Consider the following 113,335-nt stretch of genomic DNA (forward strand, 5'->3'; position numbering starts at 1 on the left):
TGTTCGGTCTGCGCATCCGCAGCTATGCACACCTGCAACGGCTGGGCCTCGACTACTACGAGCGCGAATTGTCCGGACGCATCATGACGCGCATGACCACGGACGTGGACGCGCTGTCGACGTTCCTGCAGACCGGACTGACCACCGCGGTCGTCGCGGCGCTCACCCTCGTCGGCGTCAGCATCGCGCTGATCGTCACCGCCCCGCTCCTCGGTGCCCTGATGCTCCCGGTGTTCCCGATCCTGATCGTCGCGACCGTCGTGTTCCGGCGGATCTCCTCGCGCGCATACACCCGCTCACGCGAGTTGGTGAGCATCGTCAACGCCGACTTCCAGGAGAACATCGCCGGCATCAAGACGACGCAGACCTACCGGCACGTCACCCCGGCCACGCGACGTTTCACCCGACGCACGCACGACTGGGTTCGCGCCCGGATGGTCTCGCAGCGCGCCATCTCCGTGTATTTCCCGTTCATCACCTTCATGTCCGACGTCGCGACCGCGATGGCCATCGGGGTCGGCGCACATCAGATCCGCGAGGGCACCCTGTCGGCGGGCACGCTCGTCGCGTTCGTCCTCTACCTGTCGATGCTCTTCGGCCCGGTGCAGCAGCTGTCGCAAGTCTTCGACGGTTACCAGCAGGCCGCGGTGGGACTGCGCCGCATCGCCGATCTGCTCCGCACTCCGAGCTCACTGACCCGGAGCACATCGCCGGCACCGATCGGTCCGGACGGATTCGACGGCGACGTCCGATTCGACGACGTCGGATTCCGGTACTGGGGCTCGGACCGGGACGCACTCACCGACGTCGACCTCCACATCCCGGCGGGCACCTCGCTCGCACTCGTGGGTGCGACGGGTGCGGGCAAGTCGACCATCGTGAAATTGCTGGCGCGGTTCTACGACTCCACCACCGGATCGGTCCGCATGGACGGCACCGACATCCGCGATTTCGACCTCCTCGACTACCGGCATCATCTCGGTGTCGTACCGCAGGAGGCCCACCTGTTCACCGGCACGGTCGCCGACAACATCGCGTACGGCAGGCCCGACGCGGACCGCACCGAGATCGCCGCAGCCGCCCATGCGGTGGGCGCCGCCCGGATGATCGCGGACCTGCCGGGCGGGATGAATCATCCGATCGGCGAACGCGGTCAGGGACTGTCGTCCGGGCAACGGCAACTCGTCGCGCTGGCCCGGGCCGAACTCGTCGATCCCGATCTGCTGCTTCTCGACGAGGCCACCGCGACCCTCGATCAGGCGACCGAGGCACAGGTGCTCGCCGCCGGGGAAGCCGTCACCCGGCGGCGCACCGCGGTGATCGTCGCGCACCGGCTGGCTACCGCGGCACGCGCCGACCGGATCGCCGTCGTCGACCACGGCCGCGTCGTCGAGTCGGGAACACACGCCGAATTGCTGTCGTTGCCAGGAAGGTACCGCGCGTTCTGGGAGGCCGGTGTCGACCCGGACGCCGACGGTACCGCCGCCGCCGGTGAGACGCGGCCGAGGTGACCCGACCCGGTGAGGTCCGGCGCACATTGCGCGCCGCGCCCGCGTAGCATCAGCAGGTGGTTCACCGTGTGCGCTCCACAAGAGTCACCCGCACGGTGACAAGGGACCCGACACCTTCAGGGAATTGAGGCGAGAAAGCGCTGTGAGCAGCTCGACGACGGACTTCGGACAGAATGCTTGGCTGGTCGACGAGATGTACCAGCAGTACAAGAAGGACCCCAGTTCGGTCGACCCGAGCTGGCACGAACTGCTGTCCAACTACGACCCCACCTCCAACGGCAGCGATGCGAAGGGCACCGACGGGAACGGCGCCGCGCCGAAGAAGGCCGCCGCGACATCCACGTCGACCGCGTCGGCTCCGGCGACGAAGGCCGTGACCCTCGATCAGCAGCCGACCGCGGCACCGGCACGGAAGCCGGGCCCCACACCGGAGGCGCCCGCCACCAAGGCGGCATCGGGTCAGAGCAACACCAGCCGCGACGGCTCGGCACGGTCGCAGAATCGTGTCGCGGAGAAGACGCCCACCAAGGTCGCCGAGAAGGCTCCCGCCCCGAGCACCCCGAGCGACGACCAGTCGAAGGTGCTGCGCGGCGCGTCCGCGGCGGTCGTCAAGAACATGAACACCTCGCTCGAGGTGCCGACCGCCACCAGCGTGCGCGCCATCCCGGCGAAGCTGATGATCGACAACCGCATCGTCATCAACAACCATCTGGCCCGCACCCGCGGCGGGAAGATCAGCTTCACCCACATTCTCGGTTACGCGATGGTCCAGGCCATCAAGTCGTTCCCGAACATGAACAATCACTTCGCCGAGATCGACGGCAAGCCGAATGTGGTGACGCCGGCCCACACCAATCTCGGGCTCGCCATCGACCTCGTCGGCAAGAACGGCCGGTCACTGGTCGTCGCGGGCATCAAGAACACCGAGACCATGAATTTCGCGGAGTTCTACACCGCGTATCAGGAGATCATCCGCCGCGCCCGGGACGGCAAGCTCGGCGCGGAAGACTTTGCCGGCGTGACGATCTCGCTCACCAACCCGGGCACCATCGGTACCGTGCACTCGGTGCCGCGGCTGATGAAGGGCCAGGGCGCGATCATCGGCGCCGGCGCCATGGAGTACCCGGCCGAGTTCCAGGGCGCCAGCGACGAGCAGATCGCCGAACTCGGTGTCGGCAAGCTCATCACCCTCACCTCGACCTACGATCACCGGATCATCCAGGGCGCCGAGTCCGGCGACTTCCTGCGCACCATCCACGAACTGCTGCTGTCGGATGCGTTCTGGGACGAGATCTTCACCGCGTTCCACATCCCGTACGAGCCGGTCCGCTGGCGCCGCGACATCCCCGCGGGTTCGGTCGACAAGAGCACCCGCGTCCTCGAACTCATTGCCGCATACCGCAGTCGCGGGCACCTGATGGCCGACATCGATCCCCTGATGATGGACAGCGATGCCCGAATCAGCCATCCGGATCTCGATGTCCTCACCTACGGGCTGACCCTGTGGGATCTGGATCGCACCTTCAACGTCGGCGGCTTCCACGGCCAGGAGAAGATGAAGCTCCGCGACGTCCTGTCGATCCTGCGGGACGCCTACTGCCGGCACGTCGGCATCGAGTACGCGCACATCCTCGAACCCGAGCAGCAGAAGTGGCTGCAGGAGCGGGTGGAGATCAAGCACGTCAAGCCACCGGTGGCCGAGCAGAAGTACATCCTCTCGAAGCTGAATGCCGCCGAGGCCTTCGAGACCTTCCTGCAGACGAAATACGTTGGGCAGAAGCGCTTCTCACTCGAGGGCGCGGAAGCCGTCATCCCGATGATGGACGCGGTGATCGATCAGGGCGCCGAATACGACCTGCGCGAGGTCGTCATCGGCATGCCGCACCGCGGACGTCTTAACGTTCTCGCGAACATCGTCGGCAAGCCCTACTCGAAGATCTTCACCGAGTTCGAGGGCAACCTGAATCCGTCGCAGGCCCACGGCTCGGGTGACGTGAAGTATCACCTCGGAGCCGAGGGCAAGTACTACCAGATGTTCGGCGAGAACGAGATCAACGTCTCGCTGACGGCCAATCCGAGCCACCTCGAGGCCGTCGACCCCGTGCTCGAGGGTCTGGTGCGCGCCAAGCAGGATCAGCTCGACGACTCCGAGCAGTTCGGCATCCTGCCGCTGATGCTGCACGGCGACGCCGCGTTCGCGGGTCAGGGCGTGGTGCCGGAAACGCTGAACCTGGCACAACTGCCCGGTTACCGCACCGGCGGCACCGTGCACATCGTGGTCAACAACCAGGTCGGTTTCACCACCGCGCCGGAGCATTCGCGGTCCAGTGAGTACTGCACCGACGTGGCGAAGATGATCGGTGCACCGATCTTCCACGTCAACGGTGACGACCCGGAGGCCTGCGTGTGGGTCGCCAAGCTGGCCGTCGATTACCGCGAGGCCTTCCACAAGGACGTCGTGATCGACCTCGTCTGCTTCCGCCGCCGCGGTCACAACGAGGGCGACGACCCGTCGATGACCCAGCCGGCCATGTACGACGTGATCGACACCAAGCGCGGTGTCCGCAAGAGCTACACCGAAGCCCTGATCGGTCGCGGCGACATCTCGACCAAGGAGGCCGAGGACGCACTCCGCGATTACCAGGGTCAGTTGGAACGGGTCTTCAACGAGGTCAAGGAACTCGAGAAGTACACCCCCGAGCCGAGCCCGTCCGTGGAGTCCGACCAGACGCTGCCGACCAAGCTGGTCACCGCGGTGGACCAGGCGACGCTGGAGACCATCGGCAACGCGTTCGTCGACGTCCCCGAGGGATTCAGCCCGCATCAGCGGGTGAAGCCGGTTCTGCAGCGCCGTCAGGAAATGGCCAAGCAGGGCAATGTCGACTGGGCCTTCGCCGAGTTGCTGGCCTTCGGTTCGCTGGTCATGGAGGGCCGGGACGTCCGTCTGTCCGGCCAGGACTCCCGCCGCGGCACCTTCACCCAGCGCCACTCGGTCCTCATCGACCGGGAGAACGGTTCCGAGTACACGCCGCTCAATCACCTGAAGACGGCCGACGGCTCGGAGAGCACCGGACGCTTCATGGCCTACGACTCCCCGCTCAGCGAGTTCGCGGTCGTCGGCTTCGAGTACGGCTACTCGGTGGGCAACCCCGACGCGCTCGTGCTGTGGGAGGCCCAGTTCGGTGACTTCGTCAACGGCGCGCAGTCGATCATCGACGAGTTCATCAGCTCGGGCGAGGCCAAGTGGGGCCAGCTGTCCGACGTGGTGCTGCTGCTGCCGCACGGCCACGAGGGCCAGGGACCGGACCACACCTCCGGCCGCATCGAGCGCTTCCTGCAGTTGTGCGCTGAGGGTTCGATGACCGTGGCACTGCCGTCGACCCCGGCCAGCTACTTCCATCTGCTGCGCCGCCACGTGCTCGACGGCATCAGCCGTCCGCTGATCGTCTTCACGCCGAAGTCCATGCTGCGCAACAAGCACGCGGTCTCCCCGATCGAGGACTTCACCGACGACAAGTTCCGTTCGGTCATCGACGATCCGAAGTTCACCAAGGAGGACGGCGACCGCAGCAAGGTCAAGCGGGTGCTGCTGGTGAGCGGCAAGCTCTACTACGAGTTGGCCGCCCGCCGCGACAAGGAGAACCGCGACGACGTCGCGGTGGTCCGCATCGAGCAGCTGTACCCGGTGCCGCATCGCCGGCTGCGCAACACCCTCGAGCAGTATCCGAACGCCACGGACTTCCGCTGGGTGCAGGAGGAGCCGGCCAACCAGGGACCGTGGCCGTTCCTCGGCCTGTGGCTGCCCGAGGTGCTGCCGGATCTGCTGAGCGGACTCCGCCGGATCTCGCGGCGCGCGATGTCGGCGCCGTCGTCGGGGTCGAGCAAGGTCCATGCCGTCGAGCAGCAGGAGATCCTCGACGAGGCCTTCAGCTGACCGACGCCGTAGGCACACTCGGGCGGGACCTCCGGGTCCCGCCCGAGTTGTCTCGTCAGTTGTTGGCGGGCAGCGCCGCGGCGATCGCGGGCAGCGAGTTGGTGATCAGCAGCAGGACTTCGTCGCGGTCGATGACGGGATCGACGAGCCAGCGGATCGCCGTCTCCTCCACGAAGGACATCCAGCCGTGCACGGCCATCTCGACGGCGGGCGTCACCTCGACGCCCAGGGCGGGCGCGTGGTCGAGGACACGGCCGGCCATCACGCCGCGCGTGTGGTCGAAGACCTCCCGCATCGCCGGATCGGCACTGGCCGATCCGCGCATGAACGCGGTGTAGGCCTCCCGGTTGTCGCTGACGTAATCGATGAACGCCGACATCGAGGCGGCGAGCATGGCGAAGGGGTCGTCGAGGGCGGGATCCGGCGCGGTGCGCTCCAGCATCTCCTCGGCCTGGGCCCGCGCGATCGCGACGTGGAAGTCCTGCCGGGATTCGAAGTAGTGGAACAGCAGTGCCCGCGACACCCCGGCCGCATCGGCGATGGCGTCGATGGACACCTGCTCGAGCGGCCGGTCGCGCAGCATCGCCAGGCCGAGTTCGATCAGCTGGTCGCGGCGGGCCTCCGGACTCATCCGTGTCCGTTTGGTGGGCGATGCACCATCCCGCGTCGTCGTCACCACATCACCGTAAAGCCTTATTGACGAGAATTCAATAAGCTATTGACCGGGGTTCAGTAGACCTCTATGGTGTTGACCATGACAACGAACGATGTCCAAATCGCGATCGTCGGTGCCGGCTTCTCCGGTCTCGGCGCTGCCATCAAACTGCAGCAGGCCGGCTTCGACGACTTCGTGATCCTGGATCGCGGCAACGACTTCGGCGGCACGTGGCGTGACAACACCTATCCCGGTGCCGCATGCGACGTACCGTCGCGCCTGTACTCCTACTCTTTCGCCCAGAATCCCGAGTGGTCGCGGTCCTACTCCCACCAGCCCGAGATCCACCGCTACATCAACTCGGTCGCCGATCGGCACGATATCCGCTCCCGGACGCGCTTCGGCACCGAGGTCGTCCGTGCCGAGTGGAACGAGGACCAGTCCCGCTGGCTCATCGACATCGAGCACGACGGCACCACCGAGCAGATCCGCGCCGAGATCATGGTCGGCGCGGTCGGACCGCTCTGTGAGCCGAATCTGCCCGACATCGCGGGTTTCGACGACTTCCGCGGCGAGATCGTGCACTCGGCCCGCTGGGATCATTCGATCGACTACGCGGGCAAGAAGGTCGCCGTCATCGGCACCGGTGCATCCGCCATCCAGCTCGTCCCCGAGCTCGCGAAGACCGCGGGCCGCGTCGACGTCTATCAGCGCACCGCGCCGTGGATCGTGCCGCGCACCGAACGTTCCTACGCCGGCATCGAGAAGTGGGCCTTCGCGAATGTGCCCGGCTACCAGTCGGCCGTGCGTGGGCTCACCTACACACTCAATGAGGCGACCGCGTTCGGTCTCACCTACTCGCCGAAGGCCCTGAAGCCGGTCGAGCTGGTGTGCCGGGGCAACATCGCCCGCGCCATCCGCGATCCGGAACTGCGCCGCAAGGCCACCCCCACCTTCCAGGTCGGCTGCAAGCGCATCCTGCGGTCCAACGACTGGTACCCGGCCATCGCCCGGGACAACGTCGACCTGGTCACCGACGGCATCGCGAGCATCACCGAGAACGGTGTGCGCACGGTCGACGGCACCGAGCGCGACGTCGACGTCATCGTGGTGGCGACCGGTTTCCACGTCACCGACTCCCCTGTCTTCGGCAAGATCCACGGCGAGGACGGCCGCAGTCTGGCCCAGGTGTGGGACGAGATCGGCATGCAGGGCTACAAGGGCTCGTTCGTCAACGGCTTCCCGAACATGATGCTGATGATCGGACCGTCGACGGGGCTCGGCCACACCTCGATGGTGTACATGATCGAATCGCAGCTCAACTACCTGGTCGACTATCTGAAAACCGTTCGCGCCCAGGGCATCACCCGCACCGAGGTGAAGAGCGACGCGCAGCGCGCCTTCAATTCGAAGGTCCAGCACGACCTGCGCAACAGCGTCTGGGTCAACGGTGGATGTGCCTCCTGGTACAAGGATGCCAACGGCAACATCACCACTCTGTGGCCGGGCTTCACCTTCAACTTCCGGCGCGCCACCCGCGCGTTCGACGTGGCGGCCTACGACGTCGTTCGGGGCCGGAAACCTGCGGCGCAGTCCGCTCCCGCCGCGCCCACCCCCGACACCGTGACCGCCTGAACCAACGCATCCGAGGAGATCAGCAGTGAAAGACTTTCGTGACAAGGTCGTCGTCATCACCGGCGCGGGTTCCGGCATGGGCCGCGACCTCGCCGTCAAACTCGGTCAGATGGGCGCGAAGATCGCCATCTCCGACATGAACCCGACCGGTCTGGCCGAGACCGAGAAGCTCGTCGCCGCCACCGGCGCCGAGGTTCACGCACAGCTCCTGAACGTCGCCGAGCGCGAGGCCGTCCTCGAATACGCCGAGACCGTCAAGAATCACTTCGGCAAGGTCAACGTCATCTTCAACAATGCCGGTATCGCCCATCACGGCGAGGTCGAGCACACGGAATTCAAGGACATCGAGCGCGTGATGGATGTCGACTACTGGGGCGTGGTGAACGGCACCAAGGCCTTCCTGCCGCACATCATCGCGTCGGGCGACGGACACATCGTGAACACGTCGTCGCTGTTCGGTCTGCTCTCGCAGCCCGGCCAGGCCGCCTACAACTCGGCGAAGTTCGCGGTCCGCGGCTTCACCGAGGCGCTCTACCAGGAGATGGCCATCGCCAAGCATCCGGTGAAGGTCACCTGCGTGCACCCCGGCGGCATCAAGACCGCCATCGCCCGCAATGCCACCACCTCCGGCGAGCACGATCAGAAGAAGACGGCCGAACTCTTCGACAAGAAGCTCGCCCGGATGACCTCCGACAAGGCCGCCGACGTCATCATCGACGGTGTGCGCAAGAACAAGGCGCGCGTCCTGGTCGGCGCCGACGCGAAGATCCTCGATGTCCTGGTCCGCCTGGCCGGCTCGAAGTACGAGGCAGTCAGCGCGAAGATCAGCGGGAAGGTTCTCGGCGGAACCCAGTAACCCGCTTCTAGAGTCCATGTTCGGCGAGCCAGCCGGAGGCCAATGCCTCCGGCTTCTCGCCGTTCTCGGCCCTGTGCGTGAGGGTCGCGAGGTCCGCGGTGGTCAGTTCGCCCGCCACCTTGTTGATGGTTTTCACCCGATCCCGGCCGAACACCGCGGTGCGGTACACCGGCACCAGTTCTTCGGCGCGCGGCAGTGCGCCGGTCGCCTCGGCTGGCTTGTCCTTGTCCGGGGCACCCGTGACCGCTTTCCCCTCCTCGGGCTGCTTGGGCAGGCGAAGCGCACGGATCTCACCGGAGTCCGTGTTCCCGCCCTCCTGCCGGGCTTCTTCGACGGCGACGTCGAAGGGCGTCAGTAAGCCGAGTGCGTTTCCGGAGGTGATCCGGTCGACGGCGGCACGCACCGTCGGCACCTGCTCCACGGCGCCGGTGCGGCATCCGGCGGTGGCGATCGCGTCGATCGTGCGCTTCTCGGGTGCTCCGACCACCACGAGCGGCAGCCCCGCGGGCAGACGGCCGCAGTCCGTCAGTTCCACCGCACCGGACCTCTCGGCGAGCGAGGTCGCCACGAAGACCTCGGGGACGGCCGACACCATCGTCGCGTCACCGACCGACACCCCTTGCGGCAGTGATCGATTGACGTCGCGGTAGACATCCTCGGAGGTGCGCGCGTCGAGTTGCGGCGCGAGGTCGCCGAGGAGTTGTCCGGTGAACGCCGGGAACAGGTCGATCGACGCGGTGTCCATCTGGTCGAGCAGTTCGCGGTAGCTGTCAGCGGTGCGCGTGTCCGGCGACACCGCGACTCCGGTGTGGCGGAGTGCCCCGGCGTAGATCTGCACCATCACCGACATCGCCGGGTCGTCGGTACCGCCCAGGATCAGTGCCCGGCTGCCCGGCGAATCGTCGTCGGAGCAGCCCACCAGTACGGCCGCGATGGATGCGGTCACGAGGAACGCGGTTACGAGGCGCTTGATCACGCGACCCACGTTAGCGGTCCGGGAATCGCCTGAGCAGACGAGTAGCATCCTTGCCGTGCCTTCGATACCCAACCTGCGACCCGGCGGGCTCGGACTCGGTGCGCGTAAGGATCGCCGACCGCTGCCGCGTGTCCCGGTGCCCGCCGCCCGAGCCGTGGTGGATTGTGCCGTCTACATCGACGGTGAGCGCCAGCCGGGCCGTGTGTCGTATTCGCAGGCACTGGAGAAGGTGCGGTCGACCGGCGAGGGATTCGTGTGGCTGGGCCTTCACTCTCCCGATGATGCGCAGATGCAGGGTGTGGCCGAGGTCTTCGGGCTCCACGAGTTGATGGTCGAGGACGCGGTGCACGCGCATCAGCGACCCAAGCTGGAGATCTACGACGACACCCAGTTCCTGGTGCTGCGCACCGTCAAATACGTGGAGCACGAGTCGATGGCGCACGCCAGCGAGGTCGTGGAGACCGGCGAGATCATGGTCTTCGTCGGGCCGGACTTCGTGATCACGGTGCGCCACGGCGATCACACTCATCTCTCGGGGGTGCGGCATCTGCTGGAGTCACGGCCGGAGCGCCTCTCGCTGGGGCCCACCGCCGTGCTGCACGCCATCGCCGACCGGGTCGTGGACAGCTATCTCGATGTGACCGAACGGATGGAATCGGACATCGTCGCCATCGAGGAGTCGGTGTTCGGCAAGGGCTGGCTGAACATCGACCCGGTGTATCTGCTGAAGCGGGAGGTGCTGGAACTGCGGCGCGCCGTCACCCCGCTGACGGGGCCGCTGGCGCGGTTGACGGCCGAGAACCCCATGGTGCCCAAGGAGATCCGGCGTCATTTCCGGGATGTCGCCGATCACCTGACCACGGTCATCGACCGGGTGGTGGAGTACGACGAGGTGCTGACCTCGATCCTGGGTGCCGCCGCCGCGAAGGTCGGCATCCAGCAGAACACCGACATGCGCAAGATCTCGGCGTGGGTCGCAATCGGCGCGGTGCCCACGATGGTCGCGGGCATCTACGGAATGAACTTCGATTACATGCCGGAACTTCACATGCACTGGGGGTATCCGGTGGTGATCGGCGCGTTGCTGGTGACGTGTGTGACGCTGTGGGCGGTGTTCCGCCGCAGCAATTGGCTCTGACGACTACAGGGACGCGCTCGCACGCTGGGGGTCACGCACGTCGATGCCGGCTTCCTGCCACGCATCGCGTAGTGCGGCAGCACCTTTCAGACGGACCCATGCCGCTTCGTTGGCGGTGATGGGTACTGCGCGCAGGAGGCGCACCGGGTCGGCGGGCTCGTCGAGCGGCACCTCGCCCAGGTCGTCGACGTCGAGAAGTACCGCGGTGCAGGCCGAACCGCCCCAGAGGGGTTCAGAGAGGTCGACGAGTGCGTCGGGGGCGAGAATCAGGCCTTCGACGCCGGGCGCGGCCGCGACGGTCGCCATCCGGCGGTGCAGACCGGGTAGCGCTTGTGTCGCATGCATTCGTACGACGATCTCGGCGCGAGGCCCCTTCACGGGGTCCGGGTGCAGATCGCTGGGATCGGTCATCGGGTGCCGCGAGCAGCCGACCGTCACGTAGACGAGTTCGGGAGTCGACGACTGTTCGTCGGCGAATCGCAGGACGTCGATCGGTTCCATGCCGAGGAAGGTCACCGACGCTCGCTGAGGTTCGCCGTCGAGTCGTTCCCGGACATGACTGGTCACTCGTTCGGCCACGCTGTCACTCACGTCTCCTACCGTAGTGCGGGCCGTTCAGGCCGCCACGATCGACGGTGGTGCGGTCGAGGTGTGCAGGGCACCGGTGGGTGTGGTGATCTCCATGCGGTGCCTGCCGTCGCCGTCGATCACCTCGTAGCGCCAGCCCTCGGCTTCTTTGGTGCGGTTGTGCGTGATGCAGGCACCGTCGGCGTTGTCGGCGGTCGTTGCTCCACCGGCGTGGTGCGGCGTCGCGTGGTCGATCTCGGCGATGGGCGCGTCGCAGTACGGTGTGCGGCATCGCCGATCGCGTTGTATGACGAAGTCCGCCAAAGCTTTCGGGAACGCACGGGATCGCGAATCCATGGATACGAGCGCACCGTCCGACGGTCGGGCGTAGAGCCTTCGGAGCGTCGACACCGTCGGATCGTCGGCGTCGAGACCAGTGCGGACGAGCGCCCTGGCGATCTCGGCGGGTATCGGACCGTATCCGGGCACCTGCGCGACATCGTCGGCGTCGCCGAGGAGCACGCGGTCCGACATCACGACCGTCACCGCCACCGGGACCGCGTTCGCGCGGGTTTGCCCGGTGACACGTTCGACGAGTGGTCAACCAGTCGAGCAGTCTCACGCACCTGCATCGCGGCGCACGCCGACTTCACCTCTTCGAGAACTGTCAACCGGTCGATCGCGTCCCCGTGCGACGCGGCCGCTGTCAGGTTGCCGAGTTCAGTAACCAACCGCCGTATATCCAAGGTCGAGTCACACATGCCCACCCCCGATGAACGTTTCGAATATATGTTCGACTCTAGCCGCCGCCTATCCGATTTGCAACGTCTGACGCATTCGATCGTCATTCATTGAACCGACGCCTGCGTCCTTTCGGGTAATTCCTACTTGACACCACCTGTGACAGAAACCATCGTTAGTGCACACCCACCATCGACCCGAGGTTTCAGTGGACTCCACTCACTCGAAAACGCTGTTCACGCGGATAGTTTCCATCTTTTTCGTACCGCTTCTCACACTATTTACCATTTCACTCGTCGCAACACCGGCGTCAGCATCACCAAATTGCGACACCCTGCCATCTCGGATACAAGCACACAACGCACAGGCAGCGCGTCACAACGCAAGCCCGCCGAACCCGAACAATGCTGCTGCCGTCGCCGCGTACAACGCGGAAGCCGATCAAGGTAACGCACGGGCCGTAGCGCTGAACTCGGAGGCGGATGGGTGCCGGAGTCAGGGGTACAAAGTCCCTGAGATCGTCGGCCCAAAATCACCCCGGACTCCAGAAGGCAAACGACCCGAGCACGTGCTTCCGAAAGGCGGAAGCGACACGAAGACAAAGATGCTGGAAGATCTCCGAAAGTCGAATTGGCAGCCGAACTGGTCTTCCAAGAAGGGCGCCGACTCTCAGAAGAACGCTTTCAGTCATTGGGATAAGCATGGCAGGGAGTTCACCCCACATGGGAGTCCGATAATTCCCCCGCAGCTATACGCTCAACTCGCCAACCGGTTTGTCAAGAATCCACCCCCCGGAACACTGTCCTGGACGCGGCCCGGAACGGGCGAAAAGGTCTTCTACAACCCGTCTTCGAATACTTTCGCTTCCACAACCAGTTCGGGCGCGATCAAGACATTCTTCAAACCCAGCGGAGACTCGTCCGGATACTGGCTGGAACAGTTACTCAATGATCCACTCAAAGCAATAACCCGAGGATTTCAATCAATAGTCGCTGGAATACCGGAGATGCTACCAATACCATAGCGCCATGACAGATCGCATGCGTCTCGACCTGACTCCCACCGAGCGCGAGGTCCTGTGGGTCGGCCTCTCACAGTGGGGTGGCCCCGTGGCACTTCGCGACGACGTAGCCCGGCTCGTCGGGTTCGCGGACGCCGCAGAATTTTACGCGCAGCGCAGCGGCCTGATCGACGGAGCGTTATCTCATGGTTTGACACCGACGGAATGGCGCCAGAGTGTAGCGCTCACGGAATTCGCCTTCATCAGTGACGATTTCGGGCTCGGATCGGAGTGGACGGACTTCACAGAGCTACCTGACGAGCAGACCGTCGAGGCGATTCGAGGACTGCAGGACCGATTGAGGTACGAAGTGCCTGGCTAGACGAACTCCCGGGTGCCATGTGCAAAGTCATCTGCTGCGCGACAGCCGTCCATCTACCCTGGACTTGTGGTACGTGTTCTTGCGGTGGCCGACGAGGTGATCGACTCCTTGACCTGTGGGGTCGGTGTCGAGCACAAGCCCGACCTGATCCTGGGGGCCGGCGACCTGCCGTTCGACTATCTCGAGTCGCTGTCCACGCAATTCGACGCACCGTGTGTGTTCGTGCCGGGCAATCACGACCCGGATCTGCGGGGGTTCCGGCGCGGGCGGGGAGGCTGGACGCGGGCCGGACTGCCGGCCGACGATCCCGGCCCGTGCGGAGCGGTCAACGCCGACGGTCGTATCGTCGGAGTCGCGGGTGTGCGCATCGCGGGGCTGGGCGGCTGCCGCCGATACCGCCCGGGGCCGAATCAGTACAGCGAGTTCCGGCAGCGCATGCGGTCGTGGCAGCTACGACGACCCGGCGCCCGCGTCGACATCGTCCTCACCCACAGCCCGGCCCGTGACGTCGGAGACGGCGACGACCTTCCGCACCGCGGGTTCGAGTGCTATCACGGAATGGTGCGCGCACTTCGTCCCGCTCTTCTGGTGCACGGCCACGTCCACCCCTACGGCTCGCGGCCGGCGGATCTGCCCATCGGCACCGGAACCACCTCGATGAACGTGGTGGGCTACTGCCAATTCGACATAACACCCGGCACCGGCGCCGTCGAGGTGATGAGGAGGCGTCATGGCGCGTGACACCGGATTTCCCGTCGCCGACGCGGAGAACGACTTCACCCGAATGCGCCGGCGCGCCGAAATGGCCCGTCTCGCAGCGTGGTTCACGCGGCAGCCGTCCGACGTCAACACGATTCTGCCGTTCGACGAGGTGGTCGCCGCACTCGGGCGCACCGGCGAGACGGCGCTCGGTCTGCAACAGGTCGAGGTGTCGTCGATCGTCGGGAGCGTCGACCGCACCAAGGATTTCGATCGGTACTTCCGCCCCACCGCGGCGCACGTGCGGGAACGGTGGCAGCGTCTCGCCGCGGCCCAGCGGCGGGGCGAGTCGGTGCCGCCGGTCATCCTGTACCGCATCGGTGACATGCATTTCGTCGTCGACGGTCATCACCGCGTGTCCATCGCCATCGCACGTCATCTCGACGTCATCGACGCCTACGTGACCGAAATCCACACGCGTATATCACCGGAGGGCATCAACGCACCGTCGGATCTGATTCTCAAGGATCACCGGCGCCTTTTCCTGTCCCGCGTGCCGCTGACCGGGAAATCCGCGGAGGCGATCCGCCTGTCCGATCCGTTCGACTACGCCGAACTCGCGGAAAGCGTGGAGGCCTGGGGTTTTCGGCTGTCGCAGGAACTCGGCGAGTTCCTCGACCGGACGGAGACCGCACGCCGATGGTTCGGCGAGGAATTCCTGCCGGTCGTGCGGATGGCGCGGCGGGCCGACATCCGCCCCGACCTCACCAGTGACGCGGAACTGTACATGTGGGTGGCCTGCGAGCGTTACCGCCTTGTGCGCAAACATGTTTGGGACGACGAGATCCTGCAGGAACTGCACGAGCAAGGACGGAGACGCCGATGACCGTCACCCCCGCCGACGCCGATCGGCTCCGTCGCTGCATCGACCTCGCCCGCGAGGCGCTCGACGACGGTGACGAACCCTTCGGCTCCACCCTGGTCTCCGCCGACGGCGCCGAACTCTTCGCCGACCGCAACCGTGTGTCGGGCGGTGACCACACCCGGCATCCCGAGTTCGCCATCGCGCGGTGGGCGGCCGAGAACCTCACACCCGACGAGCGGGCAAGCGCGACCGTGTACACCTCCGGCGAACACTGCCCCATGTGTTCGGCCGCCCATGCGTGGGTCGGCCTGGGGCGCATCGTGTTCGCCGGTTCCGCGGCGCAACTCGGCGAGTGGCGCGCGTCATGGGGAGCGCCAGCGTCACCGGTCGCGGCCCTGCCCATCCGGCAGGTCGCGCCCGGCATCCCGGTCGACGGTCCTGTCGACGAATTCGCCGACGAGCTCCGCGACCTGCATCACGCGTCGGTCAGCCGCGGAGATTGACCCCGGTCGCCTGATCGAAGACCGCGATCTTGCTTGCGTCATAGAACAATTCGGCGTCCTGTCCACGCTGGACACGGGACTCCGGCGACAGCCGGGCGATCATCTGTCCGCCACCGATCTCGGCTCCGGCGTCCGCGGACAGCTCGGCGAGTTCGGCACTCGCGGGCGTGGCCGCGTTCTCCACCGTGAAGTAGGCGTAGATGTCCGAACCCATCGACTCGAGGACGTCGACGCGGGCGGTGAAGCTCGCGCCCTTCGACCGGGCCAGCGGATCCACGAGCGCGGCATCCTCGAGGTGTTCGGGGCGGATACCGACGAGAACCTCACCGGAGCTCTGTGCCCGTTGGGCATTGGCCACGATCTGCTGATGGTCCGGCAGCGAGATGCGGCCGATCGGGGTCTCGATGCCGTCGCCGGCCAGACGTCCGGGCAGGAAGTTCATCGACGGCGAACCGATGAACCCGGCGACGAACAGGTTCGCCGGAGTGTTGTACAACTCCTGCGGGGTGCCGATCTGCTGCACATGGCCACTGCGCATGACGACCACGCGATCACCCAGGGTCATCGCCTCGGTCTGATCGTGGGTGACGTACACCGTGGTGGTATTCAGCCTGCTCTGCAGCCGGGCGATCTCGGCGCGCATCTGCACGCGGAGTTTGGCGTCCAGGTTCGACAGTGGCTCGTCCATCAGGAATGCCTTGGGCGAGCGCACGATCGCGCGGCCCATCGCCACGCGCTGACGCTGACCGCCGGACAGGTTGGCCGGCTTGCGATCCAGGTACTGGCCGAGGTCGAGGATGCGTGCGGCCTCGTCGACCTTCTCCGCCACCTGCGCCTTCGGCATCTTCGCCAGGGTGAGTGGGAACGCGATGTTCTCCCGCACCGACATGTGCGGGTACAGCGCGTAACTCTGGAACACCATGGCGATGTCCCGGTCCTTGGGTGCCCGTTCGTTGACACGTTCACCACCGATGCGGAGTTCACCGGAGGTGATGTCCTCCAGGCCCGCGATCATGTTGAGCGTGGTCGACTTACCGCAGCCGGAGGGGCCCACCAGGATGATGAACTCACCGTCGGCGATCACCACGTCGACACCGTGCACGGCGGTCGATCCGTCGGGGTACTGCTTGGTGACGTTGTCCAGAACGATCTCGGCCATGGGTTATCCCTTCACGGCGCCGGAGGTCAGACCGGCCACGATTCGACGTTGGAAGAAGAGCACGAAGATGATGATCGGAATGGTGATGACCACGGCGGCCGCGGCGATCGATCCGGTGGGCTCCTCGAACTGGCTGGCACCGGTGAAGTTGGAGATCGCGACCGGCGCGGTGATCGCCCGCTCGGTGGATGTCAGGGACAAGGCGAGCAGCAGGTCATTCCAGGCGAAGATGAACACCAGGATCGCGGCGGTCACCACGCCGGGCGCCGCGAGCGGTGCGATCACCTTGGTAAACGCCTGCCACGGGGTGGCCCCGTCCATCTTGGCCGCCTTCTCCAGTTCCCACGGGATCTCCCGGAAGAACGCCGACAGCGTATAGATCGCCAACGGCAGCGCGAACGTGATGTACGGGATGATCAGGCCCGGCCAGGTGTCGAACAGGCCGACGGCCCGCTCGATGTTGAACAGCGGTGTGACGAGCGAGATCTGCGGGAACATCGCGATCAGCAGAGCCGCACCGATGAGCAGCTTCTTACCCGGGAAGTCCAGGCGCGCAACGGCATAGGCGGCCATCGTGCCGAGGATCACCGCGATGAGCGTGGTGATGAGGCCGATGCCGATCGAGTTGCGCAGGGCACTGGTGAACGCGCCGGTCTCGAAGATCCCCTTGTAGTTGTCCCAGGTCCACTGACGCGGGATGAAGTTGCCGTCCTTGACGCTGCCGGGCGGCTTGAACGACAGGCTCACGATCCACAGCAACGGAATGACGGCGTAGAGCACCACCAGAACGTTGGCCACGGTCCACCAGACCTTGCTGCTGACACCTTGTTTCATGGTCGCGCCTACCTCCCCTCATTGTCGGAGCCGGGCGCGGAGGTACCGAAGCCCTTGATGAACACGAACGCGATGATCGCGACGCACACGAAGATCAGGATGCTGATGGCCGAACCGACACCGAGGTTGAATGCCTTGAACAGGTTGTCGTAGCCGAGCATCGACACCGAGTACGTGTTGTTCGAGCCCTTGGTGAGCACGTAGATGTTGTCGAACACGCGGAAGGCGTCGAGCGTACGGAACAGCAACGCCACCAGGATCGCAGGCTTCATCAGCGGAATGATGATGCGCCACAGTCTCGTCCACGCCCCTGCACCGTCCACCTGGGCGGCCTTCAGCAGGTCGTCGGGCACCAGGGCCAGACCAGCCAGCAACAGCAGCGCCATGAACGGCGTCGTCTTCCACACCTCGGCGAGGATGATGATGAACAGCGACGGCCACTGCTCGGTGAGCGGCGCGCTGCCGTCGGGCAGCAGATTCGCCAGATAGCCGGTCTCCGGTGTCCACGCGTAGTACCAGGAGAACGCCGCCGCCACCGTCACGATGCCGTACGGGATGAGGACGACGGTGCGGATCGTTCCGCGCCCGAAGATGGTGCGGTGCATGACAAGTGCGATCGCCATGCCCAGCACGAGTTCGATCAGCACCGAGATCACGGTGATGAACAGGGTCACGCCGAGCGCCGTCCACCAGTAGCTGTCCTGCAGGACGGTCACGTAGTTCGAGAACCAGACGAACTCGCGCTGCCCGGGTGCGGACAGGCTCTCCTTGTTCAGCGACAACCAGAACGCATAGATGATCGGATAGCCGGTCACCAGCAGCATGAGCAGCGCCGCGGGTGCCACGAGCCAGAACGCCAGGCGGCGCTCGGCGGATCGTCCCGCGCTGATCTTCCGCTTGCCCGCCGGTTCCTCGACCTCGTCCTCCTCGGTCACCGTCACCACCGAGGTCGTGGTGGCCGGAACCGGCGCCGCCGTCGACCCACCCATGTCCTCGGGCGGAACCCACGCCGCGGCACCCGATTCCGCCGCGTGCTCCGGCACCGGCGACGCCCCCTGGGGCGGTCGCAGCCACGGCTCCACCGGGGTGGGCGCATCGTCGGGCAGGGAATGGCGTCCCGCCCGGCCCGGCTGATCGTTCTCGTACGGATCGTTGCCGCCACCGGTCGTCATGGGATCAGACCCTCTCCGTTGATCGCGCGCTGCACCTGCTCGGCGAGCTCATCGACCAGGGTGTCCGGATCCCAGCCACCGACCGGGCTGAGCTTGGCCACCAGCAACGTCGAGATCGCCTGATACACCGGGGATGCCGGCCGCACCGCCGCGCTGCCCTCCTCGAGCTGGGCGCGGATGTCGTCGCCCATCGGATAGGCCGCCTTGAAGTCCGGATCATCGTAGATCGACGAGATCGTCGGTGGCGTACCGCCTTCCACCGAGTAGACCTTCTGGGCCGCCGCGTTGGTCATGCAGTCGGCGGCCCGGAACGCCAGATCCTTCTGCTGCGACGTGTTCGCGACGGCGATGTTGATGCCGCCGATGGTCGACTTGGCCGGATTGTCGCGGCTCACGCCCGGGTAGCGGGCGAAGTCGAACTTGGTGCGCACCAGTCGATTCACCGGCCCCAACTCGCTGTCCGGCGGAGGATTGTCGCTGTCGGCGAACATCTTCGCGAACTTCTTCATCTCCGGGAAGAACGCGACGTCGCCCGCCGCGGCGTTGGACCGCATCGACGAGAAGACGAACGGCCAGTTGATCTCGAAGGTCGCCTTGCCGGTCTCCATGCCCAGACGTGCCGACGACTCATCGGAATTCGAGATCGACGGGTCGTGGCCCGGCGCGGTGGCGACCGCCTTGAGGATCTGCAGCGCCTTCACGGTCGCCGCCCGGTGCTCCGGGGTGTCGGCGAGCGTCACCTTCGACGGATCGTTCGGATCGACGACCTGTCCCCCGGCACTGGCCAGTACCGAGTTGAACCACACCATCAGGCCCTCGTACTGCTTGCCCTGCACCATGATGTAGCTCGGGCCGCCCTTGGCGGTGATCTGCTTGTTGTCCGCGAGCAACTCGTCCCAGGTCGTCGGCGGACGATTCTTGTTCAGGTACTTGCGCAGCACGTCGGGGCGATACCAGAGCAGCTGCGTATTGGTCCACGTCGGAATGGCGTACAGCCGCTTGTCGGCGTCGTTCTTCGTCTTCCACGTAGCGGTGGCGAGCGGTCCGCCGAGGTTCTCGTCGTTGACCCGCTTGGCCAATTCGTCGGGCACCGGCACCAGCCAGCCCGCATCGGCGAACTCGGCCGTCCACACGACGTCCATGCCCATCAGATCCAGACCGTGGTCATTGCCCGCGAGCCTGCGTGCCAGCTGCAGTCGCTGGTCGTCGGCGGATTTCGGCAGCGGGGTCGTCACCACCTTGTAGGCGCCCCCGGATTCGGCCGAGCATTTGTCGCCGACCTTCTCGATGAACGATGCACCGTCGGCCGGGGGATAGATGTTGAGCACCTTGGGCGTGTAGCCCGAACCGCATGCGGTGACGATCGGCAGTGCCGTCGCCAGGGCCGCGGCCGCGATCGCGGCTCGCCGGGCGACACTCGCCCGGCCACCGCGGGTCTGGCCCGCCCGACCGAAAACTGTTGCCCGATCACGGTTTTGGTCGGGTTGGGAACTGCCGGACCGGAACCTCACGCAGCCTCCTCGAAGTCGTCGCGGCGCAGCCACTCCACAGGTGACTCCTGCGTCCGCTGCGTAAGGTTATATCTGCCCCCGATCGTGACACGCAACACATTCGGCATGGGCGTGCCAGTTCGTGCCCAATCGTGACCTACCCGTTGCGGCGTCAGACGACGAGCTTGGCCAGCAGGTCACGGGCCCGCTCTGCGCTGCGCGGATCACACAGCACGTCGTAGCGTCCCGCGACCAACTGCATCGTCGAGGCGAAATCGCGTTGTCCGCGTGTCGCCGCGTACGGCACGACCGCCGAGATGAGACCGAAGATGACGCCACCGACGATGCCGATGACCAGCGGTGCGATCCCCAGACCGGACACCACGAGCATCACGAGCAGGCCGATGAACACACCGAGCCAGGCACCGGAGACGATGCCGCCGCCGATCACCTTGCCCCAGGTGAGACGTCCGATGACGCGTTCGACCTGCATGAGGTCGACGCCGACGATCGTCACGTCCTGCACGGTGAAGTTCTCGTCGGAGAGATAGTCGACGGCTCGCTGGGCCTCGGCGTAGGTGCCGTAGGAACCGATCGGCCAGCCCTTCGGCGGCGTCGGCAGCCCCGGGGCCTGCCGTCCCTGATTCATCGGGTTGGTCATTGCTTCCTCCATCGTTGACAGCAGGCGGTCACCGCGGACGACGACGCCTGCGCACTCCCCGACAAGCTTGCCATTACCCTTACTCCCATGGCGTCGGTCAACAAGGTATTTGTGGCCAGATTGGCCGGATTGGCCGTACTGGGACCCGACGGCGAGTCCATCGGACGCGTCGGCGACGCGGTGATCGCCATCCGGACGAGCGGCCAGCAACCCCGGGTACTGGGGCTCGCGGTGGAACTCACCACGCGGCGGCGCATTTTCGTCCCGATGCTGCGGGTCACCGCCATCGAGCCCCAGGCGGTCACCCTCAACACCGGTTCGGTCAATCTGCGTCGACTACATCTGCGCCCGGGCGAGGCCCTGGCGATCGGTCAGGTCCTCGGTTCACGCGTGCGCGTCGACGATCCGGATCTGCCCCAGCTCGAGAACGTGGAGCTGACGGTCGCCGATCTCGGCATCGAACGCACTCGAACTCGCGACTGGGTCGTGTCGCGGGTCGCGGTTCGCCTCGGCCGCAAGGGTTTCCGACGGCGCAGCGAGACCTTCGTCGTCGAGTGGCACACCGTGCGCGGACTGACACCGACCTCGCTGGAGCTACCGGATCAGGGCGTTGCACAGGCATTGAGCGAGTTCGAGGGGATGCGCCCCGCCGACGTCGCGATCGCGCTGCGCGAGATGTCCGCCCGGCGCCGCGACCAGATCGCCGCGGCATTCGACGACGAACGTCTCGCCGACGTGCTGCAGGAGCTCCCGCCCGACGACCAGACCGATCTGCTCGCCCAGCTCGACGTCGGACGCGCGGTCGACGTACTCGAGGCCATGGACCCCGACGACGCCGCCGACCTGCTGGGCGAGCTACCCGACGCCGAAGCGGAATCCTTTCTGGCACGCATGGATCCGGAGGACTCCGAGCCCGTGCGCCGCCTGCTCACCCACCTCCCGGATACCGCGGGCGGCATGATGACACCGGAGCCGATCATCGTCACCGCATCCACCACCGTCGCCGAAACCCTTGCGCGCGTACGTGACCCGGAGGTCACCCCGGCGGCGGCCAGTCTGGTCTTCGTCGTGCGGCCGCCCACCTCCACCCCCACCGGCAAATACCTCGGCTGTGTTCACCTGCAGGCGCTGCTGCGCGAGCCCCCGGCAAACATCGTCGGCGGCATCCTCGACAGCGACCTGCCCGTACTGCGCCCGGAGGAATCCCTGGAAGCGGTCACGCGGTACTTCGCGACCTACAACCTGGTGTGCGGGCCGGTGGTCGACGACGAACAGCACCTGCTCGGCGCGGTCAGCGTGGACGACCTCCTCGACGAGATGCTGCCCCGCGACTGGCGCGAGACCGAACCCGACGACGACACCGCGGAGGCAGGCGCATGAGCGCGGAACCCGGTGGCCGCAAGCTGGACACACCGCAGGTCCGTCGGCGCATCTCGTTCAACATGGACTCCGACATCGTCGGCGTCTATGCCGAACGCGTCGCGCGTTTCCTCGGCACCGGCCGCTACCTCGCCTTCCAGACGGTCTTCGTCATCGTCTGGATCATTCTCAACCTGATCGTCTGGAACCTGCGCTGGGATCCGTACCCGTTCATTCTTCTGAATCTGGCGTTCTCCACACAGGCGGCATATGCGGCACCTCTGATCCTGCTGGCGCAGAACCGGCAGGAGAACCGGGACCGCATCTCGCTCGACGAGGACCGGAGCCGGGCCGCGCAGACCAAGGCCGACACCGAGTTCCTGGCCCGCGAACTGGCCGCGGTGCGGCTGGCGGTCGGCGACACCGTCAGCCGCGACTACCTGCGCAAAGAACTCGACGACCTGCTCGAGGAACTCACTGAACGCCTCACCGCACGGCCCGACCTGGACAAGCCCATCGGCGACGACGAACCGCAATCGGACGCGCGACCGAACGGCAACTGACCTGCATCGCTCATCCACTGTGGCGTAGAAAAGTCGGGTTCGTGTACTGGAGCGAACGTCCCATATGTATGGTGGGTCACATCGTCGGACTCGGATCATCACAGTGGCCGAGCAGCTCCGAAACAGGCGCCCGGGGGCAAGGTATGTACAGGTGTGACAACGTGATCGCGAACAGTGCGACAGGATCGGACCACGCACGGTGAGTCCCGCGATCCTCCGGCGCAGCCATGGCCCGCGCCGCTCCCGTCTGCCCCGCCGCGCACTGTCCGTCGGCGCCGGTGGCCTCCTCGTCGGAGCCTTGGTCTTCGGCGTCGCCACGTCGAGCGCGCACGACGCGACCGGCCTGCCCGCCCCCACCGCCACCGACAATCCGTCCGTCCGGATCGAGGCCGCGGGCATCGTGGATGCCGAGCAGACCCCGCTGCGCGGGTTCGCTCCCCCGCCCAAGCTCGCCGAGACCGAGGCGCTGCCCCAGTTCCGGGTCATGGGCGGTCTGCCGAGCGGGCCGCTCGGCATTCCCGGAGTCGTGCTGCAGGCGTACAAGCTGGCCGCCAACCGGGTCTCCGCGGAGTCGCCCTGCAAACTCCCGTGGTTCCTGCTCGCCGGCATCGGCCGCATCGAATCGGGTCATGCGAGCAACGGTTCGCTCGACCAGTACGGCAACACCATCAACCCGATCCTCGGACCGACCCTCGACGGGTCGCTGCCCGGCAACGAGGTGATCCGGCACGGCGCGGGCCACGCGCGTGCGATGGGTCCCATGCAGTTCATCCCGGGCACCTGGGCCGCCTGGGGGTCGGACGCCAACGGTGACGGAAAGGCCGATCCGCAGAACGTCTTCGACGCCACGTATTCGGCCGGCCGCTACCTCTGCTCGGGTGTCACCGACATCATGGCCGGCAACAACAAGGTGGCCGCGGTCTTCCGCTACAACCATTCGATGGAGTACGTGTCGAACGTACTCGGATGGGCGGCGGCCTACGCCACCGGCGTGATGCCGACGCAGGGCATCCCCGAGATGAAGCACAAGCCCGCGGAGTCGTCGAAGAAGCCGTCGCCGAAGCCGAAGAAGCCCGGCGAGAAGGATCCGTCCGAGTCGACCACACCGTCGGCCCCCTCGACGACCACGCCGCCCCCGCCACCGACCTGCCTGGGCAACCTGTGCCTGCCGCCGGATCTGCTGCCGCCCAACCTGCTGCCCGCGCCGGCACCGCCACCCGGCGCCGAGCCCCGCAAGCCGGACGCACCCGGGGCGAAGCGAACCGCACCCGCATCACCGAAGGCCCCCGGTGCCGCTGCACCCGGTGCCCGGCCGGGCGCCGTACTCCCGCCTCGATGATCGTCGCCGCATCCACCTAGAGTGGATATGTGACTACCGGAGTTGTGCCCACCGAATCCGCGATCCGCGCTGCCCTGAGCAAGGTCAACGACCCGGAGATCGGCAAACCCATCACCGAGCTCGGCATGGTGAAATCGATCGACATCCATGACGACTCGGCCGTCGACATCGTCGTGTACCTGACGACCTCCGGCTGCCCGCTGCGCACCGAGATCACCCAGCGGGTCGAGAAGGCCGCGGCCGACGTGCCCGGCGTCGGCGCCGTCGGCGTCACGCTCGATGTGATGGACGACGAGCAGCGCACCGAACTGCGCAAGAAGCTCCGCGGCGATGCCGCCGAACCGGTCATCCCCTTCGCACAGCCCGGGAACCTCACCCGCGTGTACGCGGTCGCGTCCGGCAAGGGCGGCGTCGGCAAGTCCAGCGTGACCGTGAACCTGGCGACCGCGCTCGCCGCACGCGGCATGTCGGTCGGTGTTCTCGACGCCGACATCTACGGCCACTCGGTGCCCCGCATGCTCGGCAGCGACGCCAAGCCGACTCAGGTCGACCGCATGATCATGCCGCCGGCCAACCATGGCGTGAAGTTCATCTCGATCGGCCAGTTCACCGACGGCAACACGCCGGTCACCTGGCGTGGACCGATGCTGCACCGCGCGCTGCAGCAGTTCCTCGCCGACGTCTACTGGGGTGACCTCGACGTGCTGCTCCTCGACCTGCCACCGGGCACCGGTGACGTCGCGATCTCCATCGCCCAGCTCATCCCGGGCGCCGAGATCCTCGTGGTCACCACGCCCCAGCAGGCGGCCGCCGAGGTGGCCGAACGCGCAGGCGCCATCGCGCTGCAGACACGGCAGAAGGTGCTCGGCGTCGTCGAGAACATGTCGTGGATGGAATTGCCGGACGGCTCGCGGATGGAACCGTTCGGTTCCGGTGGTGGCGAACAGGTCGCCGAACGACTCAGCCGCGCCGTCGGCGCCCCGGTCGAACTTCTCGGGCAGGTGCCCCTGGAGCAGGAACTCCGGGAGGGCGGCGACGCAGGCACCCCGGTGGTGCTGTCCGCACCGGATTCCGCATCGGGTGCGGCGTTGCGCGCCATCGCGGAGAAGCTCGCCGTGCGCAAACGCGGCCTCGCGGGCATGAGCCTCGGAATCGACACCTCGCGCCGCGACTGATCGCGGTTACCGCGTCAGGTGGCGTCCCAGTCGCCGACGCCGTGCCGTCGGGGTGCGCCCGGCTCCGGGGCGGGCGCGGTCTCGCGCGGCGGCTCGGGCACCGGATCCGACACCGGTTTCACGAACGGACCGGCCGAATCATCGATCGACAGTGCATCGCGGGCGGCCTGACCGGTCCGGAAGAGCGAGTCGTCGCCGTCGAGCAGATGCTTGGTGACGACCGCCCGCGGTGTCATCCCACGCAGTTCGTTCAGCTGTGACAGCGGTTTGCGGAGATCCTCGAAGTCCGAACCCAATTCGCCCTTGAGCTGATCGGTGGCCCCGGTGGCGTAATCGCGGACCTGCCGCACCGACTTCATGGTCCAGGCCATCGCGCCCGGCAGCCGCTCCGGCCCGAGGATGATCAGACCCGCGGCGAGCAGGACCAGGAGTTCACCCCAGCCGACGCTGCTGAACATCCATCCACTCCATCTGCCGCTCGGCCCGGCTAGTCACTCGCCGGGGTCATCGACCCGTCGAACGTGCGGCCGCCACGCCAGTAACTGAACTTCACCGGCTCGTTGATTTTCGCCGTCCGCACCGCGACCGTCAATTCGTCGGCGCTCTCGATCGTGCGGCCGTTGAACGAGGTGATGACGTCGTTCTCGCGCAACCCCGCGCGCGACGCGGGCGAGTTGGCCGCGACGTTGCGGACCGCGGCACCGAGCACACGATCGTTGCGTACCGATGCGGCGTTCACACCGATCTGCGGATGATTGACCTTGCCGTCCCGGATGAGCGCCTGCGCGATGGGGACCACCTGATTGATCGGAATGGCGAAGCCGAGACCGATCGAACCGCCCCCCGGCACGAGACCGGCCGTGTTGATTCCGACCACCTGCGCCTTGTCGTTGACGAGTGGTCCACCGGAGTTGCCCGGGTTGATCGCGGCGTCGGTCTGAATGGCGTCGATGACCGCGTCGGTGTCGGACTCCGCGTCCGGCCGCAGGGGCACCGGCCGGTTCAGCGCGCTCACGATGCCGCTGGTGACCGTGCGGTCGAGACCCAGCGGCGAACCGAAGGCGATGACCTCTTCACCGATCTGCAGATTGTCGGAGTTACCGATGTCCGACACGGTGAGGTTGTCGACGTTGTCGACCTTCAGCACCGCGAGATCGGTCTTCGGGTCGCGGCCGACGACCCGTGCGGGCACCCGCTTCCGGTCGAAGAAGACCACCTCGAGTTTCGCGCTGCGATCGTTCGCGGCCATCGAGATCACGTGGTTGTTGGTGGTGATGTAGCCGTTCTTGTCGATGATGAAGCCGGAGCCGGTGGCCACCGCGCTGGCGGTGCGGACGTCGATCGCCACGACCGACTTCTCCACCGCGCGGGCAACCTGCGCGACCGGCGACTTCGACGAGCCGTCGGAGTCCTTGTCGCCGGTGGCGAGCTGCACCGAATCCGAGTTCAGCGGGGACACGACCTCGGCGGTCCAACGTCCGAGGAGACCACCGACCAGACCGATGGCGAGGGCGACCATCGCCAGCGTGGCCAGGGCGTACCAGCGCACCCGGCGACCGAGCAGGACGTCGGTGATGCCGAGTTTCGGGCCCGCCTCGGTGGGCGTCGGCCGCGTCGGCTCGGCGAGCGCAGGCCCCTCCAGGCGCGCCATGCTCTCCGGATCACGCCACGGATCCTCGGGCCTGATCTCGTCGTCGGGCTGTCCGTAGGTGGCCAGCGGATCACGCTGCAACGTCTCCGAGCTGCCCACAGGACGTCCGAAGGCCTCCGCGAGCACCGGGTCGGGGGCCGCGATCTCCGGGGCGGGCGGCCGATCGGCGGAACCCGTCGAGCCCGCGAACGAGCCGGTCACCCCGTCGGGACGGCCGAATACCGCGGCGGTCTCCCGGGAGATCGGTGCGTGACGACGCGGGTTGTCGCCGGAATCGGCGGACGGCGGCGGCGCGGACGACCGAGAGTTCCAGGCGCTCGAGTCGGAGGGGTGTGAGTCGGGATATCCGTTGTTCACGAGTCAGCGGCCCCGGCGTCGCATCATCCGGTCGCGCGTGGTGCCCTGCGACAACGGCCAGGTCCGCAGACGGTCCGTCGCGGCGAGATCGATCTCCTGCGTGGGGATGTTGCTGAGCGCACCGAGCAGACCCGCGGGCAGACTGACCGACCCCGAGTCACGCAGTCGTGCGCGCGTGGCCATCTGGGCGTCGACGGCATTCATGCATTCGGGGCAGACGGCGAGGTGTTCGACGGCGCGGCCGTGCGCCGTCATCCGCAGCTCGCCGTCGACGAACGCGGCGATGGCCTCGGCGGCGAGGTGTTCGGTCGGTGCGAACCGGCGGCCACCGGGGGTGCCGGGCGCGCGGTAATTCCGATTCGGGGCGAACGACGTGGTGACCGGCGACCAGGTGGCCGGATTCCAGGCGGAGCGGCGCCGGCGGCGCAGACTCCCGGCCCCGGGGACAGCTGACGGTTCGGCGGCGCGGCCCCAACCGGGACGACCGTGATTCGGCTCCATGTCGAACACTCACCCCTTCCACAATTGCCGGATGATCGGCTTCCCAGACTACCCATCCGAATGCACAACGACGTCGTGGCGGTCCGGGTTCCCGTCCGGGTGTGGAGGATCAGGCGTCGGCGCCGACGGCCACCGAACGGCTGTCGGTGTGGCCCTTCGCCTGCAGGTGATCGCGGATGGCCTGACGGCCACGATGGATGCGGCTGCGGACGGTGCCCAGCTTGACGCCCAGGGTCGTCGCGATCTCCTCGTAGGACAGTCCCTCGATGTCACAGAGGACGACGGCGGCACGGAATTCCGGGTGCAGACCGTCGAGCGCTTCCTGCAGGGCCGGATCGAGATTGGCGTCGTGGAAGATCTGCTGCGGGTCGGGAGTGTCGCCGGGGACCCGGTCGTATTCCTCGGGCAGCGCTTCCATGCGGATCTTGTTGCGGCGACGCACCATGTCCAGGAAGAGGTTCGTGGTGATGCGGTGCAGCCATCCCTCGAAGGTGCCCGGCCGGTAGTTCGACAGCGAGCGGAACACCCGGATGAAGGTCTCCTGGGTCAGGTCCTCGGCGTCGTGCTGATTGCCCGACAGCCGGTAGGCCAGCCGATACACGCGGTCGGCATGCTCACGAACGAGCTCATCCCAGGACGGCATGAGGGTGTTGTCTCCGGTGGCATCGAATCCGGCGGTCCCGGTCAGCTGGTCGGCAGACCCCTGAGGATCGGTCATCGTGTGTGGCCAGTTCCCTTCTTGGTCGGATGAAGCCCTGCCGTGCGACTGGTCTTCGTACTCGTGAACCCCGGATTCATCCCGGCTATTCCGGCCCCCCGGCCCGCTGCTGCGCATGTATAGACCCTCTCGCATCGTGGTGTGGCCGCCGTATGAACGACCTGAGGTTTCACTGAGGAAGTCAACCGATTCCACGCACCACCGGCACCACGGCTCTGACCTGGGCCTTCGCGCAGGTCGTCGGACGGTCCGCGGACTCCGGGCACCGGATTGGGCGGGGCGGGCGCGCACGGGAGGCCGGGGGACATAACCTCAGGGGGTGACCGATTCAACCGGGGAGTCCCGCACGGCCGCGTCCGAGAAGACCGCGCTCATCGATTACGCCGAATCCGCGATCGTCGAGGACGACGCTCTGGCGTCGGCGCGGGCCCGCGCCGACGAACTGGGTGCGGCCGCCGTGTCGCCCGCGGTGGGCGCACTGCTCGCCCTGCTCGCCCGCGCCTGTCAGGCCAAGGCGGTGGTCGAGATCGGCACCGGTGCGGGTGTGAGCGCACTGTGGCTGCTCAACGGCATGGCCGAGGACGGCATCCTCACCACGATCGACCCGGAACCCGAACATCACCGTGCGGCTCGCCAGTCCTTCGCGGGTGCGGACATCGCACCGGGACGCACGCGACTCATCAACGGGCGGCCGCGCGAGGTCCTCCCCCGCCTCTCCGACGACTCCTACGATCTGGTCTTCGTCGACGGGCCGCTCATCGACCATCCGCAGCATGTGCGCGAGGGCATCCGGATGTTGCGTCCGGGCGGGGTCATCGTCGTCCACAACGCGACCGCCGACGGCGCGGTCGCCGATCCGGAGCGCACCGACCCGACGGCGGTCGCCGCCCGTGAGGCGGCGCTCCTGATCGCCGACGACGAGCAGTTGCTCCCGGTGATGATCCCGCTCGGCACGGGGGTGCTGGCCGCCGCGAAAGCGGTCTGACCCCGACGGTCAGACGTCGGTGGAGAATCGAATCCCGTTGTCGGGCAACTGAACCCCGGGCCACACGCGTGCACCCCGAAGCAGTTCGCACCGTGCGCCGATGTCCGCGCCGTCACCGACGACCGTGTCGCGGATCAGTGCCCGCGGACCGAGACGCGCACCGAAACCGACGATGCTGCGCTCCACCACCGCACCCGCCTCGATGACCGCGCCGTCGAAGATCACCGCGCCGTCGAGCCGCGCCCGCGGCCCCACCTCGGCACCACGGCCGACCACCGTGCCACCGATCAGCACCGCTCCGGGAGCGACCCCGGCACCCTCGTGGACGAGGAACTCGCCGTGGCGATCGCCGAGGGCCGGCGACGGCGCGATACCGCGGACGAGGTCGGCCGAACCGCGCACGAAGTCCTCGGGCGTACCCATGTCCCGCCAGTAGGCCGCGTCGATGTGCGCCTGGATGTGCCTGCCCTCGGCGAGCAGTCGCGGGAACACCTCCCGTTCCACCGAGACGGGGCGGCCCGCCGGGATCTCCTCGATGACCGACCGCCGGAAGACATAGGTGCCCGCATTGATCTGGTCGGTGGGCGGATCCTGGGTCTTCTCCAGGAAGGCGGTGACCCGGCCGTCGTCATCGGTCGGCACGCATCCGAAGGCCCGCGGATCCCCCACCCGCACCAGATGCATGGTGACGTCGGCGCCGCTGCGCTCATGGGTGTCGAGGACCTCGCGAACGTCGGTGCCGCCCAACACGTCTCCGTTGAACACCAAGATGGTGTCGGCTGTCAGTTCGTCGAGCACATTGCGGATGCCGCCGCCGGTACCGAGAGGTTCGGTCTCGGTCACGTAGGTCAGTTTCAGGTCGAGCTTGGACCCGTCGCCGTAATACTCCTCGAAGACATGCGCCTGGAAGGAGGTCCCGAGGATCACCTCGGTGATCCCGGCCGCGCGGATACGCGACAGCAGGTGCGTCAGGAACGGCACCCCGGCCGTCGGCAACATCGGTTTCGGGGCCGACAGCGTCAGCGGGCGCAACCGCGTGCCCTTGCCGCCGACCAGCACCACGGCTTGAACGTTCACGGGGTTCCTCTCTCATGGTCCGTCGCATCCTGGTGGTCCGACGCGCGCCGTGCGGCGAGCACGGCGAGCCGGGACCGTACCGCCAGTCCCGCGCGCAGTGCGAGTCGCAGCGGGGCGCGCAGCAGACCCGGATTGCGGTCCGCCTGGAATCGATAGGCACTGCGATGGTGGGCCGGCAGCATCTTCTCCGGATTGCGCCCGGCCGCATGGCCTTTGGTGTGCACGATCTCGGAGGTGGGCACGTAGACATTGAGCCAGCCCGCTCGTCCGAGTCGGTCGCCGAGGTCCACGTCCTCCATGTACATGAAATACCGGGAATCGAATCCGTCGATCGCGTCGAAGGCCGCCCGTCGCAGGAGCAGGCACGAACCCGACAACCAGCCGACCTGCCGTTCGCTGGGCTCGGCCTTGTCCGCGAGATAGTGGGCCGTCCACGGATTGTTCTTCCAGATCGTGCCGAACACGGCGTGTCCGGCGCCGGACACCAGATCCGGGACCTGCCGCGCCGAGGGATACACCGAGCCGTCGGGTTCCCGGATCAACGGCCCCAGCGAGCCGGCACGCGGCCAGCGCCGCGCAGCGGCGAGCAGTTCGTCGAGCGAACCCGGTCGCCATTCCACATCGGGATTGGCGACCACCACGAACTCGACGGCCGGATCGACCTCGGCGACCGCGCGGTTGATGCCACCGCCGTACCCGATGTTGCCGCCGGACCGGACGAGCGTCACGTTGTCGTGGTCACGGGCGGCGGCCTCGGGCGCCCCGTCGGTGGATCCGTTGTCGGCGATCACCACCTGCACGTCGGACAGGGTCGTCGCGGTCGCGAGGCTCTGCAGAAACGTCGTCAGATACTTCCCCGACGAATACGTCACCGTCACCACGGCAAGCTGAGCAGTCACCGGGTCAGGGTAACCAACGGCGGGTGGCCGACCGGTCACCGGCGAGTGTCTACGGTCGGTCGCCGCCCGCGACGGCCTCGTGCAGCGCCTCCCGCCAGGGCCGCAGCGGCGTGAGACCGGCGGCGGCCCACGACGCACCGGACAGCACCGAAAACGCAGGTCGCGGCGCAGGCCGGGGAAAATCCGCGGTCGTGCAGGGCCGTACCCGGTCGACGTCGGCACCCACCTCGCCGAAGACCGCCCGGGCGACCTCGAACCAGGTCGTCGCACCGGCGTTGGTGGCGTGCACCACGGCACCGGAGACCGCGTCGGGACGGCGGGCGAGTTCCCAGAGGCCGTCGGCCAGATCGGGCGCGTAGGTCGGCGACCCCGTCTGATCGTCGACGACGTCGACATGCGGGCGGTCGCGCTCCAGCCTGCGCATCGTGCCGACGAAGTCACGGTCGTCGGGTCCGCCCGTGTACACCCATGCCGTGCGGACGATCGCGGCCCGCGGATCGGCCGCCAGAACCGCTCGCTCCCCCGCGAGTTTGGTGGCGCCGTACACGGTCGCGGGCGTGCCGGTCACCTCGTCCGGTTCGTATCCCGTCCCGCGATCGCGACCGTCGGCGTCGTCACCGGCGGCGGCACCGGAGAAGACGTAGTCGGTGGACACGTGGATGAGTTGCGCGTGCGCGGAGGCGGTGGCGCGCGCCAGGTTCTCCGGGCCGTCCCGGTTGACCGCCATCGCACGGTCGGCATCGGACTCGGCCGCATCGACATTCGTGTAGGCCGCACAGTTGATGACGACATCGCCCGCCCGGAGTCCGGCGAGTGCGTGGCGCACCGAGTCGGGGTCGGTGATGTCGATGTCGGAGGACGTCAGGGCCCGCGTGCCGGCCATGGCCGCAGGACGGGACAGCAGGGCGCGGCCCACTTGGCCGGCGGCTCCGATGAGGTAAGCGGTCGCGTTCACGCCCCCATGGTGCCGCACGGTGATACGAGTCTCGGCAACCGACGGCGTTGCGCTCCCGAATTTTCGGTTCACTTCAGTAGCCTTGCGTCAGAACTGAACCACCAGACCCGTTTACAACTTGAACAACGGCAGCACCACACGTCACATCATGTGGAGGTCGCCCGCGTTCCGGCCCATGCTCGACGGCCCGATGCCCGACGGCCCGATGCTCGACTCAGAAAGGTGACGACTCGCCCGTGTCTCGACCCGATGGTGCCCGCGGACGTCCTGGTGGTCCCGCGCGCAAAGGCGAGGCCCGCGGAGGCCCCTCACGTCCCCGCAGACCGGCGCCGGGCGATCCGGCCGCACGTCCCCGCAGGCGCCCGCGTCCACCGGAATCACCGGACCGCGCGGAATCCACCTCGATTCCGCCCCGGGACGGTCGTCCGCGCCGCCGCAGCGGCCCGCCGCCGTCCGACGGCCCGGCCGCGACCCGCCGCTCCTCCGGCGAGATCCACACCCGCGGCCGCGGCGACGACGCACCGCCCCCACCACGCAGGCGCAGGCCGCCGCCCGCCGACGGCGAACGACCCCGCGGCGAGGGCGCACCCCGTCCCGCGCAGAACCGCCGCAGGCGCCCGCCGCCGGACGCCCGACGTCGGCCACGTCCCGACGAGACCGACGCCCGGCGTCCACGCGCCGGCGGTGACGGTCCGCGTCCTCGTCCCCGTCCCGCGCCCGACGGTGCACCACGTCCGGCACGCCCCGATACCCGCATGCCCGATGCCGCGGGCACCGACGGTCCGGCGGCCGGCGTCGCGGCGCCCTCAGGCGCGCGTTCCGGCATCGGCCGCCGCGTACTCACCTCGCGGTCCGGAATCGGCCGCGGACTCATCGCCTTCCTGTCCGTGGCCGTACTCGTGTGCACGGGCTACGCGTACAACAGCGTCGCCGACCTGAAGAGCACCATCACCCAGCTCGGCGGACTCGACCTGGGCGGAGCCGACGACGGCGCCGTCGACATCCTCCTCGTGGGCACCGACTCACGCACCGACGCCAAGGGAAACCCGTTGTCGGCCAAGGAGTTGCGTATGTTGCGGTCGGGTGAGGAGGTCGCTACCAACACCGACACGATCCTGCTGGTCCGCATCCCCAACGACGGGTCGTCGGCGACCGCGATCTCCATTCCGCGTGACTCCTACGTCGACGTCCCGGGCATCGGCAAGTCGAAGATCAACGCCGCGTACGGCACCACCAAGGAGGGGGTCCGCAAACGCGAGGTCGAGGCGGGCACCGACGCCGGGAAGGCGGAGAAGGACGGCGTGCAGGCGGGCCGGAAGGCGCTCGTCGACACCGTCGCGAGTCTGACCGGCGTGCAGGTCGATCACTACGCGGAGGTCGGACTCCTCGGCTTCGTCCTGCTCACCAACGCGGTCGGCGGCGTGGACGTCTGTCTGAAGGCGCCGGTGAACGAACCGTTCTCGGGTGCCCGATTCCGCGCCGGCCGGCAGACCCTGAACGGACCGAAGGCCCTGAGTTTCGTCCGCCAGCGGCACGGACTGCCCCGCGGCGATCTCGATCGCATCACCCGCCAGCAGGTGTTCATGGCGTCACTCGCCCAGAAGATGCTGTCGGCGAAGATGCTCACCGACCCGGGGAAGCTCTCCGACATCCAGGAGGCGGTCTCGCGGTCCATCGTCATCGACGACAACTGGGACATCGTGAACTTCGCCGAACAGCTCAAGGACCTGACCGGCGGCCGGGTGAAGTTCTCGACCATCCCGGTCGTCACCGAACAGGGCTGGAGCGACGACGGCCAGCAGAGCGTGGTGCAGGTCGACCCGAAGCAGGTGCACGCCTACACCGACGCGCTGCTGACCGACAAGAAGAACGCCGACGGCGCGGAGCGGGCCGATTACACGGTGGACGTCACGAACGCGGGCACCGTCGACGGATTGGCGAGCAACGTGTCGAACATCTTGACCAACAAGGGTTTCCAGGGCGGCAAGACGTCCAGCAATCCGACCGACGACCGTGATTCGGCGGTCTACGCGCACTCCGACGACGCGGGCGCCAAGCAGTTGGCCAAGGACCTCGGCGGCCTGCCGGTGAAGGTGGACAGCTCGCTACCCGAGAATCACCTCCGCGCCGTGCTGACCAACACCTACGAGGGGCCCGGCTCCATCGCCGACACCGGCACACAGGCCGACAGCACACCGCAGAGCGAGCGGACCGGCAGCAACCGCGCACCGGTGACCGCGGGCAGCTCCGGGCCCACCTGCGTCAACTGAGGGAGAACCGATGTCGCCTTCCGCACCGACGACGTCGGTCACCGATGCCGTCTTCGGCGCGGTGTCCGACTGGTCACTGCCGATGCTCACCTATTACGACCACGAATCAGGTGAGCGGACCGAACTGTCGGCGGCGACTCTCGGCAACTGGGCCGCGAAGACCGCGAATTTCGTGATCGACGAACTGGGCGCCGCACCCGGCGACGAGATCGTCGTCGATCTGCCCGAGCACTGGCAGACGGCGGCGATCCTGCTGGGCGTCTGGTGGTCGGGAGTGGGCGTCCGAACGGCCGGTTCCGCACCGGACGGGGACGACCCGATCGCGGTGATCACCGCCGCGGACCGCGTCGACGATCATCCCGACGCCGACGAACTGCTCGTCGCGTCCCTGGACCCGTTCGCACTCGGCGTGCGCGATCTCCCCGTCGGCGTCACCGATTTCGCATCCGCCGTCCGCGTGCACGGCGACCAGTTCCGTCCGCGGGGCGCCTACGACGGCCCTGCCCTCGACGGCGCGACCGCCGCCCAGGTCGTCGCCGACGCACGGCGGGCGGCGGAGGACGCGGGCATCACCGCTGGGCAGCGTGTCCTGTCCACCCGACCGTGGCACGACACGCCCGGCATCGTCGCGAATCTCCTCGCGCCCCTGGCCGTCGGTGCGTCGCTGGTCGCCGTGACGCACGCCGACGACCAGCGCATCGACGATCTCGTGTCGTCAGAACGGGTGACACTCCGGCTCCGATAGCGGTCGTCCGAAACGCCCGAACCCCGGATCCGACAAATCGGGAGCTTCTGGTCCCAGGAACGCTCCTGTGTAACGGTGGGCTGCATGCATAACAGAAATCGGGCCGGCCGACTGCTGTGTGCCGGCGCGCTGAGTCTTGCCGCCGCGGTCGCCCCTGCCGCCCTGCCGGGCACCGCACCCGCGCAGGCCTCGCCGACCACCGTGATCAACGGCGTGCTGTCCACGGTCGGCGGCTGCCAGACCCCGATTCCGCAGGCCATCAAATGGTGCACGGATCAGGAGCGGCTGACCCCCGAAGTCCCGCTCATGTTGCGGCTCAATCCGATCGGCACCCGGATCGTCGTGCTGGGTGCAGGGCTGAACCGGGACGGCACGATGAAACCTGTTCTGGTCGAACGTCTCCGGGCGGCACTGTCGCTCGGCCGGACCTTCCCGATCGCGGGCATCATCACCACCGGCGGATTGCCCCGCGGTGGCCACACCGAAGCCCAGGCCATGCGGAAATGGCTGATCGGACACGGGATCTCGCCGCGACGGATCGCCACCGAGAACCGGTCGCGCACCACGGTGGAGAACGCGCGCTACACCGCACAGATGCTGGCCGCGGGCCGGGCCAGCGGCGCGGTGGTGGTGAGCAGCCCGACCCACGTGAAGCGCGCGATGCTCAACTTCCGCACCTCGGTGCGCGGGTCGATACCGATCGCGGGCGTGATCTCCGGCTACACCGACGGTGCGGCGGCCCCCGGCGGGTCCAGTTCCGGTTCCGGCTCCTTCGGTTCGAGCGGATCATGAAGATCCCCGCGGCGGTGGCCCGCATCAACAAAGTGGTGACCAATCCGGTCCAGCGGCAGTGGGCCCCGCGTCTGGCCCCCTGGGCGATGATCGAACACCGCGGCCGAAAATCCGGGAAGCAGTACTCGATTCCGGTACTCGCGTGGGTGGACGGTGATCGGATATCCATCGTCCTGACGTACGGCCGCGACACCGACTGGGTGCGTAATGTGCTGGCGGCCGGTAACTTTGGCCTGATACGCAGGTCACGCCACTACCGGGTGGTCCGTCCGCGGGTGATCCCGGCCGACTCCCCCGACGTCGTACGCGGGGCACGCCTGTTCGCGCGGTTCTTCGACTGGGTTCTCGTCGGAACGATCGAGAAGGACTGATCGACCGATGGCCGACGACCCGCTCGACGATTTCGACGCCGTCGACGTGATGATCGGCGGTGTGCGCCGCCGCGTCTATCGTCAGGGCACCGGACCCGCGGTGGTGGTGCTGGCCGAGATGCCCGGTATCTCCCCCACGGTCGCCGGATTCGCGCGCACGGTGGCGCGGCGGGGTATGACCGCGGTGATGCCGTCACTGTTCGGAGTGGACGGCCGGGATCCGACCCCGGCGGCCCACGGGCTGCCGAGAGCCGCCGCCGGCATGATCGGCACGCTGGCACGCGCGTGCATCAGCCGTGAGTTCACCGCCCTCGCCACCGGACGCACCTCACCGGTCGCCGATTGGCTGCGCGGCCTGGCCGCACAGGAGCACGAGCGCTGCGGCGGACCCGGCGTCGGCGCCGTCGGCATGTGTTTCACCGGCGGCTTCGCGCTCGCCATGGCCACCGACGACCGGCTCCTCGCCCCCGTGATGTCCCAACCGTCGATGCCGATCCGGCCGCTCGGCATCGGCGCCCGGTCCATTGATCTCTCGCCCGCCGATCTCGCCCGGGTGCGGGCACGGTGCGCGGCCGGACTGCAGGTGATGGGGTTGCGTTTCGAGGGCGACCGGCTGGTGCCGGGCGCGCGGTTCGACTATCTGCGCGAGCAACTCGGCGACGCGTTCCTGGCCGTCGAACTCCCCGACTCGGCCGCCGACCCCGATTCCTGGATACCGCCGCATTCCGTGCTCACCGAACACCTCATCGACAGCCCCGGTGAACCCACCCACGATGCGCGGGAACAGGTACTCGACTTCCTGGCCGCCCGGTTGCTGACGTGAGCCGTCTCCGAGAGCGCTACTCGCCCAGCAATTTCTGACGGAGCGCGGCATCCTTCTCGAGGACCATCTCCTCCAGGCCGCGCTGGAAGTCCTCCATCCGCGCACGCAGGGCGGGGTCCGAGGTGGACAGGATGCGGACGGCGAGGAGTCCGGCGTTGCGGGCACCACCGATCGACACCGTGGCCACCGGAACACCCGCGGGCATCTGCACGATGGAGAGCAGCGAATCGAGACCGTCCAGGGTGCGGAGCTGTACCGGCACACCGATCACCGGCAGGGACGTCGCGGACGCGACCATGCCCGGAAGGTGCGCCGCACCGCCGGCACCCGCGATGATCACCGAGATCCCGCGACGCGCCGCGCCGGAGGCGTAGTCGAGCATCCGCTGCGGGGTGCGGTGGGCGGAGATCACGCCGACCTCGAACCCGACCCCGAACTCGGCGAGCGCCTCGGCGGCGGCCTCCATCGTGGGCCAGTCGGAATCGCTGCCCATGATCAGACCCACCCGGGGCCGCACCGGTTCGTTGTCCGACGCGGCAGGCGCGATGGGTGCGAACTCCTCGGTGATGCATTCCTCGACAACGGATTCCGGCGCATCCGCGGACGCCTGGCCGCTGTCGTCGGCCGTCGCGTTCGTCACGTCGGAGTCGGTCGGTGCCGGGTCCGGGGCGGAATCCTTTGTGGCGTCACCGGGTTCGCTCATGCGTGCACATCCCATCCATCGGTCCACTCGCCCGCCGACATCCAGTGGGCCGCGCGTTCGGCGCGCTCCCGGACGTCGGCGAACGAATCAGCATCCGTACCAACAATGTTCACGTGCCCGATCTTGCGATCGGGTCGTTCGCCCTTACCGTACAGATGCACCTTCGCCTCCGGCATGCGGGCCATCAGATGATGCAACCGCTCGTCCATTGACATCGCCGGCGCGGTCTCGGCCCCGAGGATGTTCGCCATCACGGTGACCGGTGCGCGGGGCGTCGTCTCACCGAGCGGATAATCCAGCACCGCGCGCAGGTGCTGCTCGAACTGCGAGGTCACCGCACCGTCCATGGTCCAGTGACCGCTGTTGTGCGGCCGCATCGCCAATTCGTTCACCAGCAACCCGCCGTCGGCGGTCTCGAACAGTTCCATCGCCATCACACCGACCACCCCGAGTTCCGCCGCCAACCGGAGCGCCATCTGCTGCGCCTGTTCGGCGATCTCGTCGTCGAGATCCGGCGCGGGAGCGATCACCACCGCACATTGGCCGTTGCGCTGCACGGTCTCGACCACCGGCCAGGCACCGCCCTGACCGAAGGGTGACCGCGCCACCATCGCCGATAGTTCGCGGCGCATGTCGACCTTCTGCTCGGCGATCAGATCGACACCGGCGTCGTGCTGCTCGTCGAAAACCTCCAGCGCCGTGTCCTGATCGTCCAGCAACCACACGCCACGGCCGTCGTAACCGCCGCGCACCGCCTTGAGGACGATCTCCCAGTCATGGGCCCCACCGAACTCGATCAGCCGTTCGCGGGCCTGTGCACGCTCGCCGGTGAGGTCGGCGAAGTCCGGGATGGGCAACCCCAACTCGGCCAGACGGATCCGCATCGCCAGCTTGTCCTGGGCGAAATGCAGGGCCGCCGACGGCGGGCGGACCGGCACGCCGTCGGCCTCGAGTGCGCGCAGATGCTCCAGCGGCACACCCTCGTGATCGAAGGTCAGGGCGCTCGCCCCGGCCGCCGCGCCGCGCAGTGCGTCGAAGTCCTCATGGGAGCCGAGCACCACGTCGGCACTGACCTGGGCCGCCGGATCCCCGGGATCGGCCGCGAGAACACGCAGGCACTGCCCCAATGCGATGGCGGCCTGATGGGTCATCCGGGCGAGTTGGCCACCACCGATCATGGTGACGGTGGGCATCGCGCGCAGCGACCGCGAAGGCTGGCTGGAAGTCACGCGACTCATGGTGGCACGCACCACCGTGAATCCGCATGACCGCCCGGGCAAGTTACCGCCGGGTTTTGTTTCGTACACTTGACCCTTGTGCCCTTTATCGACGAGCTCGTCGCTCGACTGCCCGAGCCGGTTCGTCGGCTCGCACTGCGGCACCACGAGCTGATCAAGTTCGCTCTCGTCGGTGGTACGACCTTCGTCTTCGACTCCGCGGTCTACTACCTCCTGACCCTCACGGTGCTGCCGGAGAAGCCCACGGTGGCCCGTGTCATCTCGGCGACACTCGCGACCATCCTGAGCTATGTCCTCAACCGCGAGTGGGCATTCAAGAATCGCGGCGGGCGCGAACGACACCACGAGGCCCTGCTGTTCTTCGCGATCAGCGGGGTGGGTGTGCTGCTCGCCGCCGCACCGCTCTTCGTCGGGAACAACATCTTCGACCTGCGGTCGAATCTGACCGGCCTGGAACTCGCGGTGGTCGACTTCATCCTCGGATTCATCATCGGCAACATCCTGCAGATGGCGTTCCGGTTCTGGGCGCTGCGGAAGTTCGCGTTCCCCGAGGATCAGAGCCGGGACAAGCAGGCCGACCCCGAGGAACTCAACGATGAGGAACTCGGTCACGCCTGACCGACGGCGCCGGATCGCGATCGGACTCCGCGGGCACCACGATGGTGAAGACCGGTGGGCGGCGCATCGTCAGCTCGAGCCGTCCCCCGTCGGCCTCGATGAGCGCGCGGGCCAGCGACAGTCCGACCCCGTTGCCGCGGCCGGCGGAGAATCCGCGCCGGAAGATCATGCCGACGAGGTCGTCGGCCACGCCCGCGCCCTCGTCGGCGACGCTGATCCGCAGCATGTCGCCCGACGGCAGATCGTCGACGTGGATGCGGGCGGTCCCCGCACCGTGCTGCAGCGCGTTGTCGATGAGGACGCTCAGCGCCTCACGCAGCCTCCCGGGGTGCGCGCTGATCGCGGTGGTCCGGCCCTCGAATCCGGCCTCGATGCCGCGGCCCGCGGCGGCGAAGGCCGCGCGGAAGTCGCCCATCAGCGTGGTGACGAGCGCGGTGACGTCGATGATGTCGGGGGCGGTGGCGTCGTCGCGGGCGGCGGCGACCATGTCGTCGAGTTCACGCGAGAGCCGTTCCACCTGGTCCAGGCCGGCCTCGGCCTCGGCCACCACCGCCGGATCGTGGTGCAGGGACAGTTCGTCGAGGCGTAGCTGGATCGCGGTGAGCCGACTGCGCAACTGATGGGAGACGTCGCCGACGATCTCGCCCTCCCGCTCGAGCCGCAACGCGATCTCGGCGTTCGCATCTCCCAGGGCGCGTGACATCCGGTCCAGCTCGCTGATGCCGTAGGACTTCCACTCGGAGCGGAAGTCGCCCCGGGCCATCGCCGCGGCGCGGCCGGCCAGATCGATGACCGGATCCGCGATACGTCCGGCGGTCACCGCCGCCGCGACGGTCCCGGTGGCGATCGATCCGGCGATCACCAGGATCACGATGCCGACCGCGATCAGCTGGTCGTTGCGGACCTGCGACATCGGGATCTCGATCACCAGCGACCCGGCGTTGCCCAGTCCGATCGCATCCGACATCCGCGCGCCCGGGATGTGGGCACCGATCACCGTTTCCCGCTCGGACCCGTCGGCGCCCGGATATCGCAGGGTGAGACGGCCGTCCTCGGGGATCAGCAGCCGGAAGGCCTCGACGTCGAGGGCACCGACCTCGATCCGCCCGGTGTCCCCCTCCTGCCGCAGCAGCTGGGCGGAGATCAGTTTGAGGCGCGCGTCGAGATTCTGATGCGCGTTGTCGGAGACCCACCACGAGGCGATGACGCTCAGCGGCACGCCCAGTAGGAGGCCGACCGCCACCAGCATGGCGATCATCGTGTTCAGGATTCTGCGACGCATGCGGAGTCGGCGGGGATCAGGGATCGAAGCGGAAGCCGACGCCACGCACGGTGACGATGTGACGTGGCCGCGCGTATTGATCGTCACCGATCTTCCGGCGCAACCATGAGATGTGCATGTCCAGGGTCTTCGACGAGCGGAGGTCGGCCGAGCCCCAGACCTCGGTCAGGATCTCGTCGCGGCTCGTCACCTGACCGGCACGCTCCATGAGGAATCGCAGCAGGTCGAACTCCCGGTTGGCCAGCACCAGATCGGCACCGTTGACCAGGACCCGGCGCCCGCGGGCGTCGAGCTGGATGTCACCGCCGTCGAGCACCGCGTCGTCGGTGACCTGACGCCGCCGCAGCAACGCCCGCACCCGCGCCAGCAGTTCGGCCAGGCGGAACGGTTTGCCGACGTAGTCGTCGGCTCCCGCGTCGAGGCCCACGACGAAGTCGACCTCGTCGGTGCGCGCCGTCAGCATCAGCACCGCGAGTTGCGGCCGCTCCGATCGCAGACGGCGGCACACCTCGAGTCCGTCGATCTTCGGCAGACCCAGGTCCAGGATCAGCAGTTCGAAGCGGCTGTCCTGTGCCGCGTCCAGAGCGGCGGAACCGTCGGTGACGACCTCACAGCCATAGCCCTCGCGAATCAGGGCGCGGGCCAGCGGCTCCGCGATCGCGGAGTCGTCCTCGGCCAGCAGGACCTCGGTCACCGTCCGGCCCCCTCGGCGTCGCGACGGTCGTCGGCCGTCCGGCCGTCCATCGTTCGATGGCCGGCCAGGCCGGCGTCCTCGTCGTCGACGGCCAGTACCTCGTGGTAGAGCATCGCGTGCACCCGCTCGACGCGCGGTATGTCGTCGAAGGACAGCGGTTCCTCGGCGGCCGACTCGATGATCAGGGTGCCGGTGCGCAACATCCGGTCGATCGGGCCGTGCCGGAACTCGACGGTGTTGATGCGGCGGATCGGGATGTCGATGCCGGAGCGGGTGATGATGCCGTTGCGGAAGATGACACGCCGGTCGGTGAGGACGAAGTGCGTGGTCTTCCACGACACGAGCGGCACGATGAAGTACCAGATGAATCCCAGGGCCCAGAACACGCCGATGACGATCAGCAGCACGGTCGTGGTGGTCGACGACACCGACGACGCGGTCGTCAGTCCGGCCAGGACCCCGGCGATCCCGGTCACCACGAGGAAGATCAGGAACGGCCGGAGCAACCGTTTCCAGTGCGGGTGCCGGTGGAGCATGACCACCTCACCCGGCGCGAGGTTCTCCCGTGGGTACGCCATGCGGGCAAGTCTATCCACGTGAACAGGTACCGACGCCGTCGGAGAGCACCGCGTCGGCACGGCCGATCGGTAGACTGCCCGGCATGAGCTACCGCGACCCACGCGACCCCTATGACCCGCGGACCGCTCGGCTCCCCGAGTCGGAGTCCTATGGCCCGCGGGGGTCGTACGGACAATCGGACGCCTACAGCCAGTCCCAACCGTACGCAGAGCACTCCTACGCCGACGAGCCGTACACGGCGTACTCGGAGCAGAAACCGGCACGGCCCAACCGCCCCAAGCTGGGTCCCAACGTCAATCCGACCCTGTTCGTCGGTGGCGTGGTGATGACCGGCGTGGTGACGGGTCTGGCGGCCTGGCTGATCGCGTGGATCATCCGGGCCATCGTGGAACGCGTCAACGAGGCCGGAAAGTTCGGGGTCTGGAATCCGGTGGCCCGCGACGAGATCTGGTTCGCGGTGGTCGGATTCCTGTGCGCGCTGGCCGCGGGCGCCCTCTGGTACGTGCTGCAGATGGTGACACCCTCGCCCAATCAGTTCTTCCGCTGGATCGTCGGCCTGCTCGTCGTGGCGGCCGCGGTGATCCCGCTGATCCTGTCCGCGGAGGTCTCGGTCGGCATCGCGACGGCGGTGCTGCATCTGGTGATCGGTGTACCGATCCTGATACTCATCCCGGCCATGGGGCAGAAGAGCATTCAGCGTTCCTGACCGCGGGGTTCCTGACCACGGGGTTCCAGACTGCGGGGTTTCTTACGCGGTCCGACGGTCAGTCGACGGGCCGCAGGTGGGTGACGTCGGCCGCGGCCGCGACGATCTCGGTCCCGTCGGCGTCGACCACGATGCGTCCGTGCGGGTCGACGTCCCTCGCGATCCCGGTCACCTCGTCGTCACCCGGGAGCACGAGACGTACTCGCCTGCCGATGGTGTCGCTCACGTCGCGGTACGCGTCCGACAGTGCGGCGACGTCGTGCGGCCAGCGCCGCAGCAGCCCGCCGAGTTCCGCGAGGTACGCGGCGGCGAGATCGGTCGTCGGTGCCGGACGGCCGGAGGCGATCGCGACCGAGGTGGCCGTGGGCACCGGCAACTGGTCGGCCGTCATGTCGGTGTTGAGGCCCGTCCCGATGATCACCACACCGCCGGACGTCCCCCGCGTGTACTCGGACAGGATGCCGGCGACCTTACGGCCGTCGATCAGCACGTCATTCGGCCACTTCAGTCCCGACGCCAGCCCCGTCACCTCGCGGATCGCGGTCACCGCGGCCATCCCGGCGATCAGCGACAGCCAGCCCAGGTATTCGGTGTCCTCGCCCACGTCGACGGCGGCAGAGATGGCCAGCTGACCGCCGGCCGGAGCGGTCCAGGCACGGGCATGTCTGCCGCGGCCCGCGGTCTGTTCGGTGGTGATCCGGACGGTGCCCCCGATGTTCTCGGAGCCGGCCCGGGCGACGAGATCCGCGTTCGTCGAGCCGGTGGCGGCCACCGTCTCGACGCTGGTCCACCCGGTTCCGGACAGGCGGCCGCGCAGTTGGTCGGCATCGATGGTCATGGCATCGACGCTACTGCGACCAGCACTTCCCGCCGGTGGTGGGCCCGATCACCGCACCTCCCGACCGATCGCTCGGAAACCTGAGGGATATCTCACGTTGATCCGGTTGACGTGGCTCACACCCGGGTCGTTAGCATCGTTGGTCATGACCACTGCTTCGCGCGACGACGACGCCCCCGACATCCACACCACGGCGGGCAAGCTCGCCGACCTGCGCAACCGGCTGGACGAGGCACGCCATCCGGTCGGGCAGGCGGCCGTCGACAAAACCCACGAGAAGGGCAAGCTGACCGCGCGCGAGCGGATCACCCACCTGCTCGACGAGGGTTCGTTCGTCGAACTGGACGCGCTCGCCAAGCACCGCAGCACCAACTTCGGCCTGGGCGACCGTCGTCCCACCGGCGACGGCGTGGTGACCGGCTACGGCACCATCGACGGTCGCGAGGTCTGCGTCTTCAGCCAGGACTCGACGGTCTTCGGCGGCAGCCTCGGCGAGGTCTACGGCGAGAAGATCGTCAAGGTCATGGATCTCGCGGTCAAGACCGGCCGTCCCCTCATCGGCATCAACGACGGTGCGGGCGCCCGCATCCAGGAGGGCGTGGTCTCCCTCGGTCTCTACGGCGAGATCTTCCACCGCAACGTCCGCGCCTCCGGCGTGATCCCGCAGATCTCGCTGATCCTCGGTGCCGCCGCGGGCGGACACGTCTACTCCCCGGCACTCACCGACTTCGTGGTGATGGTCGACCAGACCAGCCAGATGTTCATCACCGGCCCCGACGTCATCAAGACGGTCACCGGCGAAGAGGTGACCATGGAGGAACTGGGCGGCGCCCACACCCACATGGCGAAGTCCGGCACCGCGCATTACGTCGCCTCCGACGAGGAGGACGCGCTCGAGTACGTCAAGGAGCTGCTGAGCTACCTGCCCAGCAACAACCGCGCCGAGGCGCCGCGTCTCCCGGTCGCGCAGCCCGCCGCAGGCTCCATCGAGGACACCCTCACCGACGAGGATCTCGAACTGGACACCCTGATCCCGGATTCCCCGAATCAGCCGTACGACATGCACGAGGTCATCCGCCGCATCCTCGATGACGACGAGTTCCTCGAGGTGCAGTCGGACTACGCGACGAACGTGGTCATCGGCTTCGGCCGGGTCGACGGACGCAGCGTGGGCATCGTGGCCAACCAGCCCACCCAGTTCGCGGGCTGCCTCGACATCAAGGGCTCGGAGAAGGCCGCACGCTTCGTGCGCACCTGCGACGCTTTCAACGTGCCGATCGTGACGCTCGTCGACGTGCCGGGCTTCCTGCCGGGCACCGAGCAGGAGTACAACGGCATCATCCGCCGCGGCGCCAAGCTGCTGTACGCGTACGGCGAGGCGACCGTCGGCAAGATCACCGTCATCACCCGCAAGGCCTATGGCGGCGCCTACGACGTCATGGGTTCCAAGCACATGGGCGCCGACGTGAACCTGGCGTGGCCCACCGCCCAGATCGCCGTCATGGGCGCCTCCGGTGCCGTCGGCTTCGTCTATCGCGGCCGCCTCAAGGAGGCCGAGAAGAACGGCGAGGACGTCGACGCATTGCGCCTCGAGTTGCAGCAGGAGTACGAGGACACCCTCGTCAACCCGTACGTGGCCGCCGAACGCGGCTACGTGGACGCGGTGATCCCGCCGAGTCACACCCGCGGGCAGATCGCCACCGCACTGCGTCTCCTCGAGCGCAAGATGGTGAGCCTGCCGCCGAAGAAGCACGGAAACATCCCCCTGTGAGCGAGGCAGCCGTGAGTGACAACGACAACGATTCGGCCACAACGGATTCCGCTGCGGCCACGGGTTCCGCGCCGCTGCTGAGCGTGGTTCGGGGCAACCCGACCGACGACGAGGTCGCGGTGCTCGTGGCACTGGTCGCCGCGGCCGCGGGCTCGTCGGGCGGCGACGCCGACCCGGGTCCCCGCAACGACTGGGGACGGCCGCAGGACCGGCTGCGGCCGGCGTGGGGCGCACCGACCAGCTTCTTCCAGCCGTCGCGCTGGTGACCGGGCTCCGGTGACGGACTCCCCGTCGGCCGGTGTCGTGCTGGCGTCGGCATCACCCGCGCGACTGCGGGTACTCCGGGCCGCCGGGATCCGTCCGGACGTGTACGTCTCCGACGTCGACGAGGACGCCGTCGTCGCCGCACTGCCGCCGGACACCGGCCCGGCCGGGACCGTCCGTGCGCTCGCGGCCGCGAAGGCCCGCGCGGTCGCCGCCGCGCATGCGGACGACCTGCCCGACGACGCCATCATCATCGGCTGCGACTCGATGCTGCTCTTCGACGGTCGTTTGTCCGGCAAGCCGCACGAGCCCGCGGTGGCGGCGGCGCAGTGGCGTGAGATGCGTGGCCGCACCGCCGAACTGCTCACCGGGCATCACGTCATGCGGGTGAGCACCGGCGCCGAACCGATCGAGGTGGGCGGCACCTCCTCGACGACCATCACCTTCGCCGACGTCGACGACGCCACCATCGACGCCTACGTGGCCACGGGCGAACCCCTCGAGGTCGCCGGGGCCTTCACGCTCGACGGCTACGGGGGCTGGCTCATCGAACGGATCGACGGCGACCCGTCGTCGGTCATCGGCATCGGACTTCCCTTGGTACGCACACTGATCGAACGCACGGGCGTGGCACTCACCGACTTCTGGCGACCGGACGCGAACGGTTCCGTTGGTCCGTCGAACGATTGACGGCCCGCGGACAGACGCCTGTCGGACGTCACGATCCGGCAACGAGTCGGTAGGCTCATCTCCATAACCGCGGCCGAACGCGCGCCGCAGGCCGACCCAGACCGTTGGAGGTACCCCAGTGAGCGTCGAGACCGATCCGAATCCCGCGTTCGCGGCCTACGCGCACCCGGAACGTCTGGTGAGCACCCAGTGGCTGTCGGCTCATCTGGGAGCCAAGGGCCTCAAGATCATCGAGTCCGACGAGGATGTCCTGCTCTTCGACATCGGGCACATCCCGACCGCGCAGAAGGTCGACTGGCATCTGCACCTGAACGATCCCGTCACGCGCGACTACATCAACGGCGAGCAATTCGCGGAACTGATGCGCAGCAAGGGCATCGAGCGCGACGACACCATCGTCATCTACGGCGACAAGAGCAACTGGTGGGCCGCCTACGCACTGTGGGTCTTCACCCTGTTCGGTCACGAGGACGTGCGCCTGCTCGACGGCGGACGCGACGCCTGGATGGCCGAGGACCGTGACACGTCCTTCGACGTGCCCGAGTACCCGCGGTCGGATTACCCGGTCGTCGAACGTGACGACAGCCGGATCCGCGCGTTCGCCCCCGAGGTGCTCGAATCGCTCGGCACCCAGCCGCTCGTGGACGTCCGGTCGCCGCAGGAGTACACGGGTGAACGGACGCACATGCCCGACTATCCCGAAGAGGGCGCACTGCGGGGCGGCCACATCCCCACCGCCATCTCGATCCCGTGGGCCAAGGCCGCCGCACCCGACAGCCGGTTCCGGTCGCGGACCGAACTCGACGACGTCTACAGGGAGTTGGATCCGCAGACGCCGACGATCGCCTACTGCCGCATCGGGGAACGGTCGAGCCACACCTGGTTCGTCCTCACGCATCTGCTCGGGTTCGACAAGGTGCGCAACTACGACGGCTCGTGGACCGAGTGGGGCAACGCCGTGCGGGTGCCGATCGCGGTCGGCGACGAGCCGGGGCCGGCGCCGCAGTGACCGGACTGCCGGCACCGCTCGCCGAGATCGTCGACGATTTCGGCGCTCTCGGGGATTCGGACAAGGTCACGCTGCTCCTCGAATTCTCCCGGGAGCTACCGGAATTGCCGGAACGCCTGCGCGAGGACGCGATGGAGCCGGTGCCGGAATGCCAGTCCCCCGTGTTCCTGTCGGTGGATGCGGCCGACCCCGAGGCGGTACGCCTGTATTTCAGCGCGCCGCCGGAGGCTCCCACGACGCGCGGCTTCGCGTCCATCCTGAGCCAGGGACTCGACGGCATGCCCGCCGCCGACATCCTCGGTGTGCCCGCGGATTTCTATCACGACCTCGGCCTCGATTCCGCGGTGAGTCCGTTGCGGCTGCGTGGCATGGCGGGCATGTTGGCGCGCATCAAGAATCAGGTGCGCGCGCAGACCGATCCCCCGGCCTGAGACATGCGGTTCACCCAGATCCGCGACGAGGACCTGGCACCCGGAGGTCTCGTCGAGTGGACACCCTATGTCCCCGGCGGATTGGGCGCGTGGCATCACGATTCGCGGCTCACCTCGCACAATCATGAACAGCACCTCCGATCGGCCTTCGACTACCGGGTGCGCACCCAGCGCGAGGGCGGCCGCGAGTCGTGGCTGGGGTTGTCGATCGAATTCGATGAGCCACTGTCGATTCCGGCGATCCGGTCGACTCTGACGCAGTGGATCGACCGCCACGAGGTGTTGCGCAGCCACGTGGTCATCAAAGGTGATGGGCTGCAACGACTCAGCACTCCGCCGGGCACCGTGAAACTGAAGATGGGTCGCGTCGGCTGGTACAACGCCCCCGGCCCGTTGATCGAGCAGATCGCCGGCGCCTTCGATCGCGCCACCGCCCCCCTGCACTGGCCGGCCTACATGTTCGCGACCGTGGCCCGCGAGGACTCCTTCACGTTGTTGTTCGCCGCGGATCACTCACTGGTGGACGGGTATTCGCTCATCATGGCGCAGCACGAACTCACGCTCCTGTACCGGGCGGCGCGCGCGCGGACACCGGTTTCTCTGCCCCCGGTCGGCAGCTACGTGGACTTCAGCGCGGAGGAACGACGGGACGCCGACCAGAACGGTGCCGACCATCCGGCGGTCGCCTCCTGGGAGGGGTTTCTGCGTTCCGGGCGTGGCGGGATGCCGGGTTTCGAACTCGACATCGTGCCCGAGGACGCGATGTCGCGTTCCGAGAGCGCGGTCGCGCAGCAGTCCATCTACGGACTCCTGCTCGACGACGAGGAGACGAACCGGTTCACCGCGGTGTGCTCCCAGGCCGGGGGCACCCTCACCGCCGGCATCCTCGCCGCGTTCGCCATGGTCTATCACCGCCATACCGGGGATCCTCAGTTCCGCTGTGTGCTCCCACGCCATACCCGCGACGACCGGAAGTGGCTGACGGCCCTCGGCTGGTTCGTGGGCCTCGCCCCGTTCTGCATCGAGATGGGCGACGACCCGACCTTCGACCAGGCGATCGCCCGTGCGACAACCGAACTGAAGCGTTCCCGGATCGGCGCGACCCTGCCGTTCCTCCGTATCGCCGAACTGCTCGGTGTGCCGATGGAGCCACGGTTCGCGGTGTCCTTCATCGACACCCGGTACGCCAACGGCGCGGCGGAGGCCGATGCCGGACGGGCGACCGTGTTGCGCAGCCACAGTTACGCGCCGGTCGAGGTGTTCATCTGGGTGAACCGCACCCCCGGCGGACTCCGTGTGTCCGCACGCTTTCCGCCGGACGTATACCTCCCGCCCGCGCCGCCCGTCGCCGAGCCCGCCGGTTCCGCTCCCGGAGTGAACAATCCCACTCTGGTCCCCGACCAGCCCGAAAACGTCACCGACACACTCGGTCCCGTCCAGTCTTACCTGCAGGATTTCGCCGAACTGTTACGGGAAATCGGCGACACCAGCACTTTCTTTACTCGTGAGTAACCCACCGCACATCAACCGAACGAATGCTCGGTGGGCTAGGGTATTGCCCGGAACGCGCGACGCCTAGACTCCGAAGTGTTGCGCGTCACCCGCGCCGGCCGGCAACCCGGGCCCGGTGCAGGTGGACAGAAATCAGTGAAGCCCGACTTACCCAGGTGCCGCGCAACAGCGACACGACGCCCAGGAGAACAAGTGCCAAGTACCTCTGCGAACAGCATTTCCAAGGTCCTCATCGCCAATCGTGGCGAGATCGCCGTGCGGGTCATCCGCGCTGCCCGTGACGCAGGCCTTGCCAGCGTCGCGGTGTACGCCGAACCCGACGCCGATGCGCTGTTCGTGAAGCTCGCCGACGAAGCCTTCGCCCTCGGCGGTCAGACCTCCGCGGAGTCGTACCTCGTCTTCGACAAGATCCTGGATGCCGCCAAGAAGTCGGGCGCCGACGCCATTCACCCCGGCTACGGATTCCTCTCCGAGAACGCCGACTTCGCCCAGGCCGTCATCGACGCCGGGCTCACCTGGATCGGCCCGTCCCCGCAGTCCATCCGCGACCTCGGCGACAAGGTCACCGCGCGCCACATCGCACTCAAGGCCGACGCCCCGATGGCCCCCGGCACCAAGGACCCGGTGAAGGACGCCGACGAGGTCGTCGCCTTCGCCAAGGAGCACGGCGTGCCGGTCGCGATCAAGGCCGCCTTCGGTGGCGGCGGACGCGGCATGAAGGTCGCCTACACCATCGAGGAGATCCCCGAGCTGTTCGAGTCGGCCACCCGCGAGGCCGTCGCCGCCTTCGGTCGCGGCGAATGCTTCGTGGAGCGGTACCTGGACAAAGCGCGCCACGTCGAGGCGCAGGTGATCGCCGACCAGCACGGCAACGTGATCGTCGCCGGCACCCGCGACTGCTCGCTGCAGCGTCGTTTCCAGAAGCTCGTCGAGGAGGCCCCCGCGCCGTTCCTGACCGACGAGCAGCGCACCAAGATCCACGAGTCGGCGAAGGCCATCTGCCGTGAGGCCGGCTACTACGGTGCAGGCACCGTGGAATTCCTCGTCGGCAACGACGGTCTGGTGTCCTTCCTCGAGGTGAACACCCGCCTGCAGGTCGAGCATCCGGTGACCGAGGAAACCTCCGGCATCGACCTGGTGCGTCAGCAGTTCCGCATCGCCAACGGCGAGAAGCTCGAGATCTCCGAGGACCCCACACCTCGCGGACACTCCTTCGAGTTCCGCATCAACGGTGAGGACGCCGGTCGCGGCTTCCTGCCCGCCCCCGGCCCGATCTCGGTCTACAAGGAGCCGACGGGCCCCGGTGTCCGCGTCGACTCCGGTGTGGTCCAGGGCGACACCATCGGCGGCCAGTTCGACTCGATGCTCGCCAAGCTGATCGTCACCGGCGAGAACCGTGAACAGGCCCTGGAGCGGTCGCGCCGCGCGCTCGCCGAATTCGAGGTCGAAGGCCTGGCCACGGTCATCCCGTTCCACCGTCACATCGTCGAGAACCCGGCCTTCGTCGGCGACGGCGAGAAGTTCGACGTCTACACCAAGTGGATCGAAACCGATTGGGAGAACCCGATCGAGCCGTACACCGGCGGCGAGCCCATCGAGGAGGACGATTCGCTGCCGCGGCAGAACGTGGTCGTCGAGGTCGGTGGACGTCGCGTCGAGGTCTCGCTGCCCGGCGATCTGTCGCTCGGTGGCGGCAACGGGGGCGGCAACGGCGTCGTCCGCAAGAAGCCGAAGGCCCGCACCCGCGCCAAGGCCGGTGGTGCCGCGGCGTCCGGTGACGCCGTGCAGGCACCGATGCAGGGCACCGTCGTCAAGGTCGCCGTCGAGGAGGGCCAGGAGGTCTCCGCCGGAGATCTGGTCGTCGTGCTCGAGGCCATGAAGATGGAGAACCCGGTCACCGCCCACAAGGACGGCGTGGTCACCGGCCTGGCAGTGGAAGCGGGCGCCGCGGTCACCCAGGGCACCGTTCTCCTCGAGATCAAGTAGCACCACCACTCCCCGACCCGGGAGCCTCCATGGACGCGGTCGAGATCAACGCCGGTAGTTGGTACCTGCGCACACTTCGTGCCGACGACCGCATCTCCGACATACCGTCGCTCGACGACCTCGCCGTTCCCGATCCACTCGGGTACGTCGAGGTCGTCGCGCGTGGATGGCAGGACAAATCCCTCTTCGTGTGGGCGGTCTGTATCCCCACCACCGGCGAGTTGGTCGCCGTGGTGGGCGTGGCCCCCGACGGTCCGGACAGCGCGCGGCTCGTCGGTCGCGCACGCGACGGCCACACCGATGCCCTGGAGTCCGCGGTCGCTCCGGTCGGCCGTTTTGCCGACGGCGCACTCGGCTACCGCACCTCGGACCTCGTCGACGGTGTGCCGGGCCGCTGAGCCCTCACCCGGGCGGTTCCGACGCGCGCCGGGCGAATGCGGGAATGTGTTCCGGCCGAAGACCCACGAGCACCAGTCGTGCCGGGATGCGTGCCGGCCACGACCATCGCCGGAGCACCGGGGCGACGATTCCCGGGACCTCCATCCGGCGTATGCCCGCGACGACCGGTGTGATCCGCCGATGCACGAGACGCTGGACGCACTGGACGAGCAACGTCTGCGGCACGCGCCGACGTTGCACCCGTGCCAGCGCCCCTGTGTCCACGGTCCCGGTGCGCAGCGGTCCGGCGAGCAGTGCCGCTGCTGCGACTCCGTCCTGGACCGCGAGGTTCACTCCGACCCCGCCCACCGGTGACATCGCATGGGCAGCGTCGCCGATGCACAGGACGCCGTCGGCGTACCAGCGCTTCAGCCGATTGAGATGAATATCCAGCAGTTTCACGTCGTCCATCGACAGATGCATCGACGTGTCCCGCAGGCTCGGATGCGCCTCCCGGAGAGCCTGCAGAATCGGCTCGGTTCCCTTGGCGCGCAGCGCCTCGTCGGCCCCCTTCGGGATGAACATGCCGACCTGGAGGTATCCCTGCCGCGGGATCGTGACGAACAGTTTGCCGTTTCCCGAACGCGGCAGGATCGCGTCCTCCACCGGTGCGTCCACGTCGACGCGGAACCACCAGAGATCGACGTCCGGCGAATGGCGTCGCACCGGAATGTCGAGTGCGGCCCGCACCGTCGACCACCGGCCGTCGGCAGCGATCGTCAACGGCGCGTGTATCTCGTGGATCGCGTCCTCGGCATCGTCGCTCCGATCCCGATAGCGGACGCCGATCACCGAGTCACCGGATCTGATGACATCGACGACCTCGGCATCCATCAGCAGATGAAAATTCGGCTCCTCCCCTCCCGCGTCGGCGAGCAGGTTCAGGAAATCCCACTGCGGCGTCATCGCGATCCACGGATGGCGAAGTCGCAAGCCGCCGATGTCGGCGATGGTCACCATGTCGCCGGCGCTCGTGGGCAGCTCGACGTGGCGAATTCTGCTGTGCGGCATCGCTTCGAAGCGTTCGAACAGTCCCAGTTCGCCGAGTAGGTCCAGCGTTGCCGGGTGCACGGTGTCGCCACGGAAGTCCCGCAGGAAATCGCCGTGCTTTTCCAGCACGGTGACATCGACACCGGCCCGCGCGAGCACCAACCCGGCCATCATCCCGGCCGGTCCTCCACCGACGATCACACACGTCGTGTTCTTCACTGTCATGACACCCCCGTACTGTCGGTCAACTCTCTTCAGGACATTGCTCTTTAGTGTGTCCGTGCAATCGATCGCATCACCACCGCGCTATCCGGTCGTATGCCCCGAAGTGGACAACCCACAAGTTCCGTGTGACGGTGTTCACACGGGCCGGTCCCGGCCCGTGAATTCCGAAAGTCAGGAGATGCCATGTCCGAGGACGATCGCAAGACGGGTTCGATAGACGCTTCCGAGGCAGCCCGCATCATGGACGACCCGAACGCGACCGAGGAGCAGAAGTCCGTCGCGGCCAGCGTGCTGGCCCAGAGCGGCGGGACCAACGACGTGACCAGCGCGCGCGTCGCGAGCGAGGCCGGCCAGGTGCTCGACGATCCCAACGCCTCCGCCGAGGATCGTTCGGTCGCAGCCTCCGATCTCTCCCAGAGGTCGCACGGCGACAACTGACGCATCGCACGTTCTCCCCGACCGCGCCGCCGACCGGATTCCCGGTCGGCGGCGCCGTGCGTCAGGTGGCGCTGACCAGGTGCGGACGATCCTCGAGCCCGTGTGTGGACGACGACTCGTCGGCACCTTCTGCCGAATCGTCGGCCGGACCGTGAAAGTCCTTCTGCCGGATCAGAATCGCGGAGAGGACACCGCACACGAGCGCGACCACGGATGCCACCAGCAAGATCTCGTCGAGGGCATGCACGTAACCGGTCGCCGCCACACGGGCCACTTCGGCGCGCATCTCACCCGGCACACTCCGCAACACGCCGGCCATGTCCCCGTTCGACACCGAGCGCCCGATCTCCTGCGCGCGTGACGCCAGCGGCCCGCGCGACAATCCGGAACTGACCGCATCGGCGAAGGACGACGCCAGCAGCGTGCCGAGAACCGCTATGCCGGTGGCGATCCCGACCTGACGGAACGTGTTGTTCACGCCCGACGCCATCCCCGATCGTGCAGGCTCCACAACACCGACGGCCGTCGAGGCGAGCGGCGGGTTGATGAGTCCCGCACCGATTCCGGCGATGACGAAACCCGGGACCAGCTGCGTCCAACTACCGGTCGGGTCGGTCCCCCGCATCAACCACAGGCCGACGGCGACCAGCACGAAGCCCGGCCCGATCAGCCAGCGCACCGGCACCTTGTCCGACAACCTCCCCGCGACGGCCGAGGCCACGAAGATCACCCCGGAGAACGGAAGGAACCGCAGCCCGGCCTCCAGCGCCGAGTAGCCCATGATGTTCTGCAGGTAGATGACCAGATAGGTGAGCAGCGCGAAGATCGACGCCGAGATGGTCCATGCCGCGAGAAGTCCGCCCGTGAAGGTGGGCACGCGCAGCAATCGCGCATCGATCATCGGGTACGCCACCCGCGACTCGACGAGCGCGAAGACCATGAGCAGCACCGCCGAGGCGATCAGTGTGCCGGAGACGGTGGCCGATCCCCATCCGTCGGCGTGGCTGCGGATGAGGCCGTAGACACCGGTGCCGAGGGCGGCGGAGAAGGTCAGGCAGCCCAGCCAGTCGATACCGCCGGCGTCGGGGTTGCGGGATTCGTCCACGCCGAACCAGGTGATGGCGAGCGCGACAACGCCGACCGGGATGTTCACGAAGAAGATCCAATGCCACGACAGGCCACTCGTCAGCAGCCCGCCGACGACGGGCCCGACCGCCACGGACACGCCGGTCACCGCACCGAACACCCCGAATGCGATTCCGCGTTCCCTCGGCGCGAACGCGTGAGCGAGCAATGCGAGCGAGGTCGCGAACATGATCGCACCGCCGATGCCCTGGGCGGCGCGCGCGCCGATGAGGAATCCGATGCCGGGCGCCAGTCCGCACGCCAGGGAACCCGCGGTGAAGACCACGATTCCGATGGCGAACAACAGTTTTCGGCCCATGATGTCGGCGACCGAGCCCGCCGTCAGGAGCAACGCCGCCAGGGTGAGCGCATAGGCGTCGATCACCCACTGCAGACCACTCATCGATGACCCGAGGTCGGTCTGGATATCGGGTAGTGCCACGTTCACGATCGTCACGTCGAGCAGCAGCATGAACACACCGGTGCACACCGCCGCGAGGGTCAGCCATTTTCTGTTCATCGCACCATGCCTCCTTATTGAGTGATGACTCAGTAATTGTGACCATATTCTGAGCATGAACTCAAGAAGTTGTCCGATTCAGATACAGTTGACCCGTGACACGCCGAGGACGCCCCCCGAAGATCGGACGCGACGAGATCGCCGCAGCCACCCTGTCGCTGCTGCGTGAGCGTGGATTGACCCGACTGACGACACGCGCGATCGCCGACCATCTCGGAATCTCCGAAGGCAGCATCTTCTACCACTTCGGAGACCGGCAAGGTCTGATCAAGGCGACCTTCGAGCACACGCTCGGATCCCTGTGGGAGTTCCACGACCTCCCCGATCGCGCACCGGCAAGTCTCGACGACGTGCGCCATGACCTCCTCGCCGTCAGCAAGAACCTGAGCGTCTTCCTGCAGTCGGCGCTCGACGTGCTGCTGGTCAGCCAGGCCGACCTCGACATGCGGGCCGAGGTCTTCGCGATGATGGCCGAGAACGACTACGGCCCCAACCAGGGCATCGGCGCGCTCGCCGACTACCTCCGGTCGGCGCAGGGCACCGGGGCCGTGGACCCGAAGGCCGACGTACAGACCGTCGCCTACCTGTTGGTCAGTTCAATTTTGTTGCGCGCCATCCAACCTCGACTCGTCGGGCATGAGCGTGGGACCGTCGACGCCGAGCATGTCGTCGATACCGTCGTCGCCGCGCTCCGGCCGTAGTCCTCGCCGAGCGCGCCGGCGCCGTTACGTCAGAACGGCGGAGGGTCCGCCAGGCGGCGTCGACGGTTCCGCAGACGCTCGGCCGCACGTCGGGCGTACTTGTCCGCCAGGCGAGTACGACTCCGTCGGGGCGTCTCCTCCGATGGCTCGACCGTCGACCGAGTGGCGAACCGGATGCGGCGTAGGCCACCGAAGAGATCCTCGTTGGTCTCCGCCTCGCCGGGGATCGTCAACCCCTCGGGGGTCGTGTACTCGGTGCACAGGCGACCGTTCTCGTCCCGGAACTGATCGTCGACCCAGTCACCGAAGGTCTTCAGACGGTGACCGAAGCGGCACTTGGTGTTCAGTCCGTCCGCGGTGGTGCGACCACCGTGGACGGGAGATTCATGGTCGTATTCGGTGACGTGGTCGAGGTCCGCCCGCCAGGCCGAGCACTCGCAACCCGGGTCGACACAGTAGCCGTCGCGAACACGGACGAAGGTGCTGAGGCAGGTCGACGGACGATAGGGATCCGACGGTCGGTGGGCGGGCATGGTGAAGGTCCCATCCGATTGTTCCGCACCATCTTTCGGGACCACGGGACGAATGAGTGCGTCCGGACGACTCGCAAGATCGCGCACATGCTCGTCGCTGATCAATCCGTGTCCGTCGACGAATCCCGCGTTGGCCGCGGTGCCCGCCAGTGTCCCCTCGTCGCACACGACGTGCACGATGATTCTGGTCGACGGCGGTGGAACGGAACCAGGCGCCGGGATCTGCGCAGAGCACTCGCCCTTTCCGCAGTCGCAGGGGAACTCGGTTCCGGAGAGGAGTGCGAACATCGCATCCGAGCGTCGTTGCCGTATGGTGCGGGCATCGTCGTCGCAGACCGCGTTCGCGAGCGCCTCGACCGATGCAGCAGCTATCCGGACGTTCTCGGCCGACATGACGCCGGTGATCTCGGCTACGCCGTCGCCCCTGGCGTGCGTCCACACACCACGCGCGTCGAGGGCGTCCTTCCGGCGGTTCCGCACAGCATCCGGATCATGACGAAAGACGATGCGGTCAAACATATCTCGGAGTCGGGAGCGCGACCATGATCCCCGGATACGCCGCAGCGTCTCGGCGATCTCGTCATCGATGTCCGCCATCGCCGGCGAGGCCGGATCGACGAGATCGGTACGGGTGATGGCCAATTGGGCGTGCCACGGATGGATCGTGCCGTCCCGCAGACAATCCAGCACCCCCGGCAACCTGTCACGTAAGGCGACGGCCTCGTCGACGAGACGCTCGGCGGTGTGCTGGGGCATACCGCGGGCACGCGCGATACGCGCCGCGCAATCGGCAAAGGCGTCGACGATGCGATGGTCGGTGTTCGCGTTCGGGGCGACCAACCGGTCGAACATCGCTGCGGCCGACCGGTAGTCCGCATACGCGAGAAAGGAACGGCCCCGGTCGATCTCGGCCATGCCGAGCAGCAGATCGTTCACCTCGGAGCTATCAGCGTGCTCGGGATCGACGCCGCGAAGATGGTCGGGCGGCAACCCGGGCCACGGTGACGGATTGGTCAACAGTGATGACACGGACGAGGCCTTCCGACGAGACGAACACGGAGCAGGATCCCGTCGTCATCGTGGAAACTCGTCATCGTCGGGGCCGACGCGCCGTCAGTCGTAACACTGCGGCGACCGTTGTCGGTCCCTGGTCATCCTGTTGCGACCAACCTACGCGCAGCCACCGACAAACTCGCTCACCCGGTCCGCTCGGCCGTGGTGCGTTCGAGGTCGACGAATGCCTGCACGTGCAGGTCGGAGCCCGCGACCGCCTTCTCGATCTGGTGCATCGCGGGCTCGATCGCACCGACGACGTCGTCGTAGCTTCGGTCGGCCGGTGCGGACACGTGGATCCGGATCAGTTTGTGTCCGCGATCATCGGTGGCGGCGACATCGACGCGGTCGAAAATCGGATTCGCGCGCAACTCGTCCTCGACCGCGTTCGCGATCAACTTGGGTGCCACGGTGAAATCCCCGTCGCGTCCGCTGCCTGCCAATTCGATCACGCCGATCTTGCCGGGCCGGAACAGCGCCGCGATGAGCGACCAACCCCAGAGGAGGCCGACGAGCAGGACACCGACCAGCACGGCAGGCCACCATTCCTGTGCCGCCCATCGCGCCGGCGCCGACGCATCGAGGTCGTCGATCCATCCCTTGACCGGCGATACGTCGAGGTGCCAGAGAATCGGTGCCACCCCGACGACCAGGAACAGCAACCCCAGCAGGCCGACACTGATACGCAGAAGTGCAGCGGGTGCCCGGTTCATCGACGCGCCTCCTCGGTTCGGGATCGCAGCGGACTACGCAGCCGGAAGCGCACCGTGACCTTCCTCGACGGGTCGACACGCCCGACCACGTCCGAAACCCGTTCCCGGACTTCGGCTTCGTCGACGTCCCGATTCGCGATCACGGTCGTCTTCACCCGCCGGCGACCGACGACGGTCGTCGCACCCGCCACGCCGGGAACAGCTCGAACGGCGGCGCTGCAGCGGCGGGCCAGATCCACCGGCCGTGTCCAGACGCCGGGGTAGCCGGCCACGGGAATCCGGGACTTCCGGCGAGGACGGATCGACGATGCGATCAGCCAGAGACCGACGAGGATGAGCGCAACCGCGACCGCCCACATCCACGGCTCCCAGGTCGCGTCGGCGATCCAGTCGGCAGCCGATCGGAACCAGCGCGGGCCGGACACCCACCCGGCGCTGACGAGGAGGTCGTGGACAGCTATCGCGGCGAGGGCGAGCAGCAGGATGCCCAGGAGCGCGCCATAGATGCCTGCCGTGGGATTGCCCGCGGGCCGCGACGCCGCTCCGGTACCGGCGGCGGCTCGATCGTCGTCGTTGGTCACGAAGTCGTTGGTCACGAATGCACCTCCTCGCGTTCTGCGTCGATGTCCTCGGTGGACGCGGCCGAGCCGGACGGGAGCTGCCGCGGACCCAGCGTGACGTATCCGCTTGGCGCACGGCCGGTTTGCCGCTCGGCAACCTGCTGCGGGGTCAGCACCTGCTGCACCGATACGTCGACCCGGGTCGGTATCACACCCGCCAGACGTGTCAGTTCGCCGGTGACGTGTGCACGCACCTGCTGACATACCTCGGTGATCGGCGACGGCCAGCCCACCGCGATGTCCACCCCGACGGCGGCACCGGCGCCCGCGCGGTCGACCGTGGCGTTCGGATACGAACCACGGCCGGAGACCGGCCCGATGAGCGATCCGAGTGTCGTGGAGTACGACACGACACCGTCGACCTCGCGTGCCGCGTGCGTCGAGATCGTCACCAGCACACGGTCGTCGATGATCAGCTCGCCGGGGACATCGCGTACCGGTTCGTCCCCGGTCGGTTCGTTCGTTGCCGCCGGTTCACCCACGGTTGCGGCTCCGGAGCAGCCGGCCCAGGTCGATGACTCCGTCGCGTTGCAGGCCCAGTGCCAGGCCGACGGCGCCGAGAAGAACCGCGAGCAGGAACCCGCCGAATCCTCCCGTGGTCGCGGCGATCGCGAGCAACAGCCCGACGAACAGTCCGATGGTCGCATTGTCACGCATGATGGTCCGCCTCATCCGTTGTGGATTTCCCGGCGTCCGACGTGGATGTGCCGGATGTCTCCGGGCCGGAATCGAATTCGATGTCGTCGACGGTCACGTCGACCGGAAAGCCCGCCACCGACTCGGAGGTGTCACGGACTCGTTCGGCGACCCAACGCAGATCGGCCACGGGGCCGAGCACCACGTGGACCGCACCGCGGCCGCCGGACAGCGCCACCCCGGTGATCCGGTCACCCGGGAGCACCGTGGCGATCTCACCGAAAGCGCCGCCCGACAACCGATTCACCCCGGGTACCGCCAGCACCGCCGACGCGATCCGGGCTGCCGTCGAGCCTTCGTCGGCAGTCCCGGACTCGCCGGCGCCGGCCTCTCCGGCCGTCATCACTGCACCCGGGATGTCTTCGGTTCCTTGTCGGCGTCGTCATCGTCGTCGTCGAGGTGGACGTCGTGGACGGTGACGTTCACCTCGGTGACCTCGAGTCCGGTCAGCTTCTCGATGGCACTGACGATGTTGCGCCGAATCGCTGCCGCAAGTTGATGAATCGGCACCCCGTACTCGGCGACGATCTCGACGTCGACGGCGACCTGCCGCTCGCCGACCTCGACCGCGATGCCCTGGGAGACGTTGGTGGTCCCGGGAAGGATTTCCCGCACCCGGCCGACCGCACGCTCCGTCGTACCACCGAGGGCGTACACCCCGCCGATCTCCCGCGCCGCGATGCCCGCGATCTTCGCGACCACCGCGTCGGCGATGGTCGTCGAGCCACGCTCGGCGGCCGGCACCAGGTCGGTTCCGGGCTTGTGTGTCGATGCACCGGAACCTGCAGGGACCGTAGTGGATTTCTCCGCACCGGACTTCTCGGCACCGGACTTCTGATCGGACGTCGTGGCCATCGAATGAACCTCCTCCGGGCCGCATCGGCGACCCACTCGCGTGGATATCGTGGCCGGCCTGACGCGAACACAAGCGTCAGGTTCGGTCGTACGCCATGCTAATCATGTGATGCACAGGTGTGCACGCGCTGGCGCGTTCGGAGTTGCTCCCGCGAGGTCAGAGAGCCGCGATGGAGGTTCGCGAGTTCGGCTACGACACCGACGAATTCGCGAACGACTCCAGAGTGCCGGTGGCGTCGATGTATTCGGTCACCCACCGTTCGATCACCGCGGAGGTCTTCTCCACCTTGCGGAACTGGCCGACGACCTGTCCGACCGGGTTGAAGGCGACGTCGATGCTCTCGTCCGGGTATTTGTGGGTGGCCGCAACCGCCATGCCCGACACCATGTATTGCAGGGGCATGCCGAGTGGTTCGGGGTTCTCCGGGTTCTCCCACGCCTCGGTCCAGTCGTTGCGCAGCATGCGGCAGGGTTTGCCGGTGAACGACCGGCTGCGTACGGTGTCGCGACTGGAAGCGTCGATGTAGGTCTGCTGCTGGACCGGAGTGTTCTCGGCCTCCTCGACCATCAGCCACTGCGAACCGCTCCATGCCCCCTGCGCTCCGAGAGCCAGCGCGGCGGCGATCTGTTCACCGCTGCCGATACCGCCGGCGGCCAGAACCGGCACGGGCGCAACCTCTTTGACGACCTGCGGCCACAGGACGATCGAACCGACCTCGCCGCAGTGGCCGCCACCTTCGCCGCCCTGCGCGATGATGATGTCGACCCCGGCGTCGGCGTGCTTGCGCGCCTGCTTCGGCGAGCCGCACAACGCGGCCACCTTGCGACCGGCCGCCTGGATCCTCTCGATCATGTCCGAGGGCGGGGTGCCGAGCGCGTTGGCGATGAGCGTGACCTTCGGGTGCTGCAGCGCGATCTCCACCTGCGGGGTGGCCGTGGCCTCGGTCCAGCCGAGCAACTGCAGTGAATTGTCGCTGTCCTCGTTCAGGGGTACCCCGTGGTCACGCAGCAGTGTGCGGCCGAATTCCAGCGTCTCGGCCGGGACCATCGACTGGAGCATCTTCGTGAGATCCTCCGCGGACATGTCGGAATCCATGCCCTCATACTTGTTGGGGATCACGATGTCGACGCCGTAGGGATGATCGCCGATGTGCTCGTCGATCCAGTTCAGTTCGACCTCGAGTTGTTCGGGCGTGAAGCCGACCGCGCCGAGCACCCCGAACCCACCGGCCTTGCTGACCGCCACGACCACGTCACGGCAGTGGGTGAACGCGAAGATCGGGAACTCGATACCGAGATCGTCACAGATCGGGGTGTGCATTGCGGACTCCTCGCCAGATGAAAACTAGAACATGTTCTCATTTAAATACCACCTGCACGGACCGTGAACAAGCGATACCCGGGGACAGCCCTGCTCGCCGGGTACCTTCGCGTACCGATACGGTGAGGACGGAGGTGGAGAGTTCCCGATGAGTGCGCCGCAGGAGTGCCCCGAGACGTTTGCGACGCCGGAGCCGGACCACCCCAAACTTGCCGTCGCCATCCTGTGCGCGGCCGGAATCGTGGTCTCGTTGATGCAGACGATCATCGTTCCGCTCATCCCGGCCCTGCCGGAGATGCTGCACGCGCAGAGCCGCAGCGACACCAGTTGGGCGATGACGATCACCGTCCTCGTCGGCGCCGTCACGACCCCCATCGCGGGCAGGCTCGGCGACATGTACGGCAAACGCCGGATCCTGCTGGGCAACATGGCGGGCGTCGCGGTCGGATCGGCCGTCTGCGCACCGTCCGAATCGCTGCTGCCGTTCCTGATCGGACGTGGGCTGCAGGGCCTCGGATTCGGCACCATCGCCATCGGCATCAGCGTGATGCGCGACATCGTCCCGGCCTCCCGACTCGGTTCGTCGGTGGGCGCGATGAGCGCGTCACTCGGCGTCGGCAGCGCACTGGGACTTCCGTTCGCCGCACTGCTCGCCGAGTACGCGAATTGGCATGCACTGTTCTGGGTCTCGATGGTCACGGCCATCGCCGCCGGCGTCGGCATCCGGCTGGCGATCCCCGAGAGCGGCCATCGCAGCGGCGGACGGTTCGACATCCTCGGCTCGGTCGGCCTCGCCGTGACGCTGGTATGTCTCCTCCTCCCCCTCAGCAAGGCGTCCGACTGGGGATGGGCCGACCCCCGCACCATCGGTCTCCTGGTGGCCGCACTCGTCACCGGCACAGTGTGGAGCCTGTACGAACTCCGGCGGCGCAATCCGCTGGTCGACCTGCGGGTGACCGGCTCGCGGCCGGTGATGCTGACGAATATCGCCTCGGTGGCAACCGGATTCGCGTTCTTCTCGATGCAGCTGATCCCGATCCAGATCCTGATGGCCCCGACCGTCACCGAGAACGGCGCCGGACTCGGGATGTTCGTCGCCAGCCTGATCCTGGCGCCCAGCGGACTCGTGATGTTCGTGTGCTCGCACCTCAGCGCCCGCATCACCGCCGCCCGCGGGCCGCGGATCTCGCTGGCGATCGGCAGCATGGTGATCGCGTTCAGCTACATCGTGTTCATCGTCGCCATCGTCACCGGGTCGTCGATGCCCTGGTGGGTGGTCCTCGTGGTGTCGCTGCTGATCGGCGCGGGCATCGGGGTGTCCTACTCGGCGATGCCGGCGTTGATCATGCGCACCGTCCGCGTCGAGCAGACCGGCGAGGCCAACGGCGTCAATGCTCTTGCCCGGATCGTGGGTACCACGCTGTCGTCGGCGACCATCGGCATGATCCTGACCGGCATGGTGGTGACGACGGCCCTGCCCGGCGGTGGCAGTGTCACCGCCCCTTCGGATGCGGGCTACCTGGTCGCCTCGGCGATCTCGCTCGGCGCGGCGGTCCTTGCCGCAGTGATCGCGATGGCCATCCCGAGCCGCGCCTCGATCGTCGAGGAGCCCATCGAAGCATAAAGTTTGGCTACCCGAACTTTATCTTTCGATCGACTTGAACCTGCTCCGGGACTGTGCCAGATTGGGCAGATGACGACGGCCCAGGATCCCGCGCCCACCCGTCGGCGCACCCGGAGATCGCTGGGAGGCGCCGCCCTGCTCGGCCCCGCCTTCGTCGCCGCCATCGCCTACGTCGATCCCGGCAACGTCGCCGCGAACATCACCGCGGGGGCCCGCTACGGCTTCCTCCTCGTGTGGGTACTGGTGCTGGCGAACATCATGGCGATGCTCATCCAGTACCAGTCCGCGAAGCTCGGGATCGTGACCGGCCGCAGCCTGCCCGCGATTCTCGGCGACCGACTGGGCCGGCGGTCCCGCCTCGCGTTCTGGGTGCAGGCCGAGATCGTCGCGGTCGCCACCGATCTCGCCGAGGTCGTCGGCGGGGCGATCGCCCTGTACCTGCTCTTCGATCTACCACTGATCGTCGGCGGCGTCATCGTGGGCACGGTCTCGATGGTGTTGCTGCGCCTGCAGAATCCTCGGCAGCAGCGGCAGTTCGAACGCGTGATCCTCGCGTTGCTCGCGATCATCGTGATCGGCTTCCTCGCCGGTCTCGTGGTGAACCCGCCGTCGGCCGGTGATGTCGCCGGCGGGCTTCTGCCGCGGCTGCAGGGACCTGAGACCGTTCTGCTGGCGGCGAGCATGCTCGGCGCAACGGTCATGCCGCACGCCATCTACGTGCACTCCGCGCTCGTCATCGATCGGCACGGAGTCGCCGACACCGATGAACGCCGCCGCACCCTGGTGCGGGCCACCCGATGGGATGTGGTGGTCGCGCTGGCGGTGGCGGGTGCGGTCAACATCGCACTGCTGCTGCTCGCCGCCCAGAATCTGCAGGGTCAGGACGGCACGGACTCGATCGAAGGCGCCTACCACGCCGTCGACGGTGCGATGGGTCCGGCGATGGCGACCGCATTGGCGATCGGTCTCCTCGCGAGCGGACTCGCCTCGACCTCGGTCGGTTCGACGGCGGGCGCGGTCATCATGGGCGGGCTCCTCCGCGTGCGGATACCGCTGGTCGCCCGTCGGCTGTTCACCATGATCCCGGCGCTGGTGATCCTGGCTATCGGCGTGGACCCGACGATGGCACTGGTCATGAGCCAGGTGGTGCTGAGCTTCGGCATCCCCTTCGCGATCATCCCACTCGGCCGCCTCACCGGAAACCGTTCACTGATGGGCGATTTCACCGACGGCCGGGCCCTGCGGCTGTTCGCGACTCTCGGTGCCGTGGCCATCGTGGTCCTCAACGTCGCCCTGATCGTGCTGACCTTCACCGGTTCCTGAGTGACGGTGTCGCGCCGTCGCACGGCCCAGATATTTCGTTAGCGCGTGTAACGATTGTCGTCCGGACCGCGAACACCTCTACGTCGGCACGGTGTGCCGACCGGGCATTCTCGATCGGCCCACACCGAGAAAGGACAAATACCCGATGACACGCTCGACGAACCGATCCACCCGCATCGTCGCAAGCGGAGCCGCCCTGGCAGCCGTCGCAACCCTGGGACTCGGCGGCGCCGTGGCACACGCCGCACCCGCGAAACCTGCCGCGACGAGCTGCACGTTCCACTATCCGAACCCGAATCTCAATGCGGTACAAGGCAAGAGCACCGCGAAGATCATTCCGGCCGGAAACGGCAAGATCGGCGTTCGGCTGGAAACCGACTCGATGTCGTTCGTCGGCTACAAGCAGGAGCTCGGTATCACCTGGGCCAACCTTGACACCGGACGCAACGGCCAGGCCGGCACCACCGCTCGCGTCGCCGGTCCCAAGAACACCCTGACGGTCCCCGACATCGCCACCAAGCGCGGCCGGGTGGCCCTGGTCATCTCGGCCACGAATACCGGGGCGTTCAACCCCAACGCCAACAGCTACGGCGACTGCAGCATCGACGTTCGCGTGCGCTGATCCGCCACAGAAATTTCACGTCACAGGCCGGCCGACCGGATTATCCGGTCGGCCGGCCTGTCACGTGCAATCCGTGTGAGGATTCGGCAGTCAGCCGGCCGCGTCGTACCGTGCTCGCGCAGCGTCGATTTCGTCGATATGGGCCTCGGACCATCGCTTGAGCGCCGCGATCTCCTCGTACAGCGAGCAGCCCAGCGGAGTCATTTCGTAGTCGACCGTCACCGGCACCGTGGGAGTGACCTCACGGAGGACCAGTCCGTCGCGTTCGAGGTTTCGTAGCGTCTGGGTGAGCATCTTGGGACTGACCCCGGCGATCTGGCGCGCGATCTCCGAATACCGTTGCGGGCCTTGCGCGAGGGCGCATAACACCAGGGTCACCCATTTGTCACTGATCCGATCGAGCACCCGACGACTCGGGCACACCGCGAGAAACGCGTCGTACTCGATCTTCGCCTGCTGTCGCCGTTCTTCGGCGGTCATGGTCGGCATTTCCATCTCCTGCCCTGAATGGAGAGCTACGCACTTCAAGGTACCTACTTCCCGTCGGATAGTCGACAGCCGATAGTTGTCGACACGGGACCACCGTGCGGTATCAGCCGAAGACAAGGGAGGAAGATCGATCATGACCACGAACACGGAGACCACCCAGGCGATCGTCACCGCTCAGGCGGGTTCGCTGACCATTGCGGACCTCGCCCCGCAACACCTCGGCCCCGGAGACGTCCGCATCCGCGTGGCCGCCGCGAGCATCAATCCGGTCGACGACTTCCTGATCTCCGGGCTCGCGCAGGAAGCGGGCTGGACCGAACAGGGCACGATCGTCGGCCTGGGCTGGGATGCCGCCGGCGTCATCGTAGACACCGGCGCGGAGGTGCACGATCCCGAACTCACCGTCGGCGCCCGGGTCGTCGGCATCGCCCCCAACCCCGCGAAGGCGGTCGGCGGCCAGTCGACCGAGTTGGTCGTCGATGCCGGTCACGTGGCGGCGATCCCCGACGACTTGACCTTCGTGGGAGCGGCAACCGTCCCCCTCAACAGCCTCACCGCGGACCAGGCGCTCGACGCCCTGGGCCCCGCCAACGGCACGCTGCTGATCACCGGGGCGGCCGGTGGAGTCGGCGGTTACGCCGTCCCCCTCGCGCATGCGCGGGGCTGGAACGTCACTGGGCTCGCCCGATCCGGCGATCTCGACTACGTCGCTTCCGTGGGCGGGAAACCGATCGACCGGCTACCTCCTGGCACCCAGTATGACGCGGTACTCGATGCGGCAAACCTCGGCGCGGAGGCCACCGCCGTCATACGCCGCGGTGGCGCCATCGCCCGCCTGATCGCCGGAGACATACCGGCCGATGGTCTCGAGGTCCACTCGATCATGATGCAACCCAACATCATTCGGCTTCGCGCCCTGCTGGGGGAGGCAGCCGCCGTACGGTTGCCGATCCGCGTGCGGGCCACCTACCCGCTCGACGACGTCGAGGACGCCTACCGCGATTTCCGCGCGGGCGGACGCGGCCGCGTCGTGATCGTCACCGACCTCGCGGGTTGACCGACGAAGCCCCACAGAAATTTCACGTCACAGGCGGGCCGACCGGATTATCCGGTCGGCCGGCCTGTGACGTCGAATCCGTGTGGCGAACGGCGCTCAGGCGCGCAACAACCCCTTCGCCACATGGGTCACCTGGATCTCGTTGCTGCCCGCGTAGATCATCAGCGACTTCGCGTCCCGCGCAAGCTGTTCCACGCGATACTCGGCCATGTAGCCGTTGCCGCCGAACAACTGCACGGCCTCCATCGCCACATCGGTCGCGGCCTTCGAGGAGTACAGCTTCATCGCCGACGCCTCCGCCAGGCTCAGCGGCTTGCCCGCCTTGCTGCGCTCGATGGCGCTGAAGATCATGTTCTGCACGTTGATCCGCGCGATCTCCATCTCCGCGAGCTTGAGCTGGATGAGCTGGAAATTGCCGATCTCCTGACCCCACAGCTTGCGGTTCTTCGCGTAGTCGAGGGACAGGCGCAGCGCCTCGTTGATGATGCCGAGGGACAGTGCCGCGATGCCGACGCGCTCGGCGGTGAAGCCGGCCTTCGCGCCCTCGCCACCGCGCGAATCCGAACCGGTGTCCTCGGTCTCGCCGAGCAGGCGATCCTTGCTGACTCGCACGTCGTCGAAGAACAGTTCGCCGGTGGGCGAACTCATCATGCCCATCTTCTTGAACGGCTTGCCCTGCGTCAGACCCGGCATGCCCTTGTCGAGGACGAAGGTCAGCACCTTGCGGTCACGCATCGGGGTGTCGTCACCCTCGTCGAGCTTCGCGAAGACCACCATCGTGTCGGCGAACGGCCCGTTGGTGATGAACGTCTTGTTGCCCTTGAGGATGTAGTCGTCGCCGTCGCGCTTGACCGTGGTCTTCATGCCGCCCAACGCATCCGAGCCGGAATCGGGTTCGGTGATCGCCCAGGCGCCGACCTTCTCCATGGTGACGAGCTCGGGCAGCCAGCGCTTCTTCTGCGCGAGGGTGCCGCGGCTGCGGATGGTGGAGACGGTGAGCCCCATGCTGACGCCCATCGAGGCGACCACGCCGAGCGCGACCCCCGCCAGCTCCATGTTGAGAATCATGAACATCGAGTTGGTCATGCTGCTGCCGCCGCCGTTGCCCGACTTCTTCTCACCGGCGGCCTCGGCGGCGAGTTCCTTCTCCAGGCTCTCCTTGGCCATCGCGTCCACGCCGAAGGTCGCGAGCAGCTTCCGGGTGATGTCGTAGGGCGGCAGCTGACCGGTCTCGAGTTCGTCGACGTGCGGACGGATCTCCTTGTCGATGAACGACCGGATCGCGTCCCGCACCATCAGATCTTCTTCGGACCATTCGAACATCGGCTGACTCCCCTTCTGTGTGCCAGCGTCGGCACATCGAGAACATGTTCCACTTTGCCGACCACTCTGTCAGCACCGGCCCACCGATGTCTAGGCACAAACGGGGGCTTCTGTTCCTTTCAGGCGTCGTGCAGCCCCGACAACCCGTTGAGTGCCACCACACCGCCCAGGATCAGCAGGACGACGGCGATGAGCACGTCGGCATAGCGGACCATCCAGGCATTCGCGGCCGCGAGCATCCCGGCGGCACGAGAACCGAGTATCGCCGTGCACACGACCGGCGCGAGCACCCCGATGCTGCCCACCACGATGAACACCACCAGCGCGACGACCTGCTCGACGGCGACCGTGGACACCGCCGCGATCGACGACACACCCGCCACGACGACCGCGAGATTCTTCGGATTGACCGACGCGAGCAGGAACCCGATTGCCGCGGCCCGCAGGGCGCCGACGTTGTCCATGAGTCCGCGCGGCTTGGTCGATTCATCGTTGCGGCGCAACCACTTCCGCAATGCCAGTCCGATGAGGACCACACCCGCGATCACCTTCACGATGTCCAGCCACGGCCCGTTCCGGTCGCCGATCGACACGAGATCGGCGAGCGCCACGATCACCGCACTCGCGACCACCAGCCCCGCACACCATCCGGCCGCGAAAGCCACCGGCACCACGAGCGGACGTTTGATGACGAGCGCCATGGCTGCGAATGCCGCGGGGAGCGCCGCGAACAGCAGACCGATGGCCGCGGGCACACCGGCCAGCACCGCATCGGTCATCCGGTCACCACCCCGCTCCACGCAGGTACCGACATCGCCACACTCCTGCCCGACCGGCGGTCGCGTCACTCGCATCCGCGCCGACCACAACTCTAACGAGCGGACCGTTGCCGATCTGCGAAGATCGAGTCATGAACGCCGACGACCTCGCAGGCCTCGGCCCCTTCTTCGCGGTCGACACCCATGTACCGGATGACGCACCGACCGATCCGTGGTTGCCGCTCGGTGACCTGCTGACCTCCCCCGTCATGACCGAGCGTGTCGAGAGGGTCCGCGCCGCATTGGCCCCCGGCAGTCCGGACGGCCGGGTCGACATCCGGGTGGCGGCGTCGGTGGCGCATCTCGGCATCGTCGCGCGCATCACGGCGCCGATGATCGCGGCCGCCGCGATCTCCGGTGTGCCCCTGTCGGATTCACCTCTCTCGGCGAGCATCTCCGACCTGTGGTGGCAGAACCGGCTCGGCGGTCCGTTCCCGCTCGCGGTGACCTTCCGAGATGCCGCCGCGCCGCAGCCGTGGGCGCATACGGCCGTCCCCGAACTGACCGACGTGTTCGCGAACACCTTCTCGATGAGCCGGCAGGTGCTCGGCGGCAACATCGCGTCGGCGGCCAACAGCGCCGCCCGCCTCATCGGAGATGCCCGTCCGGATCTCGCGGACGCCGCTCGCGCCACGGCCGACGAGATCCTCGGCAGCCCCGACGTCGAGGAGGGATCTCTGCACGCGGGACCCGGGTTCCGGCGGCGCAGTTGCTGCCTGATCTACCGGGTCTCGGGCGACCGGACGGCGATCTGCGGCGACTGCGTACTCGGCTGACGCCGGGTCGGCCTGCACGACTGCCGGGCGGTCTGCTGCAGTGGGACCCGGTCTCGATACGCGGCGGGCTCGCTACGCTCACACGCCGCTACTCGACCAGCATCCGTGGGCAGGCCACGATGCTGATCGAGTAGGCGACGAGCGCAGCGAGGAGCCGTATCGAGATCACCGCAGACACTTCGAGTCCGCCCAACCGTTGTCGCTCAGCCCCCTTGTGCGGCCACCCGCTCCGAGGCCGGCAGCCGCGGCCGCGACAGATAGCCGAGGACGAGCGTGAACACCACGGTGAGCACGGTCCAGAGAATCACCTGGTTCGCGATCGCGTAGACCCGGAAGTCGGCGATGACGCCGCCCGGGAATCCCTCGTACACAATCGTTCCGGCATCGTCGGTGAGCGGTCCCGGTACCTCATGGAACTCCGGCAGCAGCGCGACCGTGATCGTCACCGCCACCAGGTAGCCGATCGTCGCGGCGACACCGGACACCAGGCCGCCGATACGCGGCCGCAACCACAGCGCGGCGACGACCGCGATGACCGCGAACACGATCGACAGCAGCGTGATCGTCAGATAGGCGCCGGACCGGGCGCCGATGGTGTCGTCGTCGCCGACGGCGGGCGGGTTGGCCGGATACGCGAAGAACGGCACCCCGACGACCGCGACGAAACCGATGGCCCCGAGCGCGGCCGCGACCATCCGCGGATCGGTGGCCGGGTGGCGTCGTCCGAGGTAGCTCCACAGCAGGGTGAAGGCCACCGCGAAGAACGCGCCCATGCAGACGGCGAAGACCACGCTGCCGACGCCCGTGCCGATGTTCTCCTGGACGCCCCGGGTGAACAGTTCCCCGTGCTCGTGTCCGCCGTGTTCGCCCGCGAGCATCTCCTCGGCGTGCGAACGTCCCTCTTCGTAGTCGATGGCCTTGGCGACCTGCGGCTCGACGAAGAGCCGCGCGAACACCCACGCCACGATGCCGGCGATCAGGCCCGAGAACAGGCCTGCGCCGATGAATTTCTTCTCCATGTGCTGTTGTCTCCTGCCGACGCGCGGATCAGTGGCAGGGGAAGCCCAGGAAATGCCGGGCGTCGTGGACGAACTCGTGCACATGGGTGTCGGAACCGAAGACCGAGACGGCCCCCTGGTCGTAGCCCAGGAAGTAGTAGGCCAGGCCGGCGAGCAACACGGTGGCGGTGAGCCAGAGGGCCGCGCTCGCGACCGAGAGATCGGGAACCGCCAGGGCGCGCGAACGGGTCGCGGTGGCGGTGGTGTCGGTGGAGACCGTCATGTCGGTTCCTTCCTGGGATTACGCGTCCCATGTCGGTGATGATCCGTCGGTTCGACGGTGACACCGGGCAGCATTCTGGCTCACCTGCGCCGCGGCGAAGACATGCCGTCGTATCCACGACGAACGTTGTCTCGCGACGATGCCGGTTACAGTGGCGCGACCGCTCCGGATTCTCACCGGATTCCCTGCCCACTGGTGTCAGGGGTGAACTCTATACCCGGACTTGTCGGAGGCGTAGGGGATGATGGCAGGATGCCGTCCGAGGCCCCCGTCCTGCAGCGTTTCACCGCCCCCACCCGGCGGTGGTTCGAGGGCGCCTTCCCCGAGCCGACCCCGGCCCAGACCGGTGCGTGGACATCCATCGCCGACGGCGACAACACCCTGGTCATCGCGCCGACGGGCTCCGGCAAGACGTTGTCGGCCTTCCTGTGGGCACTCGATCGCCTGGCCGCCGAACCGGAACGCGAACACGGCACGCGCGTCCTCTACGTGTCGCCACTCAAGGCACTCGCCGTGGACGTCGAGCGCAACCTGCGGGCGCCGCTCACCGGCATCACGCGGGCCGCACAGGAACTGGATCTGCCGGAGCCCGGTATCACCGTCGGGGTGCGATCCGGCGACACCTCCCCGGCCCAGCGCCGGTCACTCATCAAGACGCCGCCCGACATCCTGATCACCACGCCCGAGTCGCTGTTCCTGATGCTCACGTCGTCGGCGCGCGAGACGCTGACCGGAGTGGACACCGTCATCATCGACGAGGTCCACGCGGTGGCCGGGACGAAACGCGGCACCCACCTGGCGCTGACGCTCGAACGGCTCGACGAGCTGCTGGACCGGCCCGCGCAGCGGATCGGGCTGTCGGCGACCGTGCGGCCACCCGAGACCGTCGCCGAATTCCTCAGCGGCGCGGCGCCGTACACGATCGTGCGCCCCGAAGCAGCGAAGACCTTCGACCTGCGGGTCGACGTCCCCGTGGAGGACATGGCGAACATCCCGGCGCCCGAGGGCGCCGACGACCTCGACGACGCCTTCTCCCCCACCGCGGGATCGCTCTGGCCGTACGTCGAATCCTCGATCGTGGACCAGATCGAGAAGAACCGCGCGACCATCGTCTTCGCCAACTCGCGTCGTCTCGCCGAACGACTCACCGCGCGGCTCAACGAGATCCATGCGCAACGCATGGGAGTCACCGGAGAGCCGGAGTCCAACCCCAAGGTTCCCGGCGGCGCGCCCGCACACGTCATGGGCAGTGGTGCGTCGGCGGGAGCCCCACCCGTTCTGGCGCGTGCGCATCACGGTTCGGTCAGCAAGGAACAGCGCGCCGAGATCGAGGACGATCTGAAGTCCGGACGCCTTGCCTGCGTCGTGGCGACCAGCTCCCTGGAACTCGGGATCGACATGGGCGCGGTGGATCTGGTGATCCAGGTGGAGGCCCCACCGTCGGTCGCGAGCGGACTGCAGCGCATCGGACGCGCGGGCCATCAGGTCGGTGAGATCAGCCAGGGCGTGCTGTATCCGAAGCACCGGACCGATCTGATCCACTGCACGGTCACGGTGGAGCGGATGCTCGACGGCGCCATCGAAGAACTGCGCGTGCCCCAGAATCCCCTCGACATCCTGGCCCAGCAGACCATCGCGGCCGCCGCCGTCGACGATCTCGACGTGGACCACTGGTTCGACGTCGTGCGCCGGTCGGCGCCGTACCGCAAGCTGTCGCGCGGGGTCTTCGAGGCGACGCTCGACCTGATCTCCGGACGCTTTCCCTCCGACGAGTTCGCCGAGTTGCGGCCCCGTGTCACCTGGGATCGCGCGGAGGGCACGCTCGTCGGTCGCCGGGGCGCGCAACGGCTGGCGGTCACCTCCGGCGGTTCCATTCCGGATCGCGGACTGTTCGGGGTGTTCATGGTCGGCGAGAAGTCCACGCGCGTGGGCGAACTCGACGAGGAGATGGTGTACGAATCCCGCGTCGGCGATGTGTTCGCGCTCGGTGCCACCAGCTGGCGCATCGAGGACATCACCCATGACCGGGTGCTCGTCTCCCCGGCCTTCGGGCAGCCCGGGCGCCTGCCGTTCTGGATCGGCGACGCGGTGGGACGCCCCGCCGAGTTGGGCGCCGCGATCGGACGGTTCACCGGTGCCATCGCCGATCCGGAGGCCCTGGACAAACACGCCGAGCGGCTCGGCCTCACCGACTACGCGCGGACCAACCTGGCGGCGCTGATCGCCGAACAGCGGGAGGCCACCGGACACCTGCCCACCGATCGCACCCTGGTGGTCGAGCGCTTCCGCGACGAACTGGGCGACTGGCGGGTGATTCTCCACTCCCCCTATGGTTTACGTGTTCACGCCCCGTGGGCGAGTGCCATCTCGGCGCGACTGCTGGAAACATTGGGACTCGAGGGGGCGGTCACCGCTTCCGACGACGGCATCATCGTGCGACTGCCGGACACCGACGACGAACCGCCCGGCGCGTCGGTCTTCGTCATCGACCCCGACGACATCGAACGCCTGGTGACCGACGCGCTGGCCGATTCGTCGATGTTCGCCGCCCGGTTCCGCGAATCCGCGGCACGCGCCCTGCTCCTGCCCCGCCGCACACCGGGCCGACGCGCACCGCTCTGGCAGCAGCGCCAGCGAAGTGCCCAATTGCTTTCCGTGGCAAGCAAATTCCCGGATTTCCCGATCGTGCTGGAGACCGTGCGGGAATGTCTGCAGGACGTCTACGACCTGCCCGCCCTCACCGATCTGCTGAGCCGTATCGGCCGGCGCCGGGTACGGGTCGTCGAAGTGGAGACGCCCACCCCTTCGCCGTTCGCCGCCGCACTTCTCTTCGGCTATGTCGGCGCGTTCATGTACGCCGACGACGCGCCCCTGGCCGAACGTCGCGCCGCCGCACTGTCTCTCGACACCAGTCTGCTCGCGCAACTGCTCGGCCGGGTGGATCTGCGCGAACTCCTCGACCCGGCCGTCATCGCGGAGGTGACCGCGCGGCTCCAGCGACTGACCCCCGAACGGCAGGCACGCGACGCCGAGGACATCGTCGACCTGCTGCGCTGGCTCGGACCTCTCACGACGGAGGACGTCGCCGCCCGGTACCGCGAACCCGAGCAGACGGCCACCGTGCTGGCCGATCTGCACCGGGGCGGTCAGATCATCTCGGTGAATCACCGGGGACGTCCGCTCTGGGCCTCGGTGGACGACACCGCGCGGCTCCGCGACGGGCTCGGCGTCCCCGCGCCCCTGGGCATTCCGGCCGCCTACCTCGAACCGGTGCCCGATCCGGTGGGCGACCTCGTCGGACGCTACGCCCGCACACACGGCCCGTTCACCATCGCCGAGGCGGCCAAAGCACTGGGACTGGGCGCGGCCGTCGTCCGTGACACCCTCGCGCGGCTCGCCGCCGACCGGCGGGTCGTCGAGGGCGACTTCATTCCCGAGGACGACGCGGCCGACCTCGACAGCGAGTCCACGTCTCCGCGCGTCACCCAGTGGTGCCACACCGACGTCCTCGGACAGATCCGCCGCGGATCGCTCGCGGCGAGCCGGGCCGAGGTCGCGCCGGTCGACACCGACGTACTCACCCGCTTCCTGTCGTCGTGGCAGCACGTATCGGCCGACCAGCGACTGTCCGGCACCGACGGTCTGCTCACGGTCATCGATCAACTGGCAGGCTATCCGCTGCCTGCCTCCGCGTGGGAGTCGCTGGTCTTCCCGTCCCGTATCACCGATTACACCCCGGCCATGCTCGACGAACTTCTCAGTTCCGGGGAGATCGTCTGGTCCGGCCACGGCCGCATCGGCGGCTCCGACGGATGGATCGCCTTCCACCCCGCCGACGTCGCACCCCTCACCCTGGGCGAGGCCGACGACATCGATCGCACCCCGGTCCACGATCGCATCGAAGAACTCCTCGAATCGGGTGGCGCGCTGCGGTTCCCGCAAATCGTCGAGGCCGGCCCGTCCGGCGGCGACGATCAGCCCATCTCCTCCGCCCAGTGGGAATCGGCCCTCTGGGATCTCGTGTGGGCCGGACGGATCAGCAACGATTCGTTCACACCCGTGCGGGCGGTGATCCAGCCGAAGCGCTCACCGGCCGCTCCCCGGTCGACGCCGGCCCACCGCGGACGCGGCCGGGCGCCACGTATCCGGGCCCAGCGTCTCTCCACGCGCTACCTCGCCGAGCACGGATCCACCCGGTCGGTGGCGCCCACGGTGACCGGACGCTGGTTCCGCCCGGATCGTGCCGATATCGCGAACACCGTCCGCACCCAGGCACTCTGCGAACAGCTGCTCGCCCGGTACGGCGTGATCACCCGGGGCAGCGTGATGGCCGAGGACGTCGTCGGCGGGTTCGCGCGGGTCTACAAGGCGCTCACCGTTTTCGAGGACAGCGGCATCGTGCGGCGCGGCTACTACGTCGACGGGCTCGGCGGAGCGCAGTTCGCGGCACCCACCACCGTCGACGAACTCCGGCGGCACGTCGACATCGGGCATCGCACACAACCCGACGCCGTCGCCCTGGCGGCGACCGACCCGGCCAATCCCTACGGTGCCGCGCTGTCGTGGCCCGCCTCCCGCGACCCGGACTCCGGGCATCGTCCGGGCCGCAAACCCGGTGCACTCGTGATCCTGGTCGACGGCCGGCTCGTGGCGTTCATCGAACGCGGCGGGAAAACCGTGCTGACCTTCACCGACTCGGAGCGCGCACTCGGTGCGATGGCCGACGCCCTGGTCCGCACCGTCCGTTCCGGTGCGGTCTCGCGCATGACCATCGACCAGGTCGACGGCGAACCCGTGCTCTCCACCGATGCCGGGCGCGCGCTGGTGGACGCCGGGTTCGCCACCACGCCGCGCGGCATCCGGATGCGATACGGCACCCATGCCTGAGGGCGATACCGTCTTCGCCGCGGCCGCGAGGCTGCGTGCCGCGCTGGACGGAAAGCAACTGGTGGACACCGATTTCCGCACTCCGGGACTGGCGACGGTCGACCTGACCGGCCGTACCGTGAGCGCGGTGCGCTCGCGCGGCAAACACCTGCTCATCGACGTCGCCCCCCACGAGCCCGGCGACGTGGCGCTGAGCATCCATTCGCATCTGAAGATGGAGGGCGCGTGGCATGTGCACGCGCTCGGCACCCGATGGCGGCGACCGACCCACCATGCCCGCGTGGTGCTGCGGACCGACACCCATGAGGCAGTCGGTTTCGAACTCGGGGTACTGGAGATCCTCGCGGATCCCGATGCCGCACTGGACTATCTGGGGCCGGATCTGCTGGGCGACGACTGGGATGCCGAACGGGCCGTCGAACATCTTGCGGCCCAACCGGATCGGACCATCGGTGAGGCACTGCTCGATCAGCGCAACCTCGCGGGTATCGGCAATGTCTATCGCAGTGAGATCTGCTTCGTGCGGGGCGTGCTGCCGACCCGTCCGGTCGGCGACGTCGCCCTGTCCCCGATGGTCGATCTGAGCCGCCGGATGTTGTGGGCCAACCGGTTACGGACGGCCCGCGTCACCACCGGACGGACCGGCCCGAACGCACGTCTCTGGGTGTACGGACGTCAGGGCCGACCGTGCCGTCGCTGCGGCACGCTCGTCCAACGCACCACCATCGGAACCGGAACGACCGGGACCGACGCCGAACGCGTCGCCTACTTCTGCCCCACCTGCCAGACCTGACGACCGCGAGCAGGATCAGACCGGATAGCGCTCCGGTTCCGGCCCGAAGACGAAACTGCGGCCGCTGATGTCATCGACGGTGATTTCCACGTAGTTGTACTTCACCGTCGGAATCCACGGCTTCAGATCGAGTTCGTCGGCCTCCGCGATGTCTCGGGTGGACACCAGGATGTGCGCGTTGCCGTGGGCGATGACGCTCCACCCACCGGCGTCGGTGTGGTCGTCGGCCTCGAACGCCACACGATCGTTGACGGCCACCTCACTCAACTTGGTGCCCTCGCCGGTGCGGAACACGATGCGGCCGTCGCCCGCCCAGTAGTTCACCGGGTAGATGTCCGGGGTTCCGTTCACGCTCAACGCGATCCGTCCCAGTTGCGCCGAGCCGAGCGCCCGCCATGCTTCGTCGGTGGACAGCTCACGGACCGAACCGTCGACCGAGATCTCACCTTCTGCCATACCTCATGGTTCCGCGTTCGGGATCGGTCCGGCCAGAGGCGAAGGTCCCGGCCGGCGGCGCGGTCACTCCGGCACCGGAACCGGCTCCAGGATCTCCGACCGAGACTCCGGGGCCGCGACACGCAGTGCATCGGCGGATTCGTCGTCGGGTTGTCGCTGCGACGCGATCTCGGCCTCCACCCGCGCCACGTAGGTCGCCACCTCGAACGCCGTCTGCTCCTCGGTCCAACCGAGGATGGGCGCGAGGAGATCGGCCACCTCCCGGGCGCAGTCGACACCGCGGTGCGAATACTCGATGGCGATGCGGGTACGGCGCGCGAGGACGTCCTCGAGGTGCAGTGCGGCCTCTTCGGTCGCCGCGTACACCACCTCGACCCGCAGATACTGCGGCGCCGCCGCCAGTGGCTGCAGGAGCGACGGATCGTCGGCGGCGTGTTGCAGCACGTCGTCGATCAGCGAGCCATAACGGTTGAGCAGCCGCCGAATCCGGTACGGGTGCAGGCCGTACCGCTCACCCAGATGCTCGCACTGGTTGATGAGGGCGAAGTAGCCGTCCGCGCCGACCAGCGGCACACGTTCGGTGATCGACGGGGCGACCCGCGTCGGGATGAAGTCGTTGCAGGCGTCCACGGCGTCGGCGGCCATCACCCGGTAGGTGGTGTACTTTCCGCCCGCGATGGAGATCAGCCCCGGCGCGACCGTGGCCACCGCGTGTTCGCGCGACAACTTGGATGTCTCGTCGTCCTCGCCGGCCAGCAGCGGACGCAACCCCGCGTACACACCCTCGATGTCGTCGTGGGTGAGCGGGGTGACCAGCACCTCGTTCACGCGTTCCAGGATGTAATCGATATCCGCGCGGGTCGCTGCGGGGTGTGCGAGGTCCAGATTCCAGTCCGTGTCGGTGGTGCCGATGATCCAGTGCGTCTCCCACGGGATGACGAACAGCACCGAGTTGGCGGTCCGCAGGATGATCGCGGTCTCACTGACGATGCGGTCACGCGGCACCACGATGTGCACGCCCTTGGAGGCGCGGACCTTGAAGTGGCCGCGCTGCTTCGAGAGTGCCTGCACCTCGTCGGTCCAGACCCCGGCCGCGTTGATCACACAGTGGCCGCGCACCTCGGTGATCTCGCCGCTCTCCGAATCACGAACGCGCACACCGAGCACTCGATCGGATTCCCGCAGGAAGCCGACGACCTGGGTCGAGGTCCGGATCACCGCACCGTAATTGGCGGCGGTCCGCGCCACCGTCAGGCTGTGCCGGGCGTCGTCGACGACGGTGTCGTAGTACCGGATACCGCCGATCAGCGAACTGCGTTTGAGTGCCGGGGCCACCCGCAGCGCACCGGAACGTGTCACATGATGTTGTCCCGGAACCGATTTCGCGCCGCCCATCTGGTCGTAGAGCACCAGGCCCGCGGCCACGTACGGGCGTTCCCAGAATCGCTGGGTCAGCGGATAGAGGAACGGGAGTGGCTTGACCAGGTGCGGCGCAAGGAGACGTAGCGACAGTTCCCGTTCCCGCAAAGCCTCACGGACGAGCCCGAATTCGAGCTGCTCGAGGTAGCGGAGCCCACCGTGGAACATCTTCGACGACCGGCTCGACGTACCCGACGCGATGTCGCGCGCTTCCACCAGCGCGACCCGCAGACCACGGGTGGCCGCATCGAGTGCCGCGCCGACGCCCACCACGCCACCACCGATCACCACGACGTCGAATTGTTCGCTGCCCAGACGTCGCCAGGCCTCGTCGCGATAGCGCGGGCCCAGATCCGCCGGCCGATCCGCCGTGAACTCGGTAGTCATGTTGTCCCAGCCTAATTGATTCCACCTGAGCGCACCGCGTGCGACACTGTCCGAGGTGAGCACCGAGAAGAAGTATGTGGCGGCCATCGACCAGGGCACGACCTCCACGCGGGCCATGATCTTCGACCGCCGGGGGCGGGTCATCGGCTCCGAGCAGGTCGAACATCGGCAGGTGTTTCCGCAGGCCGGATGGGTTGAACACGATGCCGCCGAGATCTGGCGCAACACCCGGCGCGTCGTCGCCTCCGCACTGGCCTCCGCCGACCTCAAGGCGAGTCACATCGCGGCGTGCGGTGTGACCAATCAGCGCGAGACCACCCTGGTGTGGGACCGGGAAACCGGTGAACCGGCCCACAACGCGATCGTGTGGCAGGACACCAGAACCGCCGCGCTCTGCGAAGAACTCGCGGGCGACGAGGGCGTGGATCGCTACCGAGACCGGACCGGCCTGCCGCTGTCGACCTACTTCGCGGGGCCGAAGCTCCGCTGGCTCCTCGACAACGTCGACGGCCTGCGGCAGCGCGCCGAGGCCGGTGAACTGTGTTTCGGCACAATGGATTCCTGGGTGGCCTGGAACGCCACCGGCGGCCCCGACGGTGGCCTGCACATCACCGATGTCACCAACGCCTCACGCACCATGTTGATGGATCTTCGTACCCTGCAATGGGATTCGGAGATCTGCGCCGAGATGGGCATCCCGATGTCGCTGCTGCCGGAGATCCGCAGTTCGTCGGAGAACTACGGGCCCCTGCGGGAACAGGGGTCACTGCCCGGCGTGCCTCTCGCGGGCATCCTCGGCGATCAGCAGGCCGCCACCTTCGGACAGGCCTGCCTCGACGAGGGCGAGGCGAAGAACACCTACGGCACCGGCAATTTCCTGCTGCTGAACACCGGCACCGAACCGGTCTTCAGTGAGCACGGGCTCCTCACCACCGTGTGTTACCGGATCGGATCACAGGACGCGCGCTACGCGCTCGAGGGATCCATCGCCGTCACCGGCTCCCTCGTGCAGTGGCTGCGCGACAATCTCGGCCTCGTCGGTCATGCGTCGGAGATCGAGTCGATGGCGGCCGCGGTCGACGACAACGGCGGGGTCTACTTCGTGCCGGCGTTCTCCGGGCTGTTCGCACCCCGCTGGCGGCCCGACGCACGGGGCGTGATCGTCGGCCTGACGCGCTTCGCCGACAAGGGACACCTCGCGCGAGCCGCCTTGGAGGCCAGCGCCTTTCAGACCCGCGAGGTCATCGAGGCGATGGAGGCCGATTCCGGTGTCCGGCTCTGCACCCTGAAGGTGGACGGCGGCATGGTCGTCAACGAACTGCTGATGCAGTTCCAGGCCGACATCCTGAACGTCCCGGTGGTGCGACCGGTCGTCAACGAGACCACGGCGCTCGGCGCCGCCTACGCCGCCGGGCTGGCAGTCGGCTACTGGGAGTCCGAGGATGAGATCCGCGCCAACTGGGCCGAGGACAAGCGCTGGGAGCCGGCCATGCCCGACGACGACCGCACCCGCCTCTACACCGAATGGAACCGCGCCGTCGCCCACTCCCTCGATCTCGCCTGACCGGTGGCGTAGCGACTACGGGGTTCTAGTCGAGGTCGTCGTGGCGGACGAGCTGGCGGGCTGCCTCGGTGAGTGAACCCGACAACGACGGGTAGACCGAGAACGTCTGGGCCAGATCCGACACCATCAGCTTGTTCTGCACGGCGATCGCGATGGGCAGGATGAGCTCGGATGCGTTGGGCGCCACCACGACCCCACCGATCACCACACCGGTGGCGGGGCGGCAGAAGATCTTCACGAAGCCACGCCGGAGACCACTCATCTTCGCCCGCGGGTTGGTGGCGAGCGGCAGCATCACGGTGCGGGCCGGGTACTCACCCGAGTCGATCGCGGTCTGCGAGACGCCGACGGTGGCGATCTCCGGCCGCGTGAAGATCGCGGACGCAACGGTTTTCAGCTTGATCGGGCTCACACCCTCGCCGAGCGCGTGGTACATCGCGATACGACCCTGCATCGCGGCCACGGAGGCGAGCGGCAGCAGGCCCGTGCAGTCACCCGCGGCATAGATGCCGGGCACCGAGGTGCGCGACACGCGGTCGACGGTGATGTAGCCGCCCTTGTCGACCTCCACGCCCGCACGTTCCAGGCCGAGGTTCTTGGTGTTGGGTACCGAGCCGACCGTCATCAGCACATGCGATCCGGTCACCGTCCGGCCGTCCGCGAGATGCACGGTCACCGAATCCCCGTCACGCTCGACCTTGTCCGCGCGGGCGTGCTTGATGAGTTCCACGCCCCGTTCGGCCAGCGCGTCCTCCAGCACCAGGGCCGCGTCCTCGTCCTCGCCGGGCAGCACGCGGTCGCGGCTGGAGACCAGCGTGACCCGCACCCCCAATTCTGTATAGGCGTGGACGAATTCGGCACCCGTCACACCGGAGCCGACGACCACCAGATGCTCGGGCAGTTCGTCGAGATCGAACAGCTGACGCCAGGTGAGGATGCGTTCCCCGTCCGGTTGCGCATCGTCCAGAATGCGCGGTGAGGCGCCGGTCGCCACGAGTACCACGTCGCCCTCGTAGCGTTCGGTCGAACCGTCGGCCAGCGTCGCGGTGACACCGTGGGTGGCGACACCGAGCTGGCGTTCGTCGAGCTCACCGTGCCCGGACACGAGCGTGACGCCCTCACTGATGAGGCGGGAGCGGATGTCGGCGGACTGCGCGAAGGCCAGGTCGCGGACCCGCTGATGGATCTGCGGCAGCGTCACCAGCGCGTCGTCGGTGCGGATGTGGATACCCAGGTCCTCGGCACGCCGGACCTCGGTCCGGATGCCGGTCGAGGCGATGAAGGTCTTCGACGGCACGCAGTCCCACAGCACGCACGCGCCGCCGATGCCGTCGGAGTCGATCACGGTGATGTCGGCTCCGTACTGCGCCGCGGCCAGCGCCGCCTCGTAGCCCGCGGGTCCGCCTCCGACGATCACGATCTTGGTCACGACTGCACTCCTGCCGTTCACGAAGCTCCTTCGGGCGCAGCGCGACGCCGCGCCCGGCGTTCGACTACCAACCTATCCTCCCGCGGTGCGGACGGCGCGGCGGGCGGTGGCCGGGCACGCGCAGGCATGTGATCCCGCGCTCGGTTGCGGTCTCCTCCACCGCAACGGGTTGTCGTCCGGTTACGATCATGAATGGCCGCACGTACCCCGGGTGCGCCGGTCGCCCCCTACCCGTTCGAGAGAGTGCAGGTCAGACGGTCGATGCCGATATACGCGGCCTATGGCAGCAACATGCACCCGGAGCAGATGTCCGAGCGTGCACCCCATTCGCCGATGGCCGGTACCGGTTGGCTGAACGGATGGCGCCTGACGTTCGCCGGCGGTGACATCGGCTGGGAGGGCTCCCTCGCGACCGTCACCGAGGACCGCGACGATCCGGATGCGCGGGTCTTCGTGGTGCTGTACGACGTGACGCACGAGGACGAGGACAACCTCGATCGCTGGGAGGGTTCCGAACTCGGTATCCACGTGAAGCTGCGTGCGCGGGTGGACACCGCCGACGGTCCGGTGCTCGCCTGGCTGTACGTGCTCGACGCCTACGAGGGCGGACTCCCGTCGGCCCGCTACCTGGGCGTGATGGCCGAGGCCGCCGAGATCGCCGGCGCACCCGCCGACTATGTGCAGGATCTGCGGCTGCGCGAGTCGCGCAACGTGGGTCCCGGTCCCGGCCCGATCGAACCCTGACCGCGGCGCGGAACCGCAGGAACCGTCAGGATGCCTGCAGCACCACACCCGCGAGCGCACGCACACCGACCTCCAGCGCTCGTTCGTCGATATCGAAATTCGCGCGGTGCAGGTCGACCTGGGGGCCGATGCCGTCCCACACGCCGAGTCGGCCCATCGCCCCGGGCACCTGTTCGAGATACCAGGAGAAGTCCTCGCCGCCCGGTGACTGCGGGGTGTCGGCCACCGCGTTCGGGCCGATCGCCGCCACCGCCTCGGTGAGCATCTCGACCGACGCCTCGTCGTTCACCACCGGCGGGACACCCCGGAAGTACGAGAGGTCGTAGCGAACGGACAACGGGGACAACAGTTCTCCGATGACACTGCGCACGATCGGTTCGAGCTCGGACCACGTCCGGTGCTCACCCGTACGGACCGTGCCGAGCAGCCGCCCCTCCTGGGGAATGGCGTTCGGGGCGCTGCCGGCATGTGCGGATCCCCACACCATGACCGTGCCCGACCGCGGATCGATACGGCGGGACAGGATGCCGGGCAGCCCGGTGATCACCGCGCCCATCGCGTAGACGAGGTCTCCGGTCAGGTGCGGCCGGGACGTGTGGCCGCCCGCGGAATGCAGTTGCAGGTCGATGTGATCGGCCGCCGAGGTCAGCGCACCGACGCGCAGACCCACCGAACCGACGGGCAGCCTCGGGTCACAGTGCAGCGCGAAGATCCGGCTCACCCCGTTGGTGACGCCTGCGGCGACCGCGTCGAGCGCGCCACCGGGCATCACCTCCTCCGCGGGCTGGAAGATCAGGCGTACCCCCACGGGTAGCCGGCCGGTGGCGTGCACCGAGTTCAGCAGGTCCGCCACGCCCATGAGCATCGCCGTGTGCGCGTCGTGCCCACAGGAGTGGGAGACGCCCTCGATGGTGGAGCTGAACGGCAGCCCGGTGTGTTCGGTCACCGGCAGCGCGTCCATGTCGGCGCGCAGTGCGATCCGGGGACCGTCGGTGGGCCCGAGGTCGCACACCACGCCGGTGCCCAGCGGCAACCGTTGCGGCGCAAGGCCCATCGCGGTCAGCTCACGCACCACCAGATCGGTGGTCGCGGCCTCCTGCCGGGACAGTTCCGGATGCGCGTGGATGTGCCGGCGCCAGCCGATCACCCGATGCGCGTTCTCCGCCCACCAGGTGTCGATCACCGACGATCCGGCGGTCACAGCAGGCTCGGGGGTGTCGGGGTCTCCAGATCGGCGAGCAGCGGCTGCCTCAGTCCCCGCTTGATGGTCGCGAGATTCGGGCCCGACAGCGGTGCCCGCTCGGCGGCGACCGCCCGGGCCCGGTCGAGAAGATCGTCGGCGGCCACGGCCTCGTCGAGGATGCCGTCGGCGACGGCCTCGTCGGCGCCGTAGCGGCGGCTGGTCAGCATGGCCTCGGTGGCTGCCGCATCGGGCAGACGGGTGCGGACCAGTGCGGCCATGCCCCGCGTGAACGGCATGCCGAGTGCGGCCTCGGGCAGTGACCAGAAGCCCCGTTCGGTCCGCATGATCCGGTAGTCGGCGCATTCGGCGAGCATCGCGCCCGCCCCGAAGGCATGCCCGTTGATGGCGACGACCGTCGGCATCGGCAGGGTCAGCAGCTTCGCGTACAGCGCGTGCACCCGATCCAGGTACTCCGGCAGGCGGCTCCCGTTCGCCGCGATGTAGTCGACGTCGAGGCCGTTGGTGAAGTACTTGCCGGTGGCGGTGATCACCAGGGCCTTCGACGACGTCGACTCCCCGGCCGCCTGATCGAGCAGGCCGGAGACGGCGTCGATCCACTCGATGCGGAACCGGTTGTCGGGGTTGGCCTCGTCGAGTTCGGCACCTTCCGCGCCCAGGTAGAGCTCGAGGACGTCACCTGCGGAATTGAGATACGGCATGGATCAAACTGTATCCCGCGCGTCCTCGCGCGTGTTCCCAGACCGTTGCCCGGGCACAGGACACCGTGCGCACTAGGGTTGCGGTCATGGACCCCACTGCCGACCCCGACGCCGCGGCCGTCGCGGCCGCGGCCACCATCGCCACCGAGACCGATTGCGCCGCACATGACGTCGCCGTGATCCTCGGCTCCGGGTGGGCGCCGGCGGCGGCCGCACTGGGCACACCGATCGCCACGGTGCCCATGTCGATGCTGCCGGGCTTCACCCCGCCGAGTGCGACCGGACACGGCGGGACCGTCGTCTCCGTCCGGATCGGCGAACGCCGCGTGCTCATCCTCCTCGGCCGCATCCACGCCTACGAGGGGCATGATCTGGCACGGGTGGTGCATCCGGTGCGTACCGCCGCGGCCGCGGGCGCCCACACCATCGTGCTCACCAACGCGGCGGGCGGGCTGCGCGAGGACATGACCGTGGGGCAACCGGTTCTGATCAGCGATCACCTCAACCTCACAGCCCGGTCACCCCTGACGGGCGCACAGTTCGTCGATCTGGTCGACGCCTACTCCCCCCGGTTGCGTGCACTCGCCCGGCGCCTCGATCCGGCGCTCACCGAAGGGGTGTACGCGGGGCTGCCCGGACCGCACTACGAGACGCCCGCGGAGATCCGGATGCTGCGTACGCTCGGCGCCGACCTCGTGGGGATGTCCACGGTGCACGAGACGATCGCCGCGCGGGCCGCCGGTCTCGAGGTCCTCGGGGTCTCGCTGGTGACCAACCTCGCGGCAGGTATGACCGGCGAACCCCTCAGTCACGCAGAGGTTCTCGAGGCGGGCCGGTCGTCGGCGACGCGCCTGGGCGAACTGCTCTCGACGATCATCGAGGATCTGTGATCATCCTCGACGCCCGCGACATCGATGTGGTCCGCGGCGGACGCCCCCTCCTGCGCGGGGTGAACCTGGAGGTGCGGGCGGGCGAACACTGGGCATTGCTCGGTCCGAACGGCGCGGGCAAGTCCACGTTGATGACCATGCTCGGCGCTCGCGGGCATCCGACCACCGGGACCGTCGACGTCCTGGGCAAACGCCTCGGACGTGTCGACATGCGCGCCCTGCGGACGCATATCGGCCACGTGGATCCGCGCTGGCGCATCGATGTCCCGCTGACCGCCCACGAGGTCGTCCTGACCGGACTCACCAACACGCCGGAACTCGACCGGCGGCACGACTACACCGCCGCCGAACACCGGCACGCCGACGACCTCCTCGAACTCTTCGGGATGAGCGCTCGTCGCGAGTCGGTCTGGCCGGTGATGAGTCAGGGCGAACGCGGACGCACCCTGATCGCGCGGGCCCTCATGCCGCGGCCGGCACTCCTGCTGCTGGACGAACCCGCCACCGGCCTGGATCTCGCGGCACGCGAGAAACTGCTCGCCGGTATCGACCAATTGCGTTCGGAGGTCACCGATCTCGCGAGCGTGCTGGTCACCCATCACCTCGAGGACCTGCCCGCGAGCACCAGCCACGCGATGCTGTTGCGCGACGGTGAGGTGGTGGCGTCGGGACCTGTCGACGAGACACTCACGTCGGCGACGATCAGCACCTGCTTCGACCACGACGTCGAGGTCACCCGTAACGGGGGACGCTGGTCGGCGATCGCCGCCTGACGCTCGGGTCTGCTCAGCGAGGGCCGAACTGACGGTCCCCGGCATCACCGAGGCCGGGCACGATGTACGACGCGTCGTCGAGACCGTCGTCCACGGCACCGACGACCAGACGCACCGGGTGGCCCGAGTTCTCCAGTGCCGCCACACCTTCCGGGGCGGCGACGACACAGACGGCGGTGATGTCGTCGGCGTTGCGCGCGACGAGGAGTTCGATGGTGTGCAGCATCGACCCACCTGTCGCCAGCATCGGATCGAGGACGAAGACCGGGTGCCCGGCGAGATCATCGGGCAGGGATTCCAGATACGGCACGGGCTGGGCCGTCGCCTCGTCACGCGCGACGCCGACGAACCCGACGTGTGCCTCCGGCACCATCGCATGGGCCTGCTCAACCATGCCGAGACCCGCGCGCAGCACCGGGACCAGCAGTGGCGGATTCGCGAGGCGCACACCCTGGACCGGGGCGACCGGTGTCTCGATGTCCACCTGCTCCACCGGCGCACCCGCGAGGGCCTCGTAGATCAGCATCTGCGTCAGATCCGACAGTGCCGCACGGAACCGGGCGTTGTCGGTGTGCTTGTCGCGCATGGTGGTCAGACGGCTGGCCGCCAGAGGGTGATCGACGATGTCCATCTGCATGGGACCCACCCTATGCGGCACGTGCAGAAGAGTGGAACCGATCGGCCGACGACCGCGTCTGAGTTGTATGAACCGCTCCCCCGCCACCCCGGCGCCCGACGCCGGCAGCATCTCCGCAGATCCCGCCGCACTGACCCGATACGCATGTGCGCAACGCTCGTCGGGTGAGCAGGTCGCGGCGCATGCCACCGGTCAGCGTGGCGAAATCGGTGCGCTCACGATGACTTTCGGGATCATCGGCGCCGACTTCCTCGCGGCGACCGCCTATGTCCTCGACCGCCGGGCACACGCACTCGATGCCATCGCGAACCGCCACCGCACGCAGGGCGGCGCCACATCGGCCGCGCGTACGTCCTACACCGCCACCGACCGCACCGCGGGCAGCTCCATCTCCGCGATCGGATGCGACAGCCGAGAGCTGAGGCTCTAGAGATGTTCAGCGTCGACCTCCTCATCGGACCGCTCCACATCCTCGCCCGAGCGCTCGGTACCGGCGTCCTGCCACCGGACAATCCCGCGACCCGAATACGTTCTGCGACACCACAACTGGAATCTGCCCGGCAATCGTCGGCGGCAGCCACCCGGCAGGTCGCGCAGACGTGGGCTGGCACCGGGGCCGCCGCGGCGACACGCGCGGCCGAGCACACGGGGCGGTCCCTCGCCGACACCACGGACACCGGCACCGAGATCGCCGGTCTGGTGGAATCCGCCGCGGGCAAGGTGAAACACGCGGCCGATCAGATCAACGGCCTCATCGACGACTTCGGCCGCGCCGCCACCGCTCTGGGACCGAGCCTGTTCACGCCCGGCGGGTTGGCGATCATCTTCCCGGTCGCGCTGGGTCACGTGGCGCGGGGTGCCGCGATCGTCGCGCGGGCGCAATCGGACCTCGCCACGGACACCACACGCATGCGGAGTCTGGGCCGCCATCCCGCGCCCGCGGAGATCACCCGGGACGGGCACACGGGCGGGCTCTCGTCCACCCCGATCGCCGGCGGCGTGCCGGTCCGGCTACCCGACGGCTCCGTGGCCTACGCGCCGAGTCAACGGGCCGCGACGGCGGTACGCGCCGCGCTCAGCCAACGCGGTGTCCCCTACGTCTGGGGCGGGACCACGCCGCAGGGCTTCGACTGCAGCGGGTTCACCCAGTGGGCCTACAAGCAGGCCGGCGTCGACCTCCCGCGCCTCGCACAGGATCAGGACACCGCCGGTACCCCCGTGTCCCAGGCGCAGCTGCGGCCCGGTGACCTTGCCGTCTGGGACGGGCACGTCGCCATGTACATCGGCAACAATCAACTCGTCGAGGCGGGCGACCCGGTCCAGGTGTCGCCCCTGCGAACCTCGAATGCCGGCCAGGGATTCCAGGGATTCTTCCGGCCACGATGAGATCTTCAGAAGTGGGCGCGGTCAGCCGGTCACCTCGATGACGTACACCTTGATCTCAGGCGCAGTAGTTTCGCCACCCAACGTGGTCTCATATGTGTTGGCGCCGTCAACTCGTGCCCACACCGTCACCAAGTCATCTTCGACCACCTGCTTGAAAACGCCGTCGATCCCCTCGGTGGCGATCGTATTGATCGAGTAGTAGTCCGACGGTTCACCGCCGGTATTCAGCCGAATGGTCGAGGCCCCGGTGACCGAATCGGCCTGCGTTACCTTGCCGTACAGCACGACCAACTTCCCGATGTTCTCGGTCGGATTCTTTGCCATTAACGCCCACTCGCGTTCCGATAGAGCGGTATATCGCGACTTGTCCTTCTGCTCTGCTTCTAGCGCTGCAACAGCACTTTGCCGCGCGGCTTCGACTCGCGAACTCTCAGCAGCCTCTGCACGTTCGCGGGCCGCACGAGCTTCGGGCGCCTCAGTTGTTGTCGTGGCCACGGGTGCTGAACTGTCGTTATCAGAGTCCTTGTCCGGACTCGATACAGCCGACGCGACGATCGCGATCACAACCAGCACGCCGAGTGCGCCCAGGATGTACCAGAGAAGTCGCTTACCTCGTTTCTTCTCTGTCGCGACCGGGGCGGTCGCAGCCTCCCCAGGTCGAGTTTGCGGTGTCCACTGGCTGCCGTTCCACCATCGCTCCGTGTTCGGCATTTGTGGGTCGGCATACCAGCCGGGTTCGCTGTTCGGTGGGGTCGTCATCGAATACTCCTAGTTAGGGCCTGCGCATCCCGAAGGCGACGAAGGCAATTCACTGTGATTGGTGCACACTTGTGGTCGCGGCATCATCGAGGAGCGCGTCAGCATCGATGGCCGCGGCAGGATTTCCCGAATACCGCCAGAATGTGCCGGCGGCGTCAATACGCCGACGACGCCATCGGTCATGCAACTCGGCGCTTTCGCCGCTATTCCTCGACCGACGCCGGTTCCTAGGGTGTGGTCGATCGGACAGGCAACTACACGTCCACCCATAGCCCACGGCCCTTCTCTGTCAGTTACGTATCCCGCACAGGCGTTGTGGAGTTCGTCGGGGTGATTCAGCCGCCGAGTCGAGATAGGTTCAACGGCCGGTTGCTCGCTGGCTGCCTACACTCGGCCAAGGTGAATATGCGAGGGGCATCGCGCACCTGCATGCTGACCAGCACTGACCCCCGCTCTGACTGCAGGAGATCGTCTGCGACTGCAAGTGTCGATCCAGACGGGCAGCCCCGGTGATGATCGGCGGGCCGCTCGAAACGAATGACCAAGTACGACCAGATGCCGACGTCGCGCCACGGATGGTAGTTAGTCATGCACGCAAGCTAGACCGATTCCCGGACAAAAGTGCCGGATACGCCGGTATTACACCAGTGTCATTCGCCTTGATATATGACGAGCTCATCTTGATTCTGGCGAACTGCGCCTTCTGACTTTCTTCAGGCCGCGTCGGTTCGCCAGGTTGTATCAGGCCGCTCTCCCATTTGACTGGTCCCACACATAAGCCCGAGGCGTGATGCAGAGCCTTGCGCGATGTGCCCACGCCCCCGCCGACCACTACTTATGGTCCTCTCGGGCTTCGTCATTCCGGACTCTCGGGGGTCCCCCACTCTGGGGCGGCGCGAACCGAGCGTAGGTACAGAGGCTTGCCATCCTGCCGGAAACAGCGTGCATCCCTTGCAGCAGGGATCAAACATGGGCACTTGGCTTCGTTCGCGAGGTCCGGCGTCATCGCCAGACTGGAGGCACTCGATCAGGCCCGGTGGCGCCGCATCGTCCGCCTTCCGGCCTGGCGGTCCCGCAACCACTACGGCGGTCAACCTCGCGCCGCAGCCTGCAGCGTCCTGCGCACACGGCCAAGGCGCCTACACCCGGCACGCGCGATCTAGCGTTGGGCCGTAAGCCGGTGCTGACGTTGTCTGGAAGGGTTACACAAGACACACCGAAGTCGCTTTCCAAGCACACGATCTGACCGAGGTCCTTGCCCTCACCGCCAATCAGGTCCTGTGTCAAGACTCGTGGACGCTCATTCGCATCTGGCTGATCCCACGGATGCCAGGCCAAAATCCCGACGAGGAGTCCCGCAACCACGATCGCAAACGAGATCAGCAACGCGGCCCCCATCAACGACTTCGTATTGGCCGGCACCACCTGAACCGGACCTGGCTGACCGGTCGGTGGCTGACCAGGGAACTGTGGAGGTTGTACCGTCATGGCCAGCAGTAGACACACCCACCGCGTCGTCACTCGATCAAGCGACCAGGCCGGACCAGCCCACGATGAGGCTCACACACGCCCGGCGGACCACCGTTCACGTGCCGGTCGCGGGGTCGCCACCCGCAACCGCGCACATAATCGCTACGCTGTGACCTCATGGCCGGAGACATCGTCCCCATCGAGCTCGGAATCACCGACGGAAACGTCTTCACCCTCTGGGCGCCGCGCTGGCGCGAGGGTGACGACGAGTGGGAGGCATTCCTCGGACTCGACGAGGATCTGTACGCCTTCCCGGGCGTCGCCGAGCTCGCCGCATTCATCCGTACCGACGAGGACAACGACCTCGTCGAACATCCGGCGTGGTCCACCGTCGTGGGTGTGCAGGCCGAGGAACTGATCCCGGACGAGCGCCACACCTACGACCTGATCGGCGTACCCGAGCTGGCCGCCGAGGACCCGTCACCGGAGGTCATCGCCGAACTCGAGGACGCACTGGAGATCGTGCGCATCCTCGCCGAGGTCTGCGATCTGACGACGATCACCAAATTCTTCAACGGCAATCCGATCCTCGGCGCGGTCACCACCGGTACGCGGAACTTCCACGGCCGCGACGGCATCGATCTCTGGGTGCGCATCGGTCGTCTCATCGCCAAGCACTGGGATGACGTCATCGACGCCATCGACGATGTCATCAGCACCCCGGAGGTCCCGGCCGCCGCCGTGGCCACCGCGGCCGCCGAACTCGAGGCCGCGGCGTCCGCCGAGGACGAGGACGAGCCCGACGACGACATCGACCTCGTCAACGCCGACGACACCACGGTGGCCGCCGTGGATGACGACGACGAGGACGACGACATCGACGACGAGGACGATGTGGATGACGACGACTTCTGGGCGTCGGTCGGCATCGACCCGATCCGGATCGTCACCAGCGACGGCGAATACCTGTCGCTGCGCTGCTACCTGGGCGACGACCCGGTGTTCCTGGGCGCCGACGGCAAGATCTTCGTCTTCGGTTCCGCCCGGGCGCTGAGCCGCTTCCTGGCCGACGACAACGATCACGACCTCGTCGACGTCTCCACCTTCGACGAGGTGCGCACTGTCGCCACCGACGGATCGCTGGAGTTCGACGTCATCGACGACAACGTCTACGTTCTCCCCGGCCTCGCCGAGGACATCGCCGACGGACCGCGCCGCATGGACCGCAACCAGCTCGACCTCGCCGTCGAATTGCTGACCGACGCAGCCGATTACGCCGACGACGACGCCGTATCCGAAGCGCTCGGGTCAACGACCCCGCTGGGCTGGTTCGTCGACTACGCAGTCGACCCGAACCCGAAGCGGATGGCACCGAGCCCGCCCTTCGACAACGAGTCCGAGGCCTGGCGCGCCCTGGTGCACGACTTCGAGGACCGCCTCGTCAAAAAGGGCTGAGCCCACGCGGCACTCTCAGTCGGTGACCGTGCGGCCCGGCAGACCACGGGCGACGACCGTCGCGAGGACCATGGCCACCGCGATGGCGCCGTAGCCGATCGTCAGGGCGTGATCCGCGGAGTGCCGATACACGAGCTGCGCCGCGACGTTCGCACCGATGGCGGCACACAGTTGCACCGTGATGAACAACGACGGGGTCACATACGGCACCCGATCGGCGGGCACCGCACGGTAGACCCCCGCGAAGGCCGGGGCCGCGACCGCACCGAAGGCCAACCCCAGGATCGCCAGCAGCACAAGAGCTCCGGCCAACGGAATCCCGTTGTGCACCACCGCGAACAGGGCCGCGAGCACCGCCGTGCCGATCGTTGCCGCCGTCACGATGACGCGCGGTCCCACCACGTCCGACCATCGGCCGGACAGTGTCATCGACAGCAGCAGGCCGGCGCCGAGTACGGCAACCGGAATCCCTGACGCGACACCGTCCATGCCGTGACGATCGGGAGCCCACAGGGGCAGCGCGACGAGCTGGAAGTACATGGTGAAGCCGACGACGGCCATCACCCCGAGCCCGCCCCGCACGCCGGGCAACGCGAGCAGACGCAGATCCAGCACCGCGGGCCGATCTCCGCGCACCGTACGGATCGCGTAGCCGGCCAGCAGCGCGACGCCTGCCGCGATCGGAATCCATGCCCACGTGTGCGCCGCGACCTGCTCGATGCCCAGCATCACCGACACCACGCCCGCGGGCAGGAGGACGACACCAACCAGGTCCGGACGCTCCACCTCTGCGGGCGAATCGGCCGTGTCGCGCGGCATCAGACGAACGGCCCCGATCAGGACGAGAATCCCCAGCGGCACGTTGACCAGGAAGATCAGCTGCCAGTGACCGGTTCCGGCCAGCAGACCACCGGCCAGCGGACCGACCACGGGCGCGACGTTGATGACCGCACTCACCACACCCATCACCCGGCCCATCCGCGCGGGCCCCGCGGTGGAGGCCGCGATCGTCAGCGCGACCGGCTCGAGCAATCCCCCACCCAGCCCCTGTACGAGGCGGAAGATGATCAGCGACAACGGATTCCACGCCAGCGCACACAGCACCGAACCGACCACGAACAGCATCAGTGACACCAGCAGCGTCCGGCGCGACGTCCATCGCCCGATGATCCATCCCGACAGCGGCATCGTGATACCCGCGGCCAACAGATAGGCGGCCGTGAACCACGCACCGGTACTCAGCGAGGCGTGCAGATCCTCACCGATGACCCGGAGTGACGCGGTGACGATCGTCCCGTCGATCACCGCCATCAGTGCCGCAGCAGCACTCACGGCCACCAGCCGATTCGCCGCTCGGATCGCCGGTCCTGTACGGGTCTCCTCGTTCATCACTTTTTCCGCCACGGTCAACAAGACTAAACTACACGGTTTAGTAAAAGCAACGGTGCGATAAAATGGATTCATGACGTCCAGCTCCCCGCCCCGGACGAACCGGGGCATCGACAAACGGCGCGTCATTCTCGACGCCGCCGCCGAGGTCTTCGCGGAGTCGGGCTACGCACGCGCAAGCATCGACATGATCGCGACCCGTGCCGCCGTGTCGAAACCCACGGTGTACAGCCACTTCGGCGGCAAGGAAGCACTCTTCCGGGAGTCGATCGCGGCATCGGCGGAACAGATCAACGCGGTCAGCCTCGACGCCATACGGCAAATGGATCCCCAGTGCCAGGACTGGCGCACCGGTTTACTGACCCTCGCCGAGAAGCTGGTCGGCTGCATGCGCAGCCCCTGCGCGGTGTCCCTCAATTCGCAGATCCACGCGGAGATCGGACGGGACCCGGAGGTCTATCGCATGGTGCGCGAGCGGACCGAGCAGCCGATTCTCGACGGTCTGGCCGGGCGTCTGGCGATGCTGGGCAATGCCGGCGTTCTGACGATCCCGGACCCGGTGCTGGCGGCACGGCAGTTCCACGCACTGATCACCGCGGAGATACCCGGACTGACCGAACTGGGGACCGCGCCGATCAGCGACGCCACCGCCCGCGCCGCAGTCCGGCGCGGTCTGGACACCTTCCTGCGCGCCTACGCGCCGCCGGACGACTCCGCGATCAACTCCGCATAACCGGGCTTGATGACCTCGTCGATGATGGCCAGACGCTCGTCGAAGTGGATGAAGGCCGACTTCATCGCATTGATGGTGAACCGCTGGAAGTCCTCCCAGCCGTAGCCGAATTGGTCGGCGAGACGCTCGAATTCGCGGCTCATCGTGGTGTCGCTCATCAGCCGGTTGTCGGTGTTGACGGTCACCCGGAAGCGCAGGCGCGCGAGCACGTTGAAGGGATGTTCGGCGATCGAGTCGACCGCCCCGGTCTGGACATTCGAGCTCGGGCACAGTTCGAGCGGAATCCGCTTGTCACGCACGATGTTCGCGATGGGGCCGAGGACCGCATCGGGGAATGACGACGCCGCCGGATCGGTACCGGGCGGGAGTTCGATGTCGTCGATGACCCGCACGCCGTGGCCCAGCCGGTCGGTGCCGCAGTAGGCGATCGCCTCGTGGATGGACGGGAGCCCGAACGCCTCACCCGCGTGAATCGTGAAGCGCGCGTTGTTGGCCCGCATGTACTCGAACGCGTCGAGATGCCGGGTCGGCGGGTTGCCCGCCTCGGCGCCGGCGATGTCGAAGCCCACCACACCCCGATCGCGGTAGCGCACCGCGAGTTCGGCGATCTCCCGCGCGCGGGCGGCGTGCCGCATGGCCGTGACCAGACATCCGATCCGGATGGGGTGGCCCGCCGCGGCGGCATCGGCCTCGCCCTCGGCGAAGCCCTCCAGCACCGCCTCGACGACCTGGTCCAGAGTCAGGCCGCGCGTCAGATGTTGTTCGGGGGCATAACGGATCTCGGCGTACACGACGCCGTCGGCGGCCAGATCCTCGACGCATTCGCGGGCGACCCGCCGGAGTGCGTCCTCGGTCTGCATCACCGCGACGGTGTGCGCGAAGGTCTCCAGATACCGCTCGAGCGAACCGCTGTCGGCGGCATCCCGGAACCAGGCCGCCAACGCGTCCGCGTCGTCGGCGGGCAGATCCTCGTAACCGATGTCGCGTGCGAGGTCGAGCACGGTCGACGGACGCAGACCGCCGTCGAGATGATCGTGCAGCAGCACCTTGGGCGCACGGACGAGCGAGGCGTGATCGAGGGGACGTGCCTGGTCGGTGTCAACGGTCGTCATGACCCGACGGTAGCCCGCCATCCGCCGTCGGTGTGCGGTGCGAAGGAAACGTTCGGCAAACTCCCCCGACGTCGCCCACTCAGCGGTCCGCGACGATCCGATCGATGACCAGTGATCGGACATCGGGCGCCGTCTCGCCGATGGACACCGCCGACGCGAGCGCCTCGCGGGCCGCGGCGAATCGATCCGGAGTCCGGGAATGCAAGGTGAACAACGGATCTCCGGCGCGGACCCGATCACCGGGGCGGGCGTGCAGGACCACTCCGGCCTCGGCCTGAACATCCTGTCCGGGGGCGGCACGCCCCGCACCGAGTCGCCAGGCGGCCACCCCGACGTCCAGTGCGTCGACCCGGGTGACGACACCGTCCGCGTCGGCGGTGACGGTGTCGGTCTCGGCGGCGACGGGCAGCGGGGCATCCGGATCGCCGCCCTGTGCCGCGATCATCGCCCGCCACGTGTCCATCGCGGTGCCGTCGGCGAGGTGCCGCGCCGGATCCGCGCCGGGGACGCCCGCGGCGTCGAGCATCTCCCGGGCCAGCGCGACGGTGAGTTCGACGACGTCCGGCGGCCCGCCGCCGGCCAGCACCTCCAGCGACTCGGCCACCTCGAGTGCGTTGCCCGCGGTACGGCCGAGTGGCGTGTCCATCGCCGTCAGCAGCGCACGGGTCTCCACCCCGGCGGCGGTGCCCAGCGACACCATCGTCTCCGCGAGTTCCCGTGCCTGCTCCTCGGTCTTCAGGAAGGCGCCCCGGCCCACCTTGACGTCGAGGACGAGCGCCCCGGTGCCCTCGGCGATCTTCTTGCTCATGATGGAACTGGCCACCAGCGGAATCGATTCCACGGTCACGGTGATGTCCCGCAGGGCGTAGAGCCGACGATCGGCGGGCGCGAGGTCGCCACCGGCGGCGCACACCACCGCCCCGACCCGCTCCAACTGGTCGACCATCGCGTCGGCGGCGACATCGGCACGCCAGCCGTGGATGGACTCCAGTTTGTCGAGGGTGCCGCCGGTGTGGCCCAGTCCGCGCCCGGACAGCTGTGGGACCGCCACGCCGAAGGACGCGACGAGCGGGGCCAGCGGGAGCGTGATCTTGTCGCCGACGCCGCCGGTCGAATGTTTGTCGACGGTGGACAGCACCCGTCCGTCCCGGCGCAGGCCGCTGAAGTCGAGACGGCGCCCGGAGTCGATCATCGCCTGCGTCCACCGGACCGTCTCGCGCCCGGTCATCCCCCGGAGGAAGATCGCCATCAGGAGCGCCGACATCTGTTCCTCGGCCACCTCGTCGCCGTGCGTGTAGCGGTCGACGATCCAGTCGATCTGCGCGTCGGAGAGTTCCCGGCCGTCGCGTTTGGTCGCGATCACCGACACGGTGTCGATCACCGGAGTCATCGGACCGACGCCAGGTCGTCGGGCCCGAAGGCGTCGGGCAGCAACGCCGAGAGCGGCACCGGACCGGCCGGATGGTCGACCTGCAGATCGCCGCCACCGTGTTCGAGGAGCACCTGCCGGCAGCGCCCGCAGGGCAGTATCACCGTCCCGCGCCGGTCGCACACCGACACCGCACGCAGCCGCGAGCCGCCGGTCCCGACGTGGTGGGCGACGAGCGAGACCTCGGCGCAGATGCCGAGTCCGTATGAGACATTCTCCACATTGCATCCGAGCACGATGCGGTCGTCGTCGGTCCAGCCGGCGGCACCCACGGGGAAGTCAGAATAGGGCGCATAGGCCCGCGAAATCATCGCAAATGCTTTCTGCCGCAACAGATCCCAGTCGACATCGACGGTCAAGCCGAACTCCTCACATTGATTACCCGCGAGTAAGGTAGGCCACGAACCGTCGTCGCAGCAATGGTAAGGCAAACCTAAGTCGAGATCAGTTGCGGCTCAAATCCGTTCGGGCAATTCACACCCTGACTCAGCATAGGTTTAAAGTCTCTTCCATGGGTCCACGGCCGAGTTACATAATGCCGACTCGGTCCGTCCATCGACGCTGTTGGAGGCCAATTTCCCGATGAGCACGCCGACCGAAGTCGCACCGGAGCCGGTGCGTAAGCGCTCCCTGTATCGAGGCGACCCGGGCATGTGGTCCTGGGTTCTGCACCGCATCACCGGAGTGACGATCTTCTTCTTCCTGTTCGTCCACGTGCTGGACACCGCGGTCATCCGTATCGATCCGAACAAGTACTCGGAGATCATCGATACCTACAAGACCCCGCTCATCGGCCTGATGGAGATCGCGCTCGTCGCCTGCGTGCTCTACCACGCCCTCAACGGTGTCCGGATCATCCTGGTCGACTTCTGGACCAAGGGGCCGAAGTTCCAGCGCCAGATGCTCTGGGGAATCCTGACGCTCTTCGCCATCATGTTCGCCGCCGCGGCCATCCGCCTGCTGCAGCTCATGATCACCCACGCCTTCTAGGAGACATCCGATGACATCACCTGTCGCGAAGACCCTGGGCACCGATTACGACCGGCCGGCCAGCCTCGACAATCCCCGCTCCCCGCGCAAGCCCAAGGGCGGGAACTTCGAGAAGAACGCCTGGCTGTTCATGCGCTTCTCGGGCCTGGCCCTGATCATCCTCACCATCGGCCACATGTTCATCATGCTGGCCTGGGACGAGGGCGTGCACCGCATCGACGCGTCCTTCGTCGCGGCCCGCTGGCGTGAACCCTTCTGGCAGGTCTGGGACCTGACCATGCTGTGGCTCGCGCAGCTGCACGGCGGCAACGGTGTGCGCACCGTGATCGCCGACTACTCGCGCAAGGACTCCACCCGATTCTGGCTGAACGTGCTGCTCGCGATCTCGATGATCCTCGTGCTCGTGCTCGGCACCTACGCGATCCTGACCTTCGACGTGAACAGCGTCGGCTAGAGGAGATAGACGGACACATGCAGGAACATCGCTACGACGTACTGATCGTCGGCGCAGGCGGCGCCGGTATGCGCGCCGCAATCGAGGCCGCACCGCGCGCCCGGACCGCGGTCCTGACCAAGCTCTATCCCACGCGCAGCCACACCGGCGCGGCTCAGGGCGGCATGTGCGCCGCCCTCGCCAACGTCGAGGAGGACAACTGGGAGTGGCACACCTTCGACACCGTCAAGGGCGGCGACTATCTCGCCGACCAGGACGCCGTCGAGATCATGGCCAAGGAGGCCATCGACGCGGTGCTCGACCTGGAGAAGATGGGTCTGCCGTTCAACCGCACGCCGGAGGGCAAGATCGACCAGCGTCGCTTCGGCGGCCACACCCGCGATCACGGCAAGAGCCCGGTCCGCCGCGCCTGCTATGCCGCCGACCGCACCGGCCACATGATCCTGCAGACGCTGTACCAGAACTGCGTCAAGCACGACGTCGAGTTCTTCAACGAGTTCTACGCGCTCGACCTGTGCCTGAGTCAGAACGACAAGGGTGAGCCGGTCGCCACCGGCATCGTCGCCTACGAGCTGGCCACCGGCGAGATCCACGTCTTCCACGCCAAGTCGATCATCTTCGCGACCGGCGGCTCGGGCCGTATGTACAAGACGACCTCCAACGCCCACACCCTGACCGGTGACGGCATGGGCATCGTGTTCCGCAAGGGACTTCCGTTGGAGGACATGGAGTTCCACCAGTTCCATCCGACCGGCCTGGCCGGTCTGGGCATCCTCATCTCCGAGGCGGTCCGCGGCGAGGGCGGCATTCTCCGCAACGCCGAGGGCGAACGCTTCATGGAGCGCTACGCCCCCACCATCAAGGACCTCGCGCCGCGTGACATCGTTGCCCGCTCGATGGTGCTCGAGGTGCTCGAGGGCCGCGGCGCCGGACCGAACAAGGATTACGTCTACATCGACGTGACCCACCTCGGCGAGGACGTGCTCAACGAGAAGCTGCCCGACATCACCGAGTTCGCCCGCACCTATCTGGGCGTCGACCCGGTGAAGGAATGGGTACCGGTGTACCCGACCTGCCACTACGTGATGGGCGGCATCCCGACCAACATCGAAGGCCAGGTCCTCTACAACAACGACCAGGTCGTCCAGGGACTGTACGCGGCAGGCGAATGCGCCTGCGTCTCCGTGCATGGCGCCAACCGCCTCGGCACCAACTCGCTGCTCGACATCAACGTGTTCGGCCGTCGCGCCGGCATCGCGGCCGCCGACTACGCCAACTCGGCCGAGTTCGTCGACCTGCCGGAGGCCCCGACCGAGATGGTCGACGAGTGGGTCGCCGAGATGCTCTCCGAGCACGGTCACGAGCGCGTGGCCGACATCCGCACCGAACTCCAGCAGACGATGGACGACAACGCATCGGTGTTCCGCACCGAGGAGACCCTCACCAAGGCGCTCGCCGACGTGCGGGCCCTCAAGGAGCGGTACTCCCACGTCCGCGTCCACGACAAGGGCAAGCGCTTCAACAGCGACCTGCTCGAGGCCATTGAACTCGGCTTCCTGCTGGAGATGGCCGAGGTCACCGTCGCCGGTGCCCTCAACCGCAAGGAATCGCGCGGCGGACACGCCCGCGAGGATTTCCCGGACCGTGACGACGCCAATTACATGAAGCACACCATGGCGTACAAGAAGGGTCCGGGCCTGATCGCCGATATCGAGCTGGACTACAAGCCCGTGGTGCAGACTCGCTACGAGCCGATGGAGCGTAAGTACTGATGACCGCAATCATGGAGAACTCACCCGCACCGTCGTCGGACGAGCCGCCGCTGCCCCCGGTACCGGACGAGGCCACCATGGTGACCTTGAAGATCTACCGGTTCAACCCGGAGGATCCGGACGCGCAGGGCTTCGAGAGCTTCCGCGTGCCGGCGCTGCCGACCGACCGACTGCTCAACCTGCTGCTGTACGTGAAGGGCTACCTCGACGGCACCCTGACATTCCGACGGAGCTGCGCGCACGGCGTGTGCGGCTCGGATGCCATGCGCATCAACGGTGTGAACCGTCTGGCGTGCAAGCTCCTCATGAAAGATCTGTTGCCCAAGGACAAGTCCAAGGAGATCACCATCACCATCGAGCCCATCAAGGGCCTGCCGGTGGAGAAGGATCTCGTGGTGGACATGGAGCCGTTCTTCGACGCGTACCGCGCGATCAAGCCGTTCCTCATCACCAGCGGCAACGAGCCGACCCGTGAGCGCATCCAGAGCCAGACCGACCGCGCCCGCTTCGACGACACCACCAAGTGCATCCTGTGTGCGTGCTGCACCACCAGCTGCCCGGTGTTCTGGAACGAGGGCTCGTACTTCGGTCCGGCCGCGATCGTGAACGCGCACCGCTTCATCTTCGACAGCCGCGACGAGGGCGCCGTGGAGCGTCTCGACATCCTCAACGACTCGGACGGCGTGTGGCGCTGCCGCACCACCTTCAACTGCACCGACGCCTGCCCCCGCGGCATCCAGGTCACGCAGGCCATCCAGGAAGTCAAGCGCGCGTTGATGTTCTCGCGCTGAACCGCAGATCTTTCTCTGCAGCCCAGAAGGAGCCCCGGCCGGACACGGCCGGGGCTTTTTCGTCGGCGAGGGGCGCAACGAGTCCGGGTGTCGATGTCCGCCTGCCTCGGATGCGTGCCGGCGGTCACGGTAACCTCCAAGAACCGAATCCTGAACGGGGGATGGATGAGCCGGCCGACGAACAGAACAGCCCGCGCGACTGCCGGCATCGTCCTCGCACTGGGCGTGATGGCCGCGCCGACGCTCGCGCCGCTGGCGCTCGCCGAACCGACCGTCGTGCCCACCCCGCCGATGACCACCCCGGCCACCGATCACTGTCCGCACCGCGTGCACACGCCGCCCGCGGTGGACACCTCCGAGATGGTCGCCCCCGGCGAGACCACTCCCACTCCCCTGCCGGTTCCCGACGAGCCCGTCGGCGGTGAACGGCTCGGCGGATGCGGCGTGGTCGCCGATCCCGCGCTCGGGCCGGTGCCGCCCCGGCTGACATCGTCGGGCTGGCTGATCGCCGACCTCGACAGCGGTCAGGTGATCGCGGCCAAGGATCCGCACGGCCGGTATCGTCCCGCATCCACCATCAAGGTCCTGCTGGCGCTCGTGGCGCTCGACGAACTGGATCTGTCCGAGGTCGTCGAGCCCACCCCCGAGGATTGGAGCGCCGAGGGCGATTCCTGCGGGATGGGACCCGGTGGTCACTACACCACCCGCGAACTGCTCACCGGCCTGATCGTGGTGTCCGGCAACGACTGTGCGCATGCTCTGGCCCGACAGCTCGGCGGCGTCGACGCGACCCTGGACAAGATGAACGCGAAGGCGAAGGCTCTCGGCGCCACCGACACGCGGGCGGCCACCCCGTCCGGACTCGACGCGGCGGGCATGTCGTCCTCGCCGTACGATCTGGCCCTCTTCTTCCGGACCGCCATGGACAACAGCACCTTTCGCGAGATGATCGGACTGCGCACGTTCCGGTTCCCCGGCTATCCGAAGCGCCCCGACGTGCCCGGCGACAAAGATCATCCCGCCTACCTGATGCAGACCTCGAATCACCTGCTCCTCGAACAGGATCCGGGGATGCTGGGCGGCAAGACCGGCTACACCGACGATGCGAAGAAAACCTTCGTGGGCGCGGCCGAACGCGACGGCCGACGCATCCTCATCGTCCAGATGAACGGCCTCACACTGGAACACGACTCGTACTGGGATCAGGCCCGCTCGATGTTCGACTACGGATTCCGGTCTCCGGCCACCACGTCCGTCGGCACCCTCGTCGTCGCCGGGCACGACTCCACGACAACGGCGACCACCACACCCACGCCCCAGGCGCCGTCGCACACCTATGCCGCCGCCGACACCGACGAATCGACGCCGTGGTCGATCCGTCTGCTCATCGGGCTTGTCGCCGCCCTCGCCGCACTCCTTCTCCTGCTGACCGGGATGCGGCTGGCCGGCAAACGCTGAACCGCGAGTTCCCTAGCGCCGCTTCCGGAAACGGCCGATCAGCGACCCGAACAGCGCGCCGATGCCTGCGGCAGCCAGCAGCGACGACGGCTTGGCGGTCGGATTCGTCACGTAACTCGGACGCAGCACCACCGTCTCCGGCACGGGTGCGGGGTCGATCTCGTGGTCGGCGTTGATCGGGTCGGTGGCGCACCAGGCCGACGCGTACAAGATGATCCGCGACGCGAGGTAGGCGAACACCATCACACCGAGGATGGGACCGAAGGCCGCGCCCGCCGGGCCACTGAGCACCGACTGCAGGTAGATTCCACCGAGATTCTTGACCAGTTCGAAGATCAGCGCGGTGATCAACCCGGCCTTCAGGGCATTGCGGAATGGTATGGCGTTCAACGGAAGCCGCGACAGGACGAAGGTGAACAGCATCCAGGTGGCGCCGATGGACACGAGGATCGTCACAAGTTTGATGATGGGCTGCACCCACCCCTGGTCCTCGAGTCCCAGCCAGTCCACGATCCGGGGCAGCAGAGCACCGTTGCCGACGGCGGTGATGGCGAAGGTCCCCACGAACGCCAGGCCCAGCAGCACGAAGGTCAGCAGATCCCAGACCTTGGACATCACCGCGTTGCGTTCGACCCGGCCGCCCCACATCTCGGTCATCGCGACGCGGACGCCGCCGATCCAGCCGATGCCGGTGAACGCGGCACCGAGCAGACCGACCACACCCACGGTGGTGCGAGACGCGATCGCCGAATCGACCAGTTCCTCGACCTGGGTGCCCAATTCGCCCGGCATGGCCTCGACGATCGAATCCTTGATCTGATCGATCAGCTCCGGACGGCCGACCAGAACGAACGCGGCAATCGCGAACGCCACCATGACGATCGGGACGAGCGCCAGGATGCCGTTGAAGCTGATCGCGGCGGCGAAGACATTGCCGTTGCGGTCGTTGTAGCGTTCGATCGTCTTGACCAGATGGTCCACCGACGGCCTGCGTTCACGCAGCCGCGCAAAGGCTGCTTTTCCCCTGTCGATCAGCGATGGCGACGAGTCGGCCTCGTCGGACGCGCTCACCTTGTTCCCGGCGCCCGTATTCGAGCTCATGCTCCCCCTGTCAGGTTTTACGCAGGTGCGACGAATCCCACTGTGTCATACACCTTCGCCAGGGTTGCCGAAGCCACCTCCCGAGCGCGTGCCGCGCCGCGCGCCAGGATCGCGTCGAGGTGGTCGGGGTTGTCCATCAACTCGTCGACGCGGCTGCGCAGCGGCGTGACGAATTCGGTGAGCACGTCGGCGGTGTCCACCTTGAGCTGCCCGTAACCCTTGCCCTCGTAGCCGGCCACCAGTTCGTCGATCGGAGTGCCGCTCAGCGCCGACTGGATGGTGAGAAGGTTACTGACACCGGGCTTTTCCTCCCGGTCGAAACGAATCACGGTATCGGTGTCGGTGACCGCCGAGCGGATCTTCTTCGCCGACTTCTTCGGATCGTCGAGCAGGCTGATGAGGCCCTTGTCGGACTCCGCGGACTTGCTCATCTTGGCCGTCGGGTTCTGCAGGTCATAGATCTTCGCGAACTCCTTGACCACATAGGCCTGCGGCACGGTGAAGACCTTGTCGAAGCGAGAGTTGAAGCGCTGGGCCAGATCTCGCGTCAGCTCCAGATGCTGGCGCTGATCGTCGCCGACCGGGACCTGATCGACCTGGAAGGCCAGGATGTCGGCGGCCATCAGGATCGGATAGGTGAACAGCCCGACGCCCGCCGCCTCGGTGCCGTTCTTCGCGGTCTTGTCCTTGAACTGGGTCATCCGGCTCGCCTCGCCGAATCCGGTGATGCACGACAGCACCCAGGTCAGTTGCGCGATCTCCGGGATGTGCGACTGGACGTAGATCGTGGACCGATCCGGGTCGACCCCGTATGCGATCAACTGGGCCACGCTCAGCCGCGTCCGCTGCGCCAGCGTCGACGGGTCGAACTGCACCGTCAGCGCGTGCATGTCCGGGATGAAGTAGAAGGTGTCGAAGTCCTCCTGCAGCGCCACCCACTGCCGGATCGCCCCCAGATAGTTGCCGAGATGCATCGAATCACTGGTCGGCTGGACACCCGACAGCACGCGCTTGCGTGCCCCGGAGTCCGTCGCTGGGGCGTCTGCAGTCATGACCTCGATTCTCGCAGAATCACCGTGGCGCGCTGCGGCTAGGTGTAGACGACGCTCATGGGTGCGTGGTCGGACCAGCGCAGGTCGTACGCCGCCGCCCGATGCACCATGGCGGATTCCGCCCGGGCGGCCAGCGACTTGTTCGCGAGCTGATAGTCGATGCGCCAGCCGGAGTCGTTGTCGAAGGCCTTGCCGCGCCACGACCACCATGTGTACGGACCGTCGGCGTCGGGGGCGAGGTCACGCGCCACATCCGACCAGGCGCCGTTCAGTCGATCCCCCACCCAGGACCGTTCATGCGGCAGGAACCCGGGGCTCTTCTTGTTGCCCTTCCAGTTCTTGATGTCGGCCTCGGCATGGGCGATGTTCCAGTCACCGCCGACGACGACATGGCGGCGACGACGGGCGAGCTTGTCGAGATAGGCGCCGAACTCGTCGAGGAAGCGCACCTTTTCGTCGAATTTCAGGACGTCCTTCTCGGTGCCGCCCTCGATCGCCCCCTTCGGCAGATACAGGCTCGCGACGGTCAGTGGCCCCAATTCGGTGTCGAGGTCGACCTCGAGGTAGCGGCCGGTCTCGTCGAACTCCGCACTGCCGAAACCGGTTCGACTCTCCCCCAAGGGGATTCGACTCAGCACCCCGACCCCGGCGTGGCCCTTGACGACCGAGGGACTCACCGTCAGGTGCCAGCCGTCGTCCAGTGCGGGCGCGAGGGCATCGCGCGCCTGCTCCTCGTCGGCCCGCACCTCCTGCAGGAGAACGATGTCCGTTCCGGCGCCCGCCAGCCAGTCATGGAAGCCGCGATTCGCTTCGGACCGATGTTTGACCGCCGCTCGGACGCCGTTGACATTGACCGTGGTGATGGAGATGGACACGAGAGCCAAGGCTACGTCTCCCCACCGACAATGCCGCCGACGGACCGTCGGCGATGTGACACGCCCGACGGCCGCCCGGAAGAAAAGGTTAGGCAACCCTTGCGCCGAGCCGCGGTTTTATGTAACCCTTACCTAATCGCAGGATGAGGTGAGAGACATGTTCGTTTGCATCTGCCGGGCAGTGACCGAGGACGAGGTCCATGAGCACTGCACCGCCGGGGCCCGCACCGTGGACGCGGTCAGCGACCGCTGTGGCGCCGGCGAGGGATGCGGCACCTGCCTCGATCGTCTGCATGCGATCGTCAACGAGAGGAACGCCACCGCCACGACCGCGGCCTGACCAGGCCGCATAGCCGAACATCACCCCTGGCGCCGAGTCGGCGCGCAGGGTTATTTGTCGTGTTAACGTTCAAGCACACGGTGAATGGAGGCTTGGCATGCGCGGCAACGACGAGGTGATCGCTCTCCTCAACGAACAGCTCACCAGTGAGCTGACGGCAATCAATCAGTACTTCCTGCACTCGAAGATGCAGGCGAATTGGGGTCTGACGGAGATCGCCGCCAAGACCCGCGAGGAATCCATCGAGGAGATGACCCACGCCGAGATCCTCTCGGACCGCATCCTCTTCCTGGAGGCCCTCCCCAACTTCCAGAAGATCCTGCCGCTGCGCATCGGCCAGACCCTGCGCGAGCAGTTCGAGTCCGACCTCGCGATCGAGGTCGAGGTCGTCGAGCGCCTGCGCCCCGGGATCATCATGTGCCGCGGCAAAGGTGACGCGACCAGTGCCAGCATCCTCGAGGAGATCCTCAAGGACGAGGAGCACCACATCGATTATCTCGAGACCCAGCTCGAGCTGATGGACCGCCTCGGCGAGCAGTTGTACCTGGCCAAGACGGTCGCCACCCCGCCGACGGTGGGCTGACACCCACTCGCCCGACCACAACGCGCCCCGCAATCCTGCGGGGCGCGTTTTTCGTCGTCACGTGCCGCACCGAAGGCACACGAACCCCGAGCGCCCCCTTGACCCGGAGACAACCCGGCCCCTAAATTCATCAGCAGATGAATTCAACGCCCGATGAAATACCGGCGAGGAGCACGGAACATGAGCACACCCCTGGCACCGGCAGCCATACGATGCGAGTCCGTGACGGTCCGGCGCGGAGGTGCCGTCGCCGTCGATGACGTCTCCATCGCCATCGACGAGGGCGCCATCACCGGCCTGCTCGGTCCGTCCGGCTGCGGCAAGACCACGCTGATGCGATCGATCGTCGGCACCCAGAGCAATGTCGAGGGCCGCATCGAGGTATTGGGACATCCGGCCGGTTCACCCGCACTCCGCCGGGAGATCGGATACGTCACCCAGTCGGCGTCGATCTACAGCGACCTCAGCGTGCGCCGGAACGTCCGCTACTTCGCCGACCTGTTCGACGCCCGCGACGAGGTCGAGCAGGCCATCGACACCGTCGGGCTCACCGAATACGCCGATCGCCCCGCCGACGAACTCTCCGGCGGCCAGGTCAATCGGGTGTCCATCGCCTGCGCTCTGGTGACGCGGCCACGACTGCTGATCCTCGACGAGCCCACGGTGGGGCTCGATCCGGTGCTGCGCGCCGATCTCTGGTCCCGCTTCCGCACGCTCGCGGATTCCGGTGTCACACTGCTGATCTCGAGCCACGTGATGGATGAGGCCGATCACTGCGACACCCTGGTCCTGATGCGCGACGGCCGGCTCGTCGACGAACTCACGCCGAATGACCTTCGCGAGCGCACCGGCCGCGACAACCTCGAGGACGCCTTCCTCGAGCTGATCACCGGAGGCACCCGATGAGCACCACGTCCGCCGCTCCCCTGCACCCGCGGATTCTGGGCGCCACCTGCGTTCGGGTGCTGCGGCAGCTCCGGTCCGACCCACGCACCGTCGTCATGGTCCTGACCATCCCGATCCTCCTGCTGACGCTGCTGTACTTCATGTTCTCCGAACAACCGGCGCGACCCGACGGCACCTCGACATTCGACTCGGTCGGCGTCGCCATGCTCGGCATCCTCCCCTTCGCCACCATGTTCCTCATCACGTCGATCGCCATGCTCCGCGAACGACGGTCCGGCACGCTCGAACGCCTGCTCACCACCCCGATCAGCAAATTCGATCTGCTCGGTGGTTATGGACTCGCCTTCTCGGCGGTCGCGATGGTCCAGGCCGTCCTGGCGTCAGGGGTCGCATTCTGGTTGCTGGACATGATGATCCGGGGGTCTGTCGGCTGGGTGATGCTCTTCGCCATGGTGAACGCCATGCTCGGCGTCGGCCTCGGACTGCTGTGCAGCGCCTTCGCGAACACCGAGTTCCAGGCGGTCCAGTTCATGCCGATCATCGTGATCCCGCAGCTGTTCCTGTGCGGACTGTTCGTTCCGCGAAATCAGTTGCCCGACTGGATGGATGGACTGTCGCGCGTCATGCCGCTGACCTACGCCGTGCAGGGACTGCAGGAGGTGGCCACGCACGAGGGCGTCACCGGCCTGATGTGGCGGGACCTGGCCGTCGTCGTCGCCTGCACGGTCGCGGCCATCGCACTGGCCGCTGCTACGCTGCGACGACGAACCGCGTGAGGAGGAAGGACGGCGCACCATGGCCGCGACACGCCGCAGCGGTCGCCGCCCGGGAGGCGGCGACACCCGTGCGGAGATACTCAACTCGGCCCGGGAACTCTTCGCGCGCAACGGCTTCGAGACGACCACGATCCGCGCCGTGGCCGCGGCCGCGGGCGTCGACGCCGCTCTCGTCCATCACTACTTCGGTACCAAGCGCGAACTGCTGCTGGCCGCGATCGCCATCCCCGTCGATCCGGACGAGGTCCTGACCCCGGTACTGGCGGAGACCTCCGACGACGCCCTCGGCACCGCACTCGCCCGCGCGGTGTTCACCGTCTGGGACGGCGACGCACGAACCGCGGGCGTCGCGCTGATCAAGGCGAACATCACCGCGCCCGAGCCCGAACTCCTGCGGTCGTTCCTCGCCGAATTCATCCTGCGGGCCATCGGTGGCCGCGTCGACTCACCGGCCGGCAGCGCACACCTGCGCGCGAGCCTGGTCGCGAGTCAGATCTTCGGGGTACTCAGCATGCGGCACATCCTGCGTCTCGATCCCATCGCCTCGATGACCGTCGACGAACTCGTCGCACACGTGGGACCGGTACTGCAGCACTACCTCACCGGCGACCTGCCCGACACCTACTGAGCACCAACGCAGTCCGCCCGCCGTGACGGGTCACGGCGGGCGGACTGGCGAGCTGTTGATCAGCCGGCGGTCACTTCAGTGCGGCCTGCAGGTTCTCGTCGAGGGTGCCGAGGAATTCCTCGGTGGTCTGGTACGGCTGGTCGCCGCCGACGAGGAGCGCCAGGTCCTTGGTCATCTTGCCGCTCTCCACGGTGTTGATGACGACGTCCTCGAGCTTCTGCGCGAATTCCCGGACCTCGGGGGTGTTGTCGAGCTTGCCGCGATGATCGAGGCCACGGGTCCACGCGAAGATCGACGCGATCGGGTTGGTCGACGTCGGCTTGCCCTGCTGGTGCTGGCGGTAGTGGCGGGTCACCGTGCCGTGCGCGGCCTCGGCCTCGCAGGTCTTGCCGTCCGGGGTGAGCAGCACGGAGGTCATCAGACCCAGCGAGCCGTAGCCCTGGGCGACCGTGTCGGACTGCACGTCACCGTCGTAGTTCTTGCACGCCCACACGTAACCGCCCTCCCACTTCAGCGAGGAGGCCACCATGTCGTCGATCAGGCGGTGCTCGTAATGCAGTCCGGCAGCATCGAATTCGGCCTTGAACTCACGATCGAAGACGTCCTGGAAGATGTCCTTGAACGCACCGTCGTAGGCCTTGAGGATGGTGTTCTTGGTGGACAGGTACACAGGGTAGTTGCGCTGCAGACCGTAGTTGAAGGATGCGCGCGCGAAGTCCTCGATGGACTTGTTGAAGTTGTACATACCCATCACGACGCCGCCCTCGTCCGGGATCTGCACGATCTCGTGTTCGATGGGCTCGGAGCCGTCGGCCGGGGTGTAGGTGATGGTGACGGTGCCCGCGGCGGGCACCTTGAAGTCGGTGGCGCGGTACTGGTCGCCGAAGGCGTGACGGCCGATGACGACCGGCTTGGTCCAGCCCGGCACCAGACGCGGGACATTGGAGATGATGATCGGCGAACGGAAGATGGTGCCGCCGAGGATGTTGCGGATGGTGCCGTTGGGCGACCGCCACATCTTCTTCAGGCCGAACTCCTCGACGCGCGCCTCGTCGGGCGTGATGGTCGCACACTTGACGCCGACGCCGTGCTTCTGGATGGCGTGGGCCGCATCGACCGTGACCTGGTCGTCGGTCTGATCGCGGTATTCGATCCCGAGGTCGTAGTAGTCCAGATTGACGTCGAGATACGGGTGAATCAGCTTGTCTTTGATGAACTGCCAGATGATTCGGGTCATCTCGTCGCCATCGAGCTCTACGACTGTTCCTTCGACCTTGATCTTGCCCATGTGGCTTTGCGTCCTCCTCGGCACGACGATCTCGCAGCCCCTGATGCTTGTGGCCGGGCTGCATTTCTCAACCTAGTACGGCAGTGGATCAGTGCGCTCGTCACGGTGTAAAAAGAACGCGCGTACTGTTAGAGACAAGCATACTCGGTGGGCGTGACCCGATGCGCACCGACGGCACAAGTGTGAAACTCGTCCCGTCGGCGCTGGCCCCTACTTTGCCCGGCCGAGGCGGCAGATGCGATCGTGCGATTCCACCGTCCCTCACGAGACACGCGAACGCTTCGGCGCCCAGGCGCGACGAATGCACGGAGATCATGGGGACATGTGACCGTTTTCCCGCCTCACCAGCGAGCCGAGATAGTTGCGCCCGGTCAGATCGAGACGGTTCCGGCGCGCGGCCACGCATGCTATATCCTTGACGCCAGGTCATGAGTATCAGCGCGAAGCCCCGGCTTGCTGATCGGCAACCCTCCAACCGCGGTGGGGTGCTCCGGGTGATGACCGGGTTGAGGAACGCAGCAGCGTTTCCCGGCAAGCGCGGGTCCGAAGGTCGGACCCCACCAGGGTCTTCATGAACCCTGCCGACCGTAGAAAGTGATCAGACCGTCATGTCCGACGACACCACCGATCCCACTGCCAACTGGAGCTTCGAGACCAAGCAGGTCCACGCGGGACAGACCGCCGATCCGGCGACCAACGCCCGTGCGCTGCCCGTCTACCAGACCACCTCGTACGTCTTCAACGACACGCAGCACGCCGCCAACCTGTTCGGCCTCGCCGAGCCGGGCAACATCTACACGCGGATCATGAATCCCACGCAGGACGCCGTCGAGCAGCGGATCGCCGCTCTCGAGGGTGGCGTCGCGGCACTTCTGGTCGCCTCCGGCCAGGCAGCCGAGACCTACGCGATCCTCAACATCGTGGAGAACGGAGGCCATGTCGTCTCCAGCCCGCGTCTCTACGGCGGCACGTTCAACCTGTTCCACTACACGCTGCCCAAGCTCGGCATCGAGGTCAGCTTCGTCGAGAACCCCGACGACCCCGAGTCGTGGCAGGCCGCCATCCAGGACAACACCCGCGCACTGTTCGGCGAGACGATCTCCAACCCCAACAACGAGATCCTCGACGTCCCGGCCATCGCCGAGGTCGCCCACCGCAACGGACTGCCGCTGATCGTGGACAACACGGTCGCCACGCCGTACCTGATCAACCCGCTCGCGCTGGGCGCCGACATCGTCGTGCACTCGGCGACGAAGTACATCGGCGGCCACGGCACCGCCATCGGCGGCGTGATCGTCGACGGCGGCACCTTCGACTGGCGCGGCCAGCGGGACGGCAAAGACCTGTTCCCCGGCTTCACCACCCCGGACCCGAGCTACCACGGCGCGGTCTTCGCCGACCTCGGCGCTCCGGCCTTCGCACTCAAGGCCCGCGTCCAGTGGCTGCGCGACACCGGCGCCGCGATCTCGCCGTTCAACGCCTTCCTGCTCGCACAGGGCCTGGAGACGTTGAGCCTGCGCATCGAACGGCATGTCGCCAACGCGCAGAAGGTCGCCGCCTACCTCGAGGGCCACGATCAGGTCGAATCCGTTTCCTACGCCGGTCTCGAATCGTCGCCGTGGTACGAACTCGGCCAGAAGCTGGCACCGAAGGGCCAGGGCGCGATCATCGGCTTCGAGATCGCGGGCGGCGTGGACGCGGGCAAGAAGTTCGTCGACGCGCTGGAACTGCACAGCCACGTCGCCAACATCGGTGATGTGCGTTCGCTGGTGATCCACCCGGCCTCCACCACACACAGCCAGCTGACGCCCGAGGAGCAGCTGGCCGCCGGCGTCACGCCGGGGCTGGTACGCCTGGCCGTCGGCATCGAAGGTATCGATGACATCCTGGCCGACCTGGACAAGGGGTTCGCGGCCGCCAAGTGAGCGCCCGAATCATGACGCAGAGTGGGTGAAAACGTGTCAGTGAGCATCGATCCGCAGTTGCAGACCTCCGGTCGGCCCGATTGGGAAACCATGCCCGACGGGGCGATGGCGGAGGCCCGGATCGGATCGGTCCCACTGGACAACGGCGGACGGATCGACGACGTCACCCTGGCGTTCCAGCGCTGGGGGACGTTGTCGCCCACCCGCGACAACGTGATCCTCACCCTGCATGCACTCACCGGCGACTCCCATGTGACCGGCCCCGCCGACGACGTCAATCCCACCCCCGGCTGGTGGGACGGCCTCATCGGACCGGGATGCGCGATCGACACCGACGAATGGTGCGTCATCTCCGCCAACGTGCTGGGCGGCTGTCGCGGTTCCACCGGGCCGTCGTCGCTGGATTCCACGGGGCGACACTGGGGTTCACGATTCCCGACCATCACCGTGCTCGATCAGGTGCGTGCCGAACGCGCCCTGATCGACACTCTCGGGATCACCGGGCTCGGCTCGGTCGTCGGCGGTTCGATGGGCGGGGCCCGTGCACTCGAGTGGTCCATCGAATATCCGGAACTCGTGCGCAGCGCGCTGGTCCTGGCCGTCGGAGCACGCGCGACGGCCGACCAGATCGGTACGCAGACCACGCAGATCGCCGCCATCACCGCCGACCCCGATTGGCAGGGCGGCGACTATCACGGCACCGGCCGACGGCCCACCGCGGGCATGGGCGTGGCGCGACGCATCGCCCACCTCACCTATCGCGGCGAGGTGGAACTCGACGACCGCTTCGCCAACCTGCCGCAGAAGGACGAGCACCCCATCGACGGCGGCCACTACGCCGTGGACAGCTACCTGCAGCATCAGGCGGACAAGCTGATCAGCCGCTTCGATCCGGGTAGCTACGTGGTGCTCAGCGACGTGCTCAACAACCACGACGTCGGCCGCGATCGCGGTGGCGTGGCCGCGGCACTCGGCGGCTGCCGGGTACCGACGATCGTCGGCGGCATCACGTCGGATCGCTTGTACCCCTTGCGTTTACAGGCCGAGCTGGCCGAGTTGCTCGGCAACTGCGTCGGCGGGCTGCAGGTGGTCGATTCCGGCAAGGGACACGACGGATTCCTGACCGAGTTCGATGCGGTGAGCGATCTTCTCAAGCGCACCGTGGAACTCGCGCGCTCCTGAGCCCGGCCGCACGAGCTCGCGGGTATCAGCCCTCGGATTTCGGCGCGGAAGGCGTCTCGACGCCGGGCACCGGTGCCGCCGGGGTCTCCCGGTCAGGCGCCGCACGGTTCGGGGTGTCCTGGGCCGGGGCCGCGCCGTCGGGGCGCCGACCGTCTGCGGTGTTCGGCGTCTGCCTGCCGGTCGGCTCCTGCTCACGCGCCACCGGCGGTTGCTGCACTCCCGGCCCCGGTGCAGGCGTCGGCCGTGCACGCGACCACGGAATCCTCGGCTCCACCTGCTCCGGATCGATACCGGGCGGCAGCAATTCCGGCGGTATCGTCGGCGTGCTGCCGCCCTGCCACGGCAGGGAGGGCAGCGGGAACGGCTCAAGTGTGCGCGTC

Annotated in this window: 111 protein-coding genes and 2 riboswitches (2 of these 113 only partly in view); of the genes, 58 read left to right on the forward strand and 53 right to left on the reverse strand. The window is 67.5% G+C overall.

The window, feature by feature from the left end:
* Together AC4JJG_RS00250 and AC4JJG_RS00255 are read left to right on the forward strand one after the other, a co-directional pair.
* A protein-coding gene (locus AC4JJG_RS00250) for an ABC transporter ATP-binding protein (RefSeq protein ID WP_495399516.1) crosses the window boundary here: on the forward strand, nt 1-1,511 show its 3' end. It extends 2,314 nt beyond the left edge of the window; only the last 1,511 of its 3,825 coding nucleotides appear in the window; its start codon lies beyond the left edge, outside the window; its stop codon occupies nt 1,509-1,511.
* Between the two features lie 142 nt (nt 1,512-1,653).
* Nucleotides 1,654-5,445, forward strand: a complete 3,792-nt coding sequence (locus AC4JJG_RS00255; RefSeq protein WP_495399515.1) for a multifunctional oxoglutarate decarboxylase/oxoglutarate dehydrogenase thiamine pyrophosphate-binding subunit/dihydrolipoyllysine-residue succinyltransferase subunit — start codon at nt 1,654-1,656, stop codon at nt 5,443-5,445.
* 55 nt (nt 5,446-5,500) lie between these two features.
* On the opposite strand, the gene AC4JJG_RS00260 is transcribed toward AC4JJG_RS00255, so the two are convergent.
* Complete coding sequence (locus AC4JJG_RS00260) at nt 5,501-6,076, reverse strand: TetR/AcrR family transcriptional regulator (protein ID WP_495399650.1); 576 nt, start codon at nt 6,074-6,076, stop codon at nt 5,501-5,503.
* Nucleotides 6,077-6,199: 123 nt separating this feature from the next.
* On the opposite strand from AC4JJG_RS00260, the gene AC4JJG_RS00265 reads away from it, so the two are divergent.
* Together AC4JJG_RS00265 and AC4JJG_RS00270 are read left to right on the forward strand one after the other, a co-directional pair.
* Entirely contained in the window at nt 6,200-7,735 is a 1,536-nt protein-coding gene (locus AC4JJG_RS00265) for a flavin-containing monooxygenase (RefSeq protein WP_495399514.1), read from the forward strand.
* Nucleotides 7,736-7,760: 25 nt separating this feature from the next.
* Nucleotides 7,761-8,591 carry an SDR family NAD(P)-dependent oxidoreductase gene (locus AC4JJG_RS00270; RefSeq protein ID WP_495399513.1) on the forward strand — a complete coding sequence of 277 codons (831 nt, stop codon included), beginning with the start codon at nt 7,761-7,763 and terminating at the stop codon, nt 8,589-8,591.
* Between the two features lie 7 nt (nt 8,592-8,598).
* On the opposite strand, the gene AC4JJG_RS00275 is transcribed toward AC4JJG_RS00270, so the two are convergent.
* Complete coding sequence (locus tag AC4JJG_RS00275) at nt 8,599-9,567, reverse strand: type 2 periplasmic-binding domain-containing protein (protein ID WP_495399512.1); 969 nt, start codon at nt 9,565-9,567, stop codon at nt 8,599-8,601.
* A 64-nt stretch (nt 9,568-9,631) separates the two neighbouring features.
* Here AC4JJG_RS00275 and AC4JJG_RS00280 point away from each other — a divergent pair, with 64 nt between their 5' ends.
* Entirely contained in the window at nt 9,632-10,705 is a 1,074-nt protein-coding gene (locus tag AC4JJG_RS00280) for a magnesium and cobalt transport protein CorA (protein ID WP_495399649.1), read from the forward strand.
* A 3-nt stretch (nt 10,706-10,708) separates the two neighbouring features.
* On the opposite strand, the gene AC4JJG_RS00285 is transcribed toward AC4JJG_RS00280, so the two are convergent.
* Both AC4JJG_RS00285 and AC4JJG_RS00290 read right to left on the reverse strand, forming a co-directional pair.
* Nucleotides 10,709-11,296, reverse strand: coding sequence for a suppressor of fused domain protein (locus AC4JJG_RS00285; RefSeq protein ID WP_495399511.1), 588 nt, complete (start codon nt 11,294-11,296; stop codon nt 10,709-10,711).
* Between the two features lie 24 nt (nt 11,297-11,320).
* Nucleotides 11,321-11,809 (reverse strand): hypothetical protein, encoded by a 489-nt coding sequence (locus AC4JJG_RS00290; protein ID WP_495399510.1) that lies wholly within the window; start codon nt 11,807-11,809, stop codon nt 11,321-11,323.
* A 1,232-nt stretch (nt 11,810-13,041) separates the two neighbouring features.
* Between AC4JJG_RS00290 and AC4JJG_RS00295 the strand changes: the two genes are divergently transcribed.
* From AC4JJG_RS00295 to AC4JJG_RS00310, 4 genes are all read left to right on the forward strand, one after another.
* Nucleotides 13,042-13,395: a hypothetical protein gene (locus AC4JJG_RS00295; RefSeq protein ID WP_495405733.1), complete on the forward strand. Its 354-nt coding sequence runs from the start codon at nt 13,042-13,044 to the stop codon at nt 13,393-13,395.
* A 66-nt stretch (nt 13,396-13,461) separates the two neighbouring features.
* Nucleotides 13,462-14,136: a metallophosphoesterase family protein gene (locus AC4JJG_RS00300; RefSeq protein WP_495399508.1), complete on the forward strand. Its 675-nt coding sequence runs from the start codon at nt 13,462-13,464 to the stop codon at nt 14,134-14,136.
* Nucleotides 14,126-14,980, forward strand: a complete 855-nt coding sequence (locus AC4JJG_RS00305) for a chromosome partitioning protein ParB (protein ID WP_495399507.1) — start codon at nt 14,126-14,128, stop codon at nt 14,978-14,980. Before AC4JJG_RS00300 ends, AC4JJG_RS00305 begins: the two co-directional genes overlap by 11 nt.
* Nucleotides 14,977-15,462, forward strand: a complete 486-nt coding sequence (locus AC4JJG_RS00310; protein WP_495399506.1) for a nucleoside deaminase — start codon at nt 14,977-14,979, stop codon at nt 15,460-15,462. Before AC4JJG_RS00305 ends, AC4JJG_RS00310 begins: the two co-directional genes overlap by 4 nt.
* Here AC4JJG_RS00310 and AC4JJG_RS00315 read toward each other — a convergent pair.
* The 5 genes from AC4JJG_RS00315 to AC4JJG_RS00335 all read right to left on the reverse strand — a co-directional run bounded on the left by AC4JJG_RS00315 (nt 15,446) and on the right by AC4JJG_RS00335 (nt 20,778).
* Nucleotides 15,446-16,621 (reverse strand): ABC transporter ATP-binding protein, encoded by a 1,176-nt coding sequence (locus AC4JJG_RS00315; protein ID WP_495399505.1) that lies wholly within the window; start codon nt 16,619-16,621, stop codon nt 15,446-15,448. The genes AC4JJG_RS00310 and AC4JJG_RS00315 overlap by 17 nt on opposite strands.
* A 3-nt stretch (nt 16,622-16,624) precedes the next feature.
* Entirely contained in the window at nt 16,625-17,455 is an 831-nt protein-coding gene (locus AC4JJG_RS00320; protein WP_495399504.1) for a carbohydrate ABC transporter permease, read from the reverse strand.
* An 8-nt stretch (nt 17,456-17,463) separates the two neighbouring features.
* The gene (locus AC4JJG_RS00325) at nt 17,464-18,627 is read right to left on the reverse strand and encodes a carbohydrate ABC transporter permease (protein ID WP_495399503.1); all 1,164 of its coding nucleotides are present in this window, start codon (nt 18,625-18,627) and stop codon (nt 17,464-17,466) included.
* On the reverse strand, nt 18,624-20,024 hold the full coding sequence (locus tag AC4JJG_RS00330; RefSeq protein WP_495399648.1) for an extracellular solute-binding protein: 1,401 nt from the start codon (nt 20,022-20,024) through the stop codon (nt 18,624-18,626). The genes AC4JJG_RS00325 and AC4JJG_RS00330 overlap by 4 nt, the downstream gene beginning before the upstream one ends.
* Nucleotides 20,025-20,289: 265 nt before the next feature.
* On the reverse strand, nt 20,290-20,778 hold the full coding sequence (locus AC4JJG_RS00335; RefSeq protein ID WP_495399502.1) for a YflT domain-containing protein: 489 nt from the start codon (nt 20,776-20,778) through the stop codon (nt 20,290-20,292).
* 87 nt (nt 20,779-20,865) lie between these two features.
* On the opposite strand from AC4JJG_RS00335, the gene AC4JJG_RS00340 reads away from it, so the two are divergent.
* The 4 genes from AC4JJG_RS00340 (at nt 20,866) to AC4JJG_RS00355 (ending at nt 25,214) form a co-directional block, all read left to right on the forward strand.
* On the forward strand, nt 20,866-22,158 hold the full coding sequence (locus AC4JJG_RS00340; protein ID WP_495399501.1) for a magnesium transporter MgtE N-terminal domain-containing protein: 1,293 nt from the start codon (nt 20,866-20,868) through the stop codon (nt 22,156-22,158).
* On the forward strand, nt 22,155-22,700 hold the full coding sequence (locus tag AC4JJG_RS00345) for a DUF1003 domain-containing protein (protein ID WP_495399500.1): 546 nt from the start codon (nt 22,155-22,157) through the stop codon (nt 22,698-22,700). The genes AC4JJG_RS00340 and AC4JJG_RS00345 overlap by 4 nt, the downstream gene beginning before the upstream one ends.
* Before the next feature lie 199 nt (nt 22,701-22,899).
* Nucleotides 22,900-24,039: a lytic transglycosylase domain-containing protein gene (locus tag AC4JJG_RS00350; RefSeq protein ID WP_495399499.1), complete on the forward strand. Its 1,140-nt coding sequence runs from the start codon at nt 22,900-22,902 to the stop codon at nt 24,037-24,039.
* Between the two features lie 29 nt (nt 24,040-24,068).
* Nucleotides 24,069-25,214, forward strand: a complete 1,146-nt coding sequence (locus AC4JJG_RS00355; RefSeq protein ID WP_495399498.1) for an Mrp/NBP35 family ATP-binding protein — start codon at nt 24,069-24,071, stop codon at nt 25,212-25,214.
* Nucleotides 25,215-25,228: 14 nt separating this feature from the next.
* Here the strand turns inward: AC4JJG_RS00355 and tatB are convergent, their stop codons facing one another.
* The 4 genes from tatB to sigE form a co-directional block, all read right to left on the reverse strand.
* The gene (gene tatB / locus AC4JJG_RS00360) at nt 25,229-25,672 is read right to left on the reverse strand and encodes a Sec-independent protein translocase protein TatB (protein ID WP_495399497.1); all 444 of its coding nucleotides are present in this window, start codon (nt 25,670-25,672) and stop codon (nt 25,229-25,231) included.
* A gap of 29 nt (nt 25,673-25,701) precedes the next feature.
* Nucleotides 25,702-27,222, reverse strand: a complete 1,521-nt coding sequence (locus AC4JJG_RS00365; protein WP_495399496.1) for a S1C family serine protease — start codon at nt 27,220-27,222, stop codon at nt 25,702-25,704.
* A gap of 3 nt (nt 27,223-27,225) precedes the next feature.
* Complete coding sequence (locus AC4JJG_RS00370; RefSeq protein ID WP_495399495.1) at nt 27,226-27,723, reverse strand: hypothetical protein; 498 nt, start codon at nt 27,721-27,723, stop codon at nt 27,226-27,228.
* Between the two features lie 109 nt (nt 27,724-27,832).
* Nucleotides 27,833-28,441, reverse strand: a complete 609-nt coding sequence (gene sigE, locus AC4JJG_RS00375) for an RNA polymerase sigma factor SigE (protein WP_495399494.1) — start codon at nt 28,439-28,441, stop codon at nt 27,833-27,835.
* A gap of 319 nt (nt 28,442-28,760) precedes the next feature.
* Here sigE and AC4JJG_RS00380 point away from each other — a divergent pair, with 319 nt between their 5' ends.
* Nucleotides 28,761-29,426: an O-methyltransferase gene (locus AC4JJG_RS00380; RefSeq protein ID WP_495399493.1), complete on the forward strand. Its 666-nt coding sequence runs from the start codon at nt 28,761-28,763 to the stop codon at nt 29,424-29,426.
* A gap of 9 nt (nt 29,427-29,435) precedes the next feature.
* Here AC4JJG_RS00380 and manB read toward each other — a convergent pair whose 3' ends face one another.
* The 3 genes from manB to rfbD are packed head-to-tail and all read right to left on the reverse strand — an operon-like array spanning nt 29,436 to nt 32,357.
* The gene (manB, locus tag AC4JJG_RS00385) at nt 29,436-30,503 is read right to left on the reverse strand and encodes a mannose-1-phosphate guanylyltransferase (protein ID WP_495399492.1); all 1,068 of its coding nucleotides are present in this window, start codon (nt 30,501-30,503) and stop codon (nt 29,436-29,438) included.
* Nucleotides 30,500-31,402: a glycosyltransferase family 2 protein gene (locus tag AC4JJG_RS00390; protein ID WP_495399491.1), complete on the reverse strand. Its 903-nt coding sequence runs from the start codon at nt 31,400-31,402 to the stop codon at nt 30,500-30,502. Before AC4JJG_RS00390 ends, manB begins: the two co-directional genes overlap by 4 nt.
* A gap of 49 nt (nt 31,403-31,451) precedes the next feature.
* Complete coding sequence (rfbD, locus tag AC4JJG_RS00395) at nt 31,452-32,357, reverse strand: dTDP-4-dehydrorhamnose reductase (RefSeq protein WP_495399490.1); 906 nt, start codon at nt 32,355-32,357, stop codon at nt 31,452-31,454.
* 236 nt (nt 32,358-32,593) lie between these two features.
* Here rfbD and AC4JJG_RS00400 point away from each other — a divergent pair, with 236 nt between their 5' ends.
* The 5 genes from AC4JJG_RS00400 to AC4JJG_RS00420 all read left to right on the forward strand — a co-directional run bounded on the left by AC4JJG_RS00400 (nt 32,594) and on the right by AC4JJG_RS00420 (nt 37,358).
* Complete coding sequence (locus AC4JJG_RS00400; protein WP_495399489.1) at nt 32,594-34,627, forward strand: LCP family protein; 2,034 nt, start codon at nt 32,594-32,596, stop codon at nt 34,625-34,627.
* 10 nt (nt 34,628-34,637) lie between these two features.
* Nucleotides 34,638-35,372, forward strand: a complete 735-nt coding sequence (locus AC4JJG_RS00405) for a TIGR03089 family protein (protein ID WP_495399488.1) — start codon at nt 34,638-34,640, stop codon at nt 35,370-35,372.
* Nucleotides 35,373-35,456: 84 nt separating this feature from the next.
* Nucleotides 35,457-36,164, forward strand: a complete 708-nt coding sequence (locus tag AC4JJG_RS00410) for a YdcF family protein (RefSeq protein WP_495399487.1) — start codon at nt 35,457-35,459, stop codon at nt 36,162-36,164.
* Nucleotides 36,161-36,535, forward strand: a complete 375-nt coding sequence (locus AC4JJG_RS00415; protein WP_495399486.1) for a nitroreductase family deazaflavin-dependent oxidoreductase — start codon at nt 36,161-36,163, stop codon at nt 36,533-36,535. Before AC4JJG_RS00410 ends, AC4JJG_RS00415 begins: the two co-directional genes overlap by 4 nt.
* A gap of 7 nt (nt 36,536-36,542) precedes the next feature.
* Nucleotides 36,543-37,358 carry a dienelactone hydrolase family protein gene (locus AC4JJG_RS00420; RefSeq protein WP_495399485.1) on the forward strand — a complete coding sequence of 272 codons (816 nt, stop codon included), beginning with the start codon at nt 36,543-36,545 and terminating at the stop codon, nt 37,356-37,358.
* A gap of 16 nt (nt 37,359-37,374) precedes the next feature.
* Here AC4JJG_RS00420 and purE read toward each other — a convergent pair whose 3' ends face one another.
* Both purE and AC4JJG_RS00430 read right to left on the reverse strand, forming a co-directional pair.
* Nucleotides 37,375-37,875, reverse strand: a complete 501-nt coding sequence (gene purE, locus AC4JJG_RS00425; protein ID WP_495399647.1) for a 5-(carboxyamino)imidazole ribonucleotide mutase — start codon at nt 37,873-37,875, stop codon at nt 37,375-37,377.
* A 182-nt stretch (nt 37,876-38,057) separates the two neighbouring features.
* Complete coding sequence (locus AC4JJG_RS00430; protein ID WP_495399484.1) at nt 38,058-39,299, reverse strand: 5-(carboxyamino)imidazole ribonucleotide synthase; 1,242 nt, start codon at nt 39,297-39,299, stop codon at nt 38,058-38,060.
* A 78-nt stretch (nt 39,300-39,377) separates the two neighbouring features.
* On the opposite strand from AC4JJG_RS00430, the gene AC4JJG_RS00435 reads away from it, so the two are divergent.
* Nucleotides 39,378-39,917, forward strand: a complete 540-nt coding sequence (locus AC4JJG_RS00435; protein WP_495399483.1) for a GtrA family protein — start codon at nt 39,378-39,380, stop codon at nt 39,915-39,917.
* On the opposite strand, the gene AC4JJG_RS00440 is transcribed toward AC4JJG_RS00435, so the two are convergent.
* The 3 genes from AC4JJG_RS00440 to AC4JJG_RS00450 are packed head-to-tail and all read right to left on the reverse strand — an operon-like array spanning nt 39,889 to nt 42,471.
* Nucleotides 39,889-41,199 carry a sensor histidine kinase gene (locus AC4JJG_RS00440; RefSeq protein WP_495399482.1) on the reverse strand — a complete coding sequence of 437 codons (1,311 nt, stop codon included), beginning with the start codon at nt 41,197-41,199 and terminating at the stop codon, nt 39,889-39,891. The genes AC4JJG_RS00435 and AC4JJG_RS00440 overlap by 29 nt on opposite strands.
* 16 nt (nt 41,200-41,215) lie before the next feature.
* Complete coding sequence (locus tag AC4JJG_RS00445) at nt 41,216-41,893, reverse strand: response regulator transcription factor (RefSeq protein WP_495399481.1); 678 nt, start codon at nt 41,891-41,893, stop codon at nt 41,216-41,218.
* The gene (locus tag AC4JJG_RS00450; RefSeq protein ID WP_495399480.1) at nt 41,890-42,471 is read right to left on the reverse strand and encodes a PH domain-containing protein; all 582 of its coding nucleotides are present in this window, start codon (nt 42,469-42,471) and stop codon (nt 41,890-41,892) included. Before AC4JJG_RS00450 ends, AC4JJG_RS00445 begins: the two co-directional genes overlap by 4 nt.
* An 83-nt stretch (nt 42,472-42,554) precedes the next feature.
* On the opposite strand from AC4JJG_RS00450, the gene AC4JJG_RS00455 reads away from it, so the two are divergent.
* Complete coding sequence (locus tag AC4JJG_RS00455; RefSeq protein ID WP_495399479.1) at nt 42,555-43,178, forward strand: DUF6069 family protein; 624 nt, start codon at nt 42,555-42,557, stop codon at nt 43,176-43,178.
* A gap of 58 nt (nt 43,179-43,236) precedes the next feature.
* Here AC4JJG_RS00455 and AC4JJG_RS00460 read toward each other — a convergent pair whose 3' ends face one another.
* Complete coding sequence (locus AC4JJG_RS00460; protein ID WP_495399478.1) at nt 43,237-44,016, reverse strand: biotin--[acetyl-CoA-carboxylase] ligase; 780 nt, start codon at nt 44,014-44,016, stop codon at nt 43,237-43,239.
* A 145-nt stretch (nt 44,017-44,161) separates the two neighbouring features.
* On the opposite strand from AC4JJG_RS00460, the gene AC4JJG_RS00465 reads away from it, so the two are divergent.
* The 8 genes from AC4JJG_RS00465 (at nt 44,162) to AC4JJG_RS00500 (ending at nt 52,077) form a co-directional block, all read left to right on the forward strand.
* A complete protein-coding gene (locus AC4JJG_RS00465) occupies nt 44,162-45,787 on the forward strand; it encodes an acyl-CoA carboxylase subunit beta (RefSeq protein WP_495399477.1) in 1,626 nt (541 codons plus the stop codon).
* Nucleotides 45,788-45,798: 11 nt separating this feature from the next.
* Nucleotides 45,799-46,053: an acyl-CoA carboxylase subunit epsilon gene (locus tag AC4JJG_RS00470; RefSeq protein ID WP_495399476.1), complete on the forward strand. Its 255-nt coding sequence runs from the start codon at nt 45,799-45,801 to the stop codon at nt 46,051-46,053.
* A gap of 10 nt (nt 46,054-46,063) precedes the next feature.
* Nucleotides 46,064-46,741 carry a nucleoside triphosphate pyrophosphatase gene (locus AC4JJG_RS00475; RefSeq protein ID WP_495399475.1) on the forward strand — a complete coding sequence of 226 codons (678 nt, stop codon included), beginning with the start codon at nt 46,064-46,066 and terminating at the stop codon, nt 46,739-46,741.
* Between the two features lie 118 nt (nt 46,742-46,859).
* Complete coding sequence (locus AC4JJG_RS00480; RefSeq protein ID WP_495399474.1) at nt 46,860-47,750, forward strand: sulfurtransferase; 891 nt, start codon at nt 46,860-46,862, stop codon at nt 47,748-47,750.
* Nucleotides 47,747-48,181: a SufE family protein gene (locus tag AC4JJG_RS00485; RefSeq protein ID WP_495399473.1), complete on the forward strand. Its 435-nt coding sequence runs from the start codon at nt 47,747-47,749 to the stop codon at nt 48,179-48,181. The genes AC4JJG_RS00480 and AC4JJG_RS00485 overlap by 4 nt, the downstream gene beginning before the upstream one ends.
* A gap of 3 nt (nt 48,182-48,184) precedes the next feature.
* Nucleotides 48,185-49,693 carry a condensation domain-containing protein gene (locus tag AC4JJG_RS00490; protein ID WP_495399472.1) on the forward strand — a complete coding sequence of 503 codons (1,509 nt, stop codon included), beginning with the start codon at nt 48,185-48,187 and terminating at the stop codon, nt 49,691-49,693.
* A gap of 192 nt (nt 49,694-49,885) precedes the next feature.
* The gene (locus AC4JJG_RS00495) at nt 49,886-51,679 is read left to right on the forward strand and encodes an acetyl/propionyl/methylcrotonyl-CoA carboxylase subunit alpha (protein WP_495399471.1); all 1,794 of its coding nucleotides are present in this window, start codon (nt 49,886-49,888) and stop codon (nt 51,677-51,679) included.
* A 29-nt stretch (nt 51,680-51,708) separates the two neighbouring features.
* Complete coding sequence (locus AC4JJG_RS00500) at nt 51,709-52,077, forward strand: hypothetical protein (protein WP_495399470.1); 369 nt, start codon at nt 51,709-51,711, stop codon at nt 52,075-52,077.
* Nucleotides 52,078-52,081: 4 nt separating this feature from the next.
* Here AC4JJG_RS00500 and AC4JJG_RS00505 read toward each other — a convergent pair whose 3' ends face one another.
* Nucleotides 52,082-53,332, reverse strand: a complete 1,251-nt coding sequence (locus tag AC4JJG_RS00505; protein ID WP_495399469.1) for an FAD-dependent oxidoreductase — start codon at nt 53,330-53,332, stop codon at nt 52,082-52,084.
* A 183-nt stretch (nt 53,333-53,515) separates the two neighbouring features.
* Between AC4JJG_RS00505 and AC4JJG_RS00510 the strand changes: the two genes are divergently transcribed.
* Entirely contained in the window at nt 53,516-53,770 is a 255-nt protein-coding gene (locus AC4JJG_RS00510; protein ID WP_495399468.1) for a hypothetical protein, read from the forward strand.
* A gap of 61 nt (nt 53,771-53,831) precedes the next feature.
* Here AC4JJG_RS00510 and AC4JJG_RS00515 read toward each other — a convergent pair whose 3' ends face one another.
* A complete protein-coding gene (locus tag AC4JJG_RS00515; RefSeq protein WP_495399467.1) occupies nt 53,832-55,415 on the reverse strand; it encodes an MFS transporter in 1,584 nt (527 codons plus the stop codon).
* 95 nt (nt 55,416-55,510) lie between these two features.
* On the opposite strand from AC4JJG_RS00515, the gene AC4JJG_RS00520 reads away from it, so the two are divergent.
* On the forward strand, nt 55,511-56,116 hold the full coding sequence (locus tag AC4JJG_RS00520) for a TetR/AcrR family transcriptional regulator (RefSeq protein ID WP_495399466.1): 606 nt from the start codon (nt 55,511-55,513) through the stop codon (nt 56,114-56,116).
* Nucleotides 56,117-56,145: 29 nt separating this feature from the next.
* Here AC4JJG_RS00520 and AC4JJG_RS00525 read toward each other — a convergent pair whose 3' ends face one another.
* The 8 genes from AC4JJG_RS00525 to AC4JJG_RS00560 form a co-directional block, all read right to left on the reverse strand.
* Nucleotides 56,146-57,678 carry a DUF222 domain-containing protein gene (locus AC4JJG_RS00525; protein WP_495399465.1) on the reverse strand — a complete coding sequence of 511 codons (1,533 nt, stop codon included), beginning with the start codon at nt 57,676-57,678 and terminating at the stop codon, nt 56,146-56,148.
* A gap of 167 nt (nt 57,679-57,845) precedes the next feature.
* Nucleotides 57,846-58,415, reverse strand: coding sequence for a hypothetical protein (locus AC4JJG_RS00530; protein ID WP_495399464.1), 570 nt, complete (start codon nt 58,413-58,415; stop codon nt 57,846-57,848).
* The gene (locus AC4JJG_RS00535) at nt 58,412-59,011 is read right to left on the reverse strand and encodes a DUF6286 domain-containing protein (RefSeq protein ID WP_495399463.1); all 600 of its coding nucleotides are present in this window, start codon (nt 59,009-59,011) and stop codon (nt 58,412-58,414) included. The genes AC4JJG_RS00530 and AC4JJG_RS00535 overlap by 4 nt, the downstream gene beginning before the upstream one ends.
* Nucleotides 59,008-59,517, reverse strand: a complete 510-nt coding sequence (locus tag AC4JJG_RS00540) for an Asp23/Gls24 family envelope stress response protein (protein WP_495399462.1) — start codon at nt 59,515-59,517, stop codon at nt 59,008-59,010. Before AC4JJG_RS00540 ends, AC4JJG_RS00535 begins: the two co-directional genes overlap by 4 nt.
* Complete coding sequence (locus tag AC4JJG_RS00545) at nt 59,510-59,692, reverse strand: DUF2273 domain-containing protein (RefSeq protein WP_495399461.1); 183 nt, start codon at nt 59,690-59,692, stop codon at nt 59,510-59,512. The genes AC4JJG_RS00540 and AC4JJG_RS00545 overlap by 8 nt, the downstream gene beginning before the upstream one ends.
* On the reverse strand, nt 59,685-60,074 hold the full coding sequence (locus AC4JJG_RS00550) for an Asp23/Gls24 family envelope stress response protein (RefSeq protein ID WP_495399460.1): 390 nt from the start codon (nt 60,072-60,074) through the stop codon (nt 59,685-59,687). The genes AC4JJG_RS00545 and AC4JJG_RS00550 overlap by 8 nt, the downstream gene beginning before the upstream one ends.
* Nucleotides 60,074-60,586 (reverse strand): Asp23/Gls24 family envelope stress response protein, encoded by a 513-nt coding sequence (locus AC4JJG_RS00555; RefSeq protein WP_495399459.1) that lies wholly within the window; start codon nt 60,584-60,586, stop codon nt 60,074-60,076. The genes AC4JJG_RS00550 and AC4JJG_RS00555 overlap by 1 nt, the downstream gene beginning before the upstream one ends.
* 190 nt (nt 60,587-60,776) lie before the next feature.
* Complete coding sequence (locus AC4JJG_RS00560; protein WP_495399458.1) at nt 60,777-61,907, reverse strand: nitronate monooxygenase; 1,131 nt, start codon at nt 61,905-61,907, stop codon at nt 60,777-60,779.
* 148 nt (nt 61,908-62,055) lie between these two features.
* On the opposite strand from AC4JJG_RS00560, the gene AC4JJG_RS00565 reads away from it, so the two are divergent.
* From AC4JJG_RS00565 to AC4JJG_RS00575, 3 genes are all read left to right on the forward strand, one after another.
* A complete protein-coding gene (locus AC4JJG_RS00565; RefSeq protein WP_495399457.1) occupies nt 62,056-63,531 on the forward strand; it encodes an MFS transporter in 1,476 nt (491 codons plus the stop codon).
* Nucleotides 63,532-63,600: 69 nt separating this feature from the next.
* Entirely contained in the window at nt 63,601-64,854 is a 1,254-nt protein-coding gene (locus AC4JJG_RS00570) for an Nramp family divalent metal transporter (RefSeq protein WP_495399456.1), read from the forward strand.
* A gap of 145 nt (nt 64,855-64,999) precedes the next feature.
* Nucleotides 65,000-65,476 (forward strand): hypothetical protein, encoded by a 477-nt coding sequence (locus AC4JJG_RS00575; RefSeq protein WP_495399455.1) that lies wholly within the window; start codon nt 65,000-65,002, stop codon nt 65,474-65,476.
* Nucleotides 65,477-65,566: 90 nt separating this feature from the next.
* On the opposite strand, the gene AC4JJG_RS00580 is transcribed toward AC4JJG_RS00575, so the two are convergent.
* On the reverse strand, nt 65,567-65,965 hold the full coding sequence (locus tag AC4JJG_RS00580; protein ID WP_495399454.1) for a winged helix-turn-helix transcriptional regulator: 399 nt from the start codon (nt 65,963-65,965) through the stop codon (nt 65,567-65,569).
* A 133-nt stretch (nt 65,966-66,098) separates the two neighbouring features.
* Here AC4JJG_RS00580 and AC4JJG_RS00585 point away from each other — a divergent pair, with 133 nt between their 5' ends.
* Nucleotides 66,099-67,022, forward strand: coding sequence for an alcohol dehydrogenase catalytic domain-containing protein (locus AC4JJG_RS00585; RefSeq protein WP_495399453.1), 924 nt, complete (start codon nt 66,099-66,101; stop codon nt 67,020-67,022).
* Between the two features lie 96 nt (nt 67,023-67,118).
* Here the strand turns inward: AC4JJG_RS00585 and AC4JJG_RS00590 are convergent, their stop codons facing one another.
* Both AC4JJG_RS00590 and AC4JJG_RS00595 read right to left on the reverse strand, forming a co-directional pair.
* Nucleotides 67,119-68,345, reverse strand: a complete 1,227-nt coding sequence (locus AC4JJG_RS00590) for an acyl-CoA dehydrogenase family protein (RefSeq protein WP_495399452.1) — start codon at nt 68,343-68,345, stop codon at nt 67,119-67,121.
* A gap of 119 nt (nt 68,346-68,464) precedes the next feature.
* Nucleotides 68,465-69,124, reverse strand: coding sequence for a GAP family protein (locus tag AC4JJG_RS00595; protein WP_495399451.1), 660 nt, complete (start codon nt 69,122-69,124; stop codon nt 68,465-68,467).
* Between the two features lie 131 nt (nt 69,125-69,255).
* On the opposite strand from AC4JJG_RS00595, the gene AC4JJG_RS00600 reads away from it, so the two are divergent.
* Entirely contained in the window at nt 69,256-69,939 is a 684-nt protein-coding gene (locus AC4JJG_RS00600; protein ID WP_495399450.1) for a (2Fe-2S)-binding protein, read from the forward strand.
* A gap of 203 nt (nt 69,940-70,142) precedes the next feature.
* Here the strand turns inward: AC4JJG_RS00600 and AC4JJG_RS00605 are convergent, their stop codons facing one another.
* Both AC4JJG_RS00605 and AC4JJG_RS00610 read right to left on the reverse strand, forming a co-directional pair.
* Nucleotides 70,143-70,958 (reverse strand): CbtA family protein, encoded by an 816-nt coding sequence (locus AC4JJG_RS00605; protein WP_495399449.1) that lies wholly within the window; start codon nt 70,956-70,958, stop codon nt 70,143-70,145.
* Nucleotides 70,959-70,986: 28 nt separating this feature from the next.
* A complete protein-coding gene (locus AC4JJG_RS00610; protein WP_495399448.1) occupies nt 70,987-71,220 on the reverse strand; it encodes a CbtB domain-containing protein in 234 nt (77 codons plus the stop codon).
* Nucleotides 71,221-71,269: 49 nt separating this feature from the next.
* A riboswitch (cobalamin riboswitch) is annotated at nt 71,270-71,456 on the reverse strand.
* Between the two features lie 16 nt (nt 71,457-71,472).
* Between AC4JJG_RS00610 and AC4JJG_RS00615 the strand changes: the two genes are divergently transcribed.
* Both AC4JJG_RS00615 and AC4JJG_RS00620 read left to right on the forward strand, forming a co-directional pair.
* Nucleotides 71,473-76,107, forward strand: coding sequence for an ATP-dependent helicase (locus AC4JJG_RS00615; protein ID WP_495399447.1), 4,635 nt, complete (start codon nt 71,473-71,475; stop codon nt 76,105-76,107).
* Nucleotides 76,100-76,900 (forward strand): DNA-formamidopyrimidine glycosylase family protein, encoded by an 801-nt coding sequence (locus tag AC4JJG_RS00620; RefSeq protein ID WP_495399446.1) that lies wholly within the window; start codon nt 76,100-76,102, stop codon nt 76,898-76,900. Before AC4JJG_RS00615 ends, AC4JJG_RS00620 begins: the two co-directional genes overlap by 8 nt.
* Before the next feature lie 15 nt (nt 76,901-76,915).
* On the opposite strand, the gene AC4JJG_RS00625 is transcribed toward AC4JJG_RS00620, so the two are convergent.
* The gene (locus AC4JJG_RS00625; RefSeq protein ID WP_495399445.1) at nt 76,916-77,356 is read right to left on the reverse strand and encodes a pyridoxamine 5'-phosphate oxidase family protein; all 441 of its coding nucleotides are present in this window, start codon (nt 77,354-77,356) and stop codon (nt 76,916-76,918) included.
* A gap of 63 nt (nt 77,357-77,419) precedes the next feature.
* Nucleotides 77,420-79,162 (reverse strand): glycerol-3-phosphate dehydrogenase, encoded by a 1,743-nt coding sequence (glpD, locus tag AC4JJG_RS00630; RefSeq protein ID WP_495399444.1) that lies wholly within the window; start codon nt 79,160-79,162, stop codon nt 77,420-77,422.
* A gap of 55 nt (nt 79,163-79,217) precedes the next feature.
* Between glpD and glpK the strand changes: the two genes are divergently transcribed.
* Nucleotides 79,218-80,726: a glycerol kinase GlpK gene (gene glpK, locus AC4JJG_RS00635; RefSeq protein WP_495399443.1), complete on the forward strand. Its 1,509-nt coding sequence runs from the start codon at nt 79,218-79,220 to the stop codon at nt 80,724-80,726.
* Nucleotides 80,727-80,751: 25 nt separating this feature from the next.
* Here the strand turns inward: glpK and AC4JJG_RS00640 are convergent, their stop codons facing one another.
* Entirely contained in the window at nt 80,752-82,155 is a 1,404-nt protein-coding gene (locus AC4JJG_RS00640; protein WP_495399442.1) for an NAD(P)H-quinone dehydrogenase, read from the reverse strand.
* 261 nt (nt 82,156-82,416) lie between these two features.
* Here AC4JJG_RS00640 and AC4JJG_RS00645 point away from each other — a divergent pair, with 261 nt between their 5' ends.
* Nucleotides 82,417-82,899 carry a gamma-glutamylcyclotransferase family protein gene (locus AC4JJG_RS00645; protein ID WP_495399646.1) on the forward strand — a complete coding sequence of 161 codons (483 nt, stop codon included), beginning with the start codon at nt 82,417-82,419 and terminating at the stop codon, nt 82,897-82,899.
* 25 nt (nt 82,900-82,924) lie between these two features.
* Here the strand turns inward: AC4JJG_RS00645 and AC4JJG_RS00650 are convergent, their stop codons facing one another.
* Both AC4JJG_RS00650 and AC4JJG_RS00655 read right to left on the reverse strand, forming a co-directional pair.
* Complete coding sequence (locus tag AC4JJG_RS00650) at nt 82,925-84,100, reverse strand: amidohydrolase (RefSeq protein WP_495399441.1); 1,176 nt, start codon at nt 84,098-84,100, stop codon at nt 82,925-82,927.
* Nucleotides 84,097-84,801, reverse strand: coding sequence for an enoyl-CoA hydratase/isomerase family protein (locus AC4JJG_RS00655; protein ID WP_495399440.1), 705 nt, complete (start codon nt 84,799-84,801; stop codon nt 84,097-84,099). Before AC4JJG_RS00655 ends, AC4JJG_RS00650 begins: the two co-directional genes overlap by 4 nt.
* An 86-nt stretch (nt 84,802-84,887) precedes the next feature.
* Here AC4JJG_RS00655 and AC4JJG_RS00660 point away from each other — a divergent pair, with 86 nt between their 5' ends.
* Nucleotides 84,888-85,691, forward strand: a complete 804-nt coding sequence (locus AC4JJG_RS00660; RefSeq protein WP_495399439.1) for a purine-nucleoside phosphorylase — start codon at nt 84,888-84,890, stop codon at nt 85,689-85,691.
* Entirely contained in the window at nt 85,688-86,464 is a 777-nt protein-coding gene (locus AC4JJG_RS00665; protein ID WP_495399438.1) for an ABC transporter ATP-binding protein, read from the forward strand. The genes AC4JJG_RS00660 and AC4JJG_RS00665 overlap by 4 nt, the downstream gene beginning before the upstream one ends.
* Before the next feature lie 13 nt (nt 86,465-86,477).
* Here AC4JJG_RS00665 and upp read toward each other — a convergent pair whose 3' ends face one another.
* Nucleotides 86,478-87,101 carry a uracil phosphoribosyltransferase gene (gene upp, locus AC4JJG_RS00670; RefSeq protein WP_495399437.1) on the reverse strand — a complete coding sequence of 208 codons (624 nt, stop codon included), beginning with the start codon at nt 87,099-87,101 and terminating at the stop codon, nt 86,478-86,480.
* A 67-nt stretch (nt 87,102-87,168) separates the two neighbouring features.
* Here upp and AC4JJG_RS00675 point away from each other — a divergent pair, with 67 nt between their 5' ends.
* Together AC4JJG_RS00675 and AC4JJG_RS00680 are read left to right on the forward strand one after the other, a co-directional pair.
* A complete protein-coding gene (locus tag AC4JJG_RS00675) occupies nt 87,169-87,531 on the forward strand; it encodes a type VII secretion target (protein ID WP_495399436.1) in 363 nt (120 codons plus the stop codon).
* Nucleotides 87,532-87,533: 2 nt separating this feature from the next.
* Nucleotides 87,534-88,487, forward strand: a complete 954-nt coding sequence (locus AC4JJG_RS00680) for a C40 family peptidase (RefSeq protein WP_495399435.1) — start codon at nt 87,534-87,536, stop codon at nt 88,485-88,487.
* A gap of 21 nt (nt 88,488-88,508) precedes the next feature.
* Here AC4JJG_RS00680 and AC4JJG_RS00685 read toward each other — a convergent pair whose 3' ends face one another.
* Nucleotides 88,509-89,246, reverse strand: coding sequence for a DUF2510 domain-containing protein (locus tag AC4JJG_RS00685; RefSeq protein WP_495399434.1), 738 nt, complete (start codon nt 89,244-89,246; stop codon nt 88,509-88,511).
* A gap of 1,647 nt (nt 89,247-90,893) precedes the next feature.
* Here AC4JJG_RS00685 and AC4JJG_RS00690 point away from each other — a divergent pair.
* Entirely contained in the window at nt 90,894-92,171 is a 1,278-nt protein-coding gene (locus AC4JJG_RS00690) for a SatS C-terminal domain-containing protein (protein ID WP_495399433.1), read from the forward strand.
* Nucleotides 92,172-92,186: 15 nt separating this feature from the next.
* On the opposite strand, the gene AC4JJG_RS00695 is transcribed toward AC4JJG_RS00690, so the two are convergent.
* Nucleotides 92,187-93,560: an MFS transporter gene (locus tag AC4JJG_RS00695; RefSeq protein WP_495405734.1), complete on the reverse strand. Its 1,374-nt coding sequence runs from the start codon at nt 93,558-93,560 to the stop codon at nt 92,187-92,189.
* 73 nt (nt 93,561-93,633) lie between these two features.
* On the opposite strand from AC4JJG_RS00695, the gene AC4JJG_RS00700 reads away from it, so the two are divergent.
* Nucleotides 93,634-94,293 (forward strand): TetR/AcrR family transcriptional regulator, encoded by a 660-nt coding sequence (locus AC4JJG_RS00700; RefSeq protein WP_495399431.1) that lies wholly within the window; start codon nt 93,634-93,636, stop codon nt 94,291-94,293.
* Here the strand turns inward: AC4JJG_RS00700 and AC4JJG_RS00705 are convergent.
* The 3 genes from AC4JJG_RS00705 to AC4JJG_RS00715 form a co-directional block, all read right to left on the reverse strand.
* On the reverse strand, nt 94,254-95,405 hold the full coding sequence (locus tag AC4JJG_RS00705) for an adenosine deaminase (protein WP_495399430.1): 1,152 nt from the start codon (nt 95,403-95,405) through the stop codon (nt 94,254-94,256). The genes AC4JJG_RS00700 and AC4JJG_RS00705 overlap by 40 nt on opposite strands.
* A gap of 79 nt (nt 95,406-95,484) precedes the next feature.
* Entirely contained in the window at nt 95,485-96,795 is a 1,311-nt protein-coding gene (locus tag AC4JJG_RS00710) for a thymidine phosphorylase (RefSeq protein ID WP_495399429.1), read from the reverse strand.
* Nucleotides 96,792-97,193 (reverse strand): cytidine deaminase, encoded by a 402-nt coding sequence (locus tag AC4JJG_RS00715; protein WP_495399428.1) that lies wholly within the window; start codon nt 97,191-97,193, stop codon nt 96,792-96,794. Before AC4JJG_RS00715 ends, AC4JJG_RS00710 begins: the two co-directional genes overlap by 4 nt.
* Nucleotides 97,194-97,416: 223 nt before the next feature.
* Between AC4JJG_RS00715 and sdhC the strand changes: the two genes are divergently transcribed.
* The 5 genes from sdhC (at nt 97,417) to AC4JJG_RS00740 (ending at nt 102,299) form a co-directional block, all read left to right on the forward strand.
* Nucleotides 97,417-97,824 carry a succinate dehydrogenase, cytochrome b556 subunit gene (sdhC, locus tag AC4JJG_RS00720; protein WP_495399427.1) on the forward strand — a complete coding sequence of 136 codons (408 nt, stop codon included), beginning with the start codon at nt 97,417-97,419 and terminating at the stop codon, nt 97,822-97,824.
* A gap of 10 nt (nt 97,825-97,834) precedes the next feature.
* Nucleotides 97,835-98,278: a succinate dehydrogenase hydrophobic membrane anchor subunit gene (locus AC4JJG_RS00725; RefSeq protein ID WP_495399426.1), complete on the forward strand. Its 444-nt coding sequence runs from the start codon at nt 97,835-97,837 to the stop codon at nt 98,276-98,278.
* A gap of 17 nt (nt 98,279-98,295) precedes the next feature.
* A complete protein-coding gene (sdhA, locus tag AC4JJG_RS00730) occupies nt 98,296-100,050 on the forward strand; it encodes a succinate dehydrogenase flavoprotein subunit (protein ID WP_495399425.1) in 1,755 nt (584 codons plus the stop codon).
* Nucleotides 100,050-100,841 carry a succinate dehydrogenase iron-sulfur subunit gene (locus AC4JJG_RS00735; protein ID WP_495399424.1) on the forward strand — a complete coding sequence of 264 codons (792 nt, stop codon included), beginning with the start codon at nt 100,050-100,052 and terminating at the stop codon, nt 100,839-100,841. The genes sdhA and AC4JJG_RS00735 overlap by 1 nt, the downstream gene beginning before the upstream one ends.
* A gap of 228 nt (nt 100,842-101,069) precedes the next feature.
* Nucleotides 101,070-102,299: a D-alanyl-D-alanine carboxypeptidase family protein gene (locus tag AC4JJG_RS00740; protein ID WP_495399645.1), complete on the forward strand. Its 1,230-nt coding sequence runs from the start codon at nt 101,070-101,072 to the stop codon at nt 102,297-102,299.
* A gap of 12 nt (nt 102,300-102,311) precedes the next feature.
* On the opposite strand, the gene AC4JJG_RS00745 is transcribed toward AC4JJG_RS00740, so the two are convergent.
* Genes AC4JJG_RS00745 through AC4JJG_RS00755 form a run of 3 tightly spaced genes read right to left on the reverse strand, consistent with a single transcriptional unit; the run spans nt 102,312 to nt 105,327 of the window.
* Nucleotides 102,312-103,400, reverse strand: a complete 1,089-nt coding sequence (locus AC4JJG_RS00745; RefSeq protein ID WP_495399423.1) for a YhjD/YihY/BrkB family envelope integrity protein — start codon at nt 103,398-103,400, stop codon at nt 102,312-102,314.
* Between the two features lie 17 nt (nt 103,401-103,417).
* On the reverse strand, nt 103,418-104,452 hold the full coding sequence (gene trpS / locus AC4JJG_RS00750) for a tryptophan--tRNA ligase (RefSeq protein ID WP_495399422.1): 1,035 nt from the start codon (nt 104,450-104,452) through the stop codon (nt 103,418-103,420).
* A 38-nt stretch (nt 104,453-104,490) separates the two neighbouring features.
* Nucleotides 104,491-105,327, reverse strand: a complete 837-nt coding sequence (locus AC4JJG_RS00755) for an exodeoxyribonuclease III (protein WP_495399421.1) — start codon at nt 105,325-105,327, stop codon at nt 104,491-104,493.
* A 157-nt stretch (nt 105,328-105,484) separates the two neighbouring features.
* Here AC4JJG_RS00755 and AC4JJG_RS00760 point away from each other — a divergent pair, with 157 nt between their 5' ends.
* The 5 genes from AC4JJG_RS00760 (at nt 105,485) to AC4JJG_RS00780 (ending at nt 108,560) form a co-directional block, all read left to right on the forward strand.
* Complete coding sequence (locus tag AC4JJG_RS00760) at nt 105,485-105,667, forward strand: (2Fe-2S)-binding protein (RefSeq protein WP_495399420.1); 183 nt, start codon at nt 105,485-105,487, stop codon at nt 105,665-105,667.
* A gap of 97 nt (nt 105,668-105,764) precedes the next feature.
* Nucleotides 105,765-106,250: a bacterioferritin gene (gene bfr / locus AC4JJG_RS00765; RefSeq protein WP_495399419.1), complete on the forward strand. Its 486-nt coding sequence runs from the start codon at nt 105,765-105,767 to the stop codon at nt 106,248-106,250.
* Between the two features lie 180 nt (nt 106,251-106,430).
* On the forward strand, nt 106,431-107,156 hold the full coding sequence (locus AC4JJG_RS00770; RefSeq protein ID WP_495399418.1) for an ABC transporter ATP-binding protein: 726 nt from the start codon (nt 106,431-106,433) through the stop codon (nt 107,154-107,156).
* Complete coding sequence (locus tag AC4JJG_RS00775) at nt 107,153-107,932, forward strand: ABC transporter permease (protein ID WP_495399417.1); 780 nt, start codon at nt 107,153-107,155, stop codon at nt 107,930-107,932. The genes AC4JJG_RS00770 and AC4JJG_RS00775 overlap by 4 nt, the downstream gene beginning before the upstream one ends.
* 19 nt (nt 107,933-107,951) lie before the next feature.
* Nucleotides 107,952-108,560 (forward strand): TetR/AcrR family transcriptional regulator, encoded by a 609-nt coding sequence (locus AC4JJG_RS00780; protein ID WP_495399416.1) that lies wholly within the window; start codon nt 107,952-107,954, stop codon nt 108,558-108,560.
* A 70-nt stretch (nt 108,561-108,630) separates the two neighbouring features.
* Here the strand turns inward: AC4JJG_RS00780 and AC4JJG_RS00785 are convergent, their stop codons facing one another.
* Entirely contained in the window at nt 108,631-109,848 is a 1,218-nt protein-coding gene (locus AC4JJG_RS00785; RefSeq protein WP_495399415.1) for an NADP-dependent isocitrate dehydrogenase, read from the reverse strand.
* A 424-nt stretch (nt 109,849-110,272) separates the two neighbouring features.
* Nucleotides 110,273-110,392, forward strand: a riboswitch (SAM riboswitch).
* A 64-nt stretch (nt 110,393-110,456) separates the two neighbouring features.
* On the opposite strand from AC4JJG_RS00785, the gene AC4JJG_RS00790 reads away from it, so the two are divergent.
* Together AC4JJG_RS00790 and metX are read left to right on the forward strand one after the other, a co-directional pair.
* A complete protein-coding gene (locus tag AC4JJG_RS00790; RefSeq protein WP_495399414.1) occupies nt 110,457-111,773 on the forward strand; it encodes a bifunctional o-acetylhomoserine/o-acetylserine sulfhydrylase in 1,317 nt (438 codons plus the stop codon).
* Nucleotides 111,774-111,806: 33 nt separating this feature from the next.
* The gene (gene metX, locus AC4JJG_RS00795) at nt 111,807-112,955 is read left to right on the forward strand and encodes a homoserine O-acetyltransferase MetX (RefSeq protein ID WP_495399413.1); all 1,149 of its coding nucleotides are present in this window, start codon (nt 111,807-111,809) and stop codon (nt 112,953-112,955) included.
* 25 nt (nt 112,956-112,980) lie between these two features.
* Here the strand turns inward: metX and AC4JJG_RS00800 are convergent, their stop codons facing one another.
* Nucleotides 112,981-113,335 carry the 3' portion of an Hsp70 family protein gene (locus AC4JJG_RS00800; RefSeq protein WP_495399412.1) on the reverse strand. It continues 1,325 nt past the right edge of the window, so the window shows 355 of its 1,680 coding nt (coding positions 1,326-1,680); its start codon lies off the right edge, out of view; it ends in the stop codon at nt 112,981-112,983.

This window comes from Gordonia sp. B8661-1 (assembly GCF_059427765.1).

What these genes read in the sequence shown, in the direction of transcription:
- AC4JJG_RS00410 (WP_495399487.1), top strand. Translation starts at nt 35,457, where the DNA reads ATGCATAACAGAAATCGGGCCGGCCGACTGCTGTGTGCCGGCGCGCTG.
- trpS (WP_495399422.1), bottom strand. Translation starts at nt 104,452, where the DNA reads ATGACTGCAGACGCCCCAGCGACGGACTCCGGGGCACGCAAGCGCGTG.
- glpD (WP_495399444.1), bottom strand. Translation starts at nt 79,162, where the DNA reads ATGACTACCGAGTTCACGGCGGATCGGCCGGCGGATCTGGGCCCGCGC.
- AC4JJG_RS00545 (WP_495399461.1), bottom strand. Translation starts at nt 59,692, where the DNA reads ATGCGTGACAATGCGACCATCGGACTGTTCGTCGGGCTGTTGCTCGCG.
- AC4JJG_RS00780 (WP_495399416.1), top strand. Translation starts at nt 107,952, where the DNA reads ATGGCCGCGACACGCCGCAGCGGTCGCCGCCCGGGAGGCGGCGACACC.
- AC4JJG_RS00655 (WP_495399440.1), bottom strand. Translation starts at nt 84,801, where the DNA reads ATGCCGTATCTCAATTCCGCAGGTGACGTCCTCGAGCTCTACCTGGGC.
- AC4JJG_RS00790 (WP_495399414.1), top strand. Translation starts at nt 110,457, where the DNA reads ATGTCCGACGACACCACCGATCCCACTGCCAACTGGAGCTTCGAGACC.
- AC4JJG_RS00430 (WP_495399484.1), bottom strand. Translation starts at nt 39,299, where the DNA reads ATGAGTCGCGTGACTTCCAGCCAGCCTTCGCGGTCGCTGCGCGCGATG.
- AC4JJG_RS00505 (WP_495399469.1), bottom strand. Translation starts at nt 53,332, where the DNA reads ATGACAGTGAAGAACACGACGTGTGTGATCGTCGGTGGAGGACCGGCC.
- AC4JJG_RS00305 (WP_495399507.1), top strand. Translation starts at nt 14,126, where the DNA reads ATGGCGCGTGACACCGGATTTCCCGTCGCCGACGCGGAGAACGACTTC.
- AC4JJG_RS00325 (WP_495399503.1), bottom strand. Translation starts at nt 18,627, where the DNA reads ATGACGACCGGTGGCGGCAACGATCCGTACGAGAACGATCAGCCGGGC.
- AC4JJG_RS00565 (WP_495399457.1), top strand. Translation starts at nt 62,056, where the DNA reads ATGAGTGCGCCGCAGGAGTGCCCCGAGACGTTTGCGACGCCGGAGCCG.
- AC4JJG_RS00675 (WP_495399436.1), top strand. Translation starts at nt 87,169, where the DNA reads ATGAACCGCTCCCCCGCCACCCCGGCGCCCGACGCCGGCAGCATCTCC.
- AC4JJG_RS00415 (WP_495399486.1), top strand. Translation starts at nt 36,161, where the DNA reads ATGAAGATCCCCGCGGCGGTGGCCCGCATCAACAAAGTGGTGACCAAT.
- AC4JJG_RS00610 (WP_495399448.1), bottom strand. Translation starts at nt 71,220, where the DNA reads ATGACGGTCTCCACCGACACCACCGCCACCGCGACCCGTTCGCGCGCC.
- AC4JJG_RS00515 (WP_495399467.1), bottom strand. Translation starts at nt 55,415, where the DNA reads ATGAACAGAAAATGGCTGACCCTCGCGGCGGTGTGCACCGGTGTGTTC.
- AC4JJG_RS00450 (WP_495399480.1), bottom strand. Translation starts at nt 42,471, where the DNA reads ATGGCGTACCCACGGGAGAACCTCGCGCCGGGTGAGGTGGTCATGCTC.
- AC4JJG_RS00700 (WP_495399431.1), top strand. Translation starts at nt 93,634, where the DNA reads ATGACGTCCAGCTCCCCGCCCCGGACGAACCGGGGCATCGACAAACGG.
- AC4JJG_RS00690 (WP_495399433.1), top strand. Translation starts at nt 90,894, where the DNA reads ATGGCCGGAGACATCGTCCCCATCGAGCTCGGAATCACCGACGGAAAC.
- AC4JJG_RS00705 (WP_495399430.1), bottom strand. Translation starts at nt 95,405, where the DNA reads ATGACGACCGTTGACACCGACCAGGCACGTCCCCTCGATCACGCCTCG.
- AC4JJG_RS00465 (WP_495399477.1), top strand. Translation starts at nt 44,162, where the DNA reads ATGACCACTGCTTCGCGCGACGACGACGCCCCCGACATCCACACCACG.
- AC4JJG_RS00590 (WP_495399452.1), bottom strand. Translation starts at nt 68,345, where the DNA reads ATGTTCGAATGGTCCGAAGAAGATCTGATGGTGCGGGACGCGATCCGG.
- AC4JJG_RS00345 (WP_495399500.1), top strand. Translation starts at nt 22,155, where the DNA reads ATGAGCGCGGAACCCGGTGGCCGCAAGCTGGACACACCGCAGGTCCGT.
- AC4JJG_RS00725 (WP_495399426.1), top strand. Translation starts at nt 97,835, where the DNA reads ATGACATCACCTGTCGCGAAGACCCTGGGCACCGATTACGACCGGCCG.
- AC4JJG_RS00680 (WP_495399435.1), top strand. Translation starts at nt 87,534, where the DNA reads ATGTTCAGCGTCGACCTCCTCATCGGACCGCTCCACATCCTCGCCCGA.
- AC4JJG_RS00555 (WP_495399459.1), bottom strand. Translation starts at nt 60,586, where the DNA reads ATGGCCACGACGTCCGATCAGAAGTCCGGTGCCGAGAAGTCCGGTGCG.
- AC4JJG_RS00605 (WP_495399449.1), bottom strand. Translation starts at nt 70,958, where the DNA reads ATGGAGAAGAAATTCATCGGCGCAGGCCTGTTCTCGGGCCTGATCGCC.
- AC4JJG_RS00600 (WP_495399450.1), top strand. Translation starts at nt 69,256, where the DNA reads ATGAACGCCGACGACCTCGCAGGCCTCGGCCCCTTCTTCGCGGTCGAC.
- tatB (WP_495399497.1), bottom strand. Translation starts at nt 25,672, where the DNA reads ATGTTCAGCAGCGTCGGCTGGGGTGAACTCCTGGTCCTGCTCGCCGCG.
- AC4JJG_RS00740 (WP_495399645.1), top strand. Translation starts at nt 101,070, where the DNA reads ATGGCCGCGCCGACGCTCGCGCCGCTGGCGCTCGCCGAACCGACCGTC.
- sdhC (WP_495399427.1), top strand. Translation starts at nt 97,417, where the DNA reads ATGAGCACGCCGACCGAAGTCGCACCGGAGCCGGTGCGTAAGCGCTCC.
- AC4JJG_RS00440 (WP_495399482.1), bottom strand. Translation starts at nt 41,199, where the DNA reads ATGCGTCGCAGAATCCTGAACACGATGATCGCCATGCTGGTGGCGGTC.
- AC4JJG_RS00550 (WP_495399460.1), bottom strand. Translation starts at nt 60,074, where the DNA reads ATGACGGCCGGAGAGGCCGGCGCCGGCGAGTCCGGGACTGCCGACGAA.
- AC4JJG_RS00420 (WP_495399485.1), top strand. Translation starts at nt 36,543, where the DNA reads ATGGCCGACGACCCGCTCGACGATTTCGACGCCGTCGACGTGATGATC.
- AC4JJG_RS00455 (WP_495399479.1), top strand. Translation starts at nt 42,555, where the DNA reads ATGAGCTACCGCGACCCACGCGACCCCTATGACCCGCGGACCGCTCGG.
- AC4JJG_RS00490 (WP_495399472.1), top strand. Translation starts at nt 48,185, where the DNA reads ATGCGGTTCACCCAGATCCGCGACGAGGACCTGGCACCCGGAGGTCTC.
- AC4JJG_RS00760 (WP_495399420.1), top strand. Translation starts at nt 105,485, where the DNA reads ATGTTCGTTTGCATCTGCCGGGCAGTGACCGAGGACGAGGTCCATGAG.
- AC4JJG_RS00315 (WP_495399505.1), bottom strand. Translation starts at nt 16,621, where the DNA reads ATGGCCGAGATCGTTCTGGACAACGTCACCAAGCAGTACCCCGACGGA.
- AC4JJG_RS00735 (WP_495399424.1), top strand. Translation starts at nt 100,050, where the DNA reads ATGACCGCAATCATGGAGAACTCACCCGCACCGTCGTCGGACGAGCCG.
- sigE (WP_495399494.1), bottom strand. Translation starts at nt 28,441, where the DNA reads ATGACCGATCCTCAGGGGTCTGCCGACCAGCTGACCGGGACCGCCGGA.
- sdhA (WP_495399425.1), top strand. Translation starts at nt 98,296, where the DNA reads ATGCAGGAACATCGCTACGACGTACTGATCGTCGGCGCAGGCGGCGCC.
- AC4JJG_RS00580 (WP_495399454.1), bottom strand. Translation starts at nt 65,965, where the DNA reads ATGCCGACCATGACCGCCGAAGAACGGCGACAGCAGGCGAAGATCGAG.
- AC4JJG_RS00265 (WP_495399514.1), top strand. Translation starts at nt 6,200, where the DNA reads ATGACAACGAACGATGTCCAAATCGCGATCGTCGGTGCCGGCTTCTCC.
- AC4JJG_RS00560 (WP_495399458.1), bottom strand. Translation starts at nt 61,907, where the DNA reads ATGCACACCCCGATCTGTGACGATCTCGGTATCGAGTTCCCGATCTTC.
- upp (WP_495399437.1), bottom strand. Translation starts at nt 87,101, where the DNA reads ATGCAGATGGACATCGTCGATCACCCTCTGGCGGCCAGCCGTCTGACC.
- AC4JJG_RS00770 (WP_495399418.1), top strand. Translation starts at nt 106,431, where the DNA reads ATGAGCACACCCCTGGCACCGGCAGCCATACGATGCGAGTCCGTGACG.
- AC4JJG_RS00530 (WP_495399464.1), bottom strand. Translation starts at nt 58,415, where the DNA reads ATGAACCGGGCACCCGCTGCACTTCTGCGTATCAGTGTCGGCCTGCTG.
- AC4JJG_RS00295 (WP_495405733.1), top strand. Translation starts at nt 13,042, where the DNA reads ATGACAGATCGCATGCGTCTCGACCTGACTCCCACCGAGCGCGAGGTC.
- AC4JJG_RS00615 (WP_495399447.1), top strand. Translation starts at nt 71,473, where the DNA reads ATGCCGTCCGAGGCCCCCGTCCTGCAGCGTTTCACCGCCCCCACCCGG.
- AC4JJG_RS00745 (WP_495399423.1), bottom strand. Translation starts at nt 103,400, where the DNA reads ATGAGCTCGAATACGGGCGCCGGGAACAAGGTGAGCGCGTCCGACGAG.
- AC4JJG_RS00405 (WP_495399488.1), top strand. Translation starts at nt 34,638, where the DNA reads ATGTCGCCTTCCGCACCGACGACGTCGGTCACCGATGCCGTCTTCGGC.
- AC4JJG_RS00620 (WP_495399446.1), top strand. Translation starts at nt 76,100, where the DNA reads ATGCCTGAGGGCGATACCGTCTTCGCCGCGGCCGCGAGGCTGCGTGCC.
- AC4JJG_RS00570 (WP_495399456.1), top strand. Translation starts at nt 63,601, where the DNA reads ATGACGACGGCCCAGGATCCCGCGCCCACCCGTCGGCGCACCCGGAGA.
- AC4JJG_RS00775 (WP_495399417.1), top strand. Translation starts at nt 107,153, where the DNA reads ATGAGCACCACGTCCGCCGCTCCCCTGCACCCGCGGATTCTGGGCGCC.
- AC4JJG_RS00710 (WP_495399429.1), bottom strand. Translation starts at nt 96,795, where the DNA reads ATGACTCCGGTGATCGACACCGTGTCGGTGATCGCGACCAAACGCGAC.
- AC4JJG_RS00645 (WP_495399646.1), top strand. Translation starts at nt 82,417, where the DNA reads ATGCCGATATACGCGGCCTATGGCAGCAACATGCACCCGGAGCAGATG.
- bfr (WP_495399419.1), top strand. Translation starts at nt 105,765, where the DNA reads ATGCGCGGCAACGACGAGGTGATCGCTCTCCTCAACGAACAGCTCACC.
- AC4JJG_RS00625 (WP_495399445.1), bottom strand. Translation starts at nt 77,356, where the DNA reads ATGGCAGAAGGTGAGATCTCGGTCGACGGTTCGGTCCGTGAGCTGTCC.
- AC4JJG_RS00685 (WP_495399434.1), bottom strand. Translation starts at nt 89,246, where the DNA reads ATGACGACCCCACCGAACAGCGAACCCGGCTGGTATGCCGACCCACAA.
- AC4JJG_RS00595 (WP_495399451.1), bottom strand. Translation starts at nt 69,124, where the DNA reads ATGACCGATGCGGTGCTGGCCGGTGTGCCCGCGGCCATCGGTCTGCTG.
- AC4JJG_RS00785 (WP_495399415.1), bottom strand. Translation starts at nt 109,848, where the DNA reads ATGGGCAAGATCAAGGTCGAAGGAACAGTCGTAGAGCTCGATGGCGAC.
- AC4JJG_RS00510 (WP_495399468.1), top strand. Translation starts at nt 53,516, where the DNA reads ATGTCCGAGGACGATCGCAAGACGGGTTCGATAGACGCTTCCGAGGCA.
- AC4JJG_RS00335 (WP_495399502.1), bottom strand. Translation starts at nt 20,778, where the DNA reads ATGACCAACCCGATGAATCAGGGACGGCAGGCCCCGGGGCTGCCGACG.
- AC4JJG_RS00695 (WP_495405734.1), bottom strand. Translation starts at nt 93,560, where the DNA reads ATGAACGAGGAGACCCGTACAGGACCGGCGATCCGAGCGGCGAATCGG.
- AC4JJG_RS00340 (WP_495399501.1), top strand. Translation starts at nt 20,866, where the DNA reads ATGGCGTCGGTCAACAAGGTATTTGTGGCCAGATTGGCCGGATTGGCC.
- AC4JJG_RS00260 (WP_495399650.1), bottom strand. Translation starts at nt 6,076, where the DNA reads ATGAGTCCGGAGGCCCGCCGCGACCAGCTGATCGAACTCGGCCTGGCG.
- AC4JJG_RS00660 (WP_495399439.1), top strand. Translation starts at nt 84,888, where the DNA reads ATGGACCCCACTGCCGACCCCGACGCCGCGGCCGTCGCGGCCGCGGCC.
- AC4JJG_RS00575 (WP_495399455.1), top strand. Translation starts at nt 65,000, where the DNA reads ATGACACGCTCGACGAACCGATCCACCCGCATCGTCGCAAGCGGAGCC.
- AC4JJG_RS00370 (WP_495399495.1), bottom strand. Translation starts at nt 27,723, where the DNA reads ATGGAGCCGAATCACGGTCGTCCCGGTTGGGGCCGCGCCGCCGAACCG.
- AC4JJG_RS00320 (WP_495399504.1), bottom strand. Translation starts at nt 17,455, where the DNA reads ATGAAACAAGGTGTCAGCAGCAAGGTCTGGTGGACCGTGGCCAACGTT.
- AC4JJG_RS00500 (WP_495399470.1), top strand. Translation starts at nt 51,709, where the DNA reads ATGGACGCGGTCGAGATCAACGCCGGTAGTTGGTACCTGCGCACACTT.
- AC4JJG_RS00310 (WP_495399506.1), top strand. Translation starts at nt 14,977, where the DNA reads ATGACCGTCACCCCCGCCGACGCCGATCGGCTCCGTCGCTGCATCGAC.
- AC4JJG_RS00585 (WP_495399453.1), top strand. Translation starts at nt 66,099, where the DNA reads ATGACCACGAACACGGAGACCACCCAGGCGATCGTCACCGCTCAGGCG.
- AC4JJG_RS00460 (WP_495399478.1), bottom strand. Translation starts at nt 44,016, where the DNA reads ATGACCATCGATGCCGACCAACTGCGCGGCCGCCTGTCCGGAACCGGG.